Source organism: Bacillus sp. S71 (assembly GCF_016625265.1).
GTDB classification, from domain to species: domain Bacteria; phylum Bacillota; class Bacilli; order Bacillales; family Bacillaceae_G; genus Bacillus_A; species Bacillus_A cereus.
In genome coordinates this window covers 57,672-173,014 of sequence record NZ_JACVUW010000010.1, presented here as the reverse complement: position 1 = coordinate 173,014, position 115,343 = coordinate 57,672, and the positions used below count along the sequence as shown (strand labels likewise).

Here is a 115,343-nt window from a genome sequence, read left to right as displayed (position 1 = left end):
TATGACCAATGCGAGCATCAGTCCCACGAATTGCATTTAAAACAAGATAATAGGCACCTATTGTTAATGGACCAATAACAAGCATTACTATAATACTTACTGTAAGTGAATCACTTGCCTCTTCCCAACCCCAAAATATCGAGAAAATACCTGTTGTTAGCATTTCAACAGCTCCAATAAGGATTCCAATTAATAAAGTTGCCCCTACCGCTAATCCCCATCTTCCTTTTAATGCATCAAGTGCTTCTCTTTTCAACTGACTTATCATATATAACCTCCTAATACTATTTATATTTTAGTATACCATTTATATCAAAAATTCCACAGATTTCCCTGAAATAGAAGCATACTCCTTTTTGCATACGTATTGATACATGTGTGCTGTAGTTGTACTAATATATGGATTAAACGACTCTTTTCCCTATAACAAAAAAGCTTGCCCTTCAGAATAGGCAAGCTTTCTCAAATTATTCCTCACTGATTCTCTTCTTATACCAATCCTGCATTCTCTCCGCATCTTCTACTCTCGTATGCTCTAATTTGTAACTAGATGATGCACTAGAAAACTTATACGTACATAAATCCGCTCGGCGCTGGAAATATGATTGTGTCTTCTCCATTGATTGGACATGTCTTCTTCTAATAAGTCCTGTATATTTTCCGACGCTACGATAGACAAGTGTAATTTGTTCTCCGTTAACACTGTAACCATTTGTTTTAAATGTTGCGTATCCAAGTGTAAAGATGAGGATCGCGAGCGGAATTAATGCCCACATGATGAAGTGCTTTTCAGAGTATATACTTATTCCAGTAAGCGGGATTGCGAGCATAGCGAAAAAGATAAAACTATCAATGAGATAACGGCGCAATGCTGCTTTTGGTAATGCAATAATGTTTGCATTCAGTTCGTATGGTAATTGTAAATGGGCGAGTAACTGTTGTACTCGATCTTTTCGAATGATTGGGTGCAGTGTAACCTTTTCTTTTTCGTCACCCATTCCTTTACTTTGAATCACTTCTACTTGCACAGCACAATAACCGAATGGTTGGCGTAAAATACTTTCTTTTATCGTAATACCTTGAATACGATGCAATTTTAGTACGAGCTCTTTTTTCTCAAGTAATCCTTGCGAAATGCGAACTTCGTCATTTCTTCGATTCACTGTGAAATCGCCATGTTTTAACGCGTAACCGATTGTAGATATAATCCAAGAAAGAACGAGTAACATGGCTACCATGAAAATCCAGCCATATATATCATGTTCCATTACATACGACTTTACGCCATTCTCTATCCATTTCGGAATGTACTCATCTACTTGGTGATAGACGAAAAAGATTAAAGAGAATAATAGTCCAAATTGACCAGATGTAACAGATGCTAATAAAATCTCTTTCCAAGTTAATTTATATTCTGTCGCTTGTTTTTCTTCTGTAACAATTTCTTTTTCTACTACATTTTCTGTTGCTTCGTCTAACGTTCCTTCTGCTTTCACTTCTGGAGTTGGCTCATTTAGCAAAGTAATAAGCTCCGCCGCTTCTTCTGCCGTAATACCAGCTAAGCTAACTTCTGCTTCATCGCCCCCACCAGCTGTTTCGATTTGAATTTTCTTTAAACCGAGCATTTGATAGAGCACGTTAGAACTTGTATTAATCGTTTGAACACGTTCTTTATTTAAGTAGCTCTCCTTTTTCACGAAGAGACCTTTTTTCACATGTAATACGTTATTTTCAACCCAATATGTTGTGTAATACCATTTTTCAAATGCTGAAAAAACGGTGAGTAAACCAAATGCCGCGGGAATTAAATACCAAAACGGGAATTTTCCGTTTAAGCTAAACATGAAAATAATGAGTGGTATAAAATCTGTTATTTTTAATTCTAATAACATCGTGATTGGATGCTGCCTCTTATACATCCTCATCACTCACTTTCGCTAATTCTGCGATTTTCGTTTTCAACATTTCTGCTTCATACATCGTTAAGCCTGGGATGCTATGAGAAGTTGCTGCTGTTGAAATGTGTAATTCTGCTAAGCCATATTTTCTCATAATTGGTCCTTGTTCAATCGTTACGTGCTGCACACGAATCATCGGTACTAATACGCGCTTTACGACAAAAAGACCATGCTGAATTTCAAGCTCTTCTTCATTTAGTTGGTAGCTGTAATAACGTTGACGTAGTTTCGGGAATAAGAAGTACGAAAATGGTGCGAACACAACTGTCAGCCCAATCATTACATACAAAATCCACGCCCACCAATCAAACTTTATCATGAGGAAAAGGTAAGCTAAAATGACGAGTATACCGATCCCTTCTTCAATTACAGCACGAACTTTCCACACCTTGACCATGTCAGGGTGAATTTCATTTTTCAATGGATCCATGTAACCACTCCAAATCTAGTAATCTAATATATGAATACTCTTAATCTACATTTTACATAACTTTACAGAAAATTGAAATTTAATCTTCTTTCTTCTCAGGAATAAAATATCCGAACCAAAGTAACCAAATGAAACCGATTAACTTCATCCAACTTCCATCCGCTTGAAAAGCTTCAATCATACCTGGTATTTTATAAATCCCAATAAATCCAAGAAAACCGAGCCACCAGTTTTTTTGCATTTTCATCTTTACTCCTCCTTCATGACGTTTTTCACATTTCGAATCCAAATTTCTTTATACTTTAAATGGAATCCCATGAGCATATAGTTGCTCATATTATCGATCACAAGCGCTAGCGTATGAGCATTTTCTTCCGTTTCATGTTGTGACACAACGCCCAGTCTCGCGCCTTTCTTCAATAAATCGTGGAAACCATGTAAGAAATCCTCTTGTATTTCAAATAAACGTTTCTGGTACTTTTCATTTCGCGATGCAGTTACGATAAATTCATTGATAACGCGTAGTATTCCTTCTTGCCCTTCATACTCAGAGAGCATATGTAAACCATCTGCGATTAGCTTTTCTGCAAAGTTTTCTTTCGTATACTGCTCTTTATCGAAGTAATTTGCAAAATGATAATCAGAAAAAATCTCTTCAAATAAAAAATCAACTAACGCTTCTTTAGAAGAAAAATGATAGTAAATAGCCGGTTTTGAAATACCTACCTCTTTCGCAATCATGGAAAGACTCATCTTCTCAATGCCGTGTTCTGCCATAAGTTTAAACGATGCCTCTACAATGTTCTGCGATGTTTGTAAATTCTTCGTCATATTGTACCTCACTTATTTTTACTTACCGGTCGGTAAATAAATTATAAAACAAAACGAAATGATTTTCAATTTAGTTAGCACTACAGAAGGTGTTTATTGGAAAATACAGAAAGTTATAAAGTAAAAGCAATATATAGCAATAAGGAGGATATCATATGGGACTTGGTGGTAATGGCGGCGGTGAAGCGGGAAAAGCTGGTAAGAGCGGATTTTCATTAATCATTGTACTTTTTATCGTATTGATTATAGTTGGAGTTAGCTATATCGGACTTAGCTTCTAAGAAAAGGCGTCCTACATTACACATGTAGGACGCCTTCTTTTTAATCCCTATTCAGCAACCGCATACGATAACAATTCATCGTTACTTCCCCAAGTCTTTGCAGTAATTGATAGTTCGCATACGCGCCGACCGGGGCACCGATTATTGGTACGAGCTGAAGCATTTTTGCTAAATCGATATAGTCTCGGTACTCTGTTTGGAACTTTTCCCAGTCCATATGATTTTCTTCTTCTGTATCCCACGTTTCGATGGCTTTCCATATTTCTTTTCGGTGGTCGTCACTTGAAAAGGCAAGCTGGAAAACGTGAAGGATAAAAAGGCGCTCTTCTTTGTCGCTCGTATCAAATCCGTACAATGTTGCTGCATCGAATAAAAATTTAATTTTAATGCCGAGCAAAAGCGGAAAGTCAGCAAGGCCAAGGAGAATACCGCCTGCTCCCGTCCCTGCTCCTTCTGCCGCTGCTATTTTTTTGTACTCATCCATTTTTTTACGTACTTCATCGTCTCGTCTTTGCAATGACCAGTTCGTCTCTTTTAATTTCGGCTTTATAAAGTTTGATCCGGCACTAATTGTTTGTACCATCATCCGAATCGTTTCTGTTAATACTTTTTGCACTTTCGCCGGAATAAGCTGTTGTACTTTCGTCTGCACTTTCTTTGAGAACCGTGTCATCATAGAAGAATCTTTCATGAATGTAGCTTTCCACTGCTCCAATTCTTTTATAACCTTCTCTTCGTATGTAATCATAGGTTCATTCCCTTCAATTTAAACGCTCAATACGTTTCGCCCCGTATTGATAAACGAAACCGATACTAAATATTATGCTTACGACTAATAAAATTCCCGTCATCATGAAATCTTTCGTCGCAAGTGCAAATATAACTGTAAAGATTATACTCCCGATGATTAGAATCGCATTTAATAAAGTAAGAAAATCTTTCTTCTTTTCATCTACCTTTACTGGATACAAATCAAGCCAAATTTTCATGCGGTGATGTTTCCATAAAGTTAATAGCTGATAACCGATTAAGTATAGGAAAATAAAACTTACGATAAATCGTCCATATAAAAATGGAATGAAGTAAAGAATAACTCCGCCAAGAGCGAGCAGACGCACATATAATCCAAAATAGTTACCTGATCTTAAAAATGTTCTCGTATATAAGTATAAATATGTACGCTTTTCGCCGATTATCGACAGAATGAAATCCAGCCATTTTCGGCGAGATACTCTTTCTTTTAATGCTGGTACATCAACGAACATGTTCGCGATGCGGTACAGCAGCATCATCTTCTTACCTTCTTCAGAAATTAAATACTCCCAGTTTAGCGGCTTTCCTTTGACCATCTGATGCATGATAGCAAGATATAATACCATGAGCAGAACGATTCCGCCAATAACAAGAACTGAATTACGTTCTACAAGGAAATATACAAATAAACCGTTTAAGATAAAACGAATAAACCAATCAGCCCTTTGTATATTTTGATCTGTTAAAAATGATTTTTCCCACGCGACGAATAAATTCCACGCTTTTATAATGACAAATGCGAGGACAATCCATATGTAGCCAGCACCTGTTTGCTTCATTTGTTGGAAGTATAACGGAGCAAGCGCAGCTGCTACGATTGCGATTATGTATAACTGAATCATAAATGTAAAGAGAAATGCCTTTGTGAAATAAGGTTTTAATTTTTCTTCTACTGGCAGTAAGTAAACAAGATCTGCTTCTTTTAATAACGTTTGTATCGATCCGGCCGTTAATACGAGTCCAAGCAACACTGCCATAAAAAGCGCTGTCGGAAACGAAGGTGTTAACGTTTGTAACCATTGCTGGTAATAATACGCTCCTGCGCCGATGATAAATACAAAAATAAATTTCAAATGATCATTAAATACGTATTTACTATATGTACGAACTTCTTTTAGAAAGTGACGAAATCGTTCTTTCCATAATGCTGTGCTATTCATAGTCTTCTTCCTTCGTTAATGCAATATAAATATCATCTAACGTTGCACCCGGCATATTAAACTGTGATTGTAGTTCAGCTAATGTTCCCTTCGCTCTTACTTCACCTTGATGCAGAATAATGAACGAATCACAATAACGCTCTGCCGTCGCTAAAATATGTGTGCTCATTAAAATACCGGCTCCACTCTTTTTCATTTGATCCATCATTTGAAGAAGTGATTGAATCGCTAACGGATCAAGCCCTACGAAAGGTTCGTCCACAATGTAAAGAGATGGTTCCACTAAAAATGCACTCATAATCATTACTTTTTGTTTCATCCCTTTTGAGAAATGAGACGGAAACCATTTCAAACGATTTTTCATGCGAAATTCTTGTAATAGTTGTCCTACACGTTCTTCATATTGTTTTTCATCGACACCGTACGCCATCGCTGTTAGCTTCAAATGTTCTTCTAGCGTTAGCTCATCATATAATACAGGTGTTTCTGGGATGAACGAAAAACTAGAACGGTACGCTGTCATATCATCACGAATTGTTTTCCCATTAATTGTGACAGTTCCTTTTTTCGGTTCCATTAAACCGATAATATGTTTAATCGTCGTACTTTTACCAGCTCCATTTAAACCGATTAAGCCGACAAGTTCGCCTTTATTAACAGAGAACGAAACATCTTTTAATACAGGTCGTTTCGTATATCCTCCTGTAACATTTTCTACACGCAATAACTCGCTCATACGACACCACTTTCTTCATTAGTATTCATTCTATATTCATCTTACCAAAAATTATGCTGTACTACATAGTATCCATGTACTCAAAAAAAAATTTTAAATTTATTAGCATATATTTTCCCGAAAGCGGACATCATAATTAGTGAAGAAGGAACACATTGAAAAAGCAACCACCAATTGATGAGTACAACAACATAGTGAAGTCATCATGAAATGGGGTGTCCATGTTGGACAATGAAATTTACACATAACCAGATTATTTGTTTCATTTTCGAAACGGGGTGTCTCTGAAAGAGCATATACTGTTTTAAAAAATAAACAATTTCATTTTAAAAAAGATTGCAATTCATTTCACTTGAAAATGGGGTGTCTACGGCAGAAACTTTAGCCGATTTACCGTGCATTTCTTAAATAAATGAGGTGTCTGCGAAACGTAAATTACGATAATGCTTTTTCAATCCCTCTTCAGAAAACAGGAAGCTGAGTCAGCTTCCTGTTTTTCGTGTTTGTTCTCTTATGTAATTATGGTAAAATACGGCTAAGGATATTTGAAAGGATGAGATCAATGAATCATACAGCAGACAATTGTATTTTTTGTAAAATCATTGACGGGCAAATCCCTTGCTCAAAAGTATACGAAGATGAACATGTGCTTGCATTTTTAGATATTAGTCAAGTAACAAAAGGACATACTCTTGTTATTCCGAAAGTTCACAAACAAGACATTTTTGCGTTAACGCCAGAAATCGCATCACACATTTTTTCTGTCGTTCCAAAAATCGCAAATGCGATTAAAGCAGAGTTTAATCCAGTTGGCTTTAACCTACTTAACAATAACGGTGAAAAAGCTGGACAAACTGTGTTCCACTTCCACCTTCATTTAATTCCACGCTACGGTGAAAAAGATGGTTTCGGTGCTGTTTGGAAATCACACCAAAATGAATACACTATGGAAAATTTACAAAACATCGCAAGTACAATTGCAAATAGTGTGAAATAATGACACTATAAGAAGGCGTAATACATAACAAGCCACTTCCCTGAAGTCATCAAATTCCGCATGGCTTGTTTCTTCACTTAAAATGCTCAGGGATGATTGTTTGTGCATAGCACATATAAGAAAGATATGCATATTGTTTTACATCATGAATACGAACAAAAAATAAGGAGGTCTCCTTTTATGTCAAAAGCTAAATCCTTTATTACAGGTGTTATTTGCGGGGGAGCAGTTGCTGGACTAGCCGTTCTTTTCTCAACTCCTTCTTCTGGTAAAGACATGCGCGGCAAGTTAAAAGAAAAAGGAAATGATATTAAAAAGACTTTAGCTGATATTACAGCTGATACGAAATTATTAAAGCGTCAAATTGTTGAAACTGCTTCAGAAGGTAAAGAAGTGTTTCAAGAACTAAAAGATGACATGCAAGACACGCTTTCTAACTGGAAACAAGATATTTCTCAAAACAAGCGCCATATTGAGAAAGAAATTTTGGACATCCAAAAGTCAATTGAGAAACTGCAAGAAGCTGTTCCAGAAAAAGCGTAAACAAATTCCTGCTTAGTTTTTTGCATATAACAAATATTTTTTATATAAATTGACCTTGACACGGCATATCGTATAGATATGCCGTGTTTTTATGCATTTACAATATATGTTATCAATTAACATGTAAGGACAACGCATGTATTCATGACTCATAAAACGCTTCCATAGTTATGCATGATTTGTATAGAATGTCATTTTGTTAAAAAATTTTCACAATTCTTACAAAAAGACTTTATTAATTTTTATTTTACTGGCATAATAGATAGTAATGAAAAAGAATGTTAAAGTGGGTGAGTAAATGAAAAGTGGAGAAAAAGATTACTCGGTAAAAGAAGCGATGATTTTCAGCCAACGCATTGCTCAATTATCGAAAGCGTTATGGAAATGTGTAGAGAAAGATTGGCAGCAGTGGATTAAACCTTACGATTTAAATATTAATGAACATCATATTTTAACAATCGCTTATCATTTAAAAGGGGCTTCTATTTCTGAGATTGCTAAGTTTGGAGTTATGCACGTATCAACGGCGTTTAACTTCTCGAAAAAGCTGGAAGAACGCGGCTATCTTGTATTCTCAAAAAAGGAAGATGATAAACGAAATACGTACATTGAAATTACAGACAAAGGGGAAGAATTACTACTTCGCTTAATGGAGGAGTATGATCCTGAAAATAATTCAGTGTTTAATGGGGCTCTTGCACTTCGTAATTTTTATGGGAAGTTCCCAGAAAATATCGAACTGATTGCAATCCTGCGTAATATTTACGGACAAGACTTTATCGATATTTTTGAGAAATCATTAGAAGATATTGAAGAGAACTTTACAGAATCCGATCAAAAGTTAGTTAAGAAATAATCTATTTATTTTTTCGCAATCATGCTTAAGAATTCATTCATAAGCGGCTTAAATAAACCTTGTTTTGCTAGCGCTTCCGCAGTTTCGTGTACTTCGAGCTGATGTGGAAGCGCTTTTTCAAATTTATCTAACAGCGCATCGAACAAAAGAAGCCCTTCTGCTTTCTCCACTACATATTGCTCGTTCAGTTTTTCACAAAGATTTAGTATACGTTCAATATCTTTTTTACGAGCTTTTTTCTTTATGATCAAAGAATAAAATGGACACTTCTCTTCATCAATCATTTTAAATAGTAGGTCTACGTAGTATTCAGCTTGTTCTAATCTTCTAACAACGTCCATTTTCTCCCTCACTTTCTAACACAAAGTCTTCTATTTCTGAATTTTGTAACACGAACAAAATATCGTGTGATACAATATATGTATATGTATTTTAGCCAAAAGGAGGTCTCGCCTCATGACACTTATAACAGTTGTTTTTGTCGCATTCGCACTTCTTGTTATATTTTACACGAATTTCATGACACATACACTGTGTGAACGAAAACAAATAGCTGCGAGCCGCCAGCCCGGTGTCTTTCGGGTTATTAATGTATGTATAACAATTTTATTAATTTCTAGTTATATAGAAATTATATTTCATGGAAAGTGAGGAAGGAAAGCCCCTTCCTCACTTTTTTCCTCTATAAGCAAATTATACCTACAATAACCAATAAAATAAACAGTACAAGTAATAAAATAAGTTGAGAATTCATCCCCATCCCCTCCTCTATTCTGTATATGCGGCATACGCCCAATATGGCACACTTTCAAAATCTGACACGTACTGGTTAATTTTTCTTTATCAATATGAAAACGCGTCGAAATATGATATATTAAATTTTGTACATATTGCTTATACTATAGAACAAAACATTCATCAAAACTTTATCCTCAGCCACGGTAAGCCCTGTTAAGCGCGCTTTACCAATACAAAAAAGCAAAAGTATCAGTGAGACTTAATCGGGCTCTTATGAATTTAAAATTCATCGGTGTAGGATAAATTAAAAATACATAATAGTAGGAGTGTTTATCGAATGAAGAAAGCTATGCTTGCCTTAGCCGCAACAAGTGTAATCGCATTATCAGCATGTGGAACATCATCATCAGACAAAATCGTTACATCTAAAGCTGGTGACATTACAAAAGAAGAGTTCTATGAACAAATGAAAAATTCACCAACTGGTAAACAAACACTAAATAACATGGTTATGGAAAAAGTACTTATTAAAAACTACAAAGTAGATGAAAAAGAAGTAGACAAAAAGTTTGATGAAACGAAAAAACAAGTTGGTGATCAATTCGATACACTATTAAAACAACAAGGCATGAAAGAAGAAACATTTAAAAATACTATCCGTGCCTCATTAGCTCAAGAAAAAGCGATTGAACAAGCAATTACCGATAAAGATGTAAAAGCAAAATTCGAGGATTATAAAAAAGAAGTGAAAGCAAGTCATATCCTTGTAAAAGATGAAGAAACTGCTAAAAAAGTGAAAGATGAACTTGCTCAAGGTAAATCTTTCGAAGAATTAGCAAAACAATACTCTGAAGATACAGGTTCAAAAGAAAAAGGTGGCGACTTAGGATTCTTCGGACCAGGGAAAATGGTAAAAGAATTTGAAGAAGCAGCTCAAAAGTTGAAAAAAGGTGAAGTAAGCGAACCTGTAAAAACACAATTTGGTTACCATATTATTAAAGTAACTGATAATCACGCAGATGCAACTTTCGATAAAGCAAAAGCTGATATTAAAAAATCACTAGCTCAAGAAAAAGTACAAGATGGACAATTCATGAACGACCTTATGATGAAAGAAATCAAAAAAGCTGACGTAAAAGTTGACGATAAAGATTTAAAAGATCTTTTCAAAGAGCCAAAAGCTGACGATAAAAAAGACGAAAAGAAATAATGAAAAGCTCGGGCTAAGCCCGAGCTTTTTTATGTCCCCTCTTCCAGGGGGAAATTGTGTACAGATTGGGTAAATGAAATTACATGATTGACTCTTCGATTCTATAGAAAGGATAACGTCTTTTTCATTTTATGGATAGTGTACAATCTTAGCTAGTTTTACACTATCTTCGTTACCGAAAGTTTATTTTGTCATTCGTTTAACTAAAACCACCTTTTATGCATTTCACTTAAAAACATTTCTGTGATTCTAAATCCTGAACTTTCCCCTATAATAGAGTCAATCCCACAATACGGACAAACTGCTGTGTTATCATCATCCCACCACTCTGTAATTTTTTCTGGATGAAAAATTTCTAAACAATAGAAACAACCACATATAACATCCTTTTCTAAGTGCTTTCTATTACGAGAACAAAAACGATGTGCTTCCTCAAAATATTTTTGCATCAGTATCCCCCTATTCCTGATTGTTGCTATACTTTACTTAGATCATCCTCGGCAAAATTGCAATTATTTCTTACAGAAAAACAAAAAACCCTTGATTCACAATGCGTGGAACCAAGGGTTTATCTCATCATTATTGATTAAATTAAGAAACTATGTTAAATTAGTACAGAAACACGTTTTCTAAAATAAACAGAACGTATTTATCCGTATCTTAATTGTACAACAAAACCTTTCTTCAGTCAACCTCTATTTTTCACTTTTAAAGGAGTGCTTACGTATGAACAAAAAACTTGATCTAGAGCAAAAACGATTGGATACCGTAATCGAAACGATTACGCAGCAAATTGATAAGCTGGAAAACGAAACTGGCAGACGCCGGGCAGAAGTAATCAACATCCGTAAACACTTCTGGGATGACGTTAAAGTGAATACAGATACTTTTGATGATTACCTTGAAACAGTTATCAACTTAAGACAACAAGCTCAGTCACTAGCTGTTACACAAATCACCCATAAACACACCTTTAATCGACTTGCCGCGCTGCGACGTATGCAAAAAGCACCTTACTTCGGACGCATCGATTTTACTGAAGAAGGCGAACCTGCCGCAGAACAAATCTATATCGGTGTTTCTACCCTTACTGATGCAAGCGGAGAAAACTTTCTTATTTATGACTGGCGCGCCCCAATTTCAAGTGTTTATTACGACTATCCACCAGGACCGGCTGAATACAACACACCAGGCGGCGTAATTCGCGGTAATGTGGAGAAAAAATTACAATACATTATTCAAAATGGCGAGATTGATTCCATGTTCGATACGAGCCTCACAATCGGTGATGAAATTCTGCAACAAGCCCTCGGAAAAGGTACAAACAAACATATGCAGAGCATCGTCGCTACGATTCAGCGTGAGCAAAATGAAATTATCCGTCACGATGAAGGCCGACTCCTTATCGTTCAAGGAGCTGCTGGTAGTGGTAAAACATCAGCTGCCCTGCAGCGAATCGCCTACTTACTATATAAATATCGCGAATGGCTAAAAGCGGATCAAATTATTCTCTTCTCCCCAAACTCTATGTTCAATAGCTACGTATCTAACGTACTACCTGAACTCGGTGAAGAAAATATGCAGCAAGTTACATTCCAAGAGTATTTAAATCATAGACTAAGTAAGTCATTTGATGTTGAAGACCCTTATGAGCAATTGGAATATATGTTAACTGAAACGAATAGCCCTACCTATAAAACGAGAAATGCGAGCATCCGATTTAAAGCATCCACTCAATTTTTCGAGATGATTAGAGCGTACAGACAATCTCTTGAAACTTCAGGCATGCTATTTAGAGGAATGAAATTTAGAGGAAAACTGATTGCCTCTGCTAAAGAAATTACAGAGCAATTTTACAATACCGACTCCTCCCTCCGCTTCCATAGTCGAATTGAGAAGTTAACGGATTGGCTAAATAAGCAAATAGATGCACTTGAAAAAGCAGAACTAAAAAAGCCTTGGGTAGAAGAAGAAATTGAATTACTTAGTAAAGATGAATATCAAAAGGCTTATAAATACTTGCAGAAAAAAGGCGAGTTTGACGACAACTCTTTTAATGATTATGAGAAAGAAACGAAAGTCCTGGGACGTATGATTGTCCGCAAAAAATTGAAGCCGCTTCGTAAAGGCGTTCAAACACTGCGCTTCATCAATTTCACAGGAATCTATAAACAACTCTTCACAGACGCATCATGGGTTACTGGAGAAAAACCGAAAGAATGGGATGACATTTGCTCTCTAACGGTGAACATGCTTGATGAAGGAAAGCTATATTACGAGGATGCGACTCCATTTTTACTTTTAAAAGAATTAATTGAAGGCTTCCAAACGAACAGATCGATTAAACACGTACTCGTAGATGAAGCACAAGATTACTCTCCGTTCCAGTTCGAGTTTTTAAAACGTCTCTTCCCTGCCGCAAGAATGACGGTACTCGGAGACTTTAACCAAGCGATATTTGCCCATGCGAGTGAGGCCGTGAATTTCAATACACTTACTAGCTTATACGGACCAGATGAAACGAACGGTATTAACTTAACTCGTAGCTACCGCTCAACAAAACCGATTATTGAATTTACACGTGCTCTCGTACCGGAAGGGAAGAACATTCACGCCTTTGAACGCGACGGCGAGAAACCTACAGTAACGAAAGTAGCTAACCACAACGAACTACACGAACATATTACTGCTAAAGTTGCTGCACTACAAACAGAGCAGCACAATACGATCGCAATCATCTGTAAATCCGCAGCTGAAAGCGCCGCTGCCTACGAAGCACTTAGTCATATCGAGAATATTAAACTTGTGAAAAGTAACTCAGCCGAGTATGAGCAAGGCATTGTCGTGATCCCTGCTTACTTAGCGAAAGGTATCGAATTTGATGCCGTTATTATTTACGATGCTTCTAAAGATGTGTACAGTGATGAGAGCGTTCGTAGATTGTTCTATACTGCTTGTACGCGTGCAATGCATGAATTGCAACTTTATAGCGTTGGCGAGGTTAGTCCTTTTATACTTGGGGCTGATTCGGAGAGTTTTGAACTTATTACACCTTGATAACAATCAAGGTGTTTCTTTTTTGTGCAGGATTTACACCTTCAAAGTAGAATATATCATTTTAGAAAAAAACAAGGAGTGGAAACATGAATCATTATTTCATTGCTATTTATGACGGTGAATTTCCTGCCGAAAAATTACATACCATTTTACAATCTAATCAAACTTTTACTAACCTAAACGTCCGCACCATTTCAATCTCCTCACCAAGACCTTTCACATTATTAGTTGGCGAAGAACATCGTGCACTCACAACTGGACTTACAGACAAATACCACTCATTAACGAAAGAGTTGCAAACACTTGAGCAGCAAGAAAAGTACTACTATGTATACGATTATAAAATTAGAAAGAACATCGAGAATCCTATCCAAAAATGCTTTCCATTCGCACAAATCCATATAAGTGTTACGAAATTCCATCAAATGATTCAAAAAGTAAAAGACTTAAAACGACCTGTATTTGCAGGTTATAACATCGTCTCTCATGATGCAGACATACTTACGATTGATGTACTTCTTTCTTCACCTTTACTAGATCCTAACACTTCCGAAAAAGATGCGGAAGAATACTCTTATTTACAGCAACTAACTGAATCAATCTCTCGTTCTGAATTATGTATTTCTGTTAAAGAGAGTGCACTTATTTAAACACGAAAAGAGGGTTATTTATCATAACCCTCTTCTACTATCTATTTCCGTTTGTACTTGATCATAATAATGAATTCTTTTATATGCAACTTATATAAGTATCAAGGTGTTTTTCTAATTCTGAATGAAATACCCTTACGTCTATATACACTCAGCACAATCCCCATTATAAGCGCATGAAATACAGTCGGCGTTAATCCATAACTAATAAAAGGTAAGGATATAGCAGCAAGCGGCAATAATCCTAGTATCATTCCAACATTATAAATGAACTGGAATACAAAAAGAGTCAATCCACCAACGAGCAGCAATTTACCGTACCGATCATTTATTTTATAAGAGATGACTATTAATCTTGCTACAAAAAGAGAAAGAACAAAGACAAGAATTAACGCAAGCCAATACCCATAATAGTAAGTCAAACTTGCAAATACAAAATCAGTATCCGGAGCAGGGATGAATTTTGTATCTCCAGATGTACCAAACCAACCTGCTGATGACATTACCTCTTTTAATCGTATATACATAAATCCTGCGCCACCTGCATCACTCTCAGGATTTAAATACCCTAAAAGTCTATCTAAGTGGTATCCTGAAGACCATGATACGGATACCTTGATAACAAATAAACAAATAGGTACAATCGTAATAATCAACGACGTTTTCTTTCCTAGCTTACTCCACCAAAGCATAACGAATACCATCGTAATATAGATAAAAATTGACGAAAGGGTGGATACAATCAAAAATAAATACAAAGAAAATAAATATAAAACCACAAGATGTATAATCTTTAACCTACTATCATTAAAAAAAGAAGCCCAAGCTAGAAAAAAGAAAGGCACTGCCATTAGACAGTCAATTGCAATTGGGCCGATTTGTATTAACGATTCTCCAATCATTGAAGCGTTTGGAAAACAGTATAGCATTAACAGGACAACTACTCCGATTATATAAAACAACCATCCCATTCTCTCTAATTTCCGATAATCAAGTAACATCATTCCAATCGCTGTTACAACACCGAGAATAACAAATATCACCTTATTTATTATTACATCATTCGTATATCCAAAAACTAAAACCGGCAAAAACCCTAACCCCATAGCAGCCACTAATAAAATAAGTAAGAACCAATCAACCTTTGGCTTATGCAGTTTGTTAAGTTCTTGTCCCAATTTAATTGGACTTCCCATTTGTTCAACGGCCTTATCTTCAGCAACTTCCTCACTTAAGCCTTTCTCTATCCACATATTCTTCGCCTGTCTTAAGTGAAAATCTAGTTCAGTTGCTACAAAGCTCTTTGCTTCTTTTGATTTAATATGGTTCGTAACTTCGCTTACAAAACGATCCCCTCTTTTATTCAATTTCGCCTCACTCCTGTACTAAGCCTTTTAATATAAATTGTACCTTCGTAGTATTTTTTTCTGCCTTTCGCAGCATCTTGTTTCCTTTATCATTTAATTGATAATATTTAGCTCCTGCGTGATCCCAGCTAGATTGGATAAAGCGATTCTGTTCTAAACGATGTAATAAAGTATATAGAGACCCTTCATCACCTTCGAATTTTTGAATCCCTCTCCCTCTTAGCAACTGCATCAATTCATAACCTGTTTTTTCATTCATAAGAAGTTGTAACACTGCTAAAAGGATATCTTCTTCCTTTTCGGACGATTGCTTAATTTTTTCGCGCACCTGCTTCTGGTGTTGATCAGAAAAACTCAAATGTTTAAACGTTGTGTTCTCCATTGATTTTCGCAAGCCTTTTAATCGGTCTTCCATTTGATTATTCCTCCAATCCTTTCTTCAAAAGCTCCTTCGCTTTTTTCAGTCTCGTTTTTATCGTGTTTTCCTTTACGTCTATTACCGTAGCAATCTCTTTAATTGATAATTCTTCATAATAAAATAGATAAATGACTTCTCGATATTTTATCGGTAAACTCATTACCGCAGAAGCCAACCTACTATCCTCAGCATTTTGAATAACTGTTTGTTCCACACTTTCTTTTTGACTCTCCATATACGTAAAGTCATCCTCTGTCACGATAACTTTTTTGTTATACCAACTTTTTAAATAGTCCTTACAATGATTGATTGCAATTCTCCATAACCATGTTTTCAAATTCGAATTCCCTTTATATGTATGAAGGGATTTATAGCATTTCACAAATATATCTTGCGTTAAATCCTCCGCAACCTCTTTATTATTCACATACGAATACACAAGCTGCAGGACTTCTTGTCCATACTTGTTCATTATTTCGTCGATAAGATCCTCCTTATCTTCTATTTCAAACGCTTCTATCGTTAATTCATCCACATCATTTCCTCCTTCCCATATATTAGACGACGCACTGTATGGAAAAGTTTTATAAATGTATAAAAAAATACGATTGGCAATCACATTTTTTATAAAGCACTTCCTCAGTAAATTACATATAATAAACCGAATAGTCGTTACAATGCGTTCACCTAAAGAGCGTCTTTCTCCCAAGGCGCTCCTTAAGTTTACAATAAGGATTTTGTCTTAGTTTTATATCATCAAGATTCCCCTCATCGCTAAATTAAAAAGAGAACCGATTTAATCGAGTCCTCCTTCTTTCTAACGCTCACTTAAAAAATCTAATATATCATGGCCATACAAAGATGAATCGATAATATCAAAACTAATATATTCTTCATACAAGTGTAGTATTTAAACTTCTATACATAACGCAATTGCATGAAAACCTTAACTTGTAGGAAACTCATAAACAGGTTATATATGATAAACCACAATTTACACAACCACCATTTAAAACTAGAACTTTTTATCCATATGTCTTGTTCCCTATTTTAAAACATAATACAATTAAAATGTAACTTAATAAGCTATAACTAGTAGGTGTGGCAATCATCTCTTCCATTTTGAAAAAAAGGGGGGAGGTGATAATATGATCGCGATGTTTGTAATTAAATTAGTGTATGGTATCCTAACCGGAGCTGGCGTTGTCATCGGTAGAAGATACGTCGGTCCATGGCTAATTTCTGTATACAAAAAAGCGAGAACCACCCTGCTTCGTGGAAAAGGTAAGGGCGGTTCTCGGCTAAAACGTTAATGTAATTGTCTTATAACCGCACCTACTACCACCACAATAGCAAGTTAGGTTACAAAGGCAGAAGTTTCTCAGGCTTCTGTCTTTTTTATTTTATGCAAAATTCACACTAAATACTCTATCATCATTGTAACACATTTTATTTATTTTTAGTCAAGAGAAAAAATCACCTAAAGGCTCCCCTTCAGGTGGTTCTCTATTTTACGCTAACGCAGCTGCCTGCTCTTGTTGATCTAGACTTTTTCTAGTTCAGCTGTGCCGCTCTCATCATTTATAGCACCAATAAAGACGGATTATGGACCCGCTTCATAACAGTAGGATTAAACAAGGAACAACACCTATTACGAATATAAAAAATCCTCTCACTACATAGTACCTATGTTTTCAGCGATACTCTATTACCATCAAATTAAATTTGTATAATTTAAACTACAGAATAGCGAGCTAATTTTCAAATATCTTCTTTCGCATAACCCTAAATTTATTATCCAGTTGCATTATGCTTATAAATAAAAGATATCCTACCGACGCACCGAGCATATTTATAGCAATCCGCCACACATCAAAAACATCAGACAAAGTTAGTAAATGTAATATCTCCCAAACAAGAAAGGTCATAACATACCACTTACGAGCTTTCTTATAGTTAGTCACTTTATTAATCAGCACTGGAACGAAAAATCCGAATGGAACTACTAATATTATATGTTGTAAAACGCTTAACCAATAAGTTGAGTTTCCCCAAGGACCTGGATGTGCAATAAAATCTTTAACTTGCCAAAGTGTTATTCCAAAAAGTTGTAATAACGTTTCTAAATCAGATATATGTAAAAATTGCTGCCAAAATTCAATGGGATGATAGACAGTCCCACCACCTGTCAAACTGCGAACAGAGTCAAATGTAGAAGTTGAAATAAACGTTCCTAAAAAGACAATAAAACAAATGATTATATAAGGAATACATAAAACTTTTGATAACACCTTTAATGGCCTAGGAACTTCGTATACCGATTTATTAATCTCTACGCCAATAACTTTTGATTCTCCAAAACTTTGAATCGCTTTATAAATCGCTTCTTTTTCATTCATACCTTGTTCCATATATTCTTCTTTCAAGCTGTTCAAGTGATCATACATTTCTAGAAATAACTCATCCTGTTCAATATCACTAAGTTCTGAATAGGCTAAAATAGACTTAATATACTCATCAAATTCACTCATAAATAACTCCTTTCTGACAAGCTTGAATTAATGCTGTTACACTCTCCCAAGAGTTCACTTTCTTCTGCAATTCTTTTTTCCCTTTATCTGTAATAGTATAGAATTTCCTTTTCATCCCATTCTCAGATTCATTCCAATAAGATTCAAGAAACTCCTTTTTCTCTAATCTCTTTAAAGCAGGGTACAAAGTTCCCTGTCCCATACTATACAAATCTTCACTTGCATCCTTTAAACTTTGAGCTATTTCGTATCCGTATGTATCACGTTTTGCAATGATAGAAAGTAATAAAATATCTATACTTCCCTTCAAGATTTCTTTGTCCAACAATACCACCACCTTATATACATAGTATAACAACATATGTCGTTATACAACACAGTTAGAAAAATAACCCATAAAAAAACCACCTAAAGGCTCCCCTTCAGGTGGTTCTCTATTTTATGCTAACGCAGCTGCCTGTTCTTGTTGATCTACAGGAATTACAGCGTCTGTTAGTGCTTTTTCTAGTTCAGCTGTATATTTCATTTGTTCTTCTTTGCTCCAGCCTAGTTTCGCAGCCATGTAGTTGATTACTGCTTCTTTCCACTCGTATACCCAGTGGATGTTGAAGAATACAGCGCCTCTGCGGCGTACGAAGAAGTCAACTGGTTTTGCTGTCATTTCGTAATCCATTGCGTATACAAGTGGGATTAGAACTTCAAGCGGCATGTTGTATTCTTTCGCTTCTTCTTTATGTTTTTTCGCTAAGTCGAACAGTACATCAACGTTAGAGCCGTAGAATTTCGCGAACTCTTCTGCTTGTACTTTCGTTAAACCAGATTTTGTACCTTCGTCTGCTTTTTTCGCAACAAATGCTGGGAATCCGTGTGAACCATCTACATGTCCACCAGAGATTGGCATATGTTTCGTATCGCTCTTCGGATATGCGCTATGACCTTCTTTTTGTAGTAAGTTCGTTACGTAATCTACTACCATTTCAGCCATTTTACGGTATCCTGTTAATTTACCACCTGCGATTGTAATTAAACCAGATTCAGAAGTCCAAATTTCATCTTTACGAGAAATTTCAGATGCATTCTTACCTTCTTCATAAATTAACGGACGTACACCAGCCCAGCTTGATTCAATGTCTTTCTCTGTAATTTTCACGCTTGGGAACATGTAGTTAATCGCATTAATGATGTATGTGCGATCTTCTGTTGTCATTTGTGGTACAGCTGCGTCTTTATCATAGAACGTATCTGTTGTACCTACGTATGTTTTTCCTCCGCGAGGAATCGCGAACACCATACGTTTATCTGGTGTATCGAAGTAAATCGCTTGCCCGAGTGGGAAACGTTTTTGATCAATTACTAAGTGAACACCTTTTGATAACTGAAGTACTTTTCCTTTTTTCGAGTTATCTTTTTCACGAAGTGTATCTACCCAAGGACCAGCTGCGTTTACAATTTTCTTACCGTAAACTTCATATACTTCACCGTCTAGTAAATCGATTACACGTACACCGCATACTTTTCCATCTTTATATAAGAAACTGTCTACTTTTGCGTAGTTAACAGCTTTCGCGCCATGCTCAATTGCTTCTTTCATTACTTCAATTGTAAGACGCGCATCGTCTGTACGATATTCTACGTAGTAACCGCCGCCTTTTAATCCTTCTTTTTTTACAAGAGGCTCTTTGTTTAGCGTTTCTTCACGGTTAAACATCTTTCTGCGCTCGCTTCGTTTTACACCTGCTAAGAAGTCGTATACACGAAGACCAATTGATGTACTAAATGATCCGAACGTACCGCCTGTATGGAACGGAAGTAACATCCACTCTGGTGTTGTTACATGGGGACCGTTCTCATATACGATCGCACGCTCTTTACCCACCTCTGCTACCATTTTCACTTCAAGTTGTTTTAAATAACGTAGACCACCGTGTACAAGCTTCGTTGAACGACTTGATGTACCTGCTGCAAAGTCCTGCATTTCAAACACAATTGTTGATAACCCGCGTGTTGCTCCATCTAATGCAATACCAGAACCAGTAATACCTCCACCAATTACGATCACATCTAACTCTTGTTTATTTACTCCGTTTAATACGTCTTTACGTTGTTTACTTGAAAATTTCATGGTAATTCCTCCCTTTGATAACGAAAAAAGAGACCACAAACTCCGCTATAGATTTCGCCTCTATAGCGCGTTGTGGTCTCTCCAAATCTCCTACCGAATTATTAACTTGTCACCATTATAACACTGTTTATGATTATTTGAAAGCTTTTGTTGCTTCAATTGCCTTTTTCCATCCAGCATACAGCTCTTCGCTTGTTTCCGCTTCCATCGTTGGTTCAAAGCGTTTGTCCATATGCCACTGTGATTTAATTTCATCTTGGTTTTTCCAATATCCAACCGCAAGACCAGCTAAGTATGCTGCACCTAGAGCCGTTGTTTCGTTGATCACTGGACGCTCTACAGGAACATCTAGAATATCACTTTGGAACTTCATTAAGAAGTTATTTTTAACCGCTCCGCCATCAACACGTAATGTGTTCAGTTCAATACCTGAATCTGCTTCCATTGCACATAATACATCTTTCGTTTGGTAAGCTAAAGATTCTAGCGTTGCACGAATGAAATGCTCTTTCGTCGTACCGCGTGTTACACCAAACATAGCGCCGCGTACTTCACTATCCCAGTAAGGTGTTCCTAGTCCAACGAACGCTGGTACAATGTATACACCGTCAGTTGATTCAACGCGAGAAGCATATACTTCACTCTCACTTGCATCTTTAAACATGCGCATTCCGTCACGTAACCACTGAATTGCAGAACCTGCTACGAAAATACTTCCTTCTAATGCGTAGTTTACTTTACCATCTATTCCCCATGCAATTGTTGTTAATAGACCGTGCTCAGAAGCTACTGCTTTTTCACCTGTGTTCATTAACATAAAGCAACCCGTTCCGTAAGTGTTCTTCGCCATACCTTCACCGAAACAAGCTTGTCCAAATAATGCTGCTTGCTGGTCACCAGCTACACCTGCAATCGGTACATTTTGACCGAAGAAGTGGTAATCAATTGTTTCTCCATATATTTCAGATGATGGACGTACTTCTGGAAGCATACTCTTTGGTATTGTTAACATGTCTAGAAGCTCATCATCCCACTGTAAGTCGTGAATGTTAAACATTAACGTACGTGATGCGTTTGAATAATCTGTTACGTGTGCTTTACCACCAGATAGTTTCCATACAAGCCATGAATCAATTGTTCCGAATAATAGATCCCCGTTTTCTGCTTTCTCTCTTGCACCTTCAACGTTATCTAAAATCCACTTTACTTTCGTTCCAGAGAAGTATGCATCAATTAAAAGACCTGTTTTTTCGCGAACAATTTCGCTATAACCTTTTTCTTTTAACTCATCACAAATTTCAGCTGTTTGGCGAGATTGCCATACGATTGCGTTGTAAATTGGTTTACTAGTTGTTTTATCCCATACAACCGTTGTTTCACGTTGGTTCGTAATACCGATACCAGCGATTTGTTCTGGTTTTACATCTGCTTCGCTTAAGCAAGTTGCGATAACTGCTAAAATAGATCCCCAAATTTCTTGTGCATTATGCTCTACCCAGCCTGGCTTTGGAAAATGTTGTGTAAACTCTTTTTGAGCTGAATGAACAATTTCACCTTTTTTATTGAATAAAATTGCACGTGAGCTTGTTGTTCCTTGGTCTAATGAAAGAATATATTTTTTCATATCGGTTTCCCCCTTATGCTACTTTTCTACTATTTGTATTGCTTCCGCTTTTTTTACTTGTCATATAAGAGATTGCTAGTACAATCACAGTTGCGATAATCACATAAATAAGTGCTGCATTTTGTTTTCCTTCAAATACAACTTGATGGAATAATCCTGCAAGTGATCCACCTAGAATTGGACCAACTACTGGAATCCATGCATACTTCCAGTTTGAACCGCCTTTTCCTGCAATCGGAAGGAAGAAGTGTGCGATACGCGGACCTAAATCACGTGCTGGGTTAATTGCGTATCCTGTTGTCCCACCTAATGATAAACCAATACTTACAATTAAGAAACCTACGATAAATGGATTTAATCCATCTGCAAATTTATTTGCACCAATTGCTAATATACCAAATACTAAAACGAATGTTCCAATCATTTCACTTAAAAGGTTTGCAAATGTGTTCGGAATTGCTGGACCTGTTGCAAATACGCCTAACTTTGTTCCTGGATCTTCTGTTTCTTTCCAATGTGGTAAGTAATGTAAATATACGATAACTGCCCCGATAATTGCCCCAATCATTTGTGCTACGATATAACCTGGTACGTCACTCCATGGGAACGCTCCCTTAAATGCTAGTCCTATCGTTAAAGCTGGATTCAAATGTGCCCCACTAATTGATCCAACCGCATACGCTGCAACCGCTACTGCTAAGCCCCAGCCCATTGTAATAACAATCCAACCTGAATCTTTCGCAAACGATTTCTTTAAACTTACACCAGCACAAACGCCGCCACCAAGTACGATTAACAACGCAGTCCCTATTAACTCTCCTAAAAATGCTGACATAGTATCCCTCCACAATCAATTTAAACGCTTCCAAATGTGATAGAGGTAAAATGAATGGCCATTCGTTTTTGTCAAAAGAAAAAGACCCACAGCTTTGCACGCTTCTATATAAATTTATATAGAAACAATGAAATGTGGATCTCTTCTTTTCTCCGTCACGTTTATTAACTTGTCTATAATGTTAACCTCTTATGAAAGCGGTGTCAACAGAATTTTTTCACATTTTCGTCACTTTTTTTGGTAATGTTTCCATAGTTCGCGTTTTGACGTCGTAATCGCTGTCGCACCAGCGTTTAAAGCTCTTTCCACATCTTCTACAGTACGAATAAAACCACCTGCTAAAATCGGTACACCAGTACGCTCTTTCACTTCAGCGATAATATCCGTCATTGCTCCTGGAAGCACCTCAATATAATCCGGTTTCGTCTTATCTAAAAGATTGCAGCTCTTCTCCATCGCACTCGAATCGATTAAAAAGATGCGTTGTATTGCCACAACACCTTTTTGCTTCGCCTTCATAATAACGCTCGCCTTTGTCGAAAGTAACCCGTACGGTCTAAACTCCTGACATAAATATTCCGTCGCATGCCCATCACTCTGCAAGCCATGAATTAAATCCACATGTAAAAACACCTTTTTACAATATTGCTTCGCAAGTGATATAACACTCTTCAATTGGCCGACATGAATATCTAAAATAACGATATATTCATACGAACTATGTAATAGCTTTTCCAAATCTTTAATTTGCCTCACTGCCGGCAAAATCTTCTGTTCATGAAATTCCATTCTAAGTGTCCCCTTCTTTATGTCATCCTATCCTTTATAGTACACAATTTAAGTGAAAAGAACAGCCAGTGTTGGGGATTTCTTTCAAATCTTTCCTCTATTTATATATTTTCTTCAACTTATCGGAACCTATACCACCTATAATCATGAATACAAGGGGCAAAAGATTCATTACATATGGCGCATCTGCTACAATTGTAATACTTGCTCCAGCAAACTTATTTAGCATCCATACAACGATTTTTGCAATAAACAAAAATACTCCTATCATAAATAGACTATCAAAAAACACCTTCCATTTTGGATACGCCAATTGCTTACTATCTTCAATTATTTTCTGCGTCAATTCTTCATCACTCCTTAGCAGTTCATCAATTGTAATACCGAACAGATCGCTTAAATGAATAATAATTTCAATGCTCGGATAGTTCTTTCCCGTCTCCCATTTCGAAACAGATTGCCTACTCACATGAAGTTTTTCAGCCAAATCATTTTGCGACCAATTTCTTTTTTCCCTTTCTTCTTTTAAACGCTCACTAAAAATCATACTGTGTTTATCACCTCTCTATGCCCACTATGTTCAAATAAATGATGAAGAGTAAAGCTAGTTATCGTTTCATTTCCTGCGCAACTTATGCGTTACAGCTTATAATGGCGCTATTTTATATGTATCTTCCCTATACTATGCTCCAATAATAATTTCCCGAACAATAATACAAAGAACGGATACTAATAAAGACTAGATTAGGCATAAAAAATACGCCATTCCTTCTTATCAGTCTCCAGAAAGAATAACGCAAATTTTCATTTTTACTCATCACTTTTCGGACTATATGAAAACCCCGGATATTTCACAACAGGCCACTTCTCCTTACGCAGAGAATCCATTACTTGCGGGCCAACATGTATATTACTCTCCACTATTTCTTTAGGAGTCAGTGCCATCCATTGATTTAACGATACATCTTCAAAACGATTGCTTCTGAACATCTCTAAAAACCATAATGTTTCGGTACCTGTATTTTGAATATAATGCCCCGTCGCAAACGGTACATATCCGACATCGCCAGCTCTATAATCAAATGTACGAGCGGTACCATTTCCAAGAAACACAGTCATTCTCGCTTCCCCTGTCAAATAATATTGCCATTCATCATTATTCGGGTGCCAATGAAGTTCTCTCATTCCACCAGGCTCAACCTCAACGAGCGCTGCTGCGATTGTTTTTGAAATAGGGAAATTTGTAGAATCTACAATTCGAACGCTACCACCAGGAGTCTTAATTGGCTTTTGTTTTAACAGTTCATGTTTAAATGTTAAAGGAACTTCCCCTTTCGGTGATTGAACTTCCTGACTTTCAAGCGAACCTGGCACCTCTCCTTGATAAATATAAACTTGACCTGAAGGGATAGAATGAAAAGCACTCTCAGGTACTCCAAAATTAGCCGACAATACTTCTTTTGGCGTATGCGCAAACCAATCAGAAATAGCTAAAGTAGATAAATCAGAAAAATGTCCATCATCGAAAACAAGTAGAAATTCACAATGTTCCAATCCTTGAATGGAATGCGGAATACCAGGCGGAAAATACCAAAGATCACCTGGTCCAACATCAGCAATAAAATTCCGTCCATTTTGATCAACAGCCGTTATGCGTGCCCGTCCTAAAAGCATATACGCCCATTCCGCTTCTTTATGCCAATGAAGTTCTCGTATTCCACCGGCCGTTAAGCTCATATTTACCCCAGCAATCGTCGTCGAAACTGGTAGTTCCCGAGCAGTAATCTCCCGAGACCACCCGCCGTGTTTCAAAATCATAGAAGTGTCCGAGAATGAAAATTTCAAGTTAGGAACTAATCCTGCATCCGTTATAGGCGGAACAAGCATATTCGGATTTTGAATATCTCGCATAACATTACGAGGTCCAGAATCAATTGCACCTGCTCCGTCGCTGCGGATTGGTTGTGGCACATTCCCTCCCGCTTCATTAACAGTACGTTTCTTCATGATTACACCCCTTTTTCATCCGGTTATTAGGTGAAAATCCTCCACCATAGTGTATGAATTGGGCTTTAGATGGTTACAGTTACTATGGAGTTACATCAACTGCCTATCATTATCGTTTTGTGTTGATAAAGTGAAGGTTTAATCAGCCCTCACCGATCGGGCTTTTACGGGATAAATTGATATCTCATTTCGAATCGCTGATATACTTCGGAAAATAAAAAATAGATAACAACATGTTACCTTAATCTTTATCACTATTCTGATTACACCCTTTTTTAGAGTGGCAATATTAACACTCTCTTTTTAAAATTCCATATCAAAATCCCTTATATTATTAACAGCGATAAAAAGGATTTAAAAATTATTATTTAAGGTATTTCCCCAAATCATCTAAGTTTCTCGTATGATTTAGAATGATTACATACTCAACTTCAACTTCTGTTACTACCATTTCTAGTACTTGATGGACTTCAATATAATCATTTTCATATTCTTTTGCCGAAGATACAATCTCTTCTAAGGTTCTTACAAATGTTTCAGCACTCCAGTCTTTTGTTGACAACGCCACATAGGTTTGAAATTTTTTTGTATTCATGTTAGTTCTTATCTCCTCCAACAACAATAAAACTATATATTCATTATTTTAAATATAAAATACCCTCAAGCAAATATCAATTTTTTCATTTAATAAGTCTTCAATTTTAAAATGACAGCTAACAAACGAAACCTATACTTTTCTCTTATACAAATATTTAACATAATAAAAAAGAAGAGAAATACAATATATTTCTCTTCTTTAAATGTAATCTATTAAAGCAATACCGAATCTTTATCACTATCCTGATTACGTTTCTCACGCTCTTCTTCTAAGCGCTTCATATATACTTCGCCTTCTTTTTCAATAAACTCATTATCCATATCTTGCTCTTTTTTCGAAGTATATAAAACCATGTAGCCACTTAGTACAATCCCGACAATTACAAGATAAACCCACCATGGTAAAGTTTCCAAATCACTTCATTCCTTTCCTTAGACAAGCCTTATTAGTTTCACTTTATGAGGAAAGAAGTGGATTTATGCTTAAAATTTTTATTGTGGATGCTTCGCGAAAAATGCTTGTACATATTCCATAAACTCAATTGGTTCCTGACGAAACGGTGCGTGGTATCCTTTTTCAATAATATGAAACGTACTATTCGCAAATAGCCCATGATACAGTTCACCATTTTTCCAAGAAACACTTTTATCATGTCGTCCCCATATAATTAAAGTCGGCACCTTAATTTTATCAGCTTCCATCGCAATGCGGCGCTCTCTCATTTTCGTAAGCTGATCATAATGCTCTTTATCATCACGGCTATTTTTTACTTCATTTTTATTATACTTCGTAATCTCAGTTACAGTTTGTAAGTCCGTCGATAGCGGTGGTACTTCATAACTTTCTTTTTGCTGGAAAGACTCTATCCCTGTAGCATCCGCCAAGATGAGATGCGTCACTGCATCCGGATATAAATACGCTAAATTAAGGGACATCTCTCCGCCCATTGAATGGCCGAGCACCGCAAACTGATCGTATCCGAGCTTCTTCATTAACTTATAATATAAATTCACTTGCGCAGGAAACGAATACTGAAAATCAACCGGCTTAGAAGAACGCCCAAACCCTAAAACATCAACCGCAATAATCGTATGGTCTCGCGCTAGTTCCGGATAAATATCACTAAACCCATCAGAAGAACCACCAAACCCATGCAGCATAAGTAAAGGAGGTTTCCCCTCACCAATTTGTTTAAAATAAATCGTCTGCCCATCAATTTGCGCCATACTCTCTTTCGTATTCAGCTTCATCATAACAGTATCTTTCACTTCTCCAACCTTCGCAATCGGCTTATCGACGAAATTACAAACAATTAACAAAACGAGCACAATACCGCTAATCATATAAAACTTAAACCGTTTCAAAGTTCCCGTCTCCTTTCTCTTGTTGCTATTTAAAAGTTTTTACATTTTTTGGTTATTTTATGTTCTCTTTTTTAATTGTAACTAAAACAGTTACAATTATACTAAAAAAATATAACTCATTTCTATTACTAATGGTTATTCTGTAACTATTATAGTTACACATTTAAAGTAAGTCAATTCTTTTCTCTACATGGCCTAAAAATAGAAAAAGGGACTTCATGTTGAAGTCCCTTTCTTTGTTATTATAGTTGGCTTACTCCGCCGCCGTCACCTCTATTATCTGCTGGTGCTCCTCCTGTGTCGCCAATGTTAACGTAGTCTGGTCTTGCTGGTGCTCCTCCTGTGTCACCAATATTAACGTAGTCTGGTCTTGCTGGTGCCCCTCCTGTGTCACCAATATTTACAGCTTGATTTGTAAAAGAACTATTGAACCCAATTGATAATACCCCTACTAATGCAGTCCCAACAATAGCCAAACGAAATTTCTTCATTATTTTAACGCTCCCTTTTCCAATATATTTTTTTGAGCCTTATTATTCATATAAAAATATTTACTTGCCTTAACATGATCATCAAATTCATAAAATTTCAGTGCTAAAATTTCAGTGTATTCTTGAATACAATCCCATAATCTTTCTCTCTCAAAATAAGAAAGTCCTTCTAAAATTACATCTTCAATAATTGATACTGAAGATTTTCCATTGAGTTCTTTCAAAATTTTAAACCGATGTTGAAATTCTTTTTCTCCTAAATCAACACAAATATTTAAACCTTTTTCAACGATTGGATTCGCTAAATTATATTGTCCTAATTTGTAATGTTCACGCGCTTCTACAAATAAGGCTTTAAAGTGTTCTGGGTAGTTTTTGGTCACCTCAGATATATGACGAATTGCTAATTCTGAAAGATTTTGACTAGCATAAAGCCAAGCTAAATTATGCCGAACCATTAGCATATATTTTTTTTGATCTGCTTTTTGCAATACTTCCATAGCAGAATTAAAGTTTTCTTCCGCTAATTCATAGTGATCTATGTCTACACAACATAGTCCAAAAGCATTTTCACATAATCCTACTTTTATTTCATAACCTGGATATTGTAAAAATGCTGCTTTTGCCCTATTCAAGTAATCTATTGCATGAACTTGGTCATATTTTTGATAATAGAAATTCCCCATCCGATAATGAAACTCCGCATGTTCTATCGGATCGGCAATATATTTCAATAACTTCTCAGCTTGCTCATACTGTTCTTTCGCTTCGTTATAATTTGAAATTAATGTGCAATGAAACCCTTTAAAAAAGTGATAGTAATAAGCTAGAAAACCTTCTATTGGAATTTCGAAAGATTCCACTTTATCAAAACTATCTTCTCTAACCCCAATCCAATCAACTAATGCATCATATCTAAAATTCAACAACGCATGATAAAGCAATACATCCTGATCCACATCCAACCCACTAATCTTACTTTCAATCTCCTCTTTCATTTCCGTAGCCTTCTCTATATTTTGCTGCAACATTACACGATACCAATCATCTAAAGAATGTTTCATTTGCTCCCTTGTTACTACATCTGCTCCCATACACTCGCATCCCCTTTTCTCCAAAATTACAAAATTAGGATTTTTATACAATTATCAAAATTGTATATTACCACTCCTTTTCTATGTATTGAAAAATAATTATCAGAAAATTTAATATTTTAATTATACCAAAGTTTTCCTTTTTGATGACTTGAGAAACAATTGTCAGAAAACTTAATAGAACAAATAAAAAAGCAAGCAGTTCCAGCACTTCGCTAAAACTACTTGCTCTCCTACTTGCTCTCCTACTTACTATCTCTATTTTACTCTTTAATAAATTCCTTCGTACTTCTCACTGTATCAATTGGACGAACTAATTTTTCAATTTCTTCACGTTTTGGCTCTAGGAATGGAGGTAAAGATAATTTTTCGCCAAGCGTTTCGTATGACTCATCTCCCATAAATCCTGGGCCATCTGTTGCAAATTCAAATAAGATTTGTGGTGCAACTCTTGCGTATAATGATTCGAAGAAGTGACGGTTTACATAGCCAGATGAAGGAAGTCCTACGCTACTGATTCTCTCAATCCATTCTTCTAATACAGCGCGATCTTCTACGCGGAATGCCGCATGGTGCACTGTACCAAAACCTTGTTGTGCTTCAGGAAGAACTGTATTATGTTCTACAATAACAGATGCACCGTTTCCGCCTTTGTTCACTTCAAATAAATAGAATTCCCCTTCTTGCGCAACCTCTTTAAATAATAGAACTTTTTCTAACACTTCTTTGAAGAAGCTAAAGTTTGCGATACGAATGAATACAGGTCCTAAACCAGTGATTGCATATTCTAATGGTACTGGCCCGTTTTGCCACGGTGTACCTGATTCGATTCCTTTATCAAGTTCATCTGAGATTAATTGATATTGTTGGTCATCAAAGTCAACGAAAGAAAGAGTTTTCTTACCAAATTGCTCTTTAATTCCTGTATGTTCTACTTCAAGACGGTCAAAGCGTTTCACCCAATACTCTAATGCTGCATCAGTCGGAACACGGAATGAAGTTTTTGAAATTTCATTTGTACCGTGTACTCCTTTCGGAACACCTGGGAAGTCAAAGAATGTCATATCTGTTCCTGCACTACCTTTATCATCTGCAAAGAATAAATGATACGTTTGAATGTCATCTTGGTTTACTGTTTTCTTAACTAAACGCATTCCTAAAACGTGAGTAAAAAACTCATAGTTTTTTTCTGCACTACTTGTAATCGCTGTAACGTGGTGAATTCCTTTTAATTGGTTCATTTTATATTCCTCCAATAGTTTTTAATTTATATTTTCTCTCCTATTACTTCTCTTCAATAGGTGCTAAATTCGCTTCAATCTCTGCACGATGATCTTCTAAGAACGGTGGTAAATCAAGTTTTTCTCCTAAATGTTCCACATCTCCATCAACTGTAAATCCTGGTCCATCTGTCGCAATTTCAAAAAGGATTCCGTTTGATTCACGGAAATATAAGCTTTTAAAGTAGAAACGGTCGATGATTCCTGAAGACTGGAAGCCTCTTTGTTTCACCTGTTCTTCCCAATAGGCAAGCTCTGCATCGTTTTTCACGCGAATTGCTAAATGGTGAATGCTCCCTCGGCCCGGCTTTTCAGTAGGTCCATCTAAATATTTCACAACGATTTCTCCAAAAGCCTCTCCTTTAATGGATTGAAAAATTGCTTCCTCTTCGCTACGGCTAACCTCTGTATAACCAAACATTTCTGTAAGTGTACTCGCCATTTTATCAAGTCTACGAACGGTCATTTCCACAGAACCCATTCCTTGAATTTGATGCTCTGCAGGAACTTCTGATTTCTCCCAAGTTTCCCAGTGCTCTACTTTTTCCCCGTTTGAAACGAGTAGTACTAAGCGAAGACCTTCAGCATCCTCAAATTGCAAAGCAGGACGATTTGCATATGTTGTCATTTCACTATGTTTCACATCAAATTTTTCAAAGCGTTCTTTCCAGTAATGCAAGCTATCCTCTGAAGGAACAAGTAATCCAATTCGAGTAATCGCATTCGTACCGCGATATGTTCTTCCTACTAATGGAATTTCAAAAAATGATAATTCCGTACCTGGACTTCCTGTTTTATCTCCATAAAATAAGTGGTACATTGACGGATCATCTTGGTTTACTGTCATTTTCACACGACGCAAGCCAAGCACGTTTTTATAAAAGTGATTATTTTCATTTGCATTTTTCGTAACCATTGAAATGTGATGATGCCCTTTAATTTTATACATTGGTTATTCCTCCGTTTCGTTTTACTAGTCAAGTGATAACTAAAAAAATAACATTTCCCACAACTAATATGGTTTTTAGCTTTTCAATTTATTCTTAATTATGTTTTTGTAAATTCATCTTAGTTTTTACTGTATAAGTTACTTTGTTTTTTAATCGAAAACAACTGAGTATATGTTTTTCATATGACTCAATCGCTTTCGTTACTATCACTTTACACCTCAAGTGATTGAAAAGCAAGTAAAAAATCTCGAATTCAAGATTTTTTTGTTAAATAACATTTAGGGTGTAAAATCATTAATTTCTGGATAGCGTCACATCACTATCAAGCTAAAGACTCAAAGCTCTCCATGCCCATCAAGCTAACAAGAATACACTACCCCAAAACGATAAAAATGAACTTCGTTGCTATAAAAGACAACTTTTTTTGTTCCGAGGGAATTATAGAATTTTATATCTTTACAATTATTTATGGGGAGTTAATTCATTTTTTTCAAGAATAAGTAATTTCTTAAATAGAAGTTCACGTACCTCTTCCTTATGATAATTAATTTTTGTTGATTGATAAGAAATTTAATGAATGATTATTCGAATATGCTTTCGTAAATGTTAAATGTAGTTTTGGGATAATGTTTGGTCAAGTTGATACTAATACCCTCGATAAACGAAAGAAAATTAAGAGTGTTCCGAGAAAAAGTAATTAAAAAACGCTCATTTACAGAAGAACATTATTTAAGTGAAGCCCTCTATAATTCAATTACAACTCCTTGAAAGTTTATGATACTATCCTGATCACACTTTTTATATTTAATGTTTTAAGGAAAAAAGCTATACTATAAGCGAAACTAAAAATCAGAAAGGAAATACCATAACATGGAAAATTATATGCTATTTATCCTTACAGCACTCCTTATTATAATGATGCCTGGTCCCGGTTTTGCTTTAGTTACAAAAAACACTATCTCTCATGGTAGAAATGGTGGGATAAAGACCGTCTTAGGAACGGTATCTGGAATGATGATTCATACAATAATGGCTACACTAGGACTCTCTGCTATCTTAATGAAATTTGCTATGCTATTTACATTAATAAAATATGCTGGGGCATTTTATTTAATTTATTTAGCTGTAAAGTCAATTAAAAGTGCCTTTTCTAAAAAAGAAGAGATGTCAGGTTCAGTGGAAATAAACTCTAAGGATATTGGAACGGTTAAAAGTTTTAGACAAGGATTTACCACGGCAATCTTAAACCCAAAAACGGCTGTATTTTTCCTTAGTTTTCTACCCCAATTTATTGTGAGTAATCAAAGTCATTTCTTCCAATTTCTTTTGTTGGGATTCACATTTACGACTTTGACAGCAATATGGTATTTACTTTATATCTCTCTAATACGTCAATTAAGAACTTTTTTAAGAAAAGAAAAGGTGAACCGTACAATAGAGGGTATTACTGGCACAGTATTATTAGTATTTGGAGTTAGGCTATTTTTCCAAAAATAAATATGTAATAGAGAGCGTTTAAAACTTTCGGTTTTTCCAATAAATGAATCAATATAAAAAGTATGGCTTTCAAACAGTAAAAAGTGAACAAACGGGTGTGTTTGTGGAATAAGCTTCAATAAAATAACCAAACTTTTTATAAAGAAGTGAATCGATTATATTAAAATTGATATAAAGGCGTTATCCTTTCCTATGATTTCTCATAAAGAATAACGCCTTGCTCTTTTTAGAGGGTATTTTGTCTAGTTAGCTTGATAGCGATGTGGTTCTATCCCTTATAAAGTGAAACTTTAATCAGTGGGGGTTTTGTTCATCCCCACTGATTATTAGCCCACACCAATCGGGCTTTTACGGACAGTTGATCCCCCACCTAACTTCTTTGCTTCCGCTGAATTTTGAGGTCTGGGTCTTACTGCCCGTTAATGCGGGATAAATGTTACAAAAACATTTATAATAGCTCTAACTTGCACAATGCTTCCCGTTAATATAATACGCTGATTCTGTGAAAACCGTAAATACAATCTCTACTTCTGGAAGTCCAAAATCCATTACATATGTAGTAATGGCCTTGGCAAATCGATTACGAATTTCCTGTCCACGCTCGAACCATTTCACTTCAATAAGAGGAAACGCTTCTATTTCTTCTCCATTGAATATAAACGTAGAACTTGGTAGTTCCAACGTAAAATTATCCGTACCACACTCACAAATCTCTGCGAGCTCTTCTACTAATGGCTTGCTTATGTGTTTTAATTGTTCAGTAGTAATTCCACGAAACACAATATGCGGCATGTAAATCCCTCCTTTAGATAGTTTTATATTTGCCCACATCATAGCACAATTCTCCCACCTTTTAACAAAAATAGATGCTAAACAAGTTTCAACTCTTATTTTTAGGCCTGTTATACAGGCTGAAGCGATTCTAAGTATCTGCCATATTAAAGTTGATATGCTCCCATTCTAGTGGTGAGATATGTTTTAATCGTTCTTCGTTAATCCCATGCGTACTTCTTAACTATTTCATTTAATTTTTAATAAAGAAAACAGCCTCACTAAGCTTTTAAAACTTAATGAGGCCACTTTATTCACACTTTTAATTATGGAACGTCGGTTTATAGAACGAACGATTATCAAGTGCGAAGACACGCTCTGTGTATTCACCTGGTTTTGTACGTCCTAATGCGCGGTCCATCATGTTCATTTTTGCATCTAAGTTATCGATGTAATGCAGAATTTCTGCTTCTTTTACTAATGGTGGTTTTGGGCTACCCCATTCCGCTTTTCCGTGATGAGAAAGGACGATGTGTTGAAGAATTAATACTTCTTCTGCATCGATTTGCAATTCGTCTGCTGCTTTACCGATTTCGTTCACCATGATAGAAATGTGGCCTAGTAAATTTCCTTCTAACGTATACGTTGTAGAAATTGGGCCAGATAGTTCAATTACTTTACCAAGGTCATGTAAAATAACGCCTGCATATAGTAAGTCTTTATCTAATGATGGGTATAGATTTGAAATAGCTTTCGCTAAATCTAGCATCGATACGACGTGATAAGCTAGTCCAGATACGAACTCGTGATGGTTCTTTGTCGCTGCTGGATATTCTAAAAATTCGTTTTGATGCTTATTTAACAAATGTCTTGTTAGACGTTGAATGTTCGGATTTCTCATTTCAAATATGTATTGTGTAATTTTCTCAACCATATCTTCTTTTTTCACTGGTGCTTTTTCTACGAAATCCGAGATGTCTGTTACTTCATTTTCATTCGCAACACGGATTTGTTTCACACGCAATTGAATACGTCCTTTGTAGTTTAAAATATCACCAGCTACTTTAACGATTGTTTCTGCTACATATTGTTTCTCAACTTCTGGTGATACGTCCCATAGCTTCGCTTCAATATCTCCACTTGGATCTTGTAAGATTACTGTTAAAAATGGCTTTCCATTACTTGCTAGACCTTTTGTCGCTGTTTTAATTAACAAGAAAACATCGACTTGTTCACCAACTTCATATTCTGCAATTTTCTTTTTCATTCGAATTCCTCCACCAAATCAGTTACTTTTAGTATAGCATATCACAACTCATTTTCTTTACGCTTATGTGTTAATTTTACAATCTGTTTTTCTGTAAAATACGCGAGTAAATGCGCATGACATGTAAAGAAGATGACTTGTCTATCTTTTGCGATTTCCTTTATTAGTTCAATCGTTCGGTCCGTCCTTACCGCATCAAAGTGCACGAAACTATCATCAATAATAAATGGATACTCGTGTTCAAATGTTTTCGCAAGTGCAAATCTCAGCGATAAATATAACTGCTCCGCTGTCGCTTGGCTTAGTTCATGACTGTAAAAACGTATACCGTCGTTACGTTCAACAACGAACGGCTCCGCCTCTGACGGTGAAAAGATTTTACTATAGCGTCCGCCCGTTAAATAGACGAAATACTCTTCTGATTTTTGTAAAATACGAGGCAGATGCACTTCATGATAATATTGCTTTGTTTTCGTTAACACCGTTTTTGCGGCCGCATAAGCAGCCCACTTCTTCACTTGTTCACGTACTTGCGCTTTTTTCATTTCCCACTCATGCATTAAATCGCCGTACGTACTACCTTCTTCTAAATTCACAATTTCCATACGATGTTTCGCAATGCGCTCTGTCAGTTCTTTCTCTTGCGCCAGACAGTTTTGCACGACTGTAATTTCTCTCTTTAATTTCTCTTCATAACCGTCAGCTTCGTAATGTTCAGCTAATGATAAACTCTTTAAACGCTGTTCTAACAGATCAATTTGCGGTAATAAACGCACTACTTGTTTCTCAGCATCTTCACGTTTTCCCGCTAGTTTACCTGCTTCTAAAAACATCTCTTCATCTGTAGCCTCTGCAATATGCCATAAACTGTCTCGTTCTACTAGCAATTGCTTTAATTGCTCTTGCATGAACTCATATTCTTCTTGCCATTCAGCTAGTTTCTCTTTCAACTGCTTACAAGTTTGTCTCTTCTCTTTCTCATTTTGCATAAGCCTTTGCGCCTCATACAACTTACTATACTCCGCACTACCGATAACAGTTTCTAGTTTATGTTCAAATTGCGAAATCATTTCATATAATGAAGATTTTCGTGTGCCTTGTTTTTCTAACTCCCGATATAATTGCTGCATTTTTTCTATACGCTCAAACGCCGGCAATATGTGCGCATACGTATAAAAATCAGGGAACATATAGCGCGTTTTATATGCATCTACTTGTTCTCCCGCCTGGAACGTTTCTCTCTCCCATTCCTCATACGATGAAACGACTTTATCATAAGCTCGCTCCATTTGCTGCAATTTATAAGACTCACGCTCAAATAGCTTACGAATCTCTTCATCTTTTTCTAACTGATAGCGCACAGACAGCGCTTCTTCACTTTGTCTCCCGCCAGCACTTTGCTGAAGAGTAAGAAGCTCTTCTTGTAATCCACTTGACGGATCTTTATATAAAACAAGGGCAAGAACAATCCCTACAAAAACAATAACACTAATAAATAAGAGCGGGCGGTTATCAATAAATAAACTCGTGAATAAAACAAGCGTGTTAATAAGAAGTAACAGAAGACAAACTCTTTGCCACTGCTTTTTCTTTTGCATAGCTACTCCTGCTTTTTCCTCATACTTGCGCTTCATTCTCTCTGCGCCCATACCGATAAACGCCGCATCTTGGAACGATTTCTCTTTCTCAACTAACGTATTTCGCTCTTCATCAACTAACATTTGTTTCTGAATCTGTCTTATATTTTCTTCTTGTTCTTCTAATTGCTCTTGCGCTACTTTAAAACGATCATCAAGCTGTGCTTTTTGCGTTTCTAATTCACGTGCCTTTTGCACGGTTTGCGTAATTAATTCTTTCGTTGCCAAACTCATGTCAAACGCAAGAACCGCTTCCTTTTCAAAAGTAGCACCAATTTGCTGTTCTAGTTCTGCAATTTCTTTTTTTATATTCGCAATACTTCCTGTCATATCACGCATTTCTTGGCGTGCATTTTCGTAAGACATATGTTGCATACGAAGTTCTTCTACATAACTTTCTTTTTGTAAAAACTCTTCATCTATTTGAATCGAGGCAATTTCCGATTGCACTGTCTCGATTTTCTTATGGAGCGAATCAACTTGTAACTGAAGCGGCTCCATCTTCGCCTTAATCGCTTCATAGCGCGCCATTCCGTTTACAGGAAACTGCCCGCTCTCATTTTCTAACACTTTCTCATGCGCACGCTTTTCAATAACGAGGGGCTCAAGCGCTGCTAATATTTCATAATCTTGCTTTCGCTTTTCTGCATTCTCTTTTTCCACGCGAACAGAAGCAAGCTTCTCTTCACTTTCTTTTAACTGCTCCACTTGTTTTTCATACGTGCCAATTTTTCCTTGCCACTCTTTCATCTTCTCTTCAAGCTTCTTCATCTCTTGCAGTGACACGTTAATTTCCGGTTTACGCCCACTCGGTTTAAAACGCTGATCCATTTCTTTTTCTAGCTTTTTATCTAACTGTAATAGCGCATCGCTTCCGACTGCACTTGCTGAAAATAAATAATTGCCAATATCCGCTTCGCCGAGCTGATGAATATTTTGAAGACCATGCATATCAAATGAAAAGACCGATTCAAATAAACTTTCATTCATCCCGCTTAATATATCGTTTAAAATTTCCTCGCCGCCCGTTTTCCCGTCTTCAAAATAAACGGTCACCTCGCCAGTTGCCGTCTTTGGCAATCGTTCAATTTTCAAACGGCCGTACTGCTCTGTTTGCACAGTCAGCGCACCGCCATACTTCCCGCCTTCTTTCGGCTCATAACGGCGCTGTCCTCTCGTCGGAAAACCGAACAGAATACTTTTCATAAATGAGCGAATTGTCGATTTCCCCGCTTCATTTTCACCGTATAACACCGTCAACAATGAAAGATCCATTTCCACATTTTCTAATTTTCCGTACCCATAAATATGGAGTTTTTCAATTCTCATTTTTTATCCCTCTCTTGCTGGAATAATTGCTCTAAAATAATATTTTCTGCTTCCTTTTGAATCTCTTTCTTCTCTTCTTCTGTAAAAGATTCAATACTATTACGCGCTACAGGAGATGTCCAAATGGTGCGCAACACGCCGTCCATATTTGTGAAAGCTTCTAGCTCCTTTAGCACACTACCGACGAAATGATTTTCCGCTTTCAAACGTTCGATTTCCGCAAAAGAAACCGTCTCATTTTTCCACTTCATTGCATATACGAAATCTTTTCGCTCTTCGCCAGATGCTAAAATATGAAAAATCTCTTCCACACGCTTTTCGTCACGCAAATAAGGAGAAAGTGGGCCCTGCCCTGTGAATACGACCGTTAAAAGCGTCCCTTCCTCTTCTCTTCGGCAATCATTCATCGCAGTTGACATGCTCGTCATAAGTTCATCAACAGTTTCAAGTCCATCAATACAAACCTCGATCTCATCCCATACAACATCTGCCGTATGGAAAAATGAACACTGCGTTCCTTGTTTCGTAAGTTCAATAAGGTACGCACCCTTCTCGCCTGTTTCCTTACGATGACGACCTTGTATGTTTCCTGGATAAATAATGTATGGCTCTTCTGATAAAATTTCACGTTTATGTATATGGCCAAGAGCCCAATAATCAAACTGTTTTTCTTTCAATTCACGAATTTGAAACGGTGCATAGCGATTATGCTCTGCATCTCCTTCCACACTTCCGTGAAGCATGCCAATATGAAAAGGCGCATCACTCATTTTCGTATACTGCGCTGTCATATTATCCGTTACCGCTTGCTGCAAATAACTAAACCCATAAATAGAAGCTAATAGCTCACCATTTTTATAAAATGATTTCTCTTCTACATAAGGATCGGTAAACACATGAACATTTTCCGGAAACTCAATTGCTGCCCAGCTTCCCCCTAAATGATCATGGTTACCGTGAATAATAAAAACAGGGATATCGTACTGCGAAAGTCTCTTCATTTGCTCACGCACAAACACTTGCGCCCTCAAACTTCTCGTCTCCGCATCATACAAATCCCCAGCTAGTAATACGAAATCAACGCGCTCTTGAATCGCTTTATCAACAATACGCTCAAATGATTCAAACGTACTTTGCTTCATTCTCTCCCAAACAGACTGCGCCACATTCATCTCCATCCCTTTAAACGGACTATCCAAATGCAAATCAGCCGCATGTATAAACTTTACTTGTTTCACAAATAACGATCCTTTCTATCTTTCAAAAGTTTCATTTTATTAAAATTAATATCGCTGAAAACTAATCATCATCGAGAATGAAAATATTCTCGATGATTAAAGTTTCATTCTATTTTACCACGCAATGTCATATATTTCTTTGCATATTGTAGCGTTTTATGTCAAAATAATTATAAGATTCTGATTTTAATTATTGGAGGGAATTTTCATGGGAGTATACGTTCTAACAGTCTTTGAAAAAGATGGTTCAAAAGCATTAGACGAATCATTCGAGGCGGCAACTGAAAAAGAAGCGAAAGCAAAAGGTGAATCTATTTTACAAGAAAAAGGATTGTATGAAAAAACACATCGCTGTACATCTACTGCAGGTAAGCTCGTTTTATTCCAGCGCTAAAAAAAAGAAGCGTCATCCGCTTCTTTTTCACTCTACTATATCTTCGTCACACCACGTAAACACCACATCTAGAATGCGATTACCAATACGTACGCGTTTATTCCATTTACCTGTTTGGATCTGATGTTGCAATTCAGCTTTCATCTTTTCCGTCCAGTCGTGAATCGTTTCACTACCGTCGTACGGATATACGCCTGGAAACTCTTCCTGCAGTAGATGCAAGCTCTCTGCATCAAAATGAAAATGGAAGAAGTAGTTTGCTGTAAGCGATGGTTCTTGCAATCGTAAAAAATGATCATCAATTTGCTTTCTATTTCTATAGAAAGTAAAGATATTCACTTTACCGCTAGTAATTTGGTCAATTTGAATTTCGTGCTTCTCTATAATCACGTCTTGTCCACCTCGTTGTATACTATCTTTAGTATATATGTCTTTTGCAACAAAGTTAACCATTTTCGCGCGAAATTCATTTCCTTCATTATATTACCTGTACCTCCATATGCAATCAGAACAAATAAAAACAAAGTTGAAGGGGAGCGATCACATGTATTTCGGAAGCAAAGGTTGGTATGTAAAAGAACTTAAAAAATTAGGTATCCGTACTTATGAAGGTAAAAAACTAGAATCGTATCGTACGCATGTGTTATCTAGTTTACTTGAGAGAATGAAGAAAGCTTCGGCTTAATAGAATAGCAAGAAGTAAACCTGAATATTGGTAAATGATAAAAAACACCTCCTAAATTCGCATACTAAGTATGCAAATTAAATGGAGGTGTTTTTATTAGTCTCACTTTTTCAGGGGCGCTTCAGTTTTCATAAAATATTTTTTGTTTCCGCTGAAACGGATACGTTTTAATCTCAGCTGTATCTAAATCTTCATTGAATAAATGAATGGCTATAATTTGTCTACAATCGTAAGTATGGTAATAATATGTTCCAGACTCCATACACATTGCACTTGTATAGATCGTATTATCTAATATACCGTCTTCTGTTATTACTGCCCCCTTAGGAACCTCACAATTCGATAAAATATGAAAAATAGCCGATATCCCCTCTTCTTCGTTCTCTATACCTTGAATGTTTTGTTTGCCATACGCTGCCCGTACAAATCTTGATGGCGGTGTGAAATCTCCAGGAAGTCCCATCGATCCTGAACCTTGGCCAAAAGCACTTAATGGTACATCGCCCCACTCCGTTGGCGCAAATGGCTGCGATTTAAGACCAATATATTGTCTTAAATTTTGTAAATGCCAACTAAACTCCGGACTATTAGTCATCACTCCTATTGGATTGTCATACACTTTTATTCCATCAGCTGTCGGCTCAAGTACAATACATTCTCCCGATTTATCTGCTAAAATCCAATGTAGCGGTGGAGTAACCCCTAAAATTGGTAATGGCACATCTATAAAGGCAATGTTATCAATATATTTTCTTAATTCTTCAACAGAATTGAACTGCGTGAGGCTCCAAGTCACAAAATCAAATGGCGCTACATTCGTTTTATTGCTATCTACATGACTACTATAAGTAGCGAATCCTGGGAAATAGAGAGTTGCACATGTCATACCAGCTTCATTTACTCCGTCTGCCATCATGACCCTTCCTCCAAAATTAATTCCCATTCCGACAACAGCCTTTTTCGTTCGGATTGTTTCACCAGTTATATTGTTCCACTGATAACGCCGAGGAATGATTATTACTTCCTGATTCATATCTAATGTGAAATCCATTGTTCTCGCAAAAAGATGTTGGAAATTTTTAGTTTGTAACGTCAAACTAGTACACATGAAGAAATCCCCCCCATTTCATAGTTATATACACATTTTATAAAATTCTGATAAATACGTAAATTAAAATCTATTTTACTTACCATTGTACAAACCCTATTTATCATTAACAAAATAACCAACCAAACCAAAAATGCTATAATAAACTCAATCAAACTAAGGGGGAACATCTATCTTGCGTGGAAAACACATTCAATTTCATAAGTTTGGCAATCCAAAAGACGTATTACAAGTTGAATATAAAAATATAGAACCACTGAAAGATAATGAAGTTTTCGTCCGTATGCTAGTTAGACCGATTAATCCATCTGACTTAATCCCAATAACCGGAGCGTACGCTCATAGAATTCCGTTACCTAACATACCTGGTTATGAAGGTGTTGGTATTGTAGAAGATGTAGGAGCTTTTGTTTCTAGAGAGCTTATCGGTAAACGTGTGTTACCGTTACGCGGGGAAGGTACTTGGCAAGAATATGTGAAGACGTCAGCTGACTTTGTAGTTCCTATTCCTGATTCCATCGATGATTTCACAGCGGCACAAATGTATATTAATCCTCTTACGGCGTGGGTTACATGTACAGAAACGCTAAACTTACAACGTAATGATGTTTTATTAGTGAATGCTTGTGGATCCGCAATTGGTCATCTTTTTGCGCAGTTATCACAAATTTTAAACTTCCGACTCATTGCCGTGACAAGAAATAATAAGCATACAGAGGAGTTACTGCGCCTAGGTGCTGCATATGTAATCGATACTTCCACTACCCCGCTTTATGAAACCGTTATGGAATTAACGAACGGGCTCGGCGCGGATGCTGCAATTGATTCTATCGGGGGACCGGATGGAAATGAATTAGCTTTCTCAGTACATCCAAACGGGCACTTTTTAACGATCGGGCTTCTATCAGGTGTACAAGTTAACTGGGCAGAGATTGTCACGAAAGCAAAAGTGCACGCGAACATATTTCATTTACGACATTGGAATAAAGATGTGTCCGCATATAAATGGCAGGAGACGTTTCGTCACTTAATTCGCTTAGTGGAAAATAAGCAATTACGTTTTATGACAGTACATTCTACGTATGGATTAGCGGATGTGAAAGCGGCGGTTGATGTTGTGCAATCTGCGGAGAAAACGAAAGGGAAAGTTTTTTTGACGGGTTATTGACTACAATTGAAGGAGTCTTTTTGATTGGCCATTTAAATAGACTAGATAGTACGTTTAGGAACACCTAATTGTAAGTATCTGGTATAATCCTATTAAAAGGTGAAAGGAGATTTTCACATGTGGCTAATCACGGCAATCGCGCCTGTTGTAATAGTTGGTGGAATTGTAGTATTTGTAATAAAAAGATTGGAACATAAATATAAACATGGCAAATTGGGTAAGAAAAAATCAAAAGAGGCTCAACTGTTATTAGATAGTTTAATACCTATAGGAATGCTTTTTGGCTGTATAATCGGTTTGATTTTCGGCATATTTTCCCCAGATTTCTCACTGCTTTCAATTAGTTTAGGATCCGGAATAGGCTATTTATTTGGTTTTTTTGCCTATGAATTTTATAGCAAGACAGGAAACAATTTTTGTTAATCCAAAAGGAATAAGCGGGACAGTACATAGTAATCATATGAAATATGTAACTGTCCTTTATTTTTGCATCAATGTTATCACCTTACCTTTCGCCTACTATACACCTCTTTTCTTGATTTTTCTCTCCTCCCCTTTTTGCATATCCGCTTTTTTATTTTCATTGGATCTATATCCAAAGTAAAGTAGCGCACATGTAATAACAGAACCTACAATGTATCCTAAAAAACATCCTAACCAAAACATAAAAATTGCCCCCAATCCATTATAAATTTTATGTAGTAGACATCTGTAAAACGTTCTCAGTACCTCCGTTTTTTATTACAGATTGGAAAATTCCCTTAACCATTCCATCCATGAACATTCTGTCTTCTCTATTTTGATTATTATCTATAAAGTTATTTATACCACTAATTCTTCCATCATCTCAAATAACAACTTTATTATTTATTATAAAGTTTGCACTCACACTACATATATGTAGCATCACTGTCTCTTTTTCATTTTACCCTTGCAACTGGAGTTTACTTCTACAACTTAAAAACAAAAAACCCCCTCAAAGCATAAACTTCAAGGGGGGAGCCTGTTTTTTATTTACTTATATACGTACAGCTGTACCACTTACAGCAACCATTAACATTCCATCACGAACAACTTCGTAATCTACGTCAACACCAACGATAGCGTTCGCACCTTTTTGTTTTGCAAGTTCTTTCATTTCGTCCATTGCGATATCACGAGCTTCTTTTAGCTTACTTTCATAAGAACCAGCACGACCACCGACAACATCACGAACGGAAGCGAATAAATCGCGGACAATATTTGCACCCATAATAGCTTCACCATTTACAATATCGATATACTCAATAATTTCTTTACCTTGAATTCCAGACGTTGTTGTTACAATCATGACTGACACTCTCCTAATAAATTGTAGTTTTAATAAGCTTTCTTATGTCTTTATTATGACATGGAAAAAGTATCTAATCCATTGAATTACCTTACAGGAATGTGACAGTTTTGTAATAATAAAGCGCGCATTATGTTTAATTTTAATAAAGTGCTTTAATATTGGGATACATAAACGATTCTCTATTTTCTTTCCAATCCTTTTCTACTTCTTTAAAAGTTGGTCGCCCTAATTCTTTGTTATTTTCATGTTTACTAAACCATTTTTTCACATACTGGTCTCCATTTTTATTTTGAACTGTACAAAGGAAACTATTACTGCTATCCTTTAATATTTTTACAATCACGAAAAGGCACCTCTTCCCTTTTAAATAACATGATAGAACTTGATCTTTTACTATAAGCCCTTCCTCTCTTATAGTCATACGACTCCTCGGCCGCGCCAAAATTGTAAGATCAAAAAACGATATTCACTTTGTTTATATTTTATTTAAAGAAATCAGAGTTATAGGCATTATGCTTATCAAATATTTTATAGATTTCTAACTTATCATCTAATTTTGCATCTACTAAAATTAATATATTTCCATCGTAAATATACTCTTCATATTTCTTAGCATGGTTTTCAGGGATTCCTAAGCCGATAAATGCCCCTATTAAACTTCCAGCTCCACCGCCAATACCGGCTCCTCCAATAGCTGCTGCGATCGGTCCTGCTGCTACGATTGGACCCATTCCAGAAACGGCAAGTACACCAAGACCTGTTAATAAACCACCAAGCCCGCCTGCTACCCCTCCAGCTACAAGCCCTGTCGCTGAAAAGATATCTGCTTTATGTGCAGTTTCGCTATTCACTTTTTCACCCGATTTTTCTTCTAGATGTTCAATTTCCTTTTGATCTTTCGCAATAGCTGAAATGTTATCTGCTGAATATCCTTTATCATTTAATTCATTAATAACGAGTGCCGCATCATCAATTGTTCTAAAAACACCTACTATTTTTCTATCTACATTCATAACTATTAACCTCCTAAAGTTTTATGTAATGTATCTTTATTTTTCTTCATTTCTGTATACACTAATCTTCTTATTAACATAACCATTTACGAAAAAAGCGAATAGTAAAAGCACTACAAGTGAACTACTTAACAAGTAAATTAAATCAAATGTAATATTAATCATCATTTCATTCATGTATACCAGGCTCCTTTTTATTTAAAGTAAAAGTATATTTTGATAGACTAATCTACTAAACATAGACATCTTACAATTCATCTTCAGTCAATCTCTTTGTAGTATATGTATACCCTTCCTAACCTTTTCTAAACGTAAAAAACTATAATTATATTTTTTCTTATTTATATGTTTAACATTTTTTAAAACGGGTATGTTTATATTGTTATGCTTACTATATGGAAAGGAATATTACGATGAACGCCATTCACTCTACTACTATTTCTTATAATGAAACACCTACAATAACGCAGATTCATCATTTTTATGCTTTAATGACAACATTTCAAACGAATTTATTTATAAGTAAACACGGAACACTTACTTCTATTAAAAACTTAAGCACTCTAGTATCCTTTTTCCTTACTGTAAAAAAGAGAGATCTTGTATTATTTATTTTTGAAGGAATAGATGCAAAAAGAGCTTTAAAAACACTCTTCCCTTCTTAGAATGTTTGTTATCCTCTATTCCCTCGTCTACTACCTTTCATATATGTTTTTATATTTCAAAATGATTTCCTCTATTAAAAAAGAACCCCCTAATACAATAGGGGGATTTCTAGTTTGACCTTATGAAAACTGATATAATATATATTACGTTTTTCATTCTTTAAAATAGAAAAGTTTTAATAACCTTGAAGGTAGGAATTTTTAATGAACTCGAAAGCAAAATTTAGTATTCGCTACAAAATTATGGCTGGTTATTTAGTTATCATTTTGTTCTTACTTGTTTCTTTCATTATGTTAAACAATGAGATTTCCAGCTTACAAAAATCTCGTAATTTTATTATTGATCACGATTTTAAAGTTCTCAATTTAACGAATCAAGTGGAGAAAGAGTTACTAACAATTGAAAATAAAGCGAAAGGGTTTATCATTTCTAATAACCCTACTTACGTGCAATCCCTTAACTCTGCGGAAAAGGATTACGAAAAACATTATCAAGATCTTTTTGCTTTATTAGAGGATAATCCCTCTCAGCAAGAAAAATTAAAACAGATTAACGAAAACATTACTAGTTGGATTAATAAAGAGATTCACCCACTCATTGCAAATAATAATAGTAATAATGTACAAACAATCGACACGACTCAAATTCAGTCATTACAATCACAGCTAACTAACTTCCGTAACACTGAGGAGCAACTAACGAAAAAAAGAGCTGCACAATTAGATACTGAAAATAATAAATTAGAGATTTGGTTATACAGTTTATTGTTCTTACTTTCTTTTATTTCTATTATCGTTTCACTCTATATTTCGAATTCCATTACAAAAACGATTAAAAATGTAATTCAAGCTATTAAATCCATTTCTTCTAAAGAAAAAATTACGGAAAGAATTCATGTAAATACACATGATGAAATAAAAGATCTTGCTCATACAACAAATCACCTACTAGACGAAATATCAAAAAGAGAGTGGTTACAAACTGAGCTTGCAGAATTAATTTTAATGTATCAAGGTGTATCTTCTATTGAGATGTTAGGTAAAAAAATTCTTAGTGGCATCATACAAAAAACGCAAACTTCTTGCGGTGCATTTTATGTACGTGAAGAATATGAAGAAACTGTCTACTATGTGAAAAAAGCTTCTTTCGCCGATCAAGGTGCTGATATTGGAAAACAATCCATTAAAATGGGTGAAGGTTTCATTGGACAGTCTGCCTTAGAAAAGAAAAGTTTTATTCTCAGTGACATACCCGAAGAGTTTCGTTATGTCACTAGCGGAGTATTAGAAATACGTCCTAAAAATCTACTAGTCATCCCTATCTTATTTGAGGATGAGGTGATTGCAGTAATGGAGTTAGTAAGTGTAACTGAGATTTCAGACTTACATCAAGATTTAATTCAACAAACTATTGATAATCTAGGTTTAACAATCCATAGCATTATAGGACGTATGCGAATTCAAACTCTTTTACATGAATCACAAGCAATGACAGAAGAGTTACAAGTTCAATCAGAAGAATTACAAACGCAAGCGGAAGAACTACAAATGCAAGCGGAAGAATTACGAACAACGAATGAACAATTAGAGTCTAGAACTGAAGAAGCTGAACAAAAGACAGCTGACTTACAAATTACCAAATCAGAATTAGAAGAAAAAGCAAGCGAGTTGTTACGCAGCTCAAAATACAAATCTGAGTTCCTAGCAAATATGTCACATGAATTACGCACACCGTTAAATAGTATTTTACTATTATCTGAAATGTTAAGAGAAAATCATGATAATCATTTATCGGATGATGAAATTGAACTAGCAACTGTCATTCATTCATCAGGGAAAGACTTACTTACTTTAATTAATGACATACTAGATTTATCTAAAGTAGAAGCAGGCAAACTAGACATCATTTTTGAAGCAACGAACATAAGTGACATGGCAGCCAATATGCATCAAAACTTTTTACATATAGCTGCACAAAAAAATGTCGAATTTACTATTGAAGACAGTGATACGATTCCTGATCTGTTTTATACAGATGCAAAACGGATTGAGCAAATTATTAAAAACTTATTATCCAATGCATTTAAATTCACGGAAAAAGGATCCGTTTCTTTACATTTCGATTCAATAGAAACAACCAATTTAAGTCATGATATGCAGTCTATAAGTAAAGATTGGATTACAATTTCAGTAAAAGATACTGGTATTGGTATCGCTAAAGAACAGCATCAACTTATTTTCGAAGCCTTTCAACAGGCAGATGGAGCAACGATTCGAAAGTATGGTGGTACAGGATTAGGTTTATCTATTTGTAAAGAGTTTGCTAGATTGTTAGGTGGTTGGATTACGTTAGAGAGTAATGTAGGAGAAGGTAGTACTTTCACGGTATATATTCCTAACCTTCCAAATGGATTACATGATATACAGTTCTCCAATTTAGAAGTCGCAGCAACGATAGAAGATGTTATTCCTGCTGAAGTTGTTGAAGAAACTATCGTTACTACCGAAACAAATAACGTCTTCCAAGAGAAAACAATTTTAATTGTCGATGATGATCATCGAAATATATTTGCGTTACAAAATGCATTAAAAAAACAAAACGCCAACATTATTACTGCCCAAAACGGCATAGAGTGTTTAGAAATACTAAAAAGCAATACAAATATTGACCTTATTTTAATGGATATTATGATGCCTAATATGGACGGTTATGAAACGATGGAAAATATCCGAATGAACTTAGGGTTACATGAAATACCTATTATCGCATTAACTGCTAAAGCAATGCCAAATGATAAGGAAAAATGTTTATCTGCTGGCGCTTCAGATTATATAAGTAAACCATTAAACCTACATCAACTCTATTCGGTAATGAGTGTATGGTTAATAAAATAAGTGAGGTTTAGTTGGAGTGGAAAATAAGTATTATAATTTTGATCCATCAGTAGATACGGATGAGCGCACGAACTTAGAAATTGAATTACTATTGGAAGCGGTATTTAAACTATCAGGATTTGATTTTCGCCAATATGCTCGCACATCTATTTATAGAAGGATTTGTAATCGAATGCAGCTCTCTAATATCCCAACCATTTCAAAATTAATTGAAAAAGTAATTCACGAGGAAGGGGTTTTAGAACAGTTATTAAATGATTTCTCGATTAATGTAACTGAGATGTTCCGTAACCCTGCCTTTTTTAAAGCGCTAAGAGAGCATGTTATTCCCGAATTGAAAAAGCAACCTGAAATTAGAATTTGGCATGCTGGATGCGCAACTGGTGAAGAAGTATTATCGATGTCCATCTTACTTCACGAAGAAGGATTAAGTGAAAAGTCGGTTATTTACGCAACAGATATGAATACAAATGTGTTAGAAAAAGCAAAACAAGCTATCCTCCCGTTAAATAAAATGCAAACTTATACGAAAAACTATTTACAAGCTGGCGGTACACAAGCATTTTCTAACTATTATTCAACAGATAATCGTTTTGCTTATTTTAATCCTTCACTGTTACAAAACATTATTTTTGCACAGCATAATTTAGTAACCGATCAATCTTTTAACGAGTTTCATATTATACTTTGTCGTAACGTTTTAATTTACTTTACAAGTAAACTTCAAAATCAAGTGCAGCAACTATTTTATGAAAGCTTAAGTCACAATGGATTTCTATGTTTAGGAAATAAAGAAACTCTTCGTTTTTCAAATATAATGCCGCATTATACCCAATTTAATCCTAGTGAACAAATTTATCAAAAAATACAATAAAAAGCGTATGAAATCCTCTGTTTGGATTTCATACGCTTTTTATTTCGCATTTGTTTGTATCATAATTAGACACATATCATCTGATTGCGCTTTCTTTTGTTCTTCCTTGTAAAACCCTTCTATCTCGCCTTCTAAATCTCCCCATTTTCTTTCTGTAAAAGTACGTAATTTCTCTTCAGACTCAAATTCATCATTTGCAATTGCTTCAAGAACACCATCTGTAAACAATAATATTTGAGCGTTCTTCTCAAAAGGTATAACTGTCTTTTTAACTTTTATTTCATCAAAAAATCCTACGGCACAACTCCCGCGATTTAGTTCAACCATATTTGTTTCATCAACTAAAACGTATCCAGAAGGATGCCCTGCGTTTACATATTCAATCGTTCTCTTTTCTGTATCTACTACTAAATATATCGCTGTAAAATAATATGGAATATCGTCATTCTCATTATGTAAAAGAGTCATATATTTATTTAAGTCTTTAATGACAAGTTCTGGATCGATTAAAGATTTAATCGTTTCACGTAATACAGATGAAATAAACATACAAACTAATGAAGCAGATATACCATGTCCCATCACGTCTAATAATATAATACCGTAGCGATTTTCATCGATTTTATACCAATAATACATATCTCCAGCTAGTTTAAATGAAGGTAAGTAACTTGCTTCAATTTTTATATGATCTTCTCTTAATGGGCTACTTAATAAGTTTCTTTGTACTTGCGTAGCTAAATCTAGTTCATTCCGAAGATTTTCTTCTTGTTCTTTATGCCAATTTAATTCTGATTTCAAGCGTAACGCTACACGCATACGTGCTAATAGTTCAACTTTATTTATAGGTTTCGTAATATAATCCATTGCCCCCATATCAAGAGCTTCGGCCAATTTATTTGCATCCTCTAAAGCTGTAACAAAAATAATAGGGATATCTTTAAACTTCTCCTCTTTTTGTAATCGCCTACAAACTTCAAGTCCATCAATTTCAGGCATCATAATATCTAATAGTATTAAATCAATTTCATTATGCCTGGAAGAATCTTTTCCAAACTGTATGTATTCGAAGAGCTCTTGTGCAGAATTGAGCGATACAAGATCATGATATCCGGCTTGTTTTAAAATCTTTTCAATTACAAATATGTTAACCGGATTATCATCAACAATTAAAATGGACACAAGTTATTTCCCCTTTTCTTATTTAAAATGTAAATCTATTATCATTTTCTATTTTTCTAGTATTACATACTCAGTTACAAAATGAAAATTTCTTACTCAAACATATTTATACAACAAAAGAACAAACCCCTAGAAATAGGAATTTGTTCTTTCACTCTATAAATTTCTACTTTTAATTTAACACCATTGCTTTATCATTTAAAAGACGATCTAATTCTTCCATATGATTAGTTTCATCTGCAATCATATCTTCGAGTTTTACAACTAACTCTGTCATATTTAATTTCGCTGCCTGTTCTTTTCTCGTTTCATAACGCTTAATTGTTTCATATTCTGATTGTCTAGCGGATTCTAACATTTCTCTAACATCTTCTACTTGTTTCACTGGTAAAGGGATCGTAGTAGGTGTACCACCTAGCGTCTTAATTTTCTCCGCTAAATATAGGGCATGTCCTTGTTCATCACTAATTTCAGATTCAAAGAAAGGTTTTAACACTTGTCTATATATACCAGAAACTGTAGCTGCATTATGGTTATACATAATAATTGCTGAGTATTCTCCTGCTAAATCTTCATTCAATCCTTCGATTAGTTCTTTCACATCGTGTGACATTTTCATATCTCCTCCTATACTTAATAAGTACCCCTTTTCTCATGTTTTAAACATAATTATTTTAATTTTTTATGTATCTAAAAATGCGGCTTGCTTCAATTTACTTATCGCTTGTCTTTTAATACGAGAAACGTGCATTTGTGAAATACCTAACCGTTCCCCTGTATCTTTTTGATTTAAATTTTCTCCAAATATATAATGAATAACACTCTTTTCCGTATCATTTAATACGTTAAAAATATCCTTTAAAACGAGACGCCTTTCTGTCTCTTCATATCCTTGCTCTACTTCACCTACAGATTCAATTCTCGCTACCGAACTTCCATCAGATGAATTTTCAACTACATCATCTAAGGAAGATACTCGATAATTATTTTTCGCATCCATAATCTCTAGAACTTCCTCTTCCGATAGTCCTAAATGATTTGCAATTTCTATTATCTTCGGTGAACGTTGCAGGTGATCTGTTAACTCCTCTATCGCAAGTTTAATTTTCCCGCCCAAATCTTTAATTCGTCTTGGAACGTGAATGCCCCAAGTTTTATCGCGTAAATACTTCTTTATTTCCCCTACTATCGTAGGTATTGCAAAAGGCTCAAAAGCATTCCCTATCGAATAATCATACCTTCTTATTGCACCTAAGAGCCCTAACATCCCTACTTGTATAATATCCTCATGCATCGGCCCGCCTTTTGAATAGCGATATGCAATGGAATATACGAGATTTTTATAATGATCAACTAACCTTTCCTGCGCTTCATTACATTGGTTTTGTTGGAATTCTGCAATTAGCTTAATAACGTCTTCTTTAGTAAGAGTTGTAGGTTGAGATTGGATTTCCATCATTCTCCACCTGCTCTCTTTGTATATATTTTGTCATTAAAACTGTCATGCCCTCATCATGCATAATTTGTATATCATCCATTAATGTATTGATTAAATATAAACCTAAACCATTTTCCGGCAAATGTTCTACTGGTTTACTAATATCATACGGACCAACTTTTCTTTTTAAGTTATTAAAATCAAAGCTAACCCCATTATCCGCAACCATAATTTCTAATCGATCTTCATATAGCCCAAAGACAATTGTAATTTCTCCAACGTCTTCTTTGTATGCATGTTGTACAATGTTTGTACACGCCTCACTAATAGCAATTTTCATATCTTCTATATCGTCATAAGCAAAGCCCATTCGATTCGCAACACCAGCCATTGTTAAACGAATAATAGCCACATATTCTGCCTTTGCAGGAATTTTCATTTCTATCTTTTCAAATCTCTCCATCATCCCTAGTCACCTTCTTTCTACTTTTTCAAAATCGGAATTCAAATTTAATATTTCTGTTAACCCTGTAATATCGAATAATCTTTTTAATCTTTTAGATACACCGATAAACTCTAGTTTTCCATCATTTTTCTTAACTGCTTTTAATAGCGCTATAAAAACACCTAAACCAGTACTATCCATATAATCTACGTTATGAAAATCTACTACGATATGAACCTCTTTTTCGCTTGTAATAGGCATTACCTTATTTTTTAAATCTGATGCCGTATACGCATCAATCTCACCATTAAGTTGTACCGTATAACCTACATCATTTTGCAAAATATTTATTTCCAAATTCATCATTTCCGCCCCCTTATCTCAAACTTTTACTATTTAATTACCCATAAAAATTAGGTTTAAACATATTTTTTTATTTTCATTATAAATAAATTTTCTACACCTTTCTCGGCTTAACACTTAAAAAATACTACCGAATGTTTAAACCTTATAAATTTGTGTATGTATAATGTATAAACATTATTTTTAGGGGGATCTATCTATGGAAGAGCACAACTTTAAAAAGGGAGATTTTGTTCAATTTTCTTATCGACACGATCATGCTACAACGTTAGTTGGTTCCATTATTAACATACTAACAAATACAATTGTAGTTGATATAGGTAATAGCGAGGACTTATCTCATATAGAACCGAGGCAGGTCGTAAGAATAAATAATTGTGAAAAAGTAACGATGGTTTAATACATAATAAAAAGTGTAATTTCAATGAGTGGGGGCCTTCATCCCCCGCTTATTCCTATGCAGATTACATTAAAAAAGCATCCAAATTAGTTTAATTGGATGCTTTTTTATGTATATTTATCAGTTCATTCACTTTATAGTTATATATAATAAACTTAAGATTACTATTCATTATCATACTTACGCTTTCCGTAGCATTCTAGAGAAGAATGTAACGATTAAAATAAAGACGATTGCACCTAATAACGCTGGAAGAACAAAAATGCCTCCCCATTCAGGACCCCAATGACCAAATAATGCACTACCTACCCAAGATCCAATCAAACCAGCAATCACATTACCAACTATACCTAAAGGAAAGTCTTTTCCCGTAATCATTCCAGCTAACGCACCAATAAGTCCACCTACAATACACGTAATAATAAGTCCCACAATTAAACCTCCTATATTCGTTTTATATTGGATTTATCAAGCTTTGGTGTTTAACCAAAGCTTGATAAACATGTATTATTCTTTATTATCCAATCCATCACTTATCTTTTGTTTCACTTTTCCGACTTTTTCTTTTATAGTTCCCTTCGTCTTCTCCCACTTCCCTTCATTTTTCAACTCTCTATCTTCTGTAACTTCACCAATTCCTTCTTTTAATTGCCCTTTTTTCTTTTCAACTTTACCAGTAATTTGTTCTTTCAGCCCGCTCTCACTCATATTTCCCATCTCCTTTTCGTAATAGATTTATAGATGTAAAGGGTACAAAATTAAATAGAATACATGCATCTTCTTTCGTGTAACCATTCACCGACTCTTTCTAAATCCTTAACGAATAACAAGATTTTCCCTTCATCTAGCTTTTCTTCGTAGAAGTTTGCTTCTTCCTCATTAAGCCCTAACTCCTGCATCTTATTTCTTAACTGATCTCCCGTTTTTTGAAAGACGTTAATAATGCTTGTCCCAAGTCCTTCCTCTTTTATTCCAATCGTGTTCACGTCTGCATTATCTGCGATTCTATCTGTCCTCTCTTTCTCATGTGTTAACACGTAAATATCTTTTTGTTCTATTCCTTTCTTCACTAGATCATTCGCCGCATTCATGACCTCTTTCTCCGTAATAAATTCATATACAAAAGGTTTACTATACTTCGTTTCCATCTTTAACTTCCTCCTTTAAAATGAATTATTTGTTATATTATATGTAGTACACCTATTTTCGAAATGTTAAACATAAAATATGAAAAAAATTATGTGAATTTTAATTTTAATAGAAAATGAACAACATCATTTACCACTTTAAAACATCTTCCCCTTACAATAACTACCTAAATTAACAGAAAATTGTTACAATTAAATTCAAGGAGGGATACTATGAAAAAAATCATATCTATATGCGCTCTAACCGCTCTATCTTTCACTTTAATAGGTTGTACAAGCACCTCGGCTACAGATAAAGCTTCACAAGTTAAGCAAGAACACACACAACATACCTTTCAATTAAACTCCGCAAATATTTCAGACATTGAAATACTAAAAACAACAAATCATACTACTTCCAAATCTCAAACAGATAACGAAGAAATGATAAAATCTATCGTTTCAGCAGTTCAAAATGGAACACCTAAAACAATCACTTTAGATCAAAAAAAGAGAGAATCTGCACATTCTACTATTACCGTTACATATAAAGATGACTCAAAAGAAGAATTTCTTGTATGGGTTGATAATAAGGAACAAATTACAATCGCTAAAAATGAGAAGAAAGATAAGGTAGAAGGTGTGATAGTGAATATTAAAGATGCTAAAATGATGAAGGATTTCTTTTAAAATTCTAGTTAACGTAAAAAAAAGAGTAGGATTACATCCTACTCTTTTTTTAATCATGCTCAATAAATAGACTTTTATAAAAGCTATTTAAGGTCTAATTTTGCTAAATCATGTTGTAAAACATTATTTCCTTCTTGTGGGTTAAATACGATTGCACTAAGACCAAAAACATTCGTAACAACATCTCTATCTTTCGGACGAATGATTCTTACTTCATAAGCAAAAAGTGCTGGAGGAAGAGCTGCTGAACGAAAAGTAACATATCGATTAGGTGGCAATGTTTGCGTTGAAGGGTCTATTAATGGTAACAATACCGGAGAACCAGATGACCAATCAAACATTTCAACAGTTACTCTACGAGTATCGTCAGGATCAACATTCATAGCATCCACAGTAAGAAATAACGTAGCGGAATGTCTACGTAATATACCCGTTGATAAAGTTTCATTATGATGTTCACAGCATTTTTTTGGAGGGTGACCATAGCCATAACTCATACCAATTCCCCCCTTTCATTTACAATTAAGGACAAGTATTCCTTATAATATATAATGCTAGTATTCTTTTATTGAAAGGTATAAAAGCGGATTTCTATCTATATTTTTGGATATTTTATTTTTCATTTATTCGCTTTTAAAGAATGATATAGACTCTCCTATTTTGCCTTTGAATTCCTTCTAAGAATAAAGTGCAACTTTATTCTGCCCTCATCAATCGAGGTCTTACTCCCCGACAAATAGCGGGATAAATCTATTTTGAAAAGGACCTGCTCCATTCATTCGTAAAAGCATAAAGTAAATGGAATCCGTTAAAACACATGAGTGATCCCTTGGTTTTCCCTTCCTATTAAAAGGAGGAACTGTTATGGGCTTTGGTGGTAGTTGTGGTGGCTGTGGCTTCGCTGGAGGATTTGCTTTATTAGTTGTATTGTTCATTTTATTAATCATCGTTGGAGCTGCTTGCTTCTGCTAAAAAACTATCGGAAAAGACACTTTTATATGAGTGTCTTTTCTTCATAAAAAATACGCAATGTGCAGTTTAAGTGTAAGATGTAGTATTACATCCCCCTCCATAATGAACTTCGATACTATAAATTTCGTTTAGGTGCAATCTTAAAATTTTAGTTTAATAGCAATATGGTGAAACTCTATTCCATATAATATTGCTATTGCAGAAAAGTAAAACAAACTGGACAACCTAGATTTCAAACTGTAAGATTAGATGTTGGTGAAATCGGGTAGCAAAGCATATATAGAAAATAGGTGTTAATTTTGAAAATCAATAAAAAATTCGAACCAATAATTTTTAATATCTTTATGATTTTAGGTATATCTAGTATTATCTCTTTCGTCATGGTTTCAATGAATGTTGGATATACAGCTTTATTTCTCAAATCATGGATGAAAACATGGGGAATTGCTTTCGTACTTGCATTTTTAGCTTCTAAATTATTACCCTTTGTAGTTAAAAAGATAATGAAAATCTTCACTTTTGTTGAGAATGATGCTTAAGAATAAAGTGATGTACTGCGTAGGTTCATTCCAATTAAAAGAGTTCATTATCACAAAAACTTAACCTAGTAAAATGTTTCAAATCGAAGAAAGACACCTTACAGGTTGTCTTTTCTTTATAAGTAAAAAAAGCCCACCTATTTCCGTAGGCGGGCTTTATCTTTATTACACAATACGAAAGTATACTCTCTTTTTCACTGAAATTTTATGTAATTATACATATTCATGAAAATAGAAGAAGGAAACTATACATTGTGGGCATGTTCCATGCCCATCAAGCTAAAATTTTAACATGTGCAAAAATACCCCCCCTAAATAGCTATATAGAGATGAAGTTGTTATGACAACATATTTTCCACCTTCAATTTAGTTATCCTTAGAATGCTTTCCTACAAAATCAAGAATCCTAGCATTAACTTCGTTAGAGAACTCACCATTGATTGCGTGAGATGCATTTTTCCAATTAACTATATCAATATCTTTAACGTATTTTTTCCAGTTTCAACTACTTTTACCGAATTATGCATTGTACTTTTTTCAGCTATAAGTGCAAGCACTGGAATATCAATATTTTTTAAGTCTTCTTTACTAAATAAATCAGGGGCTGGCGTTTTCAGTTTATAGTTACGCATACCTGACTCGATTAACTTAGCGATAGGCTCATCGTCATTTGTTTCCGCTCCTCCAGAAACATAGCTTAACATCTTTTCTCTTAAAAACTTAGGTACAATAGGAACGGAAGCTGGAATAGATGCCAGAATCATTTTTATGGATATTTGCGCAAATACAAAGACTGGATCTAATAAACTAGCCGTAGCAATATGCTCAGGATTATATCTGGCCAAGTTCATTGTTGTCCAACCTCCAATGGAGACACCCACGATATGCACTTTTTCTAAACCTAATTCTTCAATTACTTCATTTAGCCATTCTGCTTGTTGCTTTTGGTTTTCAATCACCTTCGTTTGCACACTCATTCCAGGTTCACCGAGTAAGTCTATCGTATAAACAGGCCTTTTCTCCCTTAGCCCTTCTAAATTTGGGCCCCACATTGGAGTAGATGCACCGCGTCCAGGGAGTAAGAGTATTGGTTCCTTATGTTTGTTTTCTTCTTTAGTAAAGTAATAAGCACGAATTGTGCCATATTTAGTTTTTATATCTTTCGTTTCGTTAGGTTTTGGAAGGAGTGCCATTGATTCATCGTAGGCAATTTGAAAATCTTCCTTTCCTTTTTCAGATATAAAGTGACCAATCTTATTATCATCTCTCTTCATTTGAATTCCTCCTTTCTACAAATATATGGATGAACTTTATCTATATATTCATGGTAATCATCCATTAACTTTTCATCTTCTTTAAGGCAAGACTCTCATTTAGAAAAAAGAAAATCGTACGTTTAGATACAATTTGGCAACAAACTAACTGTTTTCTTGTACATTAATAAACAACTACTGTAAGAGTTATAGTTTTTATGTTTTCATTTATCTTTTTAATCAGATGAATGCTTTTTTTAGTACATAATAAAAAATATAAAAAAATATCCAGAAAAACTGTCACAAAATCTGTTTTTCTGGTTTCTCTATAGTACAGGTATCAAATTGAAAGTGAGGTTTAAACGAACATGTTAACCATAGAAAATGAAGAAAGTCATGCTTCTAATATGACCTTTGAAGATTTATTTAAGCAGTACTATGCTTACGCTGTGAAACAAATCATCTGGATCGTTAAAGATCAATCTATCGCTGAAGAGTTAGCACAAGAAGTATTTTTACAATTATATCGTAGCGATTGGAAAGGAATTGAAAACATACCTGGATGGTTGATTAAATCTTCTACTTATGTAGCCTATAACCATTTTCGATCTGAAAAAAGGCAGCAAGCGAAGATTGATAAAGAAATACAATACCATGAAGTACAAAATGTTTCATCATTAGACGATGATTGGATAAGAAAAGAAGAAATTACAAAAGTCCAAACGATATTAAATAAAATGAATGATCGAGAACGAACCCTTTTACTAATGAAATTCTCAGGTTTTCAATATAAAGAAATTGCAGAAGTACTTCAAATTGAAATATCTTCTATTGGAACATTATTGGTCCGAGCCAAAATGAAATTTCGCAAGATTTATAAACAAATGGAGGAGGCATAACAAATGAAATGTTATGATATCGGGTTTATTCAAACATATATTGATGGAGAACTTTCTCATGATATAAGAAAGGAATTCACAAAGCACCTAGATACATGTGAAGCATGCCAAGATTTATTAATAGAAATTAGTAAATTAAATCAATGGGAAAACGTAATGCTAGATGAAGAATCTGCAAATTCACCACAAGAAATCAAAATTGATATAGAACAAGCATGGAAAACATTTGAAAGTCGTTCCAAGTTAGACAATGTTTCTAATATAAATCACAAAAAACAACAAAAGAAGGGACTTTTTACAAACATGAGTAAAAAATCAAAACGTTTTATTTATACAGCAGTAGCTGCAGCAGCACTTTTCACAACAGCAATGATTCCACAAGTACAAGTAGCGGCTACAAATGTTGCTTCATATTTTTCTGATGCAATTACAAATGATAAAGTTGTAAATGAAGGAATAGGAGATGAAAATGGTGTCATACAAGATATGATGAAGAATGGTAAATATATTCCTATTGATGAAAAAATTACAGATCAAGGTATTACTGTACATCTCAAAGAATTATTTATCGCAGATTCACGTATATCAATTCATTATAGAATGGAAAAAGCTGACGGAAATTTAGTACCATTTGAATTTGATACATCAGGATTAGATCTCGAAAGTGATGGTAAAATTAATGGGCAACAAGAAGAAAACCCTGAGATTAAGCATGATGGGAGACTATCATTTATCCATGATTCAGATGATCGTCTTCCTTTTGAACTTATGGCAGCAGGTAAAAAATTAAATGAAGTGGGCATTCGTGATAATGATAAACCCGAAGGTGTCGCTACATTTGTTATAGTTCCTGGAGGAAAAGACGATTTTAAACAGCCCCTTACTTTAGATGTAAATATAACTAGAATTGGAAAAGTAATTGGATCTTGGAAAGCTGAAATTCCAATTGATACTTCACATTTGAAAAATAATACGAATTAACATGAAAAAAAGAATAGAACAATATGTATCTAATTCTCAGTTTATATGTTTTCTTGTTTTCGTGACATTTATTTCTTATATAGTTTTTACTCTATCTTTTATTTATGATTTAAGACCATTATAAGAAAAAGCTCTCTAAAGAAGTAGGGAAATAAATAACCGGTTTCTTAACGTATAAGGAATCGGTTATTTTGTATTTAAAATGCGTCTAAACGTACAATTTTCTTTTTTTGATATGGTGACCTCCAATACACCATTGTCCTTCTCTAAGCTCATATCTATTTTAAAAAGAGTCATTTACAAATCCCCCCCTCAAAGCATCTACTTTAAGGGGATTTCTCCTATTATCTTCTCTCTTCATACAACAGATTCGCTTTATATGAGAAAACTAAATACATACTAATCGCAACAGGGATAAACAAGCATGCAATCCCTCTCATTAATGCGAATGGCGTTTCAAATAAAAATGACCATAAAAATGCTACGCCTTGTTTATCCCATAGTCCTGGCGTAAAATATAGTTCTTTCGGATTTACAAGTGCTCCTAAGTTAATCGTGTTATTAAACATAAATAGGATTAATATTGGTATAGAGCATATCGCTAATTCTAAAAATGTTTTAGATAGACGCTTATACTTCCCTGCCCGTGACATTGGATCTGAAAAAATGTCATCTTCACTTTCTTCATCTACCTTTTTAAAATATTGCGTACCTGACCACCGATTACCAGCTATATGCTCCCAGCCACTATCTTCAAATAATGTGCAGTAATTAATAAAATCACTTTTTCTACTAAATACTCTATGGTCTATTTTAATCGTCGCATCTTCTGGTTCTGTATATCTAAATGTATAACCAAATGTATTGCTTTCTAGTTGATAGCCTTTCCAAGCCATCTCTTCTAACCATTTTTCCTCTTTCTCAAAATCTAAAAAGAATTTCAATCTCCACATCATCGTTTCCCCCTAACTATACGTGTAATAAACTTTTTGTAACCGCAATAATGTGCTGCATTCTCATAAAGTCTAAATGCAATACTTCTTTCCCGCGTTCCGTAATGACATACACTTTTCTTCGTTTATCTTCGCTTTTTACCGATTCTATTAACCCTTGTTTTAATAAATTTTCAACCGCACCATACAATGTACCCGCTGCGATTTTCACTTGATGATTACTCAGTTCCTCCACCTTTTGCATAATTAAATATCCATGAGCTGGCTCTAACAAAGCTAAAAGAACGTAATACGTTGTTTCCGTTAATGGTAAATTTTTATCTCTATTCATAAAGACCTCCAATGTAACGATAAGTATATAGCTAAACTATATAGTTCAACTGAATAGTTTCATTTTATACAGTCAGACTGTATGTGTCAAATGTAGGAATAACTTTATAACCCAAAACAAAAACGCTACCTTTTTAAAAGATAGCGTTTTTGTTTTATCCTTGCTTATTCTTCGCCTTCATTTGCTCTTCATAAACAAACTTCGCGGTCATAAAGTCGTTAGAAAAATCTTTCAATGCATTCTTCATTACATTTAATTCTTCTTGTGATTTAATTTCAATACTGTTTAAGAAATCAAATGCTTTTGATTGTTCCTCCGCAACAAAGTTTTGTGTCATATAATCATCTTGGAAATCTTGCTTCGCTTTTTCTTTTACTTTATTCATTGCCTCTGTTTTGTTTATGCTTTTCATAGGGTTTTCGAATGCTCCAGTAGGTTGTTCCGGTTTTGGCTCTTCTTTCTTTTCCGGCTGCTGCGCTGGTTGTTGTGGCTCTTGCTTTGGTTGTTCTTGCTGAACCGGCTGCTGTACTACTTGTTGCTCTTTTTTCGCTAACTCATCTTTTAACTTCTTCACTTGCTCATCAAGAGATTTTTTTTCAGTTTCTAACACACTCATATCACTTTTCAACTTTTGCGTTTCTTCAAAATGTTCATCTACTAATTTATTATATTCTTTCTCAGAGTACATTTTTTCACTGGTTGATGTCGTTTTCTCTTTCGTAACAACTACATTAATAATTATAAATAAGGCTACAATTCCTATTAACGCAGCAAAAATCTTCTTTTTATCCATGATTAATCCTCCAAAATGTAAAATTTCAAAAATTATCATAACAGACCAATTCGCTTTCATCTGTCATATTTTGTCGAATTAATATAATAAAAAAAAGCATCTGAAACAGATGCTTTTTCTCATTCTTAATACGTAAACGTAATCGTCACTAAAGAATACCCTTCTTTCGCATTGTAAGGCTCCGCTTTATAAGAAACTCGATTTGCCCCTTGCGGATAATCGATTTCGCCAATTGCCTTTTTCACATCTTGCAGTGCACCATTCATTGATTGCTTGTACAGCACTTCAATTTTCTCTGGTTTCGCACTATAGCGCTGCTGCATTTTATTTTTTAATTCGGTATAGTTGTTTGCGATATATTCAGTTCCTAAATAGTTTAACTTTGTATCTTTTAATATTTGCTGATATGCAGGCGTTTTCGTACTACCTGCCGCAATTTTGTTTGTCAGTGTACTATAATAATTCGTTGTAGCTTGCGGGTAGTCTCCGCGGTTCCACTCATGATTTCTTGCGATTTGTTCATCTGATAAATTGAAATACGAATACGTGACACGGCCCTGCTCATCTGGAACCGGATCATCGAATGTTGTATCAAGGTGATACCATTTGTTTTCGATTTTCACTAAATTCCAAGCATGAGGTTGTCCGTCCCCAGTTCCTGTCACGAAATGATTTTCAATTCCTGCTTCTTTTAATAATTGATACGTTAATAGTGCGTAACCTTGGCAAACCGCAGAACGATTTACTAGTGCTTCATATGCTGTGTAAGCTTTATAAGACGTATCATAAGAAACATGTTTTACTACGTAATCATGAATCGCCTTCACTTTTTCGTGATCATCCATTCCAACTTGAGTAATAGAAGAAACGATTGCTTTCGCTTGTTTCATGACATATTCCGTCTGTTCTTTCGTTTCACGATATGTAATCTTAAGCGTAAATGTATAATTTCCAGGTGATCCAGAAAGTCCATATGAAACATTCGATCTATTATTATTTGTATACTCATTTTTACTTGCAACTTCTTTATATGCGTTAAAAAGTGTATTCATCACTTCGTTTGTATTATTGTTTTTCGTTTTATATGGAAGTGTAATATTTGTCTCGTATGTATTAATACGCTTTTGTACTTCCTCTTTAAACGCTGTTAATAATGCAGCATCTCCTGTATCTTTCACATCGGCATTTTTATATTTTAAAGTTTTATATAAAAACTGCGCATACTGTTCACGTGTTACTGTGCCATACGGTTCAAAATTCCCGTTCCCTGTGCCATCTGCGATTCCATTTGACTGCACTGCACTAATTGCATTTTCTGCCCAAAATGGATTTGGAACATCCTTAAAGGTATGTTTTTGTTTTGCCGCAAGATGGAAAGCATTTGTAAGAATTTGTGCCATTTCCGCACGACTCACAGAAGCTTTCGGTCTAAATTGACCATTTTCATCCCCTTTAAAAACTCCTAAATTCGTTAAAGTTAATACCTCTTCTGGAAACATTGTAGAACTTTGATTAATATCACCGTAAGGATTTTTAAACGTAGACCCATCCTTTAATACGTAACGAGTTCCATCATTACTAAACGAACCGCCTTGTTTATTCGGTACTAACACTCGATAAATTAAAGCCGCAACTTGCTCCCTTGTCGCAACATCTCCAAAACCAAATATCCCATTCCCATAACCGGAAATAATATTTTTACTCGCTAAATCTTTAATCGCAGGATATGACCAATGTGATGTCGGCACATCAGAAAAAACACCCACTTCAGCAGCCTTCACACCACTGCCATTTGTATATAACAACGCACCACCAATAAGTGATAATGATGTAATTGATTTTAATAGTTTTGTATACATAATGTCTTCTCCCAATACGTTCTCTATTTTTGTTGGTTTATGTCGAAAAATCTAAAAATATGACAAAATATATTATACAATTAAAAGTTTTTAAGGGATATATTGAATTTTAAAATATGCAAAAATTCATATTGTTATAAGGATTCATAGTGATATTATGTTATTTTACTTGCGAATATATAAATAAAAAAACGCTCATCTGAGCGTTTCATCTATATACTTATTAGTTACTTTTTCTTCACTTAGAACTCTTCTTCGGTAATCATCCTTCGATCTAACAACTCTTTATACTTCAATATTTCTTCAGCCCCACGGCTCTCCATGCGTATATTGTATAACACTTGTTGTATTGACCTTTGATTGGTCCGTTGAAACATTTACTCCATTTAATAGTATGACCGTAATTATTAATCCAATTGAACTGCTGATGATCCTTTTCATTTTAAAGCCCCTTTCTGAAAACCTTTTTCTTTTTCTTTATATCCTAAATAGAAGTATTCACTAGATTTTATTGAATTTCCTTCTTCATGATATTTAACCGCTAATTTTTCAGCATATTCCTGGACATATTGCCATAAACCTACTTCATTAAAGAAAGAAATTCCTTTAGAAATGGCTAACTCTAATTCTTCAGCAGAAACATTCTCATTCATTTCTTTTAGAATTGTAAAATGATGTTCATATTCTTTTTGTTCCAGTTCATTACAAATTATTAATCCTTTTTCAATTAAGGACGCTGCAAGCTTTGTCTTTCCTAACTTTAAATTCTCTCTAGCTTCCAAAAAAATCGCTCTAAAGTGATTCGGAATTTTTTGTGATACTTCTGATAAGTAACGAAGTGCTAAATCAGATAGGTTTTGCTCTGCATACATAACCCCTAAACTATGTCGAACTCGTAACATTAGCTCCTCTTCATTCTGCTTTTTCAAAATATCCAGAGACGACATGAAATAAACTTCTGCTTGTTCAAATTCATTTAGCTTTACACATGCTAAACCCAGAACATTGTCACATGCTGCCACCTTCCTGCTATACCCGTACAGCCCTTCAAATGTATTCCTTGCTCTAGTTGCATATTGAATTACTAAAATAGGCTGGCAAACGTGATAATAATAGCTTGATAGCTTAAAGTTAAATTCTGCTTTTTCGATTGGATCTTGAATATTTCCCAACAAAGATTCTGCTATTCCATAATGCTTTTCAGCCACTTTAAAATCACCGTTTACTGTAGCATGAGAAGCCTTAAAGAAATGGTAATAATATAATAAAGATTCATCTGATGGAGCTTCATCTAACTTCATTTTTCTTAAATCATTCTTAGATATGTCAGATTGATGGGGATAAAACTCTGCACTTAACATTTTAAATCTAAAATCTACAAGTGAATAAAACTCTGTATTCTTTCGATCTTCTTCCATACTATTAACTTTTGTATCAATACTTTGTTTTAATTCCTTTGCCTTAGAGAAATTCTGTGAACGAATTTCTCTATACCACTCATGTAAAAGTAAATTGATTTCTTCCTTTTTTATTACATGTACACTCATATAGCCCCTTCTCCTTTGTCTATAGATTACTAACATAATAACAAAAATCTTCCAGTAAAACTTTTAATTTTCTGAATATTGTTGTTTCAAAAAAATTTCTCAATACAATCCCACCATTTTATCCCTTTAAACTATAACTTGTTCTGTTCCTTATTCGTTTCTATATAAAAATAACACATCATTATTAATAGTGATGACACATGAAAGTCTATCCTTTCATAAGAAAGCCTCTTTTCTTTTGTACATTATATCCATTAGGACTCATTTATTTTTTACGAAACCCACCCTTTTGCTTCCGCCGGCGACGAGGAGTGGGGTTTTTGTTATCTTTTTCTAAAATTTGTTTCCTAAAAACATACGCAGAAATTTTACGTACAATAGAGATAGTTTTATTAAATTTTTCACCACTAGCCGCAAAAATATCTTATAATCTCTATATAACAAATTAATGTATTAGGAGTAGATAAAATGCCAGTTACACTCGAACTTATTCTTTTCATTCTTATAGCAATTAGTGCTGTTGGCTATTTAATAAAAGAATTTCAAAAAACTAGGAAACGAACACTTGGAATTTCACTAGAATTTTTAGTTCTTTTCTGGTCAATATGGAGAATATCAACTATTATAATCTAATTTATAAAACATAAATTCCTTCGAATGAAGTGAAACTCTAATCAGCGGGCGTTTTATGGGATAAATTTACCAGTATTTTTACCACAACATTCATGTTAAAATCCCTTGTGAGTACGACATAACTCGACCTTATGAAGCTCCGTAGCTTTTATCGCGGAGCTTTTTTTATTAAAATTAACGCTTTTGTTCACTTTTTTGATACATTTACGAAACATTCATATGTTACGTTATATAAGTCCTTTTTTAAATCTTATTCATTCTAGCAAAAAGTCCTAGTCCCCCTAGGGCTTTTTTGCATTCAAACAATGAGTTGTATTTTTTCTCAATAACCGAAACTACTTAACGTGGTAAAATAATAATCAGACTGGAATTTAATACCATATTACAATGGATCAAATCGCAAAAAGCACCTTAGGGTGTCTTTTTTATAAAGAATCAGTTTAAAAACTAAAAATAAAAGAACCTCAATAAATGAGGTTCAAAAAATCTACTATTTTAAATTACCTTCGTAAAAAGCAACTCCATTTTGAACATGTTTTAAGTACCACGTAATCGTCCCGCCACAAACATTTTCATTAAAACTATTAGCATATACTCCATTTGAGTAATAAAGAGTTCTTTTGAATTTACCATTAGAATACTCATAAGGAATTGAGCATGTTGCTTGCTTCGGAGAGCTCACAGTTTTTTGCGTATCAGCTGAAGCTGCACCAATTCCCCCTGTTAATGCAATACCTGTTGCTACTGCCCCTACTACTAATTTCTTGAACATAATAAATCCCCCTTTAATAGTTTATATAGCTTACAACTTAAATGTATCACTTTTGTAATTTATGTAAATATCTTGAATATGTAGAAATATTTATTTGATTATTGGTAATATTAGGATTTTATTTTATCAAATGGATAATAGAGGGATTAGAAAAGCATGTGAAAATACAGATAGGTTTATATTAAATGAATGTGGTTCAAATCGGCGAAAGGAACTTTTGGTGTCTTTTTTTGTACATAAAAAAATCTCACCATCTTATAGAAACGATAAGCCCTTTAAAACAATAATTGCAACTATATTAATTTTACATTACATTAAGGTTAGAGAATATCATACTAATAAAGTGTTAAATAGTAGGTGGGGAAAATGGAATTTAACGATTTGGGTATTACCATTAAAGAACTTAGAATTAAAAAAAATATATCACAATCCGACTTATGTCACGGAATATGTTCACAAAGTCAGATTAGTAAGATCGAAAAAGGTGTGATTTATCCATCTAGCATATTATTATATCAATTATCTGAAAGACTTGGTGTTGATCCAAATAATATATTTGCACTAACTCAAAACAAGAAATTAAAATATACAGAAAATGTAAAATATGTAATGAGGGATTGCATAAGGCAACATCAATATAAAGAGCTTTATGAAATAGTAACAAGAGAAAAATACACAAATAATTTTCAAACAAAAGAAGATAAACAATTTCTACTATGGCATGAAGCAATTGCTATATATTGTGTGAATAACTCAACAAAAGTGGCTTTAACTCTTTTAAATAATGCACTAAAACTAACTGTAACCAATATTGATTTTTTATCAGAGAGAGAAATAGATATTCTACATACAATGGCTATACTTCATGCAGAAAATAAAGAATACAAAAAAAGTATTACTATCCTTAAAAGATGTTTAAATAATTTTAACAAATTAGATTTTCCTAGAAATAAAGAAATTAAATTGAAAATCATTTATAATTTAGCAAAAAATTTAAGTTACACATATCAATACGAAGAAGCAATAAAATACATTGATAAGGGTATCCAATTAGCTATTAATCTAAATACTTTTTACTTATTGGGTGAACTATATTATGGAAAAGGTTCAAATTTATTAAAGCTTAAACAATATAATGAAGAAGATGTTGCTAATAACATGCAAAAATCATTATTTATATTTGAATTAACAAAAAACGAAAAAAAATTACAAATAATTAAAGAAGAATATTTTGAAAACAAAAATAACCACTCATAATTTCTTAAAAACTACTTATAAAGTTCACAGGAAAAATCCCAATAGTTTTTAAACCTAGAACCATATTATTGTTTCAATTCAGAGGAAGGCACCTTAGGGTTTCTTTTTTTATTTTCAAAAGGACCTGCTCAATTAATTCTTAAAAACATACTAAGAAACATTGTTTTATTTATCCCATTTTCATTCATGCTATATATAAAATTCTTTAATAAATCCACCTCAAACATACTTATATGCATAGGAGTATGTTTGAGGTGGAACTTCTTCAAATACTAGTTCCTTTTATAAACCGTTTTTTGATGTAGATGACATTATTCTCAATACAATAGAATGAATTATGGGAACATATTTAGCAATATATATCAAAAAACAATATTAAGAAAACCCCCTCCACCTTAAGGTAGAAGGGATCTTCTAATTTCTATTTCAAACTACCTAAAATTTCTGTAAAGATAACCCCAAGCGTATGTGCCCCTGCATCTGGATATCCTAAACTTCTTTCACCAACTACCGCTCCTCTGCCGAATGATCTTTCAACGATAGATTATATGCCTTGAAGTGCTGTTTGCAACATTTCAATTCAGATATACGACAGTAAAGAATACATCATCACTGTGTCAGCAAGCAAAAGTGTATTCTGCATTTCTGAAAACAGTAGATGGCAGATTATGACCTACTGAATCTGCTAAGAAAGAATATACAAGAACATCCTTAACATCCTCTTTATTTCCACTAATGATGACATCAAGAAAATCTTCTATTTGGAATTCTGGAGTAAATAACACAATCTTAGTTGTTCTGTTTGGTTCTAAAGAAACAAAAGTACGAGAGATTTCAACTAATTCATTTTGAGTTGGGAAAAAGGTGTTTCGACTTCTCTTAACAGTTACCGTTACATTACTAGTATGACAGCGTGAATCATTGTTTAACATAATGTTGAGAGCAGTTGGAATAATCCCATTTTCAGAAACTGGAACTCGAAACACTCCAGTAGATTTATGAGCCATATAATCACATCCTTCCAAAATAAAATATATTTACAATATATTAAATGCAAAAAACGTTCATTTTGATATGGACAAATTACATGATTAATATATCTATAATAACCCTCGGTATTACTAAGCCAATGTTTTAAAAGATTAACAAATATCGCGAGAACCAATCGAATGTATATTAAAAGTAAAAAGAATAAGTTGTCTAAAAGACCCCCTATTTTGAGCCAATAATGAGACATTATGTTAATCTTATATGTATAGCTGCACAAAATTGAGAAACTTAAGGAGACAGATAAATTTTATGAGAAAATTATCTATATTACTTACTTTCATTCTAGTATTAGTCAGTGTTACGGCTGCTTGCACACAAGATAAAACAGATAGTGCCGTTGAAAATGGTCCAATAGAAGAACCAACCGCAAAAAATGAAAATGAAGAATTAATAAATTTTGAAGAAAAAGAAGAGATGAGCCGCTTGGAACAAGGTATTTTATTAGTTGGCGAGAGTGTTAAGGGAGGCTATTACTTGGCCGCTGTTCAAAGTGCATATTTAAATGCTAGCAACGATTCCGTCATTGTTAATGTCTCTGTAAAAAATGTACGAGGTCAAACGATTGGACTATCAGAATTAAAATATAACTTAAAAGATGAAAAAGACGGAAAAATCTATAAAGGAAAGGTGCTTGATCAAAACCCTTCTGATATACAAGTTAAACCAAATGAAACGGTAGAATTGAAAATAGCTTTTGAAGTACCACATACCGTAGATGAATATATGTTTTATATTGAAAGCTCTTTAGACCCTCTACAAACATACTGGAAAATTGATAAGCTGCAATCACAAACAAACTAAGTCTAAAATAAGCAAAAAGCAATGAAAAATTTGATATAGATACAAATGAATACTATATAAACGTAAGACCATCGATTTAATGAATCGTTGGTCTTTTTCAAAAAATGCCCCATTAAAAACTAAGAGATAAAAAAGAACTAATCTCTAGAAGAGATTAGCTCAATATATCCAAAGCTATTATGGTACATAGTTTTATGAGCAAACGTTATATAATGTTGTATGGGATACATAACCTGTCATCCCTTTATATGTAACTTTTAACCACTGTTTAGAATTACTGTAATGACCTTGAACATATTCACCAGTTACCCATGTTCCAGTAATTTTCGTACCATCATTAAATGTATGTAAGACAGGTGAATCGACAGTATAACCACTGCGCATCTTTGCACCATATACACCTACCGTACCTCCCTTTGCACAAGCTGCTACTACATTTTCATTTTCAGTAGCATTCGTAGCTGCGAAAGCAGAGCCGTTAAATGTAAATAAAGTAAATATAAAAGCTGTTAGTACTGTACAAATAGATAAACGACGTAACAAAATAAATTCCCCCTTTTTTTATAACTTACTTCTTCACAAATGATTATCTTAAATATTCTAACTATTTTCAATATATTAATGTTGAGAAATATTAGTTGTATTTTTGAAATAAGATTTTATCAAAAACAGTAACAAACTCATATTTTACTGAGAAAGAACCGAAAGAAGTCTTCTACATATCAACTATATAAAAATCCCTCCACCTTAAGGCAGAGGGACTTTCTAATTATTATCTCAAACTACCCGCAATCTCCGTAAAGATAACTCCAAGCGCATGCGCACCTGCATCAGGATATCCTAAGCTTCTTTCGCCAACTGTACCAGCGCGGCCCATGCGAGCTACGATTTCTTTCGTGTACTCTGCTCCTTTAACTGCTGCTTCTGCACCTTTTTCAAAGGCAGTTTTCATGTCTTCTTCGTTTGAAGCGCTAGCTAACCAAGAGTCTACACATGGAGCAAGTGCGTCAACAAGCGTTTTATCACCAACTACCGCTCCTCTGCCGAATGATCTTTCACCGATAGATTGTATGCCGTGAAGTGCTGCTTGCAACATTTCAGCGAACTCTTTCACTGTTAGCTCACGTTTTTCGCCTGCTGCTTTACTAGCTGAGCGGAATGCACCACCCCAAATTGGACCAGATGCGCCGCCGCAATGTTCCATAATAATCATGGAGCAACCGTCAAGGAATGATCCGATCGTTACGTTTTCTTGTTCTACAATAGAATGCCACTCACGTTTTAATTGCTTAAATCCTTTTGCAACACTCATTCCGAAGTCACCGTCACCTGCATGTGTATCTAACTCACAGAACGGTACTTCATTTTTAATAATAATGTCGCTCATTTTATCAACGAGATAAATCATGTTGTTTAATGTAATGACATTATTTTTAATCACAGCGTGCTCTTCCGCTGTTTCTAGTTCAAAGGAAACTTCCTTCTCTTCTGTTTCTTCAAGTACATTCACGTACTCTACACTTTCAACTGGTCCATCTACTTTAAACGCTGGTGTATTACATTCTTTTGATAGTAATGTTTTTAGCTCGTCATCTAACTTCATTACCGTTAAAGACATACCAGCCATATCAATACTTGTCATATAGTTACCGACGAATACTCTATTAATTTTAATGTTTCTTGCAGCTAGTTCTCTCGTAACTGCGTTGTTAAATAAGTAAAGTTCTTGCAGTGGTGTTCCGCCAAAACCGTTAACTAGAATTGCGATTTCCTCGCCATCTTTTACTCCTAAATCTTTTACAAGGTCATTTGTCATACGGTTCGCTAGTTCATCTGCTGACAGCATTTTTTCACGCTTAATTCCTGGTTCGCCGTGAATACCTACACCGTATTCCATTTCATCTTCCGCAAGTGTGAAAGTAGGTGATCCACTCGCTGGAACTGTACAAGACGTTAATGCTAAACCGATTGTGCGCACGTTAGCCGCTGCTTTTTCTGCTACAGCTTTCACCGCTCCTAAATCCATACCTGCTTCCGCTGCTGCGCCGGCAATTTTATGAACTAAAATAACGCCCGCAACGCCGCGGCGTCCTACTGTGTACAGGCTATCTTCTACCGCAATATCATCGTCCACCTTTACGTAGTCGACTTCAATTCCATCTTCCGTCGCTAAATGCGCACCGTTTTTGAAATTCATAATATCGCCGCTATAATTTTTAATAATTAATAACGTACCTTTTTTACTAGCTGTCTCTTTAATCGCTTGGTATACCTGAATTTGTGAAGGTGACGCAAACACATCTCCGCACACTGCCGCATCTAACATTCCTTTTCCGACTAATCCTGCATGTGCCGGCTCGTGACCACTACCGCCTCCACTAATTAACGTTACTTTATTTTCGTTCATTTCTTTCTTCTTAATCACTTTATATTTTTTCAAAAGCTCAAGCTCTGGATGAGCCATAACCATTCCGTTGCACATTTCCATTACTAATGTTTCTGGTTTGTTTATAATCTTTTTCATTGTAGTTCTCCCTCAATTCCTTTAATATATTGTGATATATTTGAAATCTTCTTCTTACTACTCATGTTAAAATGAAAGCGTTTTATAGTAAACGGACAAAATGGACAATCTGTCTAAAGACACCGCTCTCATTTATAGATAGGATTTTCATATTAATAACATTCTAGGGATGATTTAGATGACCTCTTCTATAATTTCTAAAAAGATAATCGCGAACTCATTGAAGTATTTAATGGAAACAGAGTCGTTTCATAAAATATCAGTGAGCGATATTATGTTACACTGTCAAATGCGTAGGCAAACTTTTTATTATCATTTTAAAGATAAATTTGAACTATTAAGCTGGATTTATAGAGAAGAAACGAAGGAAAACATTATCGATTTTCTTGACTATGAAACGTGGGAAAACATTTTCGATTTATTATTTGATTACTTTTATGAAAATCAAAAATTTTACCGAAATGCTTTTAAAGTTATTGAGCAAAACTCGTTTAATCACTATTTATTTGAGCATACGAAAAACTTATATATGAAGATTATTGATGAACTATCTGTGAGCTGTGGATTCAGCCTTTCTGATGAGACAAAAAATACGATTGCCTCCTTTTATAGTCACGGCTTCGTTGGAACGATAAAAGATTGGATTGAAAGTAAGTGCGAAGTAGATCCTTCCATTATGTCTTCTCTTATGAAAAATATGATAAACAATCAATTACTACTATTACTTGAGCAATCAGCAAAGTAATTAAAGGGTGGCAAAAGCAATGAAAAAGATTATGAATGATGTACAAAATATCGTTCAAGATATGCTGCATGGCTTTTATTTTGAACATAACGACAAAGTAAATTACGATGAAACAAATAACATCATTTATGTAAAAGATATCGAAAAACTAAAGCAAGACGTCGCTATTATAAGCGGCGGTGGTAGCGGACATGAACCTGCTGATATTGGTTATGTAGGAAAAGGTATGCTTACAGCGGCAGTAAACGGCAGTATTTTCACTCCGCCTACAGTGGAACAAATTGTGGCGGCAACTCGCCTCATACCAAAAGATAAAAGTATACTATTCATCATCAAAAACTTTAAAGATGACGTAGAAAACTTTCTAGCAGCAAAGCAAATTGCTCAAGAAGAAGGAAGAAAAGTTGACCATATCATCGTAAATGACGATGTTTCAATTGAAGATGATGCTTCTTTTAATAAAAGAAGACGCGGCGTAGCTGGCACTGTTTTCGTCCAAAAAATATTAGGTGCGGCCGCTGAGAGTGGACATTCTTTAGAAGAACTAACAACAATCGGGCAAGCTGTCATCAAAAACTTACACACATTAGGAGTTGCTCTTTCACCTGCAAACGATCCAGTGAAAGGAAAAGCTTCATTCACATTAAACGAAGATGAAGTCTTTTACGGCGTCGGCATTCACGGAGAAAAAGGTTACCGTAAAGAAGCACTCTCCTCTTCTGAAATATTAGCGATTGAACTGATGAACAAACTAAAAAGTATTTACCGCTGGAGAAAAGGAGACAACTTCGCTATCCTTATTAATGGACTCGGCGCAACTCCATTAATGGAACAATACATTTTCGCAAACGACATTCGCCGTTTGTCTGAACTTGAAGGATTGCAAGTGACATTCGTAAAGGTTGGTACGCTGTTGACTTCTTTAGATATGAAGGGTGTTTCGCTTAGTTTGCTTAAAATAGAAGATTTGGATTGGGTGAAGTGGTTGAAGGTGGATGTTAGAGTGGGTAATTGGTAAGTAAAAATTATGATGATAAAAGCCTTTAACTATAACAAGTTAAAGGCTTTTTGCAAATTGAAATATCGCTCGAGCGTTCAAAAGAAATTCGTAATCACCTCACTGAATGATGACAGGTCTTCCAAATAAAGCTGGATGATAAATTAACATCGCCCCTACAAATGAACACACTAAACAAAAAACAGCCTCGTATTTTATAACTAGAGAAGAGTTGGTATCAAGCTTTTTCCCCTCTCTTCTTAATATCATTTTAAAAGCTCTATATAATAAATACCCAATAATTGCCCCGAGGGTATTCGTAAATAAATCATCAATATCTGTAATTCTATTATTTAGTAATTGATTTAACTCAATTGCCAGTGAAAAAAGAAATCCTGCACATACGGTGTTTTTTATTTTTTTAAACTGCGGCCAAATCATCGGTAATAAAAAACCTAACGGCATAAACAGTACAATATTCAAAAGATACGTAGTACTACCTGCCGTATCAAATAGAGTCAAATTGATTTGACTTACACGAATCCACGTTTCATATCTACTTATATCCCATACAGTCGCGATCTGCGTCACCCTATACACTAACGAAAGGTAGAATAGAAAAACATACACCCATAAAAAATGCCGAATAGATATAATTCTTTTCGCTTTAAAATAAACTCCAATTTGAAACACAATACAAAACATAATAGTAAAGAAATAAGTATACAAATAACTAATCAAAACTCCTGTATCCATGTAGAATCCCCTAACTTTACATTTTCATCTATTATTTAGAACATAGTTTAAGAACCAGTACTTTGTTCATATATTTAATCTTTTACTTTGTCTTCGAATATAGGGAATATATTAAAAATAAAAAAATCCCCACTTATTCATTTTCAGTCTCCTCCTTGATGTAACTTGTTTATAGGATAGGAAAAACTTTTAAAATAAAAAGTGGGGGAAATATAAAATTTTTCTTAAATCTTCAGTTTGGTTTTATTATTACTCTTCTTAAGAATCCGCCATTGATAGCTAGGCAACAACATGCTTAAACCTAACAATACTATCATTTTTGCACGTAATCCTCGTAGTACTTTAACCGATAAAGCATATATAAAATCATGTGACTCGTTTGTTCAGTTAAAACATGAAATTAACAAATATATGACGTACTATAATCACTCTTGCTATCAATAGAATTTAAAAAAGATGACTTCTGTTTGCATACAGAAATCATCTTTTTTAGGTTGCCTAACTTTTTTTAAAATGTCCTTTACAAAGGGTACAGATCAGGAGCACCTTATTCCTATTCGAGGGGATCAACTATACCTTCTTCCCTTAAAATCACACAAACCCATTTACAAATCTATAAAAGTAGATATAATATCCTTATGGAACCTTCATTAATTTATAAAGCATTGTCAAATGAAACAAGATGTCAAATTTTATCATGGTTAAAAAATCCAGAAAACCATTTCGACGAAAAACCTTATTTAGAACAAGGGATTAATTTTCAGATTGGAGTGTGTGTAGGAGATATTCAGCTTAAAACTGGCTTAGCCCAATCGGTTATTTCTAGTTATTTATTAACTATGAAAAAGGCAGGATTACTAGACTCTGACCGAATTGGAAAATGGACATATTATCGTCGAAATGAAAAAACAATACAAGCGTTTTCTGAATACGTTCAAAATGAATTATAAAGTAAAAGCAAATAATCAACCTACCAATTGATTATTTGCTTTCACACATTCTGCTTTTATATAGCTGCCCAATACATTCTTTTTAAAACTTCGCTACCTATAAAAGAAAGAAACATAGAAAGGAGCATCTTTTTTAACATATCACATCTAGTTATTTAGATATCTGTTTTTGTGTTTAACATTACATAATTCTAATACTATTGACATCCAATCATGCTCATTTCTTTGTTAATAAATCGATTTCACTTTCAAAATAATAATAAGAATGGAGAGTTTTACAAATGAAAAAAGTAAGTCCTTTACTTATTCTTACACTAGCAATAGGGGTGTTTGGGATTATTACTACCGAGATGGGTATTGTCGGTGTATTACCACAAATCACTCAGAAATTTGGCATTTCAACTGCACAAGCAGGATTTTTAGTAAGTATATTCGCACTAGTCGTTGCTATTTCTGGTCCGTTTTTAATTCTGCTCGTCTCTAGTATTAATCGTAAAATAATTTTATTAATAGCAATCTTTGTTTTTGTTATTTCAAATATAATCTACGCTTATACAACACAATTTGAAATCATGCTTATTTTTCGTATTTTACCTGCAGCACTTCACCCACTCTTCTTTTCAATCGCTCTTGTAACTGCTGCTAAACTTGTTCCTCCTGAAAAGAGTGGTCAAGCGGTTACAAAAGTTTTCATGGGAATTACGGTTGGCTTTGCACTAGGTGTACCATTAACCTCTTACCTTGCAGATCAATTTTCATTAGAAGTTGCTTTCTTATTCGGAGCGTTTATTAACGCCCTTGCATTCATTGGAATACTAATCTCACTTCCTTCTATGCCCGTTAAAGAAAAAATGTCTTTCGGCAAACAAATTCGTATACTCGGCAAACCAGGATTATGGTTAAATATTTTAACTGTCACATTCCTTTTTGCAGCCATGTTTTCCGTATACAGCTACTTCGCCGAATACCTTGCAAAAGTAACTTCCATGAATGGATCGCTCATCAGTATCATGCTATTCATATTTGGTATAGTTATGATTTTAGGCAATCATTTATTTGGTAGTCTTCTGCAAAGAAGCATAGTAAATACAGTAATATCGTTCCCTATTTTATATTCTATTGTTTACATATTGGTTTATTATTTAGGTTCTTATCTTGTTCCAATGATTTTTATGGTATTCATTTGGGGAATCGTGCATGCTGGTGGATTAATTGTTGGTCAAACATGGTTAATAAGTGAAGCAAGAGAAGCACCCGAATTTGGTAATAGCCTATTCGTTTCATTCTCAAATCTCGGAATTACTCTAGGAACAACTATTGGAGGCTGGTTCATTTCAAACTTAGGTATTCACCAACTTATTTGGAGTGGATTTATATTTACACTACTTTCATTTCTATTAATTATAATAAAACTAAAATTTTTCACTTCTAATAACCTAGCTTCATTATCAAGCTAGTACATTTCAGTTCCAAATTGGATAAAAAACATTATAAAGTGAAACTTTAATCAGCTCTCACCAATCGGGTGTTTATGGGCAGCCCGGCAAATAGCGGGATAAATTCTATATAAAATACTGGTTATTCTTCTTATAAGATTTTATAAACTATAAAGTATGACACTCAGAGCCTTTAGCTATAAATACAAGTTAAAGGCTTTTTATATAAAAACAAATTTAAAAGGTGCTAATCTTATAGAACATCATCAAAATAGAATACTAAAAAAAGGCTCCATTGCTGGAGCACTCAAAAAATAATATAACTAAACGAATTAAAACAAGGAACAGACAATTAAAATATACAAATAAAACATAAATAAATCTATATATATGTAATATTGCATATAAAAATCCTATTTATCGCTGCTATAATAAACTTACTCGATGATTGTTATATTATTCATAGGTTATACCTTCTTAACACCAATTTTACAAAGAAAAAAAGACATCTTAATTGATGTCTTTTTTTCTTATATGATAACGACGCAATACAATTAAGATGGTTCAAGTCGGAAGAAGGCACCTTAGGGTGTCTTTTTTTATTTTCCAAAGGACCTGCTCAATTATTGCGTAAAAAACATAAAGTAATTTGAATCCGTTAAAATACATGAATGTACCCTTGTTTTCCCCTCTTATTAAAAGGAGGAACTATTATGGGTTTTGGTGGTAGTTGCGGCGAAGGCTGCGGTTTTGCTGGAGGATTTGCTTTATTAGTTGTACTGTTTATTTTATTAATCATCGTTGGAGCTTCTTGCTTCTGCTAAAAAACTATCAGAAAAGACACTCTTATATGGGTGTCTTTTCTTTATAATAAAGTGAAACTTTATTCCTCCGCTTCCCTCATACTATAATACCCCAAATTAATAATAACCAAGAAATACCCACCCATAATTCCAGCAGCGAATGTCCACATGAATTCATGGTGTTCAATTTCATACATAATAATCGCGCCGAGTATTGCGGCTGCGAACCGGTTCATCATTCCGAGCATCGGTGCTTTTTCTTTTTTTACAATGCTATCTCCGAACTTTTCAATACGCCTTCCTAAAATCCAGGCGCAGTACATACTCACTAAAAGGCCAATGCTTATCCCTACAAACTGGGCTGAAAAAGGTGTCATTAACCATCCCAATAACATTACACCTAGCAAACAATACATTTGTATGTTGAATGATCTTAGTGCCATACGAATCATGTTATTCTCCTTTATCTTTCTCATTGTAATTCTGTATCATCAATCCAATCTTCCAGGCTTCAAGCTTTCAGCTATATCTTTTTTAAAATGAGGGAATTTGATTTTGCTCACCATTAAATAAGCGAGTACGCATGTACCAAACGCCACGGAAACTGGATTCTTTAAAAAACATAAAATGAGGAGACACATTGCCGCGAATGGGATTGGCATGCCGATAAAGGTCGGAAGTTTGCTTTGCTGTGTGTTAAATCTTGCAAGCCGAAGCATTCCGCAAATACTGTAAGCAAGTGCACATATCATCCCGATAGACTGCAAATCTTTTAAAGCGACACTATATGCAAGAATAGACGGTGCCACACCAAAAGTAACTAGATCCGCAAATGAGTCCAACTCTCCACCAATTTCTGAAACAGAATCCAGTTTCCGAGCGACCATGCCATCAAAAAAGTCAAACAGCATACCTGTAATAATAAAAACTGCTCCCAAATAAATATCGTGAACGAAAACAGCGTAAATAGCTAAAAGCCCACATACAAAATTTGCTATCGTAATCATATTTGGTATGAAACTCATAATGCACTTCTCCTCCTTTCTACTAATTGCTTCATCTAAGTTCTTACTCATTACAATCAAGATCCTTCTGCTTTTCTTCCAATATCACTTTATTTATTTTCGTTAACGTATCTGTCATTTGCTCTAGGGCGTTTATATCGATTTTAGAAAAATATTTCTCAATTAATACATCATCTAACTCAGACAACCGCTCTATATACTTACTACCGTTTGGACCAAGTGTAAGAAAATACTCCCGTTTATTATTAGGGTTTACTTGTTTTGAAATCATCTTCTGTTTCTCCAATTTCGATAAAACTTGGCTAACGGCACTTTTTGATACATTAAAAGTAGTCGCAATGTGATTTGCTGTCGTATTTTCATTTAAATTAATGTGAAATAGCATGCTCTCTTGCTGTCCTGTAAGACCGAACTCATCTTTCAACTCCTGAAATAGTAAAATGTAGAATTCATTATAAGCTCGGTTCATTTCATTAATTACTTCTTTATACGTTCTAGTCATAGCGTTATTCCTCCATGCTTTTATTTCATTTAATAGTTAAGTTCACTTAACTTAACTATATTATACCGTTATGTTCGTGTAAAGGGAAATATAACTCTACACTTTATCAGTTGTGCTTTTAATGTATGTAAAACTTTCTCTCTCTTCATAATCTTCTATATCAGCTTCTTTCCAAAGCTCAAGATTAGCCCCTCTCCTTTCTCCAGTTATATTGCTGCAAGACCAATGTATAAGAACATAGCATCTAAATCTTCATCTATATCAAGCTCACCTAAACACTCTTCTAAAACAAGTTAAGTCACTGCTTCCTTCATCCAAATACCCAATTAATCGTTCTGAATAATCAAAAAGAAAAACAATTAAATTCCATATAGACCCATTACTGGTTAAAATGTTATAATAAAATCACCCTACATAGTTACTCATAGCCAGACTGAGGAACTAGCGTCTTATTAAGTAATGCGCATAACTAAAATAAAAAAGACACTTTACGGTGTCTTTTTTATTTATATTCCTAGAAATTATCTCTTTTATAAACACACTCTATCAAACAGTAAAGGAGACAAACAGATGGAACATCCTGTTGCAAGAGAATTACGTTTTATACGGGTATGTCTTATCATTTTGATTATTGTCATTGCATTCTGGGACCGGGAGAAAACTGTGGAAATTACTGATCACGGTAGCGATCCTATTTTAAACACCAGCAATATGACCCAAGTTGGTGAGAATACATTTGCATACAAAGATGAATCGAATCAAATTAAAATATTTAAGTTTAATCCAGATACAAATGAAATAAAATTAATAAAAGAGTTTTATGCTAACGAATATTAATTACATGAATTAAATAATTCAAATCTGTAGAAGGCACTTTAAAGTGTCTTTTCTTTATGAACTACAAAGTATGAGGACCCAAGTCATTAGCTGCAATTACGACTAAGGCTTTTACTATATAAAAAATAAAACATAGTAAGAATAGAATACTCACTTAAATTATTTTTCACTTCACAAACTACATCCAAAAAGTTGGATAGCTTCTTTTACTACTCATATTATTAATGAATAAAGCAATAACTACAATAACAACGGAGCCAATTAAAACTGGTGTTACTAAATAACTCCAACTGTTTGCCCCTAAAATAACGATAATCGGATCGGCGCCTGCCGGAGGATGCGTCGTTCTCGTTAACATCATAACGGCTATTGCCATCCCCACCGCTAAAGCAATTGTCCAATATTCATTCCCAAACAAATGATATATTGATAGACCAATGAAAGTTGAAATCAAATGTCCTCCAATAATATTACGCGGCTGAGATAATGGCGCATTCCAAACTCCAAACGCTAATACACAACTCGCACCAAATGGAGCCATTAATAATTCTGTAGAGGTTATGCTCGTTAAATATGTTAAGGTAAGAATTGTTAAAAACCCCCCTAGTAGTCCCGTTAAAGAGTCCTTTACATTTACTTGTAATGGGCTTCTTCCTTTCCCTTTCATTTTTGTAAAATATCGTACACTTATTGGTTGAGGATCTTTCTGCTTAGTTGCTGTTATATTATCCATCGTTCTCCTCCTTTATTTACCAACAATTATAACTCGACATAACTAACCTGTAAATATTAATTTAAGGGGTTAGTTTTAAAATACAAAAAAAGAATCAACTATTATAAGTTGATTCTCTAAACTTCCTCAAATTTTCGATCCTGAAATTTTGCTACCTTTTTCCGGTTCCCACATATTTTCATAGAACACCATTTTCGTTTTCCACTCTTATCTATAAATAATAAAACACAGTCAGGATTTGAACACCTTTTAAGGGAAATAAGCTTATTTTCTGCTATTAACGTTAAAGCGTCAAATGCAATTAACGATGCGAGTACATCCTCGATTTCTCCAACTGGGATAGATACTAGCTGCTGTTCAATGATTTTATATGTAAATGGTGCCTTCTCAATTTGTTTTTCTAAATACGTAATAAAATCATTAGAAATTTCTTGCTGATCAGCAATTGCCTCAAACTGTTTTCTCAGTACTTCTCTTACCTCTAATATGCTAGATGTAACTTGATCCATTCGCTTCTGAATTCCTATAAGTGTTTTTTCATTCCAAAAAGGAAGATTAACCTTTATTACATGTAGCCATTCTAATACATCTTCATTTGTTATTAATAAATCATAACGTTGTCCACGCCTAACTAGCTCTGTATTTACTAAATCTAATGAGGGATTTCCAGATATAAGCGGGAATTGTTTTGTTTCCTGCATGTACTCATCACCTTCTCTTTAAATAATCATATTCCAAATTAATACAGAAGTACAACTTTTTTATAAACTACAAAGTATGAAGATTAAGGCCTTTAGCCATAATTACGACTAAAGGCTTTTTGTATGTAAGTAAATGAAAAAGGAGCTTATTTTATGGAACATAATAAAAATGGAATTCTTGCTTTAATTGTTTTATTTTTAGGATTAGTGTTTTTTGTTAGTGGAATGGTTTATCATTTATGGGGCTCATTTTAATTTCAACTTTTAGACAGATAAATAATTCGAATCAGAGAAATGTACAACACTTTCCCTTTTCCTTCCAAAATTAATATAATAAGATATAAAATGTAATACATATAAAGGCAAATATATATAGCACTCATTAAAAGTGCTTCTATTTTGGAAGGAAGAAACAAACGATGAACAAAAAGTTATTAGCATCATTATTATGTAGCACATTCTTGTTTGGAGTATCAGCTTGCAGTTCACATGATGCGCCTGCGAAAAATGAGCAGGCGACTTCTAAAAAAACAGAGAATGACAAACTTAGCAGCAAGGATCCGCAAAAAGAACTTCCTACCAATGTAGATTCCTCTGATGTATACATGTCAATGGGATCTGCCGAGTCATTAGATGTTCTAGGGACTGGAGAAGTTAAAGCACAAGGTGTCTTTAAAGTATTAGACATCGCCGTTTATAATCGTAAAGAAGAACCCATTACACTAGATATTAACAACTTTAAATTAATTGATGGATTTGGAAGAGAATATCACATTTCCAATGAATATCAGTCAGTACTTAAAGCTGCAAATATCTCCACATTCAAATTTAATATTGTTAATCCTAATGAAAGTTCGGAAGGAAACATTGTATTTGATGTACCGAAAAACACGCAAGGATTAACTTTAAAAATTAATAATGATAAGTTAGATAAAGAACTCCAATTAAAAGTGGAATAGGCCAATAAATGCGTCTCCCTTAACATTCTCTACCGACATAAAAAAGTACAGTCTTTTCTACAGCAGACTGTACTTTTTTATTTATCATTTCACATAACATTCCCTAATTTTTTTGACTAGATGCTCTCCAATCACGAAAAGATGTTGGGCGTCCAGAAAAAGCTCTTTGCTTTGTAACAGATGGTTTTTCTTCAGGAGTCATTGTTTTTTCTTTAAGAGTCGCTGGTTTTTCTTTAAGCGTCACTGATTTTTCTTCAAGAATAGTCACAGCTGTTTGCATTTTCTCTAACTGTTCTTTCAACAATTGTTGTTCAATCTTTAAATCCGTAAGTAAACGTAAAATCATCTCAGAATTAGCCATAAGATCCTCCTTCCCCCAATACACAGAATAAAATACAATATGTAGCAGACGAAATACCGGTGACAAAAATAAGGTCGTCAACTCTTTTTAACTTCCAAAATCCTTTTATTTTTTTAAGGACCTGCTCCATTCACCCTTAAAAACATAAATTAAATTAAATCCATTAATAAATGGTCTTTATGGAAGGAGGAGTTAATATGGGCTATGGAGGTAGTTGTGGTGGAGGCTGTGGTTTCGGCGGCGGATTTGCCTTACTTGTTGTGCTCTTCATCTTATTAATCATCGTTGGCGCTAGCTGTTGGGGCGGCGGATTCGGCTGCTAAGGAGAGGCACTCTTGAGAGTGTCTTTTTTTTGATATGTGGCTCGTATACATATTGTTCAAATCTATATATTTTTTAAAAATATAGATTTAAAGCATATTTCTCAATGAATACAACAACTTAACATGGTAAAATAATATTTGGATGGGAGTCCAATATATTATTAAAATTAAGATGGTTCAAGTCGAAGGAAGGCACCTTAGGGTGTCTTTTCTTTATGACTTCTATCATCAACAAAGGGTGATACAAACTATTACATATGTTTGTACCACCCTTTATTGATGCGTTTAGACTTCACAGGTGTTGAAGTTTTAGACTTCTCCCTTAGTGTACCCATCTTATTAGAACATCCTGTAATCTGTAGACAAAATGTAGCTAATAAAAACAATATTAATAATTTCTTCAATAAATCCTCCTACATACATAAAACACCATATGTTACAAAATAAACATAACATCAACTCTTTATAAAAACAATACAATCCTCGGTCCTTAAGCTATCTCTTAACATAAGAGTACCGCCACATATTCATCAAGCTAAGATTTTAAAATATCCTCTACTTAAGGAATTTGTAAGTATCAAGTAAGAAAAACGAGAGCTTTGTTTCGTATAATCAAAATATAAAGTGAAGGAAGAAAGATTATTTCTGGGATTAATATGCATGTGACAAGAGAAGAAATCTACGTTTTTTTAGAATAATAATATGAGTATGTCCAAGTTTTGGAGATTGCTTGCAAATATTTTGAAGTTTTCGCACCAGAATTCTAATTACCATACCTGTTTTTTACCATCACATATTGGAGGTTAAAACATGAATAAAAAAAAGAAAATACAAAGATCAGTACTTACCTTTACCCTACTCTTTTCTTTAGGCATTTCATCTTTCCCGCTTACAACAACTATTCACGCAGATACACGCGAGGAACAATCTGCTGAAAAGAAACTAATCTCTTTAACGGAGCGTACATCATTATTTTTTGAATATCTCCAGCAAGGTAAGTATGCAGAGGCACTCCAGTTGACGTCTGCTGCTTTTCAATCCAAATTTACAGCAACCACATTACAAAACTGGTGGACAAAAAGTGGCTGGAGCGGGATAAAAAGCATGGGAACCCCCGTGATAAAAGAACGAAACTTGGTCCATCAGACGGTAGAAATTCCAGCAGCTACCGAAGGAACTACCATACCGCTACTCCTTAAATTCACACCTGGCGGGAAAGTAGATGAAATTGGAGAAAGGCCACCCGAGGAATCTTTTACCATCCCCCATCCTAGCTATGATCAACCTGACTCCTATCAAGAACGTGAAATCGTCATTGGAAATTCTACCTATCCGTTACCAGCGACATTAACAGTTCCGAAACATAAGCGTAGTGAAAAGCTGCCCGTAGTTGTTCTTGTTCATGGTGCTGGCATCCATGATCGCGACAGCACATACATGGGAACAAAAATCTTACGAGACATTGCGGTGGGCCTTTCATCCAACGGAATTGCAGTGTTGCGCTATGAAAAACGTACCTTAGAACATGCATTAAAGATGAGTGCAGAACCTGTTACGTTAGATCGTGATACTACAGATGATGCTATCTATGCAGCAAAATCAGCAGCGCAGCAGGAAGGCATTGATCCAAGTAATATTTTCATTCTTGGACATAGTCTAGGAGCCGGTACAATGCCACGTATACTGAGCAAAGCGCCTTCCTCACTTGTCCGAGGAAGTATCTTACTCGCACCACCTGCACGGCCTTTGACTGATATTGCCATTGATCAGTATCAATACCTTGGGGAGTCAAAGGAAGTAATCGATGAATTAAAAAGACAGGTCGCTTTTATCCAGGATCCTGCTTTCAATCCTGACCATCCTCCAGCTGGCTACAATTTTGGGTCACCTCATTTTATGTATGATGTTTCTAGGTGGCGTCCAGTTGAAGAAGCACAATCACGAAAAGAGCCTTTACTCATTTTGCAAGGAGCACGCGATTATCAAGTAACAGTAAAAGATGAATATACAAAATGGCAGAAAGGACTTTCAAACCGCGGGAATGTTCAGTTCAAAAAATACCCGAAATTGAATCATTTCTTCACGGAGGGTGACGGGGAATTAAGTCTTCCTAGTGAATACGAAATTCCTGCTAATGTTCCCGAGTATGTCATCCAAGACATTATTACATGGGTTAACGAGACAAAAAAATAAGAAAACATCAAAAGCCTTCATGCAATCATCATTGCGTGAAGGCTTTTTGAAACTAGTGATTCAGAGATAGCTATTATAATGGATCAAAACGAAAATTATATTTTTCTACGTACTAAATAAAACGCTAAGGAACCCATAATAACAGGTGCAACGAAGTCAAAGAAATATGAAAAAGTAAAAGTAAAAAGAAAAAGAAATGGTATAAGTGTATAGATAACTGCTAGTCCTATAAATAAAGGAATTCCAAATTGAAACTCTCGACATCGTTTAATTTTCCTATATAAAACTTCCCCAATTAGGCAAGCTATAAGAGCTGGTATACTACCATAAGTGACGATAGTTTTTATGAACCCCTGTAAAACGTCTGGGTGAATAAAGCTAGGGTTAAAAATATATGAAATTAAGAACCATCCAAAAATAAAAGCAAATAGACTTGCAGCATAACTAACTACAAATTTTATCAAAGTAAGCAACGTAATCATCCTCACAATTCCCTAATATTATCTTCATTTTATCATTTTCTCTTAAAAAGATTCCAAAAGGGTATACTTGCCCTTCAGCTTTCTTTTTTAACGCTTGTTCAAGACCTATTTTTTGATGTTATTTTGTATAAAAAACTTTTGGGAGCAACCTGTTCAAAAAATTGATAAAGAATAAGCGATTGAAGGATGAAAACAGAAGACTACAAGGAAAACTGTATGAACAAATATAATGAAACAAGGCTCTTACTTTGTAGCGGTATCCACGAAGTAAGAGCCTTGTTTTTTCTACTCATTTTTTATATCAGTCTTGATTTCCCAATGGAAAGGCACAGAAAATCTACTACAGAAGTTGTGATACCTCTAGGATTAACAAATTCTTTAAATTTCTGTGTACTACGTACAAGCCCTCTACTTTTGGCATGTGCCTCTAATTCAGCTCGAACTTGTATTGTATCCGGAGCCATTCTTTCTAAAGCATGCGCAGAATATTTACGATCATTAATTTCGGGTTTTTAAAACTCATTTATTGTAACTGTAAAATGTGGTTTGAATTTTACTTCGATTGTTTTGTTTTCTACGCCACCTTGGACATATAATGAGTCCTTACGGGTATAGATTCGTTTCGCCGAATGCATCTTGGTTTCAAAGATGCGTTTATTTTTATAATACAAATTTAATTCAACAGTTTCCTCGTAATAACACATAATCATTACTAATTCAAAACCTAATTTATCTATTTTATTATATCTATATGCACCTGCACCTGGAATAAAATAATCTTCTGGTTCACTCTCGAATATTTCTAATAATTCATATTCATCATATTGTATATTCAATTTAACAACTCCTTACGTGAATGGGCTCAATCCACTTTATTTATAATATTCACGATTTATTAGGTACAACGGATACAACATCGCCATTATCATTCAATACGACTCTAACATCTTTCCCATCGTATTGCCATAGACCAGGTTTATTTCCAGGTTGTTTAGTAGCATGCTTAATTGTTTCTTCTACTACACTTGGTGTTACACCACGTGGATCAACTTTTTTTAATTCCTCCATGTATTCTTTTGATCCGAATGTGTAACCATTCCTTTCAGCTCTTTCACGTGCACGCTTTGTAAGTTCTGCTCGAACCTGAATTGTATCAGGTGCCATTCTTTCAAGCGCATGTTCAGTATACTTACGCCCATCAATGACGCCGCCACCTCTTGGCATACTCCATCCAATCTCTTCAGTTACCTTTGATACTTTTCCTAAATCCTTCGCTTTTTGCTCTAACTCTCCATATTTACCAAATACTCGACCAATAACTTTAGGAGTGCCACCTACTAGTGTAGAAACAGTTCCCCAAACATAATCATCTGGACCATATTCTCTCTCTGTGAAAAATTCTCTTCCGTTAATGAGTTGTAACCCTTGTTTGATTTGTCCTACAATTGGAAAGAAATCAAGTGACATGGATCCAAGCTCATTAGTACGTTTCTGTTCTTCCAGATATTCTTTCATTTTTTCAGGTGGTACACCAAAATCCTTAAGACGGGTTGTTAAACCGTCCATGTTTCCGACATTTTTAGCTACGTTAGATGTATCAATTTTATATCCCGCAATCTTATTAGCGGAATCTAAAAGGTGGTTCGTAGCGTCGATACCTGACATGATATCTGTGTGAAGAGTTGGGAAGGCTTGTTGCGCTTCTTTAATGTGTGTAGAAACACTTCTTGTTAAGTCTTCGACCATCAAAGCTTGCTTATGTAAAGATTTAGCTGCTGTATCTACTGATTTAGCAAATTTATCTACACTTTTATTAAAGGTGTGTAAATCTTTAGCCATGGATTTATATGCGGGTATCCTACCCTTGAAATCTTCATGCCAATCTTTTATTTCTGTTGCAGTATCCTTTAATCCATTTGCTTGTTTTTTTAATTCATCTTTCGGTAAGGAATCTATGAATCCTTTTATCGGTTGAACATATGCTTCATCTATTTCTACAGGAAAACCATAAGCCGCGTCTAGTTGTGCGGCAAAAATCTGTGCATATTGGTCCATGAATTCTGCCACGAGTTCTACTACTTGTTTTTTCGTTTCTGGTATCAAATCTTTAGCAGCTTGTACATTGTTAATCATTGTACCAGAGTCTTTTGTTGCTTTATCTAAAACCATAATACTATCTTTTAATAACATAAACTTATGGATTTTACTAAAATCATCCTCCATCATTTGCAAGTTCGTGAGGATAGATTGATATTTTACTTGTACATTTGGGTCAGCTTCTTTTGCGTTTATGTTATCAACTAAGCTTTGTATATGAGATCCTTTTAAAGTCGTTAGGAACTGATTCAAACTTTGTGTCAATTCGCTAGATTCTAGTATAGCCGTATCGATATTCTTCGCTTGATTAGCATCAGCTAAGCGTTTTGAGTGTTTTTGTATTAATTCTAGTCCGAATTTCAAATCGTTTACATCTTGACGAATCGCATCCATTTTATTGGATAAAGATTGATCAAACACAACTACAAATAGTTTTTTTACAACGTATGTCTTCCCGTTATAATTTACTCTAAACCATAACGGATCATCTTCTCCCACTACTTCAAGAACTTCATCGTCTCCAACTTGAATAGGATTATATCCTTTTAAAACTGTTCTTGAACCGTATATATTATGATCAAATGAATTAATTTTTACCCAGCCTTTGACCATCTTTCCTGTTCTGTCGAATTGAAACTGTTTACCTTTATAAGTTACATCACCTTTTTGAATTGCCCCTTCATCGTTTGCGAAGTACCAATGTGTAGCCTGCGGGAACCAGCCTTTTTGGGCTGCACCAGTTGTTCTATTAAAATAATAGTCCTTCCCGTCAACGGTATTCCATCCCACAGCTAGATTACCATTTTTATCGAAGAGATAGGTATCATCCCCTGAACGTAATAATCCAGTATGTTTCACGCCTGGTTTGTCATAATAGTATTTCTTTTCTCCATCTACAACCCAGCCAACCGATTCATTGTTTTTTATACTTGATGTTGCCATGATTGTCCTATATAAGAACACAGAAAATTGCTCTCTTGTGACAAGTCCATTTGGATTAAAATTGCCATCACCAGTACCATTTGTGATTTTATTCCCAGCTAATATTTTGACATATTCGTTAGCCCAATGACCTTTCATATCCGTAAAGTCAAAATTCCCTTTCGGTTTTAAATCGAAGGTTCTGACAAGTACTGCAGCCATTTCAGCACGCGTCATATTATTTTTCGGATTGAATTGTTTCTCTACATTTACGCTAAATATGCCCCGTGCAGTAAGTGCCAAAATTTCCTTTTTAAAATTGCTATCACCAATATCAACAAATGGATTATTGGTACTATCTTGCGGTTTTAAATATCGATACAAGAATGCAGCAAGATGTTCGCGAATAATAGGATCCGTAGCACCGAAATATCCATTTCCGTATCCTGTTATAATCTTATTTTCAGCCATATACATCATTTCTTTATATGCCCAGTGGGTTTTAGGAACGTCAATAAAAGATGATGAATTCACTTGACCATTTTGTTCTGCATACGCTGTTCCTACTGTACTGAATAATAAAATACATATCACAGAACTTAAAAATAATTTCTTAATTGTATTCATAATAGATCTCCTATTCAATTTTTAAAAATATAATTGCAAAATCAGCACTTATTTTATCCTTCATTTACGGCGTTTTATATAATTATCAAATTTCTATTCATACTAATATTTCGCATAAGGACAACCTAAGTCATTCTGTCTAAACAATAATTAGTTCATAAGATGTTTCATGTTTTAAATGTAGTAGCCCGTTTATGGAACCTTCTTAATAAACAGTAAAACCAAGTTTTTTAATTTGAAAATCCCTTAGTCTAAAATTCGCATTATGTTGAAGAGATCCATAATAATACTAATCTCCTTTCTCTTTGACGCGGCCTATTTGATTTAAAACTTCGACTTCCTCTGTAAACATTGGTGCATAGGTAGAAAGTAATTAAAATAATGATAATATAAGTCCTATGGTTTTCTTCATACTCGCATCTCCTTATCAATTCGTAAAAAACTTTTTAATTATATATTAGGTTTAATTACTATTAAAATAAAAAAATATAAATATGCATAATTACATATTTACCTTCTCAATAGAGTGTACTCTATTGAGAAGCTTACAAGTTATTGATTTTAAAGGATTTAGAGTTTCTCAAATACACTTATCAAAATCGAAGCGTGGTATTTAATTTCAGAGTGGCCCTTGAAACCCATAATCGTTTCCGTACCCCTATAATGCTATTCATTTTTTTATACATTCCTATCCTGGCGTGGGTTGCAGAGTTTCCGTTTTTTACTGAATTAGCCGAAAAACTCACGCTAAGCAAAAAATATAATAAGCTGTCGATATAGACAGCCCTTTACATAATTATCGTTATTGGAATCAAAATAAGCTTACACATCCAAGCTGTTGATGATAGCTAATATTTGATGATCTGTCCATTTGCCATTAATCCTTATATTTTCTTTCGCTATACCTTCTTTTTTAAATCCCACTTTTTCTAATACACGAATAGATGCTAAATTATCAAGCATCGCTCCTGCTTCAATTCTATGTAGCTTTAATTCCCTAAAAGCAAAATCTACAACAAGTTGAAGAGCCTCTGTTGTATAGCCCTTTGCATTATGCTCCTTATCTAAAGTAAATCCCGTATAACAGCTTTGGAGGTCTCCCCTAACAATTTGAGTTAATGAAATGTCTCCAATCAGTTTATCATTTTCTCTTAAAAAGATTCCGAAAGGGTATACTTGCCCTTCAGCTGTCTTTTTTAGAGCTTGTTCAAGACGTATTTTTTGATGTTCTTCTGTATAAAAAACTTCTGGGAGCAACGGGCAAACTCGTTGAAAAAATTCGCGATTTCTAATATGTAAGTTAGCTAACTCGTTAGCATCAGCAGTTTTATAAAGCCGAATATAAATGTACTTCCCTACTAGTTTCATAACATCCCTCCAACATTTTTATATGTCTAATGAGGAAAAAATATACCGTATACTACATACAGTTGGATATTATCAGGAATCATTTTGCACGAAAGAAAAGACACTCCATATGAGTGTCTTTTCCAATAGTTTTTAGCAGAAGCAAGAAGCTCCAACGATGATTAATAAAATGAATAACACAACTAATAAAGCAAAGCCTCCCGAGAAGCCACAACCGCCACAACTACCACCATAACCCATAATAGTTCCTCCTTTAGATAAGAGGGGAAAACTAAGGTTCACTCATGTATTTTAATGGATTCGTTTCATCTTATGTTTTTTCGTATTGATTGAGCAGGTCCTTTCGAAAACTATTCACATATTAACTATATTTTTAAAAATGAATAATTCAACTATAACAATAAATAGATAAATTAATATAATGTATTAATTCTAAAAGAAGGGAGGAATAGCCATGCAATTAGTTTGTTTTAAAATAGTAAGTGGTCAGTATTTCTTGTTTGTAGAAGGTATTCAAATTCCTGTACCAATTCCAGCAGTTGCTGCAGCTTTATTAATTGGTTTAGGAGTAATTCCACTTTGTTCTTAATGTAAGGAATTCGGATCATTCCTATCTTTCCATTGGAAAAGCCTCAAGTATATGAATACTTGAGGCTTTCTTTATATCAAAGAAAAAACACCTTACAGCGCTTGAAGATCTCCTGATTTAAATAATGCGGCCGTTACATCATCACCGAAAGTATTCAAACAGAATACTTGCTCGTCTACCTTATCCATTACTGTAGCTTCACCTATCTTGCCACCTTGAAGTTTAATAAAATAGTTATGTTCTTCTAAAATTTCACTAAAATCTCTATTTGCCCATCTTTCAGTAATTGCTAATAGCTCTTCTTTATTCTTGAAATTGTTTCCGTTTAGAATGTTTCTTACTTTCTCTGCATTCTTTTTGGACATAGGGGTTGCTCCCTTTCCTTCACACGCTTTTACTTTTTGATGAGTCATGCTATGCATAGCTGAAATCACTTCTTCTTCAGTAGAAGTTACTGTAATGTGAAGTTGTGCATTTGAGCCTTTCACTTCTGCTTCATTCGATAGTGTGTCTTCTTTATTAACCTCTGCAAAAACATGGTCCTCACTCCCAAGCGGGACTTCAGCAAACTGTAACATTCCATAAGTCATACCAGTTGCAAGTACTACTACACCTATAATAGATGCTAGCCAATACGTTAGCTTTTTGTCCATCTTCATTTCCCCTGTCTTCGTTTAAATATCTTAACTAAAGAGTACCATATTTAATTCCTTTTTATTGAAGTGTCTCTAATTTTTACTATAAAAAACGTATAAATCATTTAATACCAATATAACAACTTCACAATCATGACTATGCCTATTCTCATAACAGGATCTATATACGATGTCACTAAATCATCTGGTGAACTACTGGTTATTAGTACGGCTTTGCATCATTATTCTCAAAAAGGATAATTATTGTACATACCAATTCTTATGTATGAAGACACCCAAAACAAGTGTTACGAAAAAAATATAAAAAAGACATCTTTTCTAGGCAAAGATGTCTTTTTTATATAAACCTTAATGTTCGTTCTGTAAAACCCTCGCTGCCTTTACTCCTTCTTTCTCTTCTTTTAAGAATAACGATACGATAAATGCAACAATAATAAAGATTAACCCAAGTGCAAATGCACCTTGGAACCCTGACGTTAAACCGTTTAACTTCTCTACTGGATCCAGTGGATTTACGGAGCTCTCCATATAGCTAGTTGTTCCTGAAGACATTTTCGATATGAATATAGCTGTACCAATTGCGCCAGCTACTTGTTGCAACGTACTAAATAGTGCTGTTCCGTGCGGATATAAATCTGGTGTTAATTGATTTAAACCGTATGTTTGTGCTGTCATGACAAACATGAGTCCAACCATTAATACGCTATGCATGACAATAATTTGTACCATTGATGTATCAGGAGTAATGCCTTTAAATAAGAACATTGCAATTCCTACTAAAACAATGCCGGGAACGATAATAACTTTCGGACTAAATTTATCAAATAGTTTACCTGCGATTGGTCCCATTATGGCGCTAATAACACTTCCCGGAAGCATGATAATTCCTGATTTAAAAGCTGTAACGAGTAAAACGGTTTGCAGGAACATCGGTAATAAAGTCATCGTTGAAAATAGCGACATCATCACAATGACAATTAATCCAACTGATAATGTAAACATCGGAACTTTAAATGCTCGTAATTCTAAAATTGGATTCTCAATTTTCAATTGTCGAACGGCAAAAATACATAATGAGATAAGCCCAACAATTAAAGTGCCATACACTTTTGCATCGGACCATCCTAAATCACCCGATGCACTAAAGCTATACACAAGCCCGCCAAATCCTAATGTCGATAAAAGGATAGATGGATAATCTACTTTTGGCCTTGTTAACTCTGAAACATTTTGAATGTACTTCATCCCAATCATAATGGAAATAATCACGATAGGAATAACAATATAGAATAACCAGCGCCAATTTAATGAATCCACAATTACTCCAGATAATGTAGGGCCAATTGCCGGAGCTGCCATCATCACGAGTGCGATTAATCCCATTGTCGCACCACGTTTTTCAGGTGGACAAATGATTAAAATCGTATTCATTAATAACGGTGTAATTAACCCCGTCGCTACAGCTTGGACGATACGGCCAATTAATAAAACGGAAAATGTCGGTGCGAATCCCGCAATTAATGTACCGACTAAAAACGTTACCATAGCGATCAAAAACATTTGTCTCGTTGTGAGCCATTGCTGAAGTAATGCTGTAATTGGAACTAAAACCCCAACTACTAACATGTATGCTGTAGAAAGCCATTGAATCGTTGAAGCCGTTACGTCAAATTCTTTCATTAATACCGTTAACGCATTTCCAAGTAATGTTTCATTTAATAATGCAACCATTGCACCTAAAAGTAATGCAATTAAAATGGGGGTATGTTTCAAATTAGAAGTATCAACTTTGCCACTTGCAGGGCTCTTAGTTGTCATATTCATTTACAGATTCTCCTCCTGTTTCTTACTTAAAAAACTTTAAATACACCAGAACACATGTAATATAATATACATATGTAGATTAAAAAGGGAGAATCAATTTTCAGCCACTGTATATTTAATCTACAAAAAAGGAGAATTGTAGATGAACGATAATGAAAAACAACTTGATTTACGTATTAGACGTACACATAAATTACTGTGGGATTCCTTATTTGAATTAATGACGCAATCAAAACAGAAATATAGTACGATTACGATTAACCAAATATGTGACCGCGCAATGGTACACCGAACAACCTTTTATAAACACTTCGAAGATAAAGATGCTTTATTAGCATTTGGATTTAAACGATATAGCAAGATGATTGCTGAAATACCGGTTTCAGATCGATTAAGTAAACCATTTCAAGTAATGGAACAATTTCTACACCATGAAGAAATCGGTAAAATATTAGAAACGCAAATGTCTGATGAACAATTTATTAACCGAACACAATATTTAAGTCACGAAACGAGAAAACAAGAAATAGAAGCGTTAAATCAACTGCACAAAAATCATACGATGCCCAATGATTTAATCATTGAATTTTATTCAGGGGCAATCACCTCATTAAGCGCATGGTGGTTTAAAAGTGAAAGAAAAGTTTCTGCTGCTGAAATGGATAGGTATCTCCATCAACTTATTAATCGGGATATTTTTCAGTTTGAAAAGGAATAAGACTACACCTTTTCAATCATGCAATAAAGTGAAACTTTAATCAGCCCTCACCAATCGGACTTTTACGGACAGCCCGACCCCCACCTAACTTCTTTGCTTCCACTGAATTTTGAGGTGGGGGTCTTACTGCCCGTTAAAGCGGGATCAAATTGACCACAAAATAGGAATATGATATATTTTCCGTAGAATACTATATAAGTGTAACAGCGAATAAATTGGCATATAATAAAAAGAAGAGATGCGCTAACATCTCTTCCTTAACTGCTACCGTATAGGGTGGTGGTTATTATACGTTATTATTTTTTACGAAACCCACCCTTTTGCTTCCTACGGCGCGGAGTGGGTTTTTTGTTGTCCTTACCCAGAAGTTGCTTCCGCAAAAAATACGCTGAAACTTCACGTACATCGTACGTCTTGATTCTGTACTGTCTGTTCCGCTACCAGATACGTAAATGAACGTCATGTTTGGATTTAACTCCGCTAATGTTTTCGCGGCGGATAACATTAAATCAATGAAATAAAACGTCGATAAATTTAAGTTACAAATATTCAGAATTAATATTAAAATTAAAAATGGGGATAGGGGTATGGGCTTATAAAATTTATACATAACGAGGGAATAGAAATGAAACTACAATTAAAAGCGGATTTAATGTTACTACTAGTTACATTTTTTTGGGGTGCATCCATCCTACTTACAAAACTTGGACTTGATGGCATAGAAGAATATAATTTAATAGCATTACGATTTATTATCGCTTTTCTTTTATCAGGTTTAATATTTTACAAACATTTATTCAAAGTTGATTTTAAAACTGTAAAATATGCATTTATACTTGCTTCTGTCTTATTTATCGTTTACATTTTCGCGACTTTCGGTACAAAGTATACGAGTGTTTCTAATGCTGGTTTCCTACTATGTCTCACAGTCATTTTCATTCCAATATTATCAGCTATATTTTTAAAACACATTCCGGAAAAGAAAGTTATAGTAGGAATCATTTTAACGATAATAGGAATCGGCTTATTAACATTAACGAGCGAATTCAAAATCGGTAACGGCGATATATTTTGCATACTGTCTGCCCTATTTTATGCGATTCACGTCATCATTACTGGAAGCGTAACGAAACATGTAAACTCCATTGCACTTGGCGTCATACAACTCGGTTTCGTCGGTCTATTTAGTCTTATTTTTTCATTCATTATAGAAACGCCAAAGCTTCCTAGCACAATCAACTCATGGCTAATCATCTTAGCCTTAAGCATATTTTGCACCGCAGTCGCATTCATCGTGCAAGTAATTGCCCAGCAATACACGACGCCTACCCATACAGGTCTTATTTTTTCATTAGAACCTGTCTTTTCCGCAGGATTCGCTTTCGTTTTCACAGGTGAAACGCTGACAGGAAAAGGATACTTAGGGGCTACGCTTATATTGCTGAGTGTGCTAATTGCTGAGTTAGATTTTAAGAGTTTGTTGCGGCCTAATTATAAGAAGAATATAGAATAAACATTTCACTATGATCAATAAACATACCCCAGAAAAATATGAGTTTATATTATTTTTATTCTCTTCACTTAGATTTTCTTTTTAGATGCTATCTTCAAACAAGGTAGCATCTAAAAAATGTTAAAAGGAATTTTCTCCTGGTATCTTCTTATATTCTATGTAGGCATCTTTGACCTTTTCTACGTTCTTTAATTACTTACTGAATATAGTCATACAGATTTTTCGCTAACAATAAACAAGTTACTGTAATGAAAAGAGCACGAACATACCCGCTTCCTTTTTTTATAGCAAATTTGGAGCCAACAATCCCTCCAGCAATTTGAGCAATCCCCATGATAAAACCATATGCATAGTTGACTTGCCCTACATACATAAACATCAACAATGCACCAACATTACTTCCTAAATTAAGAAGCTTCGCATTACCTGCTGCTTTTAAAAAATCATACCCAATAAATAAAAGAGAAAACATTAAAAATGAACCTGTTCCAGGACCTAGAAATCCATCATAAAAACCAATAGCAAAAATAAAAAAGGTAAAAATAATGACGTGTCGACCAGACAATTTCTTATGAGTGGAAATACTACCCCAATCCTTTTTGAATATCGTATAAATAGCGACCGCACCAAGCATAATCAACATCAATGGCTTCAGTACTTCTGGATTCATTAAATGAACGGTCCATGCCCCTATTATGGAACCTATGAAAGTGAGCGGAACTAATTTAAACGCCGATTTCAAATTAAGATTACCAGAACGATAAAACACAATATTACTAGTTGCACTTCCCATTGTCGACGCTAGTTTATTCGTAGCTACTGCACTTGCTGGATTCAGTCCTGTAAATAATAAAGCTGGTAAAGCAATGAGTCCACCACCACCTACAACTGAATCAATAAATGCAGCTACAAATCCAAAAACAATCAAAATCATTAATACAGATGGGTCTAAATAAAAATCCATACTATTAACCTCCCCTTTAGTCACTATTCGAATAGTAACTAATAATTTGCTAAATGTAAACAGTTATTGTAACGTTGAAATATAAAGTGAAACTTTAATCAGTGGGGCCACTGATTATTAGTTGAACCAATCGGGCTTTTACGGGCAGCCCGACCCCCACCTAACTTCTTTGCTTCCGCTGAATTTTGAGGTGGGAGTCTTACTGCCCGTTAAAGCGGGATAAAAGCAAATATCGGAGGACGAAAAAAGTGGACTACATAGTGCAACAGCTTAAAAAAATTGGTTTCAATGAATATGAAGCTAAATCTTATGTATCTCTTGTTAAACAAGGGCCTGTCACAGCCTACCAAGTGAGTAAGGATTCGGGTGTCCCAAGAGCGCGAATTTATGAGATTTTAGGTAACCTTGTAGAAAAAGGAATTGTCATGAAGGAAGAAATAAATGACACCACTCGCTATTCACCTCTACCTGTTGAAATCTTTTTACAGAAGGCGCAAACAGAATGGCAGTCTACTTATGAAGGAATTAGTGATTCATTAAAGAAACTAGAAACTTCCGAAGAAAAAACGGATAATCGAGTAATTACTTTAAAAGACAATAAAACAATCATTAGCTATTGTCAGACATTAATAAAAAAAGCCGAAAAACGTATTGTCATTTCGATGTGGGATGAGATGTATGAAGCGTTAAAAGAGGATCTAGCTGAGGTAGCTGATAAAGTCACAGTACAAGGTATTACCTTGCATGTTGAAAATCCCATTAAAAATCTAGAAGCCCATCGTATCACACCCTATACAGAAACCCGTTCTACAGAACATTGGTTTATTTTATCCATAGATTCTAAAGAGATGATTTATGGCCCATCACTTGAAGAGCGTAATATTGCTTTTTATACAGATGACCCCGTTCATATATACCTATTAGAAGATTATGTATGGCATGATGTTTTAGTAAATCGACTTGTCCGACGTAGCCAAGATGATTTGCAGCAATGGATTACTGCAGAGAGAAGATCTTTCTTTATGGGGAAATGAGGAACATATTCAAGAGCAAACCAAAAGATTTGCGTATTAAACCTAACAACTTCTCCGTACAAAAATAGCCGACTATTATATAGTAAATATTCGGCTATTTTTGTATAAATTTATACAGACGCTGCCATTACCCCATCGATTAATGAGATAAACGCTTCTCCCACTCCTTTACCTTTTCAATTGTTACATCTAATTTTTTAGCTATTTCTTCTACACTCATTCCTTTAAAGAGCATTCCAGCTGCCGAAAGTGCTTTATCAATTTCTTCTTGCTTCTCTTGTTCATATAAACGACCTACTTTTGTCATCCGTAACCACTCCTTTACCTTTTTATATGCCTTCTTCTATTTTATCATCCAATCTCCACAAACCGCCCAAACTCCTTCAAAAACCTCAGCTTAAAACTCCCCACAGGCCCATTCCGGTGCTTCGCCACATGAATCTCCGTCATCTCTTTCTGCACTGTTTCCTTATCGTAATAATCCTCTCGATACATAAGCATAATGACATCCGCATCTTGCTCAATTTGTCCGGTCTCTCTTAAATCTGATAAAAGCGGACGCTTATCTTGCCGCGACTCTACAGAACGAGATAACTGTGACAGTGCTACTACACAAACATTTAATTCACGTGCTAATAACTTAAGCTTACGAGAAATCTCACTAATCTCTTGAAATCGATTGCCCTTATGCTTCGGATCGCCCGTAATGAGCTGCAAATAATCTACAATGACTAAAAGCTTTTTATCACCGTGTTTCCGCTTTAACTTACGGGTTTGCATCCAAATATCTTGCACCGTAACACCTGCATTGTCGTAAATCTCAAATGGCAACTCACCAATCTCCGCAAACGCCTTACTTACCTTCTCCCAATCTTCCATCGCAAAACGATGCTTCGGATTTTTCAGCCTACCTCCTGACACTTCACCTACGCAAGAAGCCATCCTTTTCAACAATTGCTTACTACTCATCTCTAATGAAAACAACCCTACCACCGCTCCAGACTTCGCTGCATGCAGTCCAACATTAAGCGCAAACGCAGTCTTCCCCATAGAAGGACGCGCACCAAGAACGACAAAATCACCTTCCTGAAGTCCACATGTCATTTTATTTAGCGATGTATAACCAGTCTCAATACCAGTAATCTCTTTCGCATCTTGATGAAGCTCTTCATATAAATCAACTAGCGCATCCTTCAAATCAAACTCACATACACTGTCCTTCTCCTCTAACTCACAAAGTGCCGTAATCGTCTCACCAATAATTTTCTCACTCTTCTCCGCAATAAGACGCTCACCCATCTTGTGCCCGAGAACACCCGCCTGATACATTTTCCAAGCACCTCGAACAAGCCCCTCATAATAAGAGAAGTTGCTAGTAGTAGGTACACCATCCATTAACCCTATAAAATACTCCATTCCCCCGATCCCCTTCAAAAAATTCGGGTCCACTCTAGAAGTAAACGTTACAAGGTCAATTGGTTGCCCCTCTCCTTCCATCTTTCTCATTAACTGAAATATAGACTTATGCACTGGCATAGAAAAATACTGCTCAGTCAGACGGCACTCCTTAATAAGCTCTCCATCAAGTAATAGAGAACCTAACACCGTCTTTTCCGCCTCCACATTTTGAATACTCATGGACGCCACCCGCGCTCCGCTAAAAAGCGCTGCAACTCTTCCTCAGACGGCGCATTCTTCTCCCACTCCTCACACCTCGCCAAAAACTCCTCCGTCTCCCCGGTACTAACAGACGACTCCTTCTTCCTAAAGCTCGCCGTATCAGCCTCAACCTCACACACTTTCGTAAATCCTTTCCCGTGCCATCCTCTCAAAATCCCCTTCACATAAGCAACCGTCCGCTTATTATTCTCAAACGCAATTTGAAGAGCCTTCAGCACAAGCTCCTCTGACAAATCTTCCATCCACGCACTCAGTTCCTCCACAGTATGCGGAGACAAGCTACCGAAATGTTGCTCATAAAAAGAAAACACGCGACTTCCCGTTTCTTCCTCTATAACCTCTTCTTCCTCTGTCTCCTCACAAACTTGCTCAACATCATCCACAGCCAAATCACTCGGCATACCGAAATGCGCTAAAAGCATCGGAACATTTAGTTCCTCCTCTACGCACTTCTGAAGAAACATATGTACAAACTCCTTATTCTTCACACCCTTAAGCTCACGAAGCACACACTTCTCCACATTCGTATTCGTCACAGGGTTATAACGAAGCCAATTCAAAACGAATAACTCCCGTGTATCCGCATCATACAGAATCTTCCCATAATCAATGAAGCGCTGCACAAGCTTATCAACAGTCTCCCGATTATAACCCGTCTCCATCTCAGCTAATCGCTTCGGAAAAGGAAAAATCCCACACTGCGTCGTCTTCGAACAAGTTAATAAGTAAACATAAAAATACCGCTCCTCCGGCGTCAAATCCAAAACAAAATCATCCTGCCAAAAATTCACCTGCACAGTACGATACACCGCCATCCTAATTCCTCCCATTCTCATTCAAAAATGAAAATTCCCTCTTTGTACTATATATAGGAAGGAGGGCTGGGTTTTTGGCGTGTTATTTCAAAATTTTTTTCGACTCCTACTACGGTGTTTGTAGTTGTTTTTGTTGTGTTTTTTCTTAGTGATTTATTACTTGGTAGGGGCTTGTAAGGGGCTTCGGAGGGGTTTATGAGGGGCTAGTTATCGGTTACTTCGATTAAAAAAGCTCGATCTGAGAAGCCACCTCTTTCTTTTGCTTTCTTTTTGCGGATGTTGTTGATTTCTTCTAGTGTTGTGCCTTCGTGTTCGGCTAGGGCGTTGATTAGTTCTAGGAGGTCGGATAGTTCTTCTAGTTTATGTTCTTTTGTTGTTGCTTCTAGATATTCGGTTAGTTCTTCTTCTGGTTTTTTGCAGAGTTCATGTATTCTTCTTCGGGTAGGATTCTTGTTGTAGGTGTTTTTCCGTTGGTTTTTATTATTTGTGGGATTTTGTTTCGGATTAGTTTTTGTAGGTTGGCATGTGGTTTTCCTCCGTTTGGTTTTTCTTCTATTATAATGGAAAAGCAGTTTAACTAGGTGTTAAACTGCTGGATTACTTCTTTTATATAGTTTTCTTCTTCGGTTGTGAATTCGGATAGTGGCCAAATTTTCTAAACCCTTTCTAAAATCATCTGTATCCTCATAATTTCCTCTATCAGCAAGTATGGGAATTTTACTATTAGCAACTATCCAACAAATTTAGTAGACTATGTTATTATAATTCATATATTACTCACTTCATGTAAAAACGGTAAAGCACTCTCCAGTAAGTAAATAAATAATTTTTTTACTCACTCTCTATTATCAAGTATTTGAATCAATTTTTTCAATTCATTATCGATAACTTCAAAATTATTATTCACATTTTCTGTCATAACCCTAATTCTTTCTTCCATCACTTCATCAGACTTCAACATTTCCAAGCTTTTCAATAATCCTTTTTCTTCAAACAACTTATTAGTATTTAGTTCTGAAATTGGAATAAACTCTTTAGTTTCTTTGTGTAATAAAATACCTTTTATTTTAAACATTCTAATTAAATCTTTTAATTTTTTATCGTGTGATAAGAAAAAAGGAACAAAGAAAGTTTTTTCTTTATTTACATTAATTTGAAATTCCATAACTCTCGGAACCAAAAAATCCCATGCGATATTTTCAATTTTTTCTAATAGTCTTTTCTGATTACTACCTTTGTTAATTTTATTCAACATACCGACAGACTTAGCATCTTCAAAGTACTTTAATGCAATAATTAGTTCTCTTTCGTAATAAACTCCTACCTTAGTTCTTACAAAATCAAATAATTTTTTCATTTTATTTTTAGCATTAGCTTTACTACTAAACTTTATTTGCCAAATACCGATTAAAAGTAATGTAATATTTTGATGCATATCAATAAAAATCCGAAGTCCATCTTTATTAATATTATTATAAATAATATTAATTAATTCATCTGTTTTTTGTTTAGCTTCATTCTCACTAATCATAAACTCTATTTTATTGTTATTAATATATTCTTTATGATTAATACTTTTAAATAACTCCAGATAATATAAGTTTTCGTATAATGCAATATGACTAGAATCAGATATTGTAAATTTTTTCTCCCCGGAAGAAAACAAATTTTTATAGTTTTCAATTAAGTAGTAAGTATAATCATAATTAAATTTATTTCTTAACAAGGTATCTAACGTTTTATAAATACTCCCCTCAGAAAAGTTAGGTTTATTAAAATCCTTTAAAAAAGTTTCAATGTAACTAGTGTAATTTGTATCTAACATAATTGAATAGTCATATTGAATCTGCACACTTGAATTTTGTAACATCGATTGTATGATAGTAGTATCTAAGAAAAATAATTTTTCTGACATAAAGTATGGGACAAAATCAGTATCTTTTTGGTTTAAGATATTTACAAGACCCTTTGGGTATACAGCATCCTTATCGTATTCTTCAGATACAGCAATTAATCTGTAATCCTTCGTAATTCGATTATACATTCCCCATTGCAAAATATATTCTGATGGCTTTTCAGAATGAACTAAATTATAAAGAAACTCTCCTAATTCCATATTAACACCTCTAAATAATATAATGTAAAATTAAACACTTTTATTATGGACGTATTTTATCCTACTAATTGGCTGACATTAAATTTTATAAAAAACCACTTTCTTAACTGCTAATGTTGCTTAACTCCAATACTTACTTGAACCGATACTACACTTTCTGCAATTCTTTCGTTTCAACTTCAACACTAAATCCTATACTTTTTAACTTAGCAATTAATTCCTCTGAGAAACCTTCAACCTTAGATTTATCAACAATAACAGATAAGTTTCTCCTTGCTCTTGAACAACCTACATAAAAAAGTTTATAGGCCGAAAGAACACCATACACCGTACTTTCTTTAAAACATTTTTTAATGTTTGAAACATTGGGTTTGAGAATATATTTACTATAAGATTCTTCACATAAATCCTTAAATATAAAGTTCATCTCAAAGTGCTTACATAATTGCTCCACCCTTGTTTTTAAATAAACCTTATGTTTATCATGACTTTCTTTATTTAAATCCGATACTTTACATCCTAAGTGGCTAATTGTATCTTCAATCCATTTATTATAATCATAATAAAAAGATTCTAAAGAATCTAATGTTAATTCCTTAATAGTCCATAACTTCAAAAATTTATGCATATGAACTACTGGTGTTCTAAAAGAATCTTCTGCAATAAAGAATACTGTGTTATGGCTCTCTCCTTTTACTCCATGCTGGGTTGAGACTGCTGGGTTTTTCAAATAATTGGATAGTGCTTTAAATTCATTTAATTTAACTTTTAAAACTTCCGAATATTCATCGTCCATGCTCTCTATATAGCTGTTTTTAAAAAGTTTACATCTCCTCAATAAAGTTAAGAATTCACTTATCGAGATTGCTTTCTGATAATTTTCATATAGCTGCTTTAATAGTTTATTCAAATCAATTCTATCCTGATGACTAGTAATTGTACCAATCCCCATATCAAATAATTTACGATTCGCTTTAAAAATTTGAATTATACTTCCAACATTAGACTTTTCGTAGTGATCTATCACTTCTCCAACTATAAAAAGTAGTTTTAAGAGAGGATCTGCATTTTCACTCGTATTATCAGATAAAACATCCGTGGCACTTAATTGTTTTGCATGTGAATATCTCTCTAATCGATTAAATTGCCTGTATAGTTCTTTTGCACCAATTGAAGCAAATTTTTGTTGGTTTAATAAAAATAGCAATAAAGCATTAGGATAGTTTGAACACTCTTTTTTTAATCGTTCTTGAATGTTGTCACACATTATTATTCTTGGTGGATGGTCTGGTTTAATATCACGATTTTTTTTAGATGGGTTCTGTTGAAACCCCTTATCATTATATATATTATTTAACACAGAAACGATATTGGGTATTGAACGATGATTAGTATCTAATTTAATATCTGTATTCAAAGTTTTTAATTCTTCTTCAAATGATCCATCATAGTTCTTATATATTTGTTGCATCTTATCACCAAGAAAATAGAGGTTTGATTTTGTATTAAGACATGCCTTATAAAACATTCTTAATACGCTAGCAGCCGAATCTTGATACTCATCAATAAAAATTGATTGATACTTTTGCGTTAGTCTCATGTTAATCTTCGGAAACTTATCAAACACCTTTTCTGCAAATAACAATAAACTATCATGGGACAATCCCCCTGTATAAAGATAATTGTTCGAAGACTCATTATAAGAAATAGTAGTTATATTAGATTTGATGCTCTCTATCGATAAACAACCATGCTTTTCAATATACTTTTGATTTCTTATAGCTATATGTTCTTTTTCCTCTTTATTCTCTATACTTTCTCTGATTAAGTCCTCAAACATTTCAAAATATAAATCTTTCATTTCATTCTTACAAAAATATATCTTCAAAAATCTATGAAGAAATGAATGAATGGTACTTATATGAATTCCTTCTTCATTAAAGTCTTTGTTAAGCTCTTCTGCAGCTCTCTTTGTGTAGGTTATACAAAGTATATTATCTATGGGATGTTTTATCTTGTGATTTACAATCATTGATTTTATCTTTGTTGTTTTACCACTACCTGCTGGCGCATTAACACAAAAAATATTCTCCACTATTTCTGTAGCCAATCCAATCCCTCCTCAATATAATTAGGAAGCATCTTTTCTATTAAACCATTTAAAATCACTGAGTACATAAAATCAGTCTTTCGATTTTCTGTATGTTTGACAATATCTCTAATACTATACTTTTCAGCTGGACTTGGATTATCTTCATTTGGTTTAACAGGGTTTGGAACAGTATATTTAAGTTTATCAATGTCTCTTTTTTGAATCCAAAAATCTCTATCTTTTTTCTCTAACACATTAAAATTATAAAACTTTGATAACATAGCCTCTTCTAAGGTACGAGCATACTGTTCAGCTTCCCCTTGATAACTGAGTAAAGCTAGCCCTCCGAACATGTTATTTTCATTGTTCTCTTTCCATTTATACAGATCAAGTACTGTTGGAGAATTCGTCCCTTTTGAATCATTATAGTAGCTATTGATTGTAGCATTTGTTGTGTTAGACTCCTTTACTGCTTTTACAGTTACCGCTCCTTTTTTATAATCTAAATCCGTTAGAATAAGTGTTTTTATTTTCAGGAAATCAATTACCTTACTATATTTATGTGCATAAGCACCACCTACCTGAACATACGCTATGTACTTTTGATTAAGCTCTTCATATGTATCTAGAGTCAATAACTTTCTTATAAGTAATCGTTCTGTATCACCCTCATAAAGAATAACTCTATCTGCAAAAACAATTTGTGAAAATCCAATTTCATAAAACCAATCATAGAACGTATCCAAAGTAATATCGCCACTCAAGCTCTCCTTAAAAATCGAAAAATCATAAATTTTACTTTCTAAATGATTTAGCGGTCTTGAGACTCTAAGATTTTTCATTTCTGTTAGACGAACCATTTCTCCAGAATGAGTTGTTATTAGTCCTTGTATTTTTTTTTGAAGGTAGTATTTTTTTAGATGTTTCCCAAAGATTCTTTGCATTTGAGGGTGCATATGTGATTCTGGTTCCTCTATTATAAATAGATTAACTACTAACGGATCTATTTTTCTTTTATATGTTTCTAACTGAAGGAGTATATAAATCATATTACTATAACCCAATCCTTGAGAAGCTTCATCAAGAATATAACCTTCATACTGATATTTAGTGTTAGTTATTTGATTAAGGAGAGAAGTTATTGCTTCTTCATTAATGTCTATATCAAGAATCATACTCCCCGTATTTCCTCCACTTGCTTTAGAAATCGTTTTAATTGTATCACTAAGATCTCTAACCGAAGCTACTCTTACCTCATCAATAATTTTTGCATCCTGTATTGGGCTAAGTATTTGATCTGGTAAATCCTCTAGTAAGGTATTTAACTTACTATTATGTGTTGCAAGTTCAATCATATTTTTACTAAGACTTTTAAAATTACCATTACTTTGATCATCAAGTGGTCTACCTGCATTAATATATTTATAATTAAATAATCTCCTAAAAGCCGAGACTTCAATCTCTACTTTATCTATATAATTCCTATCACTAAAGTAACACTTTTCAATAATACTAGCTTCATATATCGATAATATAACTTCTTTAAATTGCTGAACCTTTGAGGATGAACCTTCTAAAGATTGGATTTTTTTATACCTTGCATACAATTTGTTATAGTTATCCTCCAATGCTTGTCCAAAGGATATATCAGTTGGTTGGAATGAATATTCAAAATAGAAGTTTCTATTATCCGGATCTAAATCCATAATAAAATCTGCAAACTTTCTAATATCATCAGTTTCGGTATATTCTATTTTAAAACGCATTAGTGTTGCTGGTATTATTAAATCTCTTTTTAAACTAGATAATTCATCAGTAAATAGTTCATTTACAATTAATTCAACTGTAGATAAAGCGTCCTCACCTTTATCAAAACACCTTACAAATATTTCATATACTTCATCGACCCATTTTTTTGATAATTTTACTGGAATGTCCGAAATACAAAAGGGTGTTTTACCATTTTGCATTATTGACCCCATTAAATTAATCATAGATGTCTTACCACTATTATTAGCACCAGCAAGCAAGGTGATATCATCAGCCATTGAGAAGGATTCATTTTTGAATTTTCTATAATTATTTATAATTATTTCTCTTAAAAGCATGTCAAAACTCCTAACTATATAATTACTATTTATATTTCACTTCTTAGTATAAAATCTTAGTGATTCCAGTGTGATAATTAATATATTTAAAAAACATTAGTCATTAAATACAAATAGGAATTTTTTAGAGCCCTTAAAAAATACATGTACTTAAAACTTCATAATCACTCAAATTTAATTTAGATATGCATTTTTTTATTTATAGTAATTAAGTAATTCATTCTTATTTATGGTTATACCACAATTATTTAATCTATTAATTCTAGCATCATATAACTTTTCTATTAACGGTTCTATCACTTTATATTCACCATGATGTAATTTTTTATGGCAGTGGGCACATAATGAAATTATGTTCGCTTCCACATCTATACTTTTTTGAAAATCATCTTGAAATCCTATTGGAATTAAATGATGCGCCTCTACATAATTTCTCTTTGTAACTTTTGAAATAAAGTACTCATGATTCAAATCAATTTCACACTTATAATTCGCTAAAACAATTGCGTTTTTTGCTGTTTTAAAATCTCTTTTATAAGCTCCACTACCCTCTCCCCTAGATTTAGACGGTACATTTTTAGGGATATCCTTTCTTATCACGCTACCAACATTCTCTTGCTCTACCTGATATTGATAATTTGCCTCAGGGTTTCTAAGTATTTCAATTATTAAATCTCGTAAACTCTCACTAATATTAGTAAGAAAAATACTTCTTGGATTAGTAACATTAAGTACCTTTTCTCCAGTACTTTCCACTACTATTTCATTAACTAACTTACTATCAATCTTTACTAATGTACTCATATCAACAAATACACTTATTTTTTCAGCAGAAGTACCTACTGTTCCTGAATAATAGTCTGGGATAAATTCCTTTAATGGACTATCAGATTTAATTTCTTTTCTATCATATAACCTGTTTATTTTCCCAACAAACAATTCTCTTTCTCTTCCATTATTCATTAAAAAGAAGGCAAAAGAATCTATACCAGTATTCACCTGATTAATGATTCTCTCTCTATTTCTATCCGACACTCTCCCAGTTCCATTGGAGAACTGACCCCATATCAATCTATTTTTTTCTTCAAGAACTAATTTATGTTCTCTAATTGTATTAATTATACGACCGGAAGTGTTAACTTCTCCTTTGAATTTAAAAAACAAATGTAAATGCTTTGTCATTTTAAAACCCCTCAATTCAATTTTATACCTCAATGCTTAGAAACTAAAAAAGAAAAAGTTCATATACATGGAAACACAGTAATATTTTACTATATTAACCGACCTAGAGACAGATTAATTCCAAATAAACCCTAAATGTTCACAATGTTGCAGTGTCCGTACCGTAACGTCTTCACCATATCATCACTTACTCTTTCAATAATACTTATCTTCTTTAAAAACATAATTCGAAAGAAATAGCAATATATTTCCTATTATCGACTATTTGAACTATCTCAAAAGTATATTAAATGAAATTTCGTGCACCTTCCATTGTGCCTATATTCCCTCATTAATAAAACTGATTATCTTTCAAAAAACATTTGAAATAAATATCCCAAACACTACATTTTCATTAAATTTCTTAAAAATAGCGCTCCATTTAACAACGATATATTGATTCACAACACACCAATAGAAGAGAAACAAGATTGAGATATCAGTCAAAGGAATCATAAAATTCACCCCTCTTCCCCCTTTTATTTTTATGATTCACCTATTATATCTCCGCTAAATTAAAAGATCAACCGTATACAGACTCTTTAAATACTAAGAATTTATCTAGTCACGAATTCCCCTCACCTTTCTCTCTATGAAAATCACTTAAAAATTTTAAAAGCCTTGGCAAAGAGGACCTCCTATTATTTCTAGCTTTCAACATGATTAACAATACAAAAACCACCCTAAACAAATATACCGTTCAAGGTGGTTTTCTAAAACTTACATATCACTATTAAATTACTACTTCAATCTATCCTGCAACGCACTAATATTAATAATCACAGGACTACCCGACTTCAACGTATCATCTTTCTGTAACATTGGTCCCGAAGTGATACATTGGCCTTTCTTCAATGTTGCGAGTCGCTTTTCCCATTCTTTTCGCATAGCTGAATCTTGAGCAAGGTTTGATGCAATAGCACTAATTTCATTTTCTGGCGGCATGAAATACACTTTTTGGCTCGAATTCTGTAATCGTGAAATTTCATCTGTTGTAAATTGCCCTTTTAATGATTGTGTTGCATACCAACCTGACCAACCAAATTTTCTTCCTTCAGTTAAAATTTTGGCACTTGGTGATTTTTCTCTATGATCAAGATTTTGCGCTTCATCTAATATAACTGGAAATGGTTTATTTTTGTCTCCATGGTGTAATTGATAGTTCCAAATATCCCATAAGATAAACTCTGTAATCATGAGCTGTACATCTCTATTAAAGCCCGTTAATTGTACAATAAACACTTTACCTTTTTGGTTCAGTATGTCTCCCCAATCATATACAGCATTATGATTAAATGGATTCTTATCAATAAAAGGCTTAATTTGTGATCTTGCTGTTTTAGCTGGCCCAGAAGTATCCTCTTCTAATTCTGCTAATAAATAATTTAAATTCATACCTTCGCCATATTTATCTAAACCGCGCATTACTGCCTCATATATAGCGTTTTGTTGCTGAATGCCTAAATCTTTATATACAGCTGAAAATACACTTTTAATTCTTTCAGCAACATCTGTATTATCTTCATCGATATAAATTCCTTCATCCAATTCTTTTTGATTTCGCTTAAATGGATTTACTGGGAATTTATCTTTTGCTACTAGGAATTGTTCAATATTATCTTGGAGTTTCTCTTTGAATTCCGGTTCTAACTTAGAATTCTTGAATCCATCTGTATAGTCAAATATCATACTAGAAATTCCATTTTGCGCCAGCTCAAGTAGTAAACATTGAATGAAGTAACTCTTACCTTGTCCTGATTTACCCGAAATTAAAATATGTCTATTTGCTAGCTCTGAATTTCCGAATTCCCAATATATTTCTTGAGTCGATCCCTCTACTGTTCCTAACAAAACGCGGATGTCTTTTAATTCTTTTGTTCCTCCTGTTCCTTTTTCTTCCTTTTCTTCTTCAGAATGAGGTACAGTTGGAACGACTTTATTGCTAGTTTTTTTTAACACTTGATTAGAATCATGATTCTGATTTAATAATCTATCTGGATTAATATCAGTTCCACCCGAATGGATTTTCATTTTGAGTGCTTCAATTTCTTCGATTACTCCTTCATATCCATCCTCTTCGGTTAATTCCACTAATAAAATATCTTCTTCTATTTTGATGGATCTCCATGATTGTTCCTTTTTGAATGATAAAATTGCTCCTTTTCCGATTTTATCATCCAAATGTCCACTCATTTCGTAATCATCATTTAATAATCTTTTCTTTAGTTCTTCAATTTTCTCATAAGATTTTTCTGGCCAAATGTTGTTTGCAATAAATTTCTCGGCATTTGCTAGCAATAACTGTACAAAGAAGTTTCGGAAAAACTTATGTTTAAATACATGTAAACCATCTTCACTTGTTTTAGAAAGTTGCGTATCAAATAGTTGCTTAGTAGCATTAATTTGCTCTTTTGCTTTTGCAATAGCACTGTCTTGATTTAAGCCGATTTTCACTTCCACTGGATAATAATGCACTGATAATTTATCATCTTGCATTTCTACTCCAATTAACAGTAAATCGTCACTATGTGCACCTTTTCCGCCTAGATTTTTCGCAGAAAATACACCTTCACTTTTCGTTAATTTCACCGCTCCAGCAACACGCAATATTTCTTCTAATGAGATAGGAACCCATAAAATATTCTCATGATCTAAAGCACTTAATATATACTTCACAGCTGAAATAATACTTAACTTTTCTCTTGAGAATTGTCCCTTACTTCCTATAATTCGTAGTAACCACTCACCATTTAAACTATTGAAAGCTCTAATAGCTGTATTAATTTTTTCAGGTGTCGATACAATTTCTTTTTCCGCTAAATACTGTTCAATAACCGCTCGGTATTGTCTTGCTTTATCCGTTACTGTAATTGCATCATACTGGCTTGATGAAGAATATTGATCACTATAATGAATAACCAATAAATTACGTGATGAATCTTGGAAGAAATCTAAACCTACATTAGGTTCAATAAATGTTACCCAATAAGAAGATTCATATAAATGTTCTAAAACTTGTTCATCATAGGTAGATGTTCTCGTAACAATTGTTTCGTTCTTACGATAAGGGTTTGTACCATCGTTATTTAAATTACTTCCTAATTCATTCATTCCTCTAGCGGTTTGAATTAACAAATGTTCATTATTCAATACATTTTTCAAACCAAATCCTGTACGATAATCTACTTCTGTACTTATAGATGATAGAGATGATAACATTCCATTTAAAGATAATCCTGTTTCAATATCTTCCATTGTACTTTTCGCATGCTTCTCATTTGAAATCATTTTATAGAATGAAATATGAGCGTAACCATATTCTTTCGTACCAATAAGTTTATAATAGAAAACATTTTCTCGAATCAGCCTTAATACGTCTACAGCATCGAGATTCTTTGATGCTAACGATAACTCAAAGAACTCCTCAAATTTTTGAACATCATCATATATAGAAAATTTTTCAAAGGCGCTTAGTATATTACTCTCATGATATAAAGCAACCTCTACTGGTATAATTTTGGACGGCCCTTTTTTATCTATCTGCTTCTTAATAAACTGTACTAAACCTCTTACAACTTCTTTATCATTATTTATATTAATCACATTGATTCGTATCGGAGACTTAGATTCTTGTAAAAATAAGTATTGGAAATGTTCCACAAATTGTTGAAGCTTTTCTTCAACTACATTAGCTAAAAATGCATTAGATTCTCCAATCGCAACCTTATGAAGTGGTTCATAAACAGTCCATTCAGGCGCTTCATTTTGAGAAACCGGTCTATACAATTCATCATTCTGTCCATATATATATGGCAATAGATTGTTAGGATGCAGACGATTTAAAATATGCATCTCAACTACTTCGTTTTTAATTTCATCATTAACACTTAACTGATAGGCAACATTAAGCGGATGCAACGGTGTTAGTATGACCCTTTGTTCCTCTTCAATAACTCCCAATTTAAACAGATTCTTTTCTTCTTCTTTTAACATTACATTTTCTTGTATATGAGCAACACTTTCGTTAAAAGCCTTCAAGTATCTTATAGATAGCTCTCTTAATTGATTATCCACAAAACAAAGACTAGGAACCGTATTATTAAACTTATAGTAATTTAATAATTGTTGATACGCATCTCTCAATGATGGGTTCATTAATAATTCAACCTTATTTAGGCCTGATACCCCTCTAACTGCAAAAGCGATTTCATTTTCAATCCATACTCTCTCGTCTTGTAAATAATTTCGAAATCCTTCTCGTGCTGAAAATTCCCTTGCACCTTGTTTTAATTTATTTGTATCAAGGTTATATTCAAAGCTTTCTTGATGTTCTCTTTTTAATTTCCATACCCTTTCTCCTGATACTGGAACAGTCTTTGCAACTTGCTCTCTAATAAGAATAGGAATTAAAGATGTTTCAATTTGAACAGAAAATGATAAGCTATCATCATTCCATGCAGGGGAAGATTCAGAGACTTCAAAACTTCCACCTTGCCAATTTATAATCTGTGCATCTTCCTCAATAAATACTTCTTCTGGCTCATTAGAAATATCTCCAAAAATAATACGTTCTTCAGCTTTATTCATAACTACGTTTTTCTTATTTACATTCACTTCATAAATCGTTTGAAGCGATTGTAAAAACGCGGCTTCACATTCTATAACAGCAATATGAAACTCATATTTCGACTTAGATTGCATCTTATGCGTATATACAACTTTATGGAATGAAGTCACATTTTGCTTATGCGCTAAACTAACAGTTAGTTTTTTCCCAGATATCCCACAGAACCCCTGTGAATTTTTATGAATGTATTCCTTCTTCAACTTTTCTTCAAATTCAAAGTTCAGATTGATATCTTCTATCTGTGTAGGATTAAAAACGATAATATGGCGTTTACGTCTCCCAGCCTTTGTCTCAGTTTGTGCTTTTTCCCAATATAACAGACCTTCTTTTGAATATTTCTTTGGTGATTCGATATATTCTAATGGACGATCTATCTCAGTCATTTTGTCGTAAGAATCTTTAACAAGAACATAATCCGCTTGCTGCCAATCTTCTTTCTTCAGGCGAGAAACACCTTTCTCATCAAATAATTTTTCTAATTGACTCTCTAAATGTTCATACTCATGCATATGTTGAACTTTCTCAAAGAATGAAGCATTTTCTTCTAGCCTTTTTTTCATTTGAGCTGAAGTAAATTGATTTAAATTTTCATCATAGAAAATGCCTAGATTAGAATAGTCTTCTCTCGCAATCTCTTGTTTTGATAAAAATCCAAGAATTTCTTCATAATCCCAAAGAGATGGTCGCACAATTGTATCATCTAATTTTTTACGTAAATAAAATGAAAGTACTTCCTTCTCTTCTTTATTTAAAGAAGAAGTTTCAATTTCTTCTTTTAATGTTTTCAAAATTGATTTCACATTAAATGGCATACCTTCTTTTTGCAAATCACTGCTACCACCCTTAATACTGTCCAGTGTCTCATGACATATACTAAGTAAAGCTGTTTTCTCCCAAATATCCTTTTGTTCACCGACTTCATTACGAAGTGTTACTAAAAAGTCCGGAGTAACGTTTGCCGATGTAGTCGCAACAACTACTTTCATTTCCTCTGAAACCTTAATAGCAATCGTTTCGTATGGAGTTCCTTGCTTATGCTGATAATAAAACGCCTGCGATAAATCTTGTTCTTTTAATGTGTCATAAAATGCTTGTACTTGTTCATGATTATCAAATTGAAGGTAAAACCGCTCTCCACCCCTAAGATTTTCTGCTTGTAAATAATTTATTAGTTTATCTGAAAGATAATTATAAAATTGGTTTAACATACTGTGCATCACCGCTATCACTTTTTTTGTCTATTAAATTCAGCTTATCAAATAACTGTACAATTTCTTCTTTTGAGTAACGATCGAAGAATAAACCTCTAGCCTCTAAATCTATAAATACTTGCTTCAAAGGTTTTCTTTCCTTTTTTAAACTCAATGCTGTTAGCAGCAATAACATATCTTGACTAATATTAAGCATATAACCAAGTGAACCTCGAGTTTTTAAGAAATATTTTTTCCCAACCTCTTCTATTGATAAAGAGTATCTGTGTCGGGGGCCTTGCATCGTATCTTTTTCATAGGCTTCTTCTATACTACGGAATAAGGATTGTACAAGCGTATCATATTCTAATTCTAAATTTCCTTCATAAGCCCCAAGACCTAAATGTCTTCTATATTCCATAACCCAATCACAAAGCATCTCTAAAAATACTTTTTTATCCTCATCGGATAATTGCTGATATGTTTCCTTTAATTCAGGATAGCCACCTGCTTTTTCTACTCCCATTAGGAAATTTAAATGTTCTAAGCAATTAATATGTAGTAGTAAATGTCTACCTGTATCTTTAATCATTTGATAACCATGAGTATAACCTTTTCTATTCTTACTCGTAGACTCCCAGTCAAGTGTAAAATAAACTTCGTTGTTCTCACTAAAGTTCGCTTTCCCAACTTGTGAAAGCTTTAAAGTCAATTGAGTAATATATAAAAAGTAATAATAGCTAAGAAACAAATGATAATGAGTTCTAAAATAATCTTTATGTTCCGCTAAAAATTGAAAATCTTCTTTGAATAGCTTTGAGATAAATGGAATTTGATTAATATACGGACGGCGTTCTTTTTCGTCGCTCTCCAAATGATTTAATTGTTTTAATACAAGACGTGACATTAAATCTGTTGAATCGCTTTTTCCAAAAATCTCTTCTACTGTTTCTTTTTCACCTAATAA

At 34.3% G+C, this 115,343-nt stretch carries 122 protein-coding genes and 4 pseudogenes (2 of these 126 cut by a window edge); 38 read left to right on the top strand and 88 right to left on the bottom strand.

All coding sequences use genetic code 11. From position 1 onward, the window contains the following. The 5 genes from IBT51_RS20695 to IBT51_RS20675 form a co-directional block, all read right to left on the bottom strand. Positions 1 to 268, bottom strand: the 5' portion of a protein-coding gene (locus IBT51_RS20695) for a DUF975 family protein (protein ID WP_053565074.1). 386 nt of this gene lie to the left of the window's left edge; only the first 268 of its 654 coding nucleotides appear in the window; the start codon lies at positions 266 to 268; the stop codon falls past the left edge of the window. Positions 269 to 467: 199 nt separating this feature from the next. Then, on the bottom strand, positions 468 to 1,919 hold the full coding sequence (locus IBT51_RS20690; protein ID WP_053565075.1) for a PH domain-containing protein: 1,452 nt from the start codon (positions 1,917 to 1,919) through the stop codon (positions 468 to 470). Next, entirely contained in the window at positions 1,912 to 2,388 is a 477-nt protein-coding gene (locus tag IBT51_RS20685) for a PH domain-containing protein (protein WP_000371358.1), read from the bottom strand. The genes IBT51_RS20690 and IBT51_RS20685 overlap by 8 nt, the downstream gene beginning before the upstream one ends. Before the next feature lie 79 nt (positions 2,389 to 2,467). Next, entirely contained in the window at positions 2,468 to 2,635 is a 168-nt protein-coding gene (locus IBT51_RS20680) for a hypothetical protein (RefSeq protein WP_000783808.1), read from the bottom strand. Between the two features lie 2 nt (positions 2,636 to 2,637). Beyond that, entirely contained in the window at positions 2,638 to 3,219 is a 582-nt protein-coding gene (locus IBT51_RS20675; protein WP_016082590.1) for a TetR/AcrR family transcriptional regulator, read from the bottom strand. 155 nt (positions 3,220 to 3,374) lie between these two features. Here IBT51_RS20675 and IBT51_RS20670 point away from each other — a divergent pair, with 155 nt between their 5' ends. Then, positions 3,375 to 3,500 (top strand): YjcZ family sporulation protein, encoded by a 126-nt coding sequence (locus IBT51_RS20670; protein ID WP_144465833.1) that lies wholly within the window; start codon positions 3,375 to 3,377, stop codon positions 3,498 to 3,500. 40 nt (positions 3,501 to 3,540) lie between these two features. Here IBT51_RS20670 and ecsC read toward each other — a convergent pair whose 3' ends face one another. From ecsC to ecsA, 3 genes are read right to left on the bottom strand one after another with little or no spacing between them, the layout of a single operon-like run. Next, the gene (gene ecsC, locus IBT51_RS20665; RefSeq protein WP_000634126.1) at positions 3,541 to 4,248 is read right to left on the bottom strand and encodes an ecs operon protein EcsC; all 708 of its coding nucleotides are present in this window, start codon (positions 4,246 to 4,248) and stop codon (positions 3,541 to 3,543) included. A 13-nt stretch (positions 4,249 to 4,261) separates the two neighbouring features. Continuing rightward, on the bottom strand, positions 4,262 to 5,473 hold the full coding sequence (gene ecsB, locus IBT51_RS20660) for an ABC transporter permease EcsB (protein ID WP_200458619.1): 1,212 nt from the start codon (positions 5,471 to 5,473) through the stop codon (positions 4,262 to 4,264). After that, positions 5,466 to 6,209, bottom strand: coding sequence for an ABC transporter ATP-binding protein EcsA (ecsA, locus tag IBT51_RS20655; protein ID WP_053565078.1), 744 nt, complete (start codon positions 6,207 to 6,209; stop codon positions 5,466 to 5,468). The genes ecsB and ecsA overlap by 8 nt, the downstream gene beginning before the upstream one ends. Before the next feature lie 562 nt (positions 6,210 to 6,771). Between ecsA and IBT51_RS20650 the strand changes: the two genes are divergently transcribed. From IBT51_RS20650 to IBT51_RS20640, 3 genes are all read left to right on the top strand, one after another. Further along, the gene (locus tag IBT51_RS20650; protein WP_001016835.1) at positions 6,772 to 7,206 is read left to right on the top strand and encodes an HIT family protein; all 435 of its coding nucleotides are present in this window, start codon (positions 6,772 to 6,774) and stop codon (positions 7,204 to 7,206) included. Positions 7,207 to 7,386: 180 nt separating this feature from the next. Continuing rightward, positions 7,387 to 7,749 (top strand): YtxH domain-containing protein, encoded by a 363-nt coding sequence (locus tag IBT51_RS20645; RefSeq protein ID WP_000030302.1) that lies wholly within the window; start codon positions 7,387 to 7,389, stop codon positions 7,747 to 7,749. A gap of 298 nt (positions 7,750 to 8,047) precedes the next feature. Continuing rightward, on the top strand, positions 8,048 to 8,605 hold the full coding sequence (locus IBT51_RS20640; RefSeq protein WP_000834924.1) for an HTH-type transcriptional regulator Hpr: 558 nt from the start codon (positions 8,048 to 8,050) through the stop codon (positions 8,603 to 8,605). Between the two features lie 5 nt (positions 8,606 to 8,610). On the opposite strand, the gene IBT51_RS20635 is transcribed toward IBT51_RS20640, so the two are convergent. Further along, positions 8,611 to 8,946 (bottom strand): DUF1878 family protein, encoded by a 336-nt coding sequence (locus IBT51_RS20635; RefSeq protein ID WP_064532789.1) that lies wholly within the window; start codon positions 8,944 to 8,946, stop codon positions 8,611 to 8,613. A 115-nt stretch (positions 8,947 to 9,061) separates the two neighbouring features. Between IBT51_RS20635 and IBT51_RS20630 the strand changes: the two genes are divergently transcribed. Together IBT51_RS20630 and prsA are read left to right on the top strand one after the other, a co-directional pair. Continuing rightward, positions 9,062 to 9,256, top strand: a complete 195-nt coding sequence (locus IBT51_RS20630) for a hypothetical protein (protein ID WP_000172690.1) — start codon at positions 9,062 to 9,064, stop codon at positions 9,254 to 9,256. Between the two features lie 424 nt (positions 9,257 to 9,680). Next, complete coding sequence (gene prsA, locus IBT51_RS20625) at positions 9,681 to 10,553, top strand: peptidylprolyl isomerase PrsA (RefSeq protein ID WP_064532786.1); 873 nt, start codon at positions 9,681 to 9,683, stop codon at positions 10,551 to 10,553. Positions 10,554 to 10,756: 203 nt separating this feature from the next. On the opposite strand, the gene IBT51_RS20620 is transcribed toward prsA, so the two are convergent. After that, a complete protein-coding gene (locus IBT51_RS20620; protein ID WP_069355163.1) occupies positions 10,757 to 11,002 on the bottom strand; it encodes a cytoplasmic protein in 246 nt (81 codons plus the stop codon). Between the two features lie 277 nt (positions 11,003 to 11,279). On the opposite strand from IBT51_RS20620, the gene helD reads away from it, so the two are divergent. Then, positions 11,280 to 13,610 carry an RNA polymerase recycling motor HelD gene (helD, locus tag IBT51_RS20615; protein ID WP_200458620.1) on the top strand — a complete coding sequence of 777 codons (2,331 nt, stop codon included), beginning with the start codon at positions 11,280 to 11,282 and terminating at the stop codon, positions 13,608 to 13,610. A gap of 86 nt (positions 13,611 to 13,696) precedes the next feature. Further along, positions 13,697 to 14,260, top strand: a complete 564-nt coding sequence (locus tag IBT51_RS20610; protein ID WP_053565080.1) for a hypothetical protein — start codon at positions 13,697 to 13,699, stop codon at positions 14,258 to 14,260. A gap of 101 nt (positions 14,261 to 14,361) precedes the next feature. Here IBT51_RS20610 and IBT51_RS20605 read toward each other — a convergent pair whose 3' ends face one another. Genes IBT51_RS20605 through IBT51_RS20595 form a run of 3 tightly spaced genes read right to left on the bottom strand, consistent with a single transcriptional unit; the run spans position 14,362 to position 16,580 of the window. Then, complete coding sequence (locus IBT51_RS20605; RefSeq protein WP_088022075.1) at positions 14,362 to 15,627, bottom strand: FtsW/RodA/SpoVE family cell cycle protein; 1,266 nt, start codon at positions 15,625 to 15,627, stop codon at positions 14,362 to 14,364. A 7-nt stretch (positions 15,628 to 15,634) separates the two neighbouring features. Beyond that, positions 15,635 to 16,042: a PadR family transcriptional regulator gene (locus IBT51_RS20600; protein WP_088022076.1), complete on the bottom strand. Its 408-nt coding sequence runs from the start codon at positions 16,040 to 16,042 to the stop codon at positions 15,635 to 15,637. Positions 16,043 to 16,046: 4 nt separating this feature from the next. Then, entirely contained in the window at positions 16,047 to 16,580 is a 534-nt protein-coding gene (locus tag IBT51_RS20595) for a sigma-70 family RNA polymerase sigma factor (RefSeq protein WP_200458621.1), read from the bottom strand. A 613-nt stretch (positions 16,581 to 17,193) separates the two neighbouring features. Between IBT51_RS20595 and IBT51_RS20590 the strand changes: the two genes are divergently transcribed. Beyond that, positions 17,194 to 17,358: a hypothetical protein gene (locus IBT51_RS20590; protein ID WP_000561154.1), complete on the top strand. Its 165-nt coding sequence runs from the start codon at positions 17,194 to 17,196 to the stop codon at positions 17,356 to 17,358. Positions 17,359 to 17,799: 441 nt separating this feature from the next. On the opposite strand, the gene IBT51_RS20585 is transcribed toward IBT51_RS20590, so the two are convergent. From IBT51_RS20585 to IBT51_RS20515, 15 genes are all read right to left on the bottom strand, one after another. Further along, entirely contained in the window at positions 17,800 to 18,576 is a 777-nt protein-coding gene (locus IBT51_RS20585) for a VanZ family protein (RefSeq protein WP_200458622.1), read from the bottom strand. Continuing rightward, positions 18,569 to 18,901, bottom strand: a complete 333-nt coding sequence (locus IBT51_RS20580) for a PadR family transcriptional regulator (protein WP_000356630.1) — start codon at positions 18,899 to 18,901, stop codon at positions 18,569 to 18,571. The genes IBT51_RS20585 and IBT51_RS20580 overlap by 8 nt, the downstream gene beginning before the upstream one ends. Positions 18,902 to 19,015: 114 nt before the next feature. After that, positions 19,016 to 20,698: an aerobic glycerol-3-phosphate dehydrogenase gene (gene glpD, locus IBT51_RS20575; protein ID WP_000672829.1), complete on the bottom strand. Its 1,683-nt coding sequence runs from the start codon at positions 20,696 to 20,698 to the stop codon at positions 19,016 to 19,018. Positions 20,699 to 20,831: 133 nt separating this feature from the next. After that, complete coding sequence (gene glpK / locus IBT51_RS20570; RefSeq protein ID WP_088022079.1) at positions 20,832 to 22,322, bottom strand: glycerol kinase GlpK; 1,491 nt, start codon at positions 22,320 to 22,322, stop codon at positions 20,832 to 20,834. Between the two features lie 13 nt (positions 22,323 to 22,335). Continuing rightward, positions 22,336 to 23,157 carry a glycerol uptake facilitator protein GlpF gene (gene glpF, locus IBT51_RS20565; RefSeq protein WP_001272199.1) on the bottom strand — a complete coding sequence of 274 codons (822 nt, stop codon included), beginning with the start codon at positions 23,155 to 23,157 and terminating at the stop codon, positions 22,336 to 22,338. A 228-nt stretch (positions 23,158 to 23,385) separates the two neighbouring features. Then, positions 23,386 to 23,946, bottom strand: a complete 561-nt coding sequence (gene glpP, locus IBT51_RS20560) for a glycerol uptake operon antiterminator GlpP (RefSeq protein ID WP_000394286.1) — start codon at positions 23,944 to 23,946, stop codon at positions 23,386 to 23,388. Positions 23,947 to 24,043: 97 nt separating this feature from the next. Further along, on the bottom strand, positions 24,044 to 24,493 hold the full coding sequence (locus IBT51_RS20555) for a helix-turn-helix domain-containing protein (RefSeq protein WP_000577652.1): 450 nt from the start codon (positions 24,491 to 24,493) through the stop codon (positions 24,044 to 24,046). 263 nt (positions 24,494 to 24,756) lie between these two features. Next, complete coding sequence (locus IBT51_RS20550; RefSeq protein ID WP_161114069.1) at positions 24,757 to 25,953, bottom strand: oxalate decarboxylase family bicupin; 1,197 nt, start codon at positions 25,951 to 25,953, stop codon at positions 24,757 to 24,759. Between the two features lie 364 nt (positions 25,954 to 26,317). Continuing rightward, positions 26,318 to 26,548 (bottom strand): hypothetical protein, encoded by a 231-nt coding sequence (locus IBT51_RS20545; RefSeq protein ID WP_001093032.1) that lies wholly within the window; start codon positions 26,546 to 26,548, stop codon positions 26,318 to 26,320. Between the two features lie 215 nt (positions 26,549 to 26,763). Further along, positions 26,764 to 26,964 (bottom strand): sporulation YhaL family protein, encoded by a 201-nt coding sequence (locus IBT51_RS20540; RefSeq protein WP_000449223.1) that lies wholly within the window; start codon positions 26,962 to 26,964, stop codon positions 26,764 to 26,766. 78 nt (positions 26,965 to 27,042) lie between these two features. Continuing rightward, positions 27,043 to 27,915, bottom strand: coding sequence for an alpha/beta fold hydrolase (locus IBT51_RS20535; RefSeq protein ID WP_140155497.1), 873 nt, complete (start codon positions 27,913 to 27,915; stop codon positions 27,043 to 27,045). Positions 27,916 to 28,157: 242 nt separating this feature from the next. Beyond that, positions 28,158 to 28,406 carry a Phr family secreted Rap phosphatase inhibitor gene (locus IBT51_RS20530; RefSeq protein ID WP_053565089.1) on the bottom strand — a complete coding sequence of 83 codons (249 nt, stop codon included), beginning with the start codon at positions 28,404 to 28,406 and terminating at the stop codon, positions 28,158 to 28,160. Then, positions 28,406 to 29,500, bottom strand: coding sequence for a response regulator aspartate phosphatase (locus IBT51_RS20525; protein ID WP_200458623.1), 1,095 nt, complete (start codon positions 29,498 to 29,500; stop codon positions 28,406 to 28,408). The genes IBT51_RS20530 and IBT51_RS20525 overlap by 1 nt, the downstream gene beginning before the upstream one ends. A gap of 263 nt (positions 29,501 to 29,763) precedes the next feature. Then, positions 29,764 to 30,741, bottom strand: coding sequence for a ring-cleaving dioxygenase (locus IBT51_RS20520; RefSeq protein ID WP_053565091.1), 978 nt, complete (start codon positions 30,739 to 30,741; stop codon positions 29,764 to 29,766). A 43-nt stretch (positions 30,742 to 30,784) separates the two neighbouring features. After that, positions 30,785 to 31,729 (bottom strand): ring-cleaving dioxygenase, encoded by a 945-nt coding sequence (locus IBT51_RS20515; protein ID WP_200458624.1) that lies wholly within the window; start codon positions 31,727 to 31,729, stop codon positions 30,785 to 30,787. Between the two features lie 871 nt (positions 31,730 to 32,600). On the opposite strand from IBT51_RS20515, the gene IBT51_RS20510 reads away from it, so the two are divergent. Next, positions 32,601 to 33,227 (top strand): LysE family translocator, encoded by a 627-nt coding sequence (locus IBT51_RS20510; protein WP_053565093.1) that lies wholly within the window; start codon positions 32,601 to 32,603, stop codon positions 33,225 to 33,227. A gap of 459 nt (positions 33,228 to 33,686) precedes the next feature. Here IBT51_RS20510 and IBT51_RS20505 read toward each other — a convergent pair whose 3' ends face one another. The 4 genes from IBT51_RS20505 to IBT51_RS20490 form a co-directional block, all read right to left on the bottom strand. Further along, positions 33,687 to 34,019 (bottom strand): DUF1904 family protein, encoded by a 333-nt coding sequence (locus tag IBT51_RS20505; protein WP_053565094.1) that lies wholly within the window; start codon positions 34,017 to 34,019, stop codon positions 33,687 to 33,689. Between the two features lie 301 nt (positions 34,020 to 34,320). After that, complete coding sequence (gene yhaM / locus IBT51_RS20500; protein ID WP_000726652.1) at positions 34,321 to 35,265, bottom strand: 3'-5' exoribonuclease YhaM; 945 nt, start codon at positions 35,263 to 35,265, stop codon at positions 34,321 to 34,323. A gap of 41 nt (positions 35,266 to 35,306) precedes the next feature. Then, positions 35,307 to 38,231 carry an ATP-binding protein gene (locus IBT51_RS20495; protein ID WP_200458625.1) on the bottom strand — a complete coding sequence of 975 codons (2,925 nt, stop codon included), beginning with the start codon at positions 38,229 to 38,231 and terminating at the stop codon, positions 35,307 to 35,309. Then, a complete protein-coding gene (locus IBT51_RS20490) occupies positions 38,228 to 39,469 on the bottom strand; it encodes a metallophosphoesterase family protein (protein WP_098852336.1) in 1,242 nt (413 codons plus the stop codon). The genes IBT51_RS20495 and IBT51_RS20490 overlap by 4 nt, the downstream gene beginning before the upstream one ends. A 208-nt stretch (positions 39,470 to 39,677) precedes the next feature. Between IBT51_RS20490 and IBT51_RS20485 the strand changes: the two genes are divergently transcribed. After that, positions 39,678 to 39,863, top strand: coding sequence for a YhzD family protein (locus IBT51_RS20485; protein ID WP_000539552.1), 186 nt, complete (start codon positions 39,678 to 39,680; stop codon positions 39,861 to 39,863). Between the two features lie 27 nt (positions 39,864 to 39,890). Here IBT51_RS20485 and IBT51_RS20480 read toward each other — a convergent pair whose 3' ends face one another. Beyond that, on the bottom strand, positions 39,891 to 40,253 hold the full coding sequence (locus IBT51_RS20480) for a hypothetical protein (protein WP_000582776.1): 363 nt from the start codon (positions 40,251 to 40,253) through the stop codon (positions 39,891 to 39,893). A 154-nt stretch (positions 40,254 to 40,407) separates the two neighbouring features. Here IBT51_RS20480 and IBT51_RS20475 point away from each other — a divergent pair, with 154 nt between their 5' ends. Next, positions 40,408 to 40,548 (top strand): YflJ family protein, encoded by a 141-nt coding sequence (locus IBT51_RS20475; RefSeq protein ID WP_000273536.1) that lies wholly within the window; start codon positions 40,408 to 40,410, stop codon positions 40,546 to 40,548. Between the two features lie 121 nt (positions 40,549 to 40,669). On the opposite strand, the gene bsh is transcribed toward IBT51_RS20475, so the two are convergent. Continuing rightward, positions 40,670 to 41,656: a choloylglycine hydrolase gene (gene bsh / locus IBT51_RS20470; protein WP_069355112.1), complete on the bottom strand. Its 987-nt coding sequence runs from the start codon at positions 41,654 to 41,656 to the stop codon at positions 40,670 to 40,672. A 172-nt stretch (positions 41,657 to 41,828) separates the two neighbouring features. On the opposite strand from bsh, the gene IBT51_RS20465 reads away from it, so the two are divergent. Both IBT51_RS20465 and IBT51_RS20460 read left to right on the top strand, forming a co-directional pair. After that, positions 41,829 to 42,824: a zinc-dependent alcohol dehydrogenase family protein gene (locus IBT51_RS20465; protein ID WP_080497259.1), complete on the top strand. Its 996-nt coding sequence runs from the start codon at positions 41,829 to 41,831 to the stop codon at positions 42,822 to 42,824. Between the two features lie 117 nt (positions 42,825 to 42,941). Next, positions 42,942 to 43,247, top strand: coding sequence for a hypothetical protein (locus IBT51_RS20460; RefSeq protein WP_098679616.1), 306 nt, complete (start codon positions 42,942 to 42,944; stop codon positions 43,245 to 43,247). A gap of 96 nt (positions 43,248 to 43,343) precedes the next feature. Here the strand turns inward: IBT51_RS20460 and IBT51_RS20455 are convergent, their stop codons facing one another. The 5 genes from IBT51_RS20455 to IBT51_RS20435 all read right to left on the bottom strand — a co-directional run bounded on the left by IBT51_RS20455 (position 43,344) and on the right by IBT51_RS20435 (position 45,347). Next, the gene (locus IBT51_RS20455; RefSeq protein WP_176545690.1) at positions 43,344 to 43,490 is read right to left on the bottom strand and encodes a hypothetical protein; all 147 of its coding nucleotides are present in this window, start codon (positions 43,488 to 43,490) and stop codon (positions 43,344 to 43,346) included. Positions 43,491 to 43,842: 352 nt separating this feature from the next. Next, the gene (locus IBT51_RS20450) at positions 43,843 to 44,154 is read right to left on the bottom strand and encodes a YbjQ family protein (protein WP_000637511.1); all 312 of its coding nucleotides are present in this window, start codon (positions 44,152 to 44,154) and stop codon (positions 43,843 to 43,845) included. Between the two features lie 142 nt (positions 44,155 to 44,296). After that, on the bottom strand, positions 44,297 to 44,500 hold the full coding sequence (locus IBT51_RS20445; protein WP_000635853.1) for a DUF4028 family protein: 204 nt from the start codon (positions 44,498 to 44,500) through the stop codon (positions 44,297 to 44,299). 139 nt (positions 44,501 to 44,639) lie between these two features. Continuing rightward, positions 44,640 to 45,170, bottom strand: a complete 531-nt coding sequence (locus IBT51_RS20440) for a general stress protein (protein WP_200458626.1) — start codon at positions 45,168 to 45,170, stop codon at positions 44,640 to 44,642. A 36-nt stretch (positions 45,171 to 45,206) separates the two neighbouring features. Then, positions 45,207 to 45,347, bottom strand: coding sequence for a hypothetical protein (locus IBT51_RS20435; RefSeq protein ID WP_001004571.1), 141 nt, complete (start codon positions 45,345 to 45,347; stop codon positions 45,207 to 45,209). Positions 45,348 to 45,583: 236 nt separating this feature from the next. On the opposite strand from IBT51_RS20435, the gene IBT51_RS20430 reads away from it, so the two are divergent. The 3 genes from IBT51_RS20430 (at position 45,584) to IBT51_RS20420 (ending at position 49,604) form a co-directional block, all read left to right on the top strand. Further along, complete coding sequence (locus IBT51_RS20430) at positions 45,584 to 45,835, top strand: hypothetical protein (protein ID WP_200458627.1); 252 nt, start codon at positions 45,584 to 45,586, stop codon at positions 45,833 to 45,835. A 204-nt stretch (positions 45,836 to 46,039) separates the two neighbouring features. Continuing rightward, positions 46,040 to 48,730 (top strand): ATP-binding protein, encoded by a 2,691-nt coding sequence (locus tag IBT51_RS20425; protein WP_200458628.1) that lies wholly within the window; start codon positions 46,040 to 46,042, stop codon positions 48,728 to 48,730. A gap of 16 nt (positions 48,731 to 48,746) precedes the next feature. Further along, positions 48,747 to 49,604, top strand: a complete 858-nt coding sequence (locus IBT51_RS20420) for a CheR family methyltransferase (RefSeq protein ID WP_000429043.1) — start codon at positions 48,747 to 48,749, stop codon at positions 49,602 to 49,604. A gap of 39 nt (positions 49,605 to 49,643) precedes the next feature. Here IBT51_RS20420 and IBT51_RS20415 read toward each other — a convergent pair whose 3' ends face one another. The 5 genes from IBT51_RS20415 to rsbV all read right to left on the bottom strand — a co-directional run bounded on the left by IBT51_RS20415 (position 49,644) and on the right by rsbV (position 53,035). Continuing rightward, entirely contained in the window at positions 49,644 to 50,786 is a 1,143-nt protein-coding gene (locus IBT51_RS20415; protein WP_064532751.1) for a fused response regulator/phosphatase, read from the bottom strand. Between the two features lie 172 nt (positions 50,787 to 50,958). After that, entirely contained in the window at positions 50,959 to 51,399 is a 441-nt protein-coding gene (locus IBT51_RS20410; RefSeq protein ID WP_000017755.1) for a ferritin-like domain-containing protein, read from the bottom strand. 69 nt (positions 51,400 to 51,468) lie between these two features. After that, complete coding sequence (sigB, locus tag IBT51_RS20405; protein WP_015055091.1) at positions 51,469 to 52,245, bottom strand: RNA polymerase sigma factor SigB; 777 nt, start codon at positions 52,243 to 52,245, stop codon at positions 51,469 to 51,471. Next, positions 52,208 to 52,690 carry an anti-sigma B factor RsbW gene (gene rsbW / locus IBT51_RS20400; protein ID WP_003269702.1) on the bottom strand — a complete coding sequence of 161 codons (483 nt, stop codon included), beginning with the start codon at positions 52,688 to 52,690 and terminating at the stop codon, positions 52,208 to 52,210. Before rsbW ends, sigB begins: the two co-directional genes overlap by 38 nt. 6 nt (positions 52,691 to 52,696) lie before the next feature. Further along, the gene (gene rsbV / locus IBT51_RS20395; RefSeq protein WP_002106052.1) at positions 52,697 to 53,035 is read right to left on the bottom strand and encodes an anti sigma b factor antagonist RsbV; all 339 of its coding nucleotides are present in this window, start codon (positions 53,033 to 53,035) and stop codon (positions 52,697 to 52,699) included. Between the two features lie 196 nt (positions 53,036 to 53,231). Here rsbV and IBT51_RS20390 point away from each other — a divergent pair, with 196 nt between their 5' ends. After that, a complete protein-coding gene (locus IBT51_RS20390) occupies positions 53,232 to 53,432 on the top strand; it encodes a hypothetical protein (protein ID WP_029442044.1) in 201 nt (66 codons plus the stop codon). A 180-nt stretch (positions 53,433 to 53,612) separates the two neighbouring features. Here the strand turns inward: IBT51_RS20390 and IBT51_RS20385 are convergent, their stop codons facing one another. From IBT51_RS20385 to IBT51_RS20375, 3 genes are all read right to left on the bottom strand, one after another. Then, positions 53,613 to 53,864, bottom strand: a complete 252-nt coding sequence (locus IBT51_RS20385) for a GlsB/YeaQ/YmgE family stress response membrane protein (RefSeq protein WP_000522903.1) — start codon at positions 53,862 to 53,864, stop codon at positions 53,613 to 53,615. A gap of 75 nt (positions 53,865 to 53,939) precedes the next feature. Then, positions 53,940 to 54,140, bottom strand: coding sequence for a CsbD family protein (locus IBT51_RS20380; RefSeq protein WP_053565102.1), 201 nt, complete (start codon positions 54,138 to 54,140; stop codon positions 53,940 to 53,942). 50 nt (positions 54,141 to 54,190) lie between these two features. Next, complete coding sequence (locus IBT51_RS20375; RefSeq protein ID WP_016125605.1) at positions 54,191 to 54,580, bottom strand: YflT domain-containing protein; 390 nt, start codon at positions 54,578 to 54,580, stop codon at positions 54,191 to 54,193. A 213-nt stretch (positions 54,581 to 54,793) separates the two neighbouring features. Between IBT51_RS20375 and IBT51_RS20370 the strand changes: the two genes are divergently transcribed. Then, the gene (locus IBT51_RS20370) at positions 54,794 to 55,249 is read left to right on the top strand and encodes a hypothetical protein (RefSeq protein WP_053565104.1); all 456 of its coding nucleotides are present in this window, start codon (positions 54,794 to 54,796) and stop codon (positions 55,247 to 55,249) included. A gap of 83 nt (positions 55,250 to 55,332) precedes the next feature. On the opposite strand, the gene IBT51_RS20365 is transcribed toward IBT51_RS20370, so the two are convergent. Beyond that, the gene (locus IBT51_RS20365) at positions 55,333 to 55,746 is read right to left on the bottom strand and encodes a hypothetical protein (protein WP_000120208.1); all 414 of its coding nucleotides are present in this window, start codon (positions 55,744 to 55,746) and stop codon (positions 55,333 to 55,335) included. Between the two features lie 367 nt (positions 55,747 to 56,113). Here IBT51_RS20365 and IBT51_RS20360 point away from each other — a divergent pair, with 367 nt between their 5' ends. Continuing rightward, the gene (locus IBT51_RS20360) at positions 56,114 to 56,221 is read left to right on the top strand and encodes a YjcZ family sporulation protein (RefSeq protein ID WP_000505670.1); all 108 of its coding nucleotides are present in this window, start codon (positions 56,114 to 56,116) and stop codon (positions 56,219 to 56,221) included. A gap of 299 nt (positions 56,222 to 56,520) precedes the next feature. After that, the gene (locus tag IBT51_RS20355; RefSeq protein ID WP_000700210.1) at positions 56,521 to 56,760 is read left to right on the top strand and encodes a DUF2798 domain-containing protein; all 240 of its coding nucleotides are present in this window, start codon (positions 56,521 to 56,523) and stop codon (positions 56,758 to 56,760) included. 366 nt (positions 56,761 to 57,126) lie between these two features. Here IBT51_RS20355 and IBT51_RS20350 read toward each other — a convergent pair. After that, positions 57,127 to 58,034, bottom strand: a pseudogene (locus tag IBT51_RS20350) (alpha/beta fold hydrolase). Positions 58,035 to 58,381: 347 nt separating this feature from the next. Here IBT51_RS20350 and IBT51_RS20345 point away from each other — a divergent pair. Then, complete coding sequence (locus IBT51_RS20345) at positions 58,382 to 58,912, top strand: RNA polymerase sigma factor SigX (protein ID WP_053565106.1); 531 nt, start codon at positions 58,382 to 58,384, stop codon at positions 58,910 to 58,912. 3 nt (positions 58,913 to 58,915) lie between these two features. Further along, a complete protein-coding gene (locus IBT51_RS20340; protein ID WP_075720545.1) occupies positions 58,916 to 59,893 on the top strand; it encodes a DUF4179 domain-containing protein in 978 nt (325 codons plus the stop codon). 344 nt (positions 59,894 to 60,237) lie between these two features. Here the strand turns inward: IBT51_RS20340 and IBT51_RS20335 are convergent, their stop codons facing one another. The 7 genes from IBT51_RS20335 to IBT51_RS20305 form a co-directional block, all read right to left on the bottom strand. Next, positions 60,238 to 60,849, bottom strand: a complete 612-nt coding sequence (locus IBT51_RS20335) for a DUF2812 domain-containing protein (protein WP_023521327.1) — start codon at positions 60,847 to 60,849, stop codon at positions 60,238 to 60,240. A 13-nt stretch (positions 60,850 to 60,862) separates the two neighbouring features. After that, positions 60,863 to 61,177, bottom strand: coding sequence for a PadR family transcriptional regulator (locus IBT51_RS20330; RefSeq protein ID WP_001078063.1), 315 nt, complete (start codon positions 61,175 to 61,177; stop codon positions 60,863 to 60,865). 154 nt (positions 61,178 to 61,331) lie between these two features. Further along, positions 61,332 to 61,970: a hypothetical protein gene (locus IBT51_RS20325; RefSeq protein ID WP_141544826.1), complete on the bottom strand. Its 639-nt coding sequence runs from the start codon at positions 61,968 to 61,970 to the stop codon at positions 61,332 to 61,334. A 125-nt stretch (positions 61,971 to 62,095) separates the two neighbouring features. After that, positions 62,096 to 63,829, bottom strand: a complete 1,734-nt coding sequence (locus IBT51_RS20320) for an S-layer homology domain-containing protein (RefSeq protein WP_098851985.1) — start codon at positions 63,827 to 63,829, stop codon at positions 62,096 to 62,098. A 303-nt stretch (positions 63,830 to 64,132) separates the two neighbouring features. Continuing rightward, positions 64,133 to 64,270, bottom strand: a complete 138-nt coding sequence (locus tag IBT51_RS20315) for a Phr family secreted Rap phosphatase inhibitor (protein WP_071731857.1) — start codon at positions 64,268 to 64,270, stop codon at positions 64,133 to 64,135. Beyond that, positions 64,267 to 65,376: a response regulator aspartate phosphatase gene (locus IBT51_RS20310; protein WP_016082632.1), complete on the bottom strand. Its 1,110-nt coding sequence runs from the start codon at positions 65,374 to 65,376 to the stop codon at positions 64,267 to 64,269. The genes IBT51_RS20315 and IBT51_RS20310 overlap by 4 nt, the downstream gene beginning before the upstream one ends. 1,123 nt (positions 65,377 to 66,499) lie before the next feature. Next, positions 66,500 to 66,781, bottom strand: coding sequence for an LCI fold-containing protein (locus IBT51_RS20305; protein ID WP_053565111.1), 282 nt, complete (start codon positions 66,779 to 66,781; stop codon positions 66,500 to 66,502). Positions 66,782 to 67,147: 366 nt separating this feature from the next. On the opposite strand from IBT51_RS20305, the gene IBT51_RS20300 reads away from it, so the two are divergent. Beyond that, positions 67,148 to 68,038, top strand: coding sequence for a helix-turn-helix domain-containing protein (locus IBT51_RS20300; protein ID WP_200458629.1), 891 nt, complete (start codon positions 67,148 to 67,150; stop codon positions 68,036 to 68,038). A gap of 421 nt (positions 68,039 to 68,459) precedes the next feature. Here IBT51_RS20300 and IBT51_RS27120 read toward each other — a convergent pair whose 3' ends face one another. Both IBT51_RS27120 and IBT51_RS20290 read right to left on the bottom strand, forming a co-directional pair. Next, the gene (locus tag IBT51_RS27120; RefSeq protein WP_071713771.1) at positions 68,460 to 68,579 is read right to left on the bottom strand and encodes a DAK2 domain-containing protein; all 120 of its coding nucleotides are present in this window, start codon (positions 68,577 to 68,579) and stop codon (positions 68,460 to 68,462) included. 76 nt (positions 68,580 to 68,655) lie between these two features. After that, positions 68,656 to 69,045, bottom strand: coding sequence for a hypothetical protein (locus IBT51_RS20290; protein ID WP_000940659.1), 390 nt, complete (start codon positions 69,043 to 69,045; stop codon positions 68,656 to 68,658). A 292-nt stretch (positions 69,046 to 69,337) separates the two neighbouring features. On the opposite strand from IBT51_RS20290, the gene IBT51_RS20285 reads away from it, so the two are divergent. Continuing rightward, entirely contained in the window at positions 69,338 to 69,889 is a 552-nt protein-coding gene (locus IBT51_RS20285) for a DUF4352 domain-containing protein (RefSeq protein WP_001228903.1), read from the top strand. Positions 69,890 to 70,081: 192 nt separating this feature from the next. On the opposite strand, the gene IBT51_RS20280 is transcribed toward IBT51_RS20285, so the two are convergent. Then, entirely contained in the window at positions 70,082 to 70,432 is a 351-nt protein-coding gene (locus IBT51_RS20280; protein WP_000946191.1) for an SH3 domain-containing protein, read from the bottom strand. A gap of 229 nt (positions 70,433 to 70,661) precedes the next feature. Beyond that, positions 70,662 to 72,413: a dihydroxyacetone kinase subunit DhaK gene (gene dhaK, locus IBT51_RS20275; RefSeq protein WP_200458630.1), complete on the bottom strand. Its 1,752-nt coding sequence runs from the start codon at positions 72,411 to 72,413 to the stop codon at positions 70,662 to 70,664. 178 nt (positions 72,414 to 72,591) lie between these two features. Between dhaK and dhaS the strand changes: the two genes are divergently transcribed. Together dhaS and dhaQ are read left to right on the top strand one after the other, a co-directional pair. Next, entirely contained in the window at positions 72,592 to 73,158 is a 567-nt protein-coding gene (dhaS, locus tag IBT51_RS20270; protein WP_000204220.1) for a dihydroxyacetone kinase transcriptional activator DhaS, read from the top strand. 19 nt (positions 73,159 to 73,177) lie between these two features. Next, positions 73,178 to 74,176 carry a DhaKLM operon coactivator DhaQ gene (gene dhaQ / locus IBT51_RS20265; protein ID WP_075719944.1) on the top strand — a complete coding sequence of 333 codons (999 nt, stop codon included), beginning with the start codon at positions 73,178 to 73,180 and terminating at the stop codon, positions 74,174 to 74,176. A 99-nt stretch (positions 74,177 to 74,275) separates the two neighbouring features. Here dhaQ and IBT51_RS20260 read toward each other — a convergent pair whose 3' ends face one another. Continuing rightward, positions 74,276 to 74,911, bottom strand: coding sequence for a VanZ family protein (locus IBT51_RS20260; protein ID WP_063246234.1), 636 nt, complete (start codon positions 74,909 to 74,911; stop codon positions 74,276 to 74,278). A 638-nt stretch (positions 74,912 to 75,549) separates the two neighbouring features. On the opposite strand from IBT51_RS20260, the gene IBT51_RS20255 reads away from it, so the two are divergent. The 3 genes from IBT51_RS20255 (at position 75,550) to IBT51_RS20245 (ending at position 78,121) form a co-directional block, all read left to right on the top strand. Beyond that, positions 75,550 to 75,861: an ArsR/SmtB family transcription factor gene (locus IBT51_RS20255; protein WP_000433732.1), complete on the top strand. Its 312-nt coding sequence runs from the start codon at positions 75,550 to 75,552 to the stop codon at positions 75,859 to 75,861. Between the two features lie 281 nt (positions 75,862 to 76,142). Further along, on the top strand, positions 76,143 to 77,318 hold the full coding sequence (locus IBT51_RS20250) for an MFS transporter (RefSeq protein WP_064532722.1): 1,176 nt from the start codon (positions 76,143 to 76,145) through the stop codon (positions 77,316 to 77,318). A 692-nt stretch (positions 77,319 to 78,010) separates the two neighbouring features. After that, a complete protein-coding gene (locus IBT51_RS20245) occupies positions 78,011 to 78,121 on the top strand; it encodes a YjcZ family sporulation protein (RefSeq protein ID WP_000505669.1) in 111 nt (36 codons plus the stop codon). A gap of 59 nt (positions 78,122 to 78,180) precedes the next feature. Here IBT51_RS20245 and IBT51_RS20240 read toward each other — a convergent pair whose 3' ends face one another. The 4 genes and pseudogenes from IBT51_RS20240 to IBT51_RS27330 form a co-directional block, all read right to left on the bottom strand. Then, positions 78,181 to 78,552: an ATP synthase subunit I gene (locus IBT51_RS20240; RefSeq protein WP_200458631.1), complete on the bottom strand. Its 372-nt coding sequence runs from the start codon at positions 78,550 to 78,552 to the stop codon at positions 78,181 to 78,183. Between the two features lie 39 nt (positions 78,553 to 78,591). Continuing rightward, on the bottom strand, positions 78,592 to 79,125 hold the full coding sequence (pssA, locus tag IBT51_RS20235; protein ID WP_234465798.1) for a CDP-diacylglycerol--serine O-phosphatidyltransferase: 534 nt from the start codon (positions 79,123 to 79,125) through the stop codon (positions 78,592 to 78,594). A 43-nt stretch (positions 79,126 to 79,168) separates the two neighbouring features. Then, positions 79,169 to 79,627, bottom strand: a complete 459-nt coding sequence (locus IBT51_RS20230; protein WP_000198941.1) for a MarR family winged helix-turn-helix transcriptional regulator — start codon at positions 79,625 to 79,627, stop codon at positions 79,169 to 79,171. A 68-nt stretch (positions 79,628 to 79,695) separates the two neighbouring features. Next, positions 79,696 to 79,999, bottom strand: a pseudogene (locus IBT51_RS27330) (MarR family transcriptional regulator). A 198-nt stretch (positions 80,000 to 80,197) separates the two neighbouring features. On the opposite strand from IBT51_RS27330, the gene IBT51_RS20225 reads away from it, so the two are divergent. Further along, positions 80,198 to 80,464: a YmzC family protein gene (locus IBT51_RS20225; protein WP_000400965.1), complete on the top strand. Its 267-nt coding sequence runs from the start codon at positions 80,198 to 80,200 to the stop codon at positions 80,462 to 80,464. Positions 80,465 to 80,642: 178 nt separating this feature from the next. Here the strand turns inward: IBT51_RS20225 and IBT51_RS20220 are convergent, their stop codons facing one another. Together IBT51_RS20220 and IBT51_RS20215 are read right to left on the bottom strand one after the other, a co-directional pair. Then, complete coding sequence (locus tag IBT51_RS20220; RefSeq protein WP_000368844.1) at positions 80,643 to 81,197, bottom strand: HPP family protein; 555 nt, start codon at positions 81,195 to 81,197, stop codon at positions 80,643 to 80,645. Between the two features lie 116 nt (positions 81,198 to 81,313). After that, positions 81,314 to 81,898, bottom strand: coding sequence for a CGNR zinc finger domain-containing protein (locus tag IBT51_RS20215; RefSeq protein ID WP_016082644.1), 585 nt, complete (start codon positions 81,896 to 81,898; stop codon positions 81,314 to 81,316). Between the two features lie 419 nt (positions 81,899 to 82,317). On the opposite strand from IBT51_RS20215, the gene IBT51_RS20210 reads away from it, so the two are divergent. Next, the gene (locus IBT51_RS20210) at positions 82,318 to 82,857 is read left to right on the top strand and encodes a DUF4352 domain-containing protein (protein WP_001035579.1); all 540 of its coding nucleotides are present in this window, start codon (positions 82,318 to 82,320) and stop codon (positions 82,855 to 82,857) included. Between the two features lie 103 nt (positions 82,858 to 82,960). Here the strand turns inward: IBT51_RS20210 and IBT51_RS20205 are convergent, their stop codons facing one another. Next, the gene (locus IBT51_RS20205; RefSeq protein ID WP_000013694.1) at positions 82,961 to 83,218 is read right to left on the bottom strand and encodes a hypothetical protein; all 258 of its coding nucleotides are present in this window, start codon (positions 83,216 to 83,218) and stop codon (positions 82,961 to 82,963) included. Between the two features lie 197 nt (positions 83,219 to 83,415). Between IBT51_RS20205 and IBT51_RS20200 the strand changes: the two genes are divergently transcribed. Together IBT51_RS20200 and IBT51_RS20195 are read left to right on the top strand one after the other, a co-directional pair. Beyond that, the gene (locus IBT51_RS20200; protein ID WP_000540377.1) at positions 83,416 to 83,541 is read left to right on the top strand and encodes a YjcZ family sporulation protein; all 126 of its coding nucleotides are present in this window, start codon (positions 83,416 to 83,418) and stop codon (positions 83,539 to 83,541) included. An 810-nt stretch (positions 83,542 to 84,351) separates the two neighbouring features. Then, entirely contained in the window at positions 84,352 to 85,734 is a 1,383-nt protein-coding gene (locus IBT51_RS20195; protein ID WP_200458633.1) for an alpha/beta hydrolase, read from the top strand. A gap of 95 nt (positions 85,735 to 85,829) precedes the next feature. Here IBT51_RS20195 and IBT51_RS20190 read toward each other — a convergent pair whose 3' ends face one another. The 6 genes and pseudogenes from IBT51_RS20190 to IBT51_RS20165 form a co-directional block, all read right to left on the bottom strand. Continuing rightward, positions 85,830 to 86,216, bottom strand: a complete 387-nt coding sequence (locus IBT51_RS20190) for a hypothetical protein (protein WP_053565118.1) — start codon at positions 86,214 to 86,216, stop codon at positions 85,830 to 85,832. Further along, positions 86,200 to 86,397 (bottom strand): annotated as a pseudogene (locus tag IBT51_RS27465) (GNAT family N-acetyltransferase); the annotation flags it as partial. The pseudogene IBT51_RS27465 and the gene IBT51_RS20190, both read right to left, overlap by 17 nt. Positions 86,398 to 86,728: 331 nt before the next feature. Then, positions 86,729 to 87,052, bottom strand: a complete 324-nt coding sequence (locus tag IBT51_RS20180; protein WP_200458634.1) for a hypothetical protein — start codon at positions 87,050 to 87,052, stop codon at positions 86,729 to 86,731. 49 nt (positions 87,053 to 87,101) lie between these two features. After that, a complete protein-coding gene (locus IBT51_RS20175; protein WP_200458635.1) occupies positions 87,102 to 89,861 on the bottom strand; it encodes an S-layer homology domain-containing protein in 2,760 nt (919 codons plus the stop codon). Between the two features lie 822 nt (positions 89,862 to 90,683). Then, positions 90,684 to 91,229, bottom strand: a complete 546-nt coding sequence (locus IBT51_RS20170; protein WP_064532710.1) for a GNAT family N-acetyltransferase — start codon at positions 91,227 to 91,229, stop codon at positions 90,684 to 90,686. A 132-nt stretch (positions 91,230 to 91,361) separates the two neighbouring features. Further along, a complete protein-coding gene (locus IBT51_RS20165) occupies positions 91,362 to 91,469 on the bottom strand; it encodes a YjcZ family sporulation protein (RefSeq protein ID WP_000540375.1) in 108 nt (35 codons plus the stop codon). A gap of 214 nt (positions 91,470 to 91,683) precedes the next feature. Between IBT51_RS20165 and IBT51_RS27250 the strand changes: the two genes are divergently transcribed. Next, positions 91,684 to 91,818, top strand: a complete 135-nt coding sequence (locus IBT51_RS27250) for a hypothetical protein (RefSeq protein WP_001177693.1) — start codon at positions 91,684 to 91,686, stop codon at positions 91,816 to 91,818. A gap of 92 nt (positions 91,819 to 91,910) precedes the next feature. On the opposite strand, the gene IBT51_RS20160 is transcribed toward IBT51_RS27250, so the two are convergent. Both IBT51_RS20160 and IBT51_RS20155 read right to left on the bottom strand, forming a co-directional pair. Beyond that, complete coding sequence (locus IBT51_RS20160; RefSeq protein WP_200458636.1) at positions 91,911 to 92,471, bottom strand: PRK06770 family protein; 561 nt, start codon at positions 92,469 to 92,471, stop codon at positions 91,911 to 91,913. Between the two features lie 351 nt (positions 92,472 to 92,822). After that, complete coding sequence (locus IBT51_RS20155; protein WP_200458637.1) at positions 92,823 to 94,298, bottom strand: MDR family MFS transporter; 1,476 nt, start codon at positions 94,296 to 94,298, stop codon at positions 92,823 to 92,825. Positions 94,299 to 94,440: 142 nt separating this feature from the next. Between IBT51_RS20155 and IBT51_RS20150 the strand changes: the two genes are divergently transcribed. Continuing rightward, positions 94,441 to 95,016, top strand: a complete 576-nt coding sequence (locus IBT51_RS20150; RefSeq protein WP_025687786.1) for a TetR/AcrR family transcriptional regulator — start codon at positions 94,441 to 94,443, stop codon at positions 95,014 to 95,016. Positions 95,017 to 95,302: 286 nt separating this feature from the next. Here the strand turns inward: IBT51_RS20150 and IBT51_RS27110 are convergent, their stop codons facing one another. Further along, positions 95,303 to 95,521: a hypothetical protein gene (locus IBT51_RS27110; RefSeq protein WP_003273890.1), complete on the bottom strand. Its 219-nt coding sequence runs from the start codon at positions 95,519 to 95,521 to the stop codon at positions 95,303 to 95,305. A gap of 120 nt (positions 95,522 to 95,641) precedes the next feature. Here IBT51_RS27110 and IBT51_RS20140 point away from each other — a divergent pair, with 120 nt between their 5' ends. After that, positions 95,642 to 96,529 carry a DMT family transporter gene (locus IBT51_RS20140; RefSeq protein WP_025687785.1) on the top strand — a complete coding sequence of 296 codons (888 nt, stop codon included), beginning with the start codon at positions 95,642 to 95,644 and terminating at the stop codon, positions 96,527 to 96,529. Positions 96,530 to 96,725: 196 nt separating this feature from the next. On the opposite strand, the gene IBT51_RS20135 is transcribed toward IBT51_RS20140, so the two are convergent. After that, positions 96,726 to 97,493 (bottom strand): TSUP family transporter, encoded by a 768-nt coding sequence (locus tag IBT51_RS20135; RefSeq protein WP_000348466.1) that lies wholly within the window; start codon positions 97,491 to 97,493, stop codon positions 96,726 to 96,728. A 248-nt stretch (positions 97,494 to 97,741) separates the two neighbouring features. Here IBT51_RS20135 and IBT51_RS20130 point away from each other — a divergent pair, with 248 nt between their 5' ends. After that, positions 97,742 to 98,527, top strand: a complete 786-nt coding sequence (locus tag IBT51_RS20130; protein WP_200458638.1) for a helix-turn-helix domain-containing protein — start codon at positions 97,742 to 97,744, stop codon at positions 98,525 to 98,527. A gap of 139 nt (positions 98,528 to 98,666) precedes the next feature. Here the strand turns inward: IBT51_RS20130 and IBT51_RS20125 are convergent, their stop codons facing one another. The 10 genes and pseudogenes from IBT51_RS20125 to dptG form a co-directional block, all read right to left on the bottom strand. Then, the gene (locus IBT51_RS20125) at positions 98,667 to 98,834 is read right to left on the bottom strand and encodes a hypothetical protein (protein ID WP_000169783.1); all 168 of its coding nucleotides are present in this window, start codon (positions 98,832 to 98,834) and stop codon (positions 98,667 to 98,669) included. A gap of 44 nt (positions 98,835 to 98,878) precedes the next feature. Beyond that, the gene (gene dnaB, locus IBT51_RS20120; protein ID WP_200458639.1) at positions 98,879 to 100,165 is read right to left on the bottom strand and encodes a replicative DNA helicase; all 1,287 of its coding nucleotides are present in this window, start codon (positions 100,163 to 100,165) and stop codon (positions 98,879 to 98,881) included. Beyond that, complete coding sequence (locus IBT51_RS20115; RefSeq protein ID WP_200458640.1) at positions 100,162 to 101,022, bottom strand: DnaD domain-containing protein; 861 nt, start codon at positions 101,020 to 101,022, stop codon at positions 100,162 to 100,164. Before IBT51_RS20115 ends, dnaB begins: the two co-directional genes overlap by 4 nt. Before the next feature lie 203 nt (positions 101,023 to 101,225). After that, positions 101,226 to 101,547 (bottom strand): annotated as a pseudogene (locus IBT51_RS20110) (nucleoside triphosphate pyrophosphohydrolase). A gap of 310 nt (positions 101,548 to 101,857) precedes the next feature. Further along, entirely contained in the window at positions 101,858 to 103,138 is a 1,281-nt protein-coding gene (locus IBT51_RS20105) for a hypothetical protein (protein WP_200458641.1), read from the bottom strand. Between the two features lie 148 nt (positions 103,139 to 103,286). Beyond that, on the bottom strand, positions 103,287 to 105,248 hold the full coding sequence (locus IBT51_RS20100) for a UvrD-helicase domain-containing protein (protein WP_200458642.1): 1,962 nt from the start codon (positions 105,246 to 105,248) through the stop codon (positions 103,287 to 103,289). Then, positions 105,233 to 107,338 carry an AAA family ATPase gene (locus IBT51_RS20095; protein ID WP_200458643.1) on the bottom strand — a complete coding sequence of 702 codons (2,106 nt, stop codon included), beginning with the start codon at positions 107,336 to 107,338 and terminating at the stop codon, positions 105,233 to 105,235. Before IBT51_RS20095 ends, IBT51_RS20100 begins: the two co-directional genes overlap by 16 nt. A gap of 195 nt (positions 107,339 to 107,533) precedes the next feature. Beyond that, the gene (locus IBT51_RS20090; protein ID WP_200458644.1) at positions 107,534 to 108,520 is read right to left on the bottom strand and encodes an HNH endonuclease; all 987 of its coding nucleotides are present in this window, start codon (positions 108,518 to 108,520) and stop codon (positions 107,534 to 107,536) included. 780 nt (positions 108,521 to 109,300) lie between these two features. After that, entirely contained in the window at positions 109,301 to 114,394 is a 5,094-nt protein-coding gene (gene dptH, locus IBT51_RS20085) for a DNA phosphorothioation-dependent restriction protein DptH (protein WP_200458645.1), read from the bottom strand. Then, positions 114,375 to 115,343, bottom strand: the 3' portion of a protein-coding gene (gene dptG, locus IBT51_RS20080; RefSeq protein WP_000637020.1) for a DNA phosphorothioation-dependent restriction protein DptG. Its footprint extends 420 nt past the window's final position; 969 of the gene's 1,389 nt are visible here — the last part of the coding sequence; the start codon falls outside the window, past its right edge; the stop codon is at positions 114,375 to 114,377. The genes dptH and dptG overlap by 20 nt, the downstream gene beginning before the upstream one ends.

Excerpts from the sequence above, each read along its gene's own strand:
- IBT51_RS20690 (WP_053565075.1), bottom strand. The coding sequence starts at position 1,919 with ATGTATAAGAGGCAGCATCCAATCACGATGTTATTAGAATTAAAAATA.
- IBT51_RS20685 (WP_000371358.1), bottom strand. The coding sequence starts at position 2,388 with ATGGATCCATTGAAAAATGAAATTCACCCTGACATGGTCAAGGTGTGG.
- IBT51_RS20680 (WP_000783808.1), bottom strand. The coding sequence starts at position 2,635 with ATGAAAATGCAAAAAAACTGGTGGCTCGGTTTTCTTGGATTTATTGGG.
- IBT51_RS20675 (WP_016082590.1), bottom strand. The coding sequence starts at position 3,219 with ATGACGAAGAATTTACAAACATCGCAGAACATTGTAGAGGCATCGTTT.
- IBT51_RS20670 (WP_144465833.1), top strand. The coding sequence starts at position 3,375 with ATGGGACTTGGTGGTAATGGCGGCGGTGAAGCGGGAAAAGCTGGTAAG.
- ecsC (WP_000634126.1), bottom strand. The coding sequence starts at position 4,248 with ATGATTACATACGAAGAGAAGGTTATAAAAGAATTGGAGCAGTGGAAA.
- ecsB (WP_200458619.1), bottom strand. The coding sequence starts at position 5,473 with ATGAATAGCACAGCATTATGGAAAGAACGATTTCGTCACTTTCTAAAA.
- ecsA (WP_053565078.1), bottom strand. The coding sequence starts at position 6,209 with ATGAGCGAGTTATTGCGTGTAGAAAATGTTACAGGAGGATATACGAAA.
- IBT51_RS20650 (WP_001016835.1), top strand. The coding sequence starts at position 6,772 with ATGAATCATACAGCAGACAATTGTATTTTTTGTAAAATCATTGACGGG.
- IBT51_RS20645 (WP_000030302.1), top strand. The coding sequence starts at position 7,387 with ATGTCAAAAGCTAAATCCTTTATTACAGGTGTTATTTGCGGGGGAGCA.
- IBT51_RS20640 (WP_000834924.1), top strand. The coding sequence starts at position 8,048 with ATGAAAAGTGGAGAAAAAGATTACTCGGTAAAAGAAGCGATGATTTTC.
- IBT51_RS20635 (WP_064532789.1), bottom strand. The coding sequence starts at position 8,946 with ATGGACGTTGTTAGAAGATTAGAACAAGCTGAATACTACGTAGACCTA.
- IBT51_RS20630 (WP_000172690.1), top strand. The coding sequence starts at position 9,062 with ATGACACTTATAACAGTTGTTTTTGTCGCATTCGCACTTCTTGTTATA.
- prsA (WP_064532786.1), top strand. The coding sequence starts at position 9,681 with ATGAAGAAAGCTATGCTTGCCTTAGCCGCAACAAGTGTAATCGCATTA.
- IBT51_RS20620 (WP_069355163.1), bottom strand. The coding sequence starts at position 11,002 with ATGCAAAAATATTTTGAGGAAGCACATCGTTTTTGTTCTCGTAATAGA.
- helD (WP_200458620.1), top strand. The coding sequence starts at position 11,280 with ATGAACAAAAAACTTGATCTAGAGCAAAAACGATTGGATACCGTAATC.
- IBT51_RS20610 (WP_053565080.1), top strand. The coding sequence starts at position 13,697 with ATGAATCATTATTTCATTGCTATTTATGACGGTGAATTTCCTGCCGAA.
- IBT51_RS20600 (WP_088022076.1), bottom strand. The coding sequence starts at position 16,042 with ATGGAAGACCGATTAAAAGGCTTGCGAAAATCAATGGAGAACACAACG.
- IBT51_RS20590 (WP_000561154.1), top strand. The coding sequence starts at position 17,194 with ATGATCGCGATGTTTGTAATTAAATTAGTGTATGGTATCCTAACCGGA.
- IBT51_RS20585 (WP_200458622.1), bottom strand. The coding sequence starts at position 18,576 with ATGAGTGAATTTGATGAGTATATTAAGTCTATTTTAGCCTATTCAGAA.
- glpD (WP_000672829.1), bottom strand. The coding sequence starts at position 20,698 with ATGAAATTTTCAAGTAAACAACGTAAAGACGTATTAAACGGAGTAAAT.
- glpK (WP_088022079.1), bottom strand. The coding sequence starts at position 22,322 with ATGAAAAAATATATTCTTTCATTAGACCAAGGAACAACAAGCTCACGT.
- glpF (WP_001272199.1), bottom strand. The coding sequence starts at position 23,157 with ATGTCAGCATTTTTAGGAGAGTTAATAGGGACTGCGTTGTTAATCGTA.
- glpP (WP_000394286.1), bottom strand. The coding sequence starts at position 23,946 with ATGGAATTTCATGAACAGAAGATTTTGCCGGCAGTGAGGCAAATTAAA.
- IBT51_RS20555 (WP_000577652.1), bottom strand. The coding sequence starts at position 24,493 with ATGATTTTTAGTGAGCGTTTAAAAGAAGAAAGGGAAAAAAGAAATTGG.
- IBT51_RS20550 (WP_161114069.1), bottom strand. The coding sequence starts at position 25,953 with ATGAAGAAACGTACTGTTAATGAAGCGGGAGGGAATGTGCCACAACCA.
- IBT51_RS20545 (WP_001093032.1), bottom strand. The coding sequence starts at position 26,548 with ATGAATACAAAAAAATTTCAAACCTATGTGGCGTTGTCAACAAAAGAC.
- IBT51_RS20530 (WP_053565089.1), bottom strand. The coding sequence starts at position 28,406 with ATGAAGAAATTTCGTTTGGCTATTGTTGGGACTGCATTAGTAGGGGTA.
- IBT51_RS20525 (WP_200458623.1), bottom strand. The coding sequence starts at position 29,500 with ATGGGAGCAGATGTAGTAACAAGGGAGCAAATGAAACATTCTTTAGAT.
- IBT51_RS20520 (WP_053565091.1), bottom strand. The coding sequence starts at position 30,741 with ATGAACCAATTAAAAGGAATTCACCACGTTACAGCGATTACAAGTAGT.
- IBT51_RS20515 (WP_200458624.1), bottom strand. The coding sequence starts at position 31,729 with ATGTATAAAATTAAAGGGCATCATCACATTTCAATGGTTACGAAAAAT.
- IBT51_RS20510 (WP_053565093.1), top strand. The coding sequence starts at position 32,601 with ATGGAAAATTATATGCTATTTATCCTTACAGCACTCCTTATTATAATG.
- IBT51_RS20505 (WP_053565094.1), bottom strand. The coding sequence starts at position 34,019 with ATGCCGCATATTGTGTTTCGTGGAATTACTACTGAACAATTAAAACAC.
- yhaM (WP_000726652.1), bottom strand. The coding sequence starts at position 35,265 with ATGAAAAAGAAAATTGCAGAATATGAAGTTGGTGAACAAGTCGATGTT.
- IBT51_RS20495 (WP_200458625.1), bottom strand. The coding sequence starts at position 38,231 with ATGAGAATTGAAAAACTCCATATTTATGGGTACGGAAAATTAGAAAAT.
- IBT51_RS20485 (WP_000539552.1), top strand. The coding sequence starts at position 39,678 with ATGGGAGTATACGTTCTAACAGTCTTTGAAAAAGATGGTTCAAAAGCA.
- IBT51_RS20475 (WP_000273536.1), top strand. The coding sequence starts at position 40,408 with ATGTATTTCGGAAGCAAAGGTTGGTATGTAAAAGAACTTAAAAAATTA.
- bsh (WP_069355112.1), bottom strand. The coding sequence starts at position 41,656 with ATGTGTACTAGTTTGACGTTACAAACTAAAAATTTCCAACATCTTTTT.
- IBT51_RS20460 (WP_098679616.1), top strand. The coding sequence starts at position 42,942 with ATGTGGCTAATCACGGCAATCGCGCCTGTTGTAATAGTTGGTGGAATT.
- IBT51_RS20455 (WP_176545690.1), bottom strand. The coding sequence starts at position 43,490 with ATGTTTTGGTTAGGATGTTTTTTAGGATACATTGTAGGTTCTGTTATT.
- IBT51_RS20450 (WP_000637511.1), bottom strand. The coding sequence starts at position 44,154 with ATGATTGTAACAACAACGTCTGGAATTCAAGGTAAAGAAATTATTGAG.
- IBT51_RS20440 (WP_200458626.1), bottom strand. The coding sequence starts at position 45,170 with ATGAATGTAGATAGAAAAATAGTAGGTGTTTTTAGAACAATTGATGAT.
- IBT51_RS20435 (WP_001004571.1), bottom strand. The coding sequence starts at position 45,347 with ATGAATGAAATGATGATTAATATTACATTTGATTTAATTTACTTGTTA.
- IBT51_RS20430 (WP_200458627.1), top strand. The coding sequence starts at position 45,584 with ATGAACGCCATTCACTCTACTACTATTTCTTATAATGAAACACCTACA.
- IBT51_RS20425 (WP_200458628.1), top strand. The coding sequence starts at position 46,040 with ATGAACTCGAAAGCAAAATTTAGTATTCGCTACAAAATTATGGCTGGT.
- IBT51_RS20410 (WP_000017755.1), bottom strand. The coding sequence starts at position 51,399 with ATGTCACACGATGTGAAAGAACTAATCGAAGGATTGAATGAAGATTTA.
- sigB (WP_015055091.1), bottom strand. The coding sequence starts at position 52,245 with ATGATGGAAATCCAATCTCAACCTACAACTCTTACTAAAGAAGACGTT.
- rsbW (WP_003269702.1), bottom strand. The coding sequence starts at position 52,690 with ATGATGGAGAGATTTGAAAAGATAGAAATGAAAATTCCTGCAAAGGCA.
- rsbV (WP_002106052.1), bottom strand. The coding sequence starts at position 53,035 with ATGATGAATTTGGAAATAAATATTTTGCAAAATGATGTAGGTTATACG.
- IBT51_RS20390 (WP_029442044.1), top strand. The coding sequence starts at position 53,232 with ATGGAAGAGCACAACTTTAAAAAGGGAGATTTTGTTCAATTTTCTTAT.
- IBT51_RS20380 (WP_053565102.1), bottom strand. The coding sequence starts at position 54,140 with ATGAGTGAGAGCGGGCTGAAAGAACAAATTACTGGTAAAGTTGAAAAG.
- IBT51_RS20375 (WP_016125605.1), bottom strand. The coding sequence starts at position 54,580 with ATGGAAACGAAGTATAGTAAACCTTTTGTATATGAATTTATTACGGAG.
- IBT51_RS20370 (WP_053565104.1), top strand. The coding sequence starts at position 54,794 with ATGAAAAAAATCATATCTATATGCGCTCTAACCGCTCTATCTTTCACT.
- IBT51_RS20365 (WP_000120208.1), bottom strand. The coding sequence starts at position 55,746 with ATGAGTTATGGCTATGGTCACCCTCCAAAAAAATGCTGTGAACATCAT.
- IBT51_RS20360 (WP_000505670.1), top strand. The coding sequence starts at position 56,114 with ATGGGCTTTGGTGGTAGTTGTGGTGGCTGTGGCTTCGCTGGAGGATTT.
- IBT51_RS20345 (WP_053565106.1), top strand. The coding sequence starts at position 58,382 with ATGTTAACCATAGAAAATGAAGAAAGTCATGCTTCTAATATGACCTTT.
- IBT51_RS20340 (WP_075720545.1), top strand. The coding sequence starts at position 58,916 with ATGAAATGTTATGATATCGGGTTTATTCAAACATATATTGATGGAGAA.
- IBT51_RS20335 (WP_023521327.1), bottom strand. The coding sequence starts at position 60,849 with ATGATGTGGAGATTGAAATTCTTTTTAGATTTTGAGAAAGAGGAAAAA.
- IBT51_RS20330 (WP_001078063.1), bottom strand. The coding sequence starts at position 61,177 with ATGAATAGAGATAAAAATTTACCATTAACGGAAACAACGTATTACGTT.
- IBT51_RS20325 (WP_141544826.1), bottom strand. The coding sequence starts at position 61,970 with ATGGATAAAAAGAAGATTTTTGCTGCGTTAATAGGAATTGTAGCCTTA.
- IBT51_RS20320 (WP_098851985.1), bottom strand. The coding sequence starts at position 63,829 with ATGTATACAAAACTATTAAAATCAATTACATCATTATCACTTATTGGT.
- IBT51_RS20315 (WP_071731857.1), bottom strand. The coding sequence starts at position 64,270 with ATGAAAAGGATCATCAGCAGTTCAATTGGATTAATAATTACGGTCATA.
- IBT51_RS20310 (WP_016082632.1), bottom strand. The coding sequence starts at position 65,376 with ATGAGTGTACATGTAATAAAAAAGGAAGAAATCAATTTACTTTTACAT.
- IBT51_RS20305 (WP_053565111.1), bottom strand. The coding sequence starts at position 66,781 with ATGTTCAAGAAATTAGTAGTAGGGGCAGTAGCAACAGGTATTGCATTA.
- IBT51_RS20300 (WP_200458629.1), top strand. The coding sequence starts at position 67,148 with ATGGAATTTAACGATTTGGGTATTACCATTAAAGAACTTAGAATTAAA.
- IBT51_RS20290 (WP_000940659.1), bottom strand. The coding sequence starts at position 69,045 with ATGGCTCATAAATCTACTGGAGTGTTTCGAGTTCCAGTTTCTGAAAAT.
- IBT51_RS20285 (WP_001228903.1), top strand. The coding sequence starts at position 69,338 with ATGAGAAAATTATCTATATTACTTACTTTCATTCTAGTATTAGTCAGT.
- dhaK (WP_200458630.1), bottom strand. The coding sequence starts at position 72,413 with ATGAAAAAGATTATAAACAAACCAGAAACATTAGTAATGGAAATGTGC.
- dhaS (WP_000204220.1), top strand. The coding sequence starts at position 72,592 with ATGACCTCTTCTATAATTTCTAAAAAGATAATCGCGAACTCATTGAAG.
- dhaQ (WP_075719944.1), top strand. The coding sequence starts at position 73,178 with ATGAAAAAGATTATGAATGATGTACAAAATATCGTTCAAGATATGCTG.
- IBT51_RS20260 (WP_063246234.1), bottom strand. The coding sequence starts at position 74,911 with ATGGATACAGGAGTTTTGATTAGTTATTTGTATACTTATTTCTTTACT.
- IBT51_RS20255 (WP_000433732.1), top strand. The coding sequence starts at position 75,550 with ATGGAACCTTCATTAATTTATAAAGCATTGTCAAATGAAACAAGATGT.
- IBT51_RS20250 (WP_064532722.1), top strand. The coding sequence starts at position 76,143 with ATGAAAAAAGTAAGTCCTTTACTTATTCTTACACTAGCAATAGGGGTG.
- IBT51_RS20245 (WP_000505669.1), top strand. The coding sequence starts at position 78,011 with ATGGGTTTTGGTGGTAGTTGCGGCGAAGGCTGCGGTTTTGCTGGAGGA.
- IBT51_RS20240 (WP_200458631.1), bottom strand. The coding sequence starts at position 78,552 with ATGATTCGTATGGCACTAAGATCATTCAACATACAAATGTATTGTTTG.
- pssA (WP_234465798.1), bottom strand. The coding sequence starts at position 79,125 with ATGAGTTTCATACCAAATATGATTACGATAGCAAATTTTGTATGTGGG.
- IBT51_RS20230 (WP_000198941.1), bottom strand. The coding sequence starts at position 79,627 with ATGACTAGAACGTATAAAGAAGTAATTAATGAAATGAACCGAGCTTAT.
- IBT51_RS20225 (WP_000400965.1), top strand. The coding sequence starts at position 80,198 with ATGGAACATCCTGTTGCAAGAGAATTACGTTTTATACGGGTATGTCTT.
- IBT51_RS20220 (WP_000368844.1), bottom strand. The coding sequence starts at position 81,197 with ATGGATAATATAACAGCAACTAAGCAGAAAGATCCTCAACCAATAAGT.
- IBT51_RS20215 (WP_016082644.1), bottom strand. The coding sequence starts at position 81,898 with ATGCAGGAAACAAAACAATTCCCGCTTATATCTGGAAATCCCTCATTA.
- IBT51_RS20210 (WP_001035579.1), top strand. The coding sequence starts at position 82,318 with ATGAACAAAAAGTTATTAGCATCATTATTATGTAGCACATTCTTGTTT.
- IBT51_RS20205 (WP_000013694.1), bottom strand. The coding sequence starts at position 83,218 with ATGGCTAATTCTGAGATGATTTTACGTTTACTTACGGATTTAAAGATT.
- IBT51_RS20200 (WP_000540377.1), top strand. The coding sequence starts at position 83,416 with ATGGGCTATGGAGGTAGTTGTGGTGGAGGCTGTGGTTTCGGCGGCGGA.
- IBT51_RS20195 (WP_200458633.1), top strand. The coding sequence starts at position 84,352 with ATGAATAAAAAAAAGAAAATACAAAGATCAGTACTTACCTTTACCCTA.
- IBT51_RS20190 (WP_053565118.1), bottom strand. The coding sequence starts at position 86,216 with ATGATTACGTTGCTTACTTTGATAAAATTTGTAGTTAGTTATGCTGCA.
- IBT51_RS20175 (WP_200458635.1), bottom strand. The coding sequence starts at position 89,861 with ATGAATACAATTAAGAAATTATTTTTAAGTTCTGTGATATGTATTTTA.
- IBT51_RS20170 (WP_064532710.1), bottom strand. The coding sequence starts at position 91,229 with ATGAAACTAGTAGGGAAGTACATTTATATTCGGCTTTATAAAACTGCT.
- IBT51_RS20165 (WP_000540375.1), bottom strand. The coding sequence starts at position 91,469 with ATGGGTTATGGTGGTAGTTGTGGCGGTTGTGGCTTCTCGGGAGGCTTT.
- IBT51_RS27250 (WP_001177693.1), top strand. The coding sequence starts at position 91,684 with ATGCAATTAGTTTGTTTTAAAATAGTAAGTGGTCAGTATTTCTTGTTT.
- IBT51_RS20160 (WP_200458636.1), bottom strand. The coding sequence starts at position 92,471 with ATGGACAAAAAGCTAACGTATTGGCTAGCATCTATTATAGGTGTAGTA.
- IBT51_RS20155 (WP_200458637.1), bottom strand. The coding sequence starts at position 94,298 with ATGAATATGACAACTAAGAGCCCTGCAAGTGGCAAAGTTGATACTTCT.
- IBT51_RS20150 (WP_025687786.1), top strand. The coding sequence starts at position 94,441 with ATGAACGATAATGAAAAACAACTTGATTTACGTATTAGACGTACACAT.
- IBT51_RS27110 (WP_003273890.1), bottom strand. The coding sequence starts at position 95,521 with ATGTTATCCGCCGCGAAAACATTAGCGGAGTTAAATCCAAACATGACG.
- IBT51_RS20140 (WP_025687785.1), top strand. The coding sequence starts at position 95,642 with ATGAAACTACAATTAAAAGCGGATTTAATGTTACTACTAGTTACATTT.
- IBT51_RS20135 (WP_000348466.1), bottom strand. The coding sequence starts at position 97,493 with ATGGATTTTTATTTAGACCCATCTGTATTAATGATTTTGATTGTTTTT.
- IBT51_RS20125 (WP_000169783.1), bottom strand. The coding sequence starts at position 98,834 with ATGACAAAAGTAGGTCGTTTATATGAACAAGAGAAGCAAGAAGAAATT.
- dnaB (WP_200458639.1), bottom strand. The coding sequence starts at position 100,165 with ATGAGTATTCAAAATGTGGAGGCGGAAAAGACGGTGTTAGGTTCTCTA.
- IBT51_RS20115 (WP_200458640.1), bottom strand. The coding sequence starts at position 101,022 with ATGGCGGTGTATCGTACTGTGCAGGTGAATTTTTGGCAGGATGATTTT.
- IBT51_RS20105 (WP_200458641.1), bottom strand. The coding sequence starts at position 103,138 with ATGGAATTAGGAGAGTTTCTTTATAATTTAGTTCATTCTGAAAAGCCA.
- IBT51_RS20095 (WP_200458643.1), bottom strand. The coding sequence starts at position 107,338 with ATGCTTTTAAGAGAAATAATTATAAATAATTATAGAAAATTCAAAAAT.
- IBT51_RS20090 (WP_200458644.1), bottom strand. The coding sequence starts at position 108,520 with ATGACAAAGCATTTACATTTGTTTTTTAAATTCAAAGGAGAAGTTAAC.
- dptH (WP_200458645.1), bottom strand. The coding sequence starts at position 114,394 with ATGTTAAACCAATTTTATAATTATCTTTCAGATAAACTAATAAATTAT.